This window comes from Desulfotomaculum sp. 1211_IL3151 (genome assembly GCF_036763075.1).
Lineage (GTDB): Bacteria > Bacillota > Desulfotomaculia > Desulfotomaculales > Desulfotomaculaceae > Desulfotomaculum.
Map to the genome: position 1 here is coordinate 1 of NZ_JBAIYV010000021.1, position 85,460 is coordinate 85,460.

The 85,460-nt window shown below is 42.2% G+C and carries 78 protein-coding genes, 3 pseudogenes and 2 CRISPR repeat arrays; of the genes and pseudogenes, 20 read left to right on the forward strand and 61 right to left on the reverse strand.

The annotated features are described in order from the left end of the window. Nucleotides 1-307: 307 nt before the first annotated feature. Nucleotides 308-1,060: a DUF2325 domain-containing protein gene (locus tag V6C11_RS03290; RefSeq protein WP_333529655.1), complete on the reverse strand. Its 753-nt coding sequence runs from the start codon at nt 1,058-1,060 to the stop codon at nt 308-310. A gap of 553 nt (nt 1,061-1,613) precedes the next feature. Between V6C11_RS03290 and V6C11_RS03295 the strand changes: the two are divergent. Further along, nucleotides 1,614-1,725: pseudogene (locus tag V6C11_RS03295) on the forward strand (NADH peroxidase); the annotation flags it as partial. Nucleotides 1,726-1,742: 17 nt separating this feature from the next. After that, nucleotides 1,743-3,829: direct repeats of the CRISPR family, unit length 32 nt; unit sequence ATTTCAATCCACACTCCCGTGTAGGGAGTGAC. 168 nt (nt 3,830-3,997) lie between these two features. On the opposite strand, the gene cas2 reads toward V6C11_RS03295, so the two are convergent. The 7 genes and pseudogenes from cas2 to V6C11_RS03335 all read right to left on the reverse strand — a co-directional run. After that, on the reverse strand, nt 3,998-4,312 hold the full coding sequence (cas2, locus tag V6C11_RS03300; protein ID WP_442886021.1) for a CRISPR-associated endonuclease Cas2: 315 nt from the start codon (nt 4,310-4,312) through the stop codon (nt 3,998-4,000). A gap of 68 nt (nt 4,313-4,380) precedes the next feature. Next, nucleotides 4,381-5,050 (reverse strand): annotated as a pseudogene (gene cas4, locus V6C11_RS03310) (CRISPR-associated protein Cas4). Nucleotides 5,051-5,052: 2 nt separating this feature from the next. Continuing rightward, a complete protein-coding gene (cas7c, locus tag V6C11_RS03315; protein ID WP_333529656.1) occupies nt 5,053-5,913 on the reverse strand; it encodes a type I-C CRISPR-associated protein Cas7/Csd2 in 861 nt (286 codons plus the stop codon). A 21-nt stretch (nt 5,914-5,934) separates the two neighbouring features. Beyond that, on the reverse strand, nt 5,935-7,827 hold the full coding sequence (gene cas8c, locus V6C11_RS03320) for a type I-C CRISPR-associated protein Cas8c/Csd1 (protein ID WP_333529657.1): 1,893 nt from the start codon (nt 7,825-7,827) through the stop codon (nt 5,935-5,937). Nucleotides 7,828-7,839: 12 nt separating this feature from the next. After that, nucleotides 7,840-8,535, reverse strand: a complete 696-nt coding sequence (gene cas5c, locus V6C11_RS03325) for a type I-C CRISPR-associated protein Cas5c (protein WP_333529658.1) — start codon at nt 8,533-8,535, stop codon at nt 7,840-7,842. A 15-nt stretch (nt 8,536-8,550) separates the two neighbouring features. After that, nucleotides 8,551-10,968 (reverse strand): CRISPR-associated helicase Cas3', encoded by a 2,418-nt coding sequence (gene cas3, locus V6C11_RS03330; RefSeq protein WP_333529659.1) that lies wholly within the window; start codon nt 10,966-10,968, stop codon nt 8,551-8,553. A 627-nt stretch (nt 10,969-11,595) separates the two neighbouring features. After that, nucleotides 11,596-13,094: direct repeats of the CRISPR family, unit length 32 nt; unit sequence ATTTCAATCCACACTCCCGTGTAGGGAGTGAC. A 168-nt stretch (nt 13,095-13,262) separates the two neighbouring features. Then, a pseudogene (locus V6C11_RS03335) lies at nt 13,263-13,397 on the reverse strand (CRISPR-associated endonuclease Cas2); the annotation flags it as partial. 237 nt (nt 13,398-13,634) lie between these two features. Between V6C11_RS03335 and V6C11_RS03340 the strand changes: the two are divergent. The 3 genes from V6C11_RS03340 (at nt 13,635) to rbr (ending at nt 15,279) form a co-directional block, all read left to right on the forward strand. Continuing rightward, nucleotides 13,635-14,060, forward strand: coding sequence for a Fur family transcriptional regulator (locus V6C11_RS03340; RefSeq protein WP_333529660.1), 426 nt, complete (start codon nt 13,635-13,637; stop codon nt 14,058-14,060). 24 nt (nt 14,061-14,084) lie between these two features. Continuing rightward, nucleotides 14,085-14,636: an NADH peroxidase gene (locus V6C11_RS03345; RefSeq protein WP_333529661.1), complete on the forward strand. Its 552-nt coding sequence runs from the start codon at nt 14,085-14,087 to the stop codon at nt 14,634-14,636. Between the two features lie 109 nt (nt 14,637-14,745). Further along, the gene (gene rbr / locus V6C11_RS03350; protein ID WP_333529662.1) at nt 14,746-15,279 is read left to right on the forward strand and encodes a rubrerythrin; all 534 of its coding nucleotides are present in this window, start codon (nt 14,746-14,748) and stop codon (nt 15,277-15,279) included. A 113-nt stretch (nt 15,280-15,392) separates the two neighbouring features. Here the strand turns inward: rbr and V6C11_RS03355 are convergent, their stop codons facing one another. From V6C11_RS03355 to V6C11_RS03395, 9 genes are all read right to left on the reverse strand, one after another. Beyond that, the gene (locus V6C11_RS03355; RefSeq protein ID WP_333529663.1) at nt 15,393-16,850 is read right to left on the reverse strand and encodes a catalase; all 1,458 of its coding nucleotides are present in this window, start codon (nt 16,848-16,850) and stop codon (nt 15,393-15,395) included. Nucleotides 16,851-17,187: 337 nt separating this feature from the next. Further along, complete coding sequence (locus V6C11_RS03360; RefSeq protein WP_333529664.1) at nt 17,188-17,400, reverse strand: hypothetical protein; 213 nt, start codon at nt 17,398-17,400, stop codon at nt 17,188-17,190. 21 nt (nt 17,401-17,421) lie between these two features. Beyond that, on the reverse strand, nt 17,422-19,311 hold the full coding sequence (gene feoB / locus V6C11_RS03365) for a ferrous iron transport protein B (RefSeq protein ID WP_333529665.1): 1,890 nt from the start codon (nt 19,309-19,311) through the stop codon (nt 17,422-17,424). Nucleotides 19,312-19,325: 14 nt separating this feature from the next. Continuing rightward, on the reverse strand, nt 19,326-19,553 hold the full coding sequence (locus V6C11_RS03370) for a FeoA family protein (RefSeq protein WP_333529666.1): 228 nt from the start codon (nt 19,551-19,553) through the stop codon (nt 19,326-19,328). 21 nt (nt 19,554-19,574) lie between these two features. Then, nucleotides 19,575-19,796, reverse strand: coding sequence for a FeoA family protein (locus V6C11_RS03375; protein ID WP_333529667.1), 222 nt, complete (start codon nt 19,794-19,796; stop codon nt 19,575-19,577). A gap of 25 nt (nt 19,797-19,821) precedes the next feature. Further along, nucleotides 19,822-20,760 carry a methyl-accepting chemotaxis protein gene (locus V6C11_RS03380; protein ID WP_333529668.1) on the reverse strand — a complete coding sequence of 313 codons (939 nt, stop codon included), beginning with the start codon at nt 20,758-20,760 and terminating at the stop codon, nt 19,822-19,824. Nucleotides 20,761-20,940: 180 nt separating this feature from the next. Beyond that, complete coding sequence (locus tag V6C11_RS03385) at nt 20,941-21,369, reverse strand: Fur family transcriptional regulator (protein ID WP_333529669.1); 429 nt, start codon at nt 21,367-21,369, stop codon at nt 20,941-20,943. A gap of 97 nt (nt 21,370-21,466) precedes the next feature. Next, complete coding sequence (locus tag V6C11_RS03390; protein ID WP_333529670.1) at nt 21,467-22,675, reverse strand: HD domain-containing phosphohydrolase; 1,209 nt, start codon at nt 22,673-22,675, stop codon at nt 21,467-21,469. Between the two features lie 164 nt (nt 22,676-22,839). After that, a complete protein-coding gene (locus tag V6C11_RS03395) occupies nt 22,840-25,158 on the reverse strand; it encodes a GGDEF domain-containing protein (protein WP_333529671.1) in 2,319 nt (772 codons plus the stop codon). A gap of 164 nt (nt 25,159-25,322) precedes the next feature. Between V6C11_RS03395 and V6C11_RS03400 the strand changes: the two genes are divergently transcribed. Continuing rightward, nucleotides 25,323-26,015: a response regulator transcription factor gene (locus V6C11_RS03400; protein WP_333529672.1), complete on the forward strand. Its 693-nt coding sequence runs from the start codon at nt 25,323-25,325 to the stop codon at nt 26,013-26,015. A gap of 132 nt (nt 26,016-26,147) precedes the next feature. Here the strand turns inward: V6C11_RS03400 and V6C11_RS03405 are convergent, their stop codons facing one another. Together V6C11_RS03405 and V6C11_RS03410 are read right to left on the reverse strand one after the other, a co-directional pair. Continuing rightward, the gene (locus tag V6C11_RS03405; RefSeq protein ID WP_333529673.1) at nt 26,148-26,309 is read right to left on the reverse strand and encodes a hypothetical protein; all 162 of its coding nucleotides are present in this window, start codon (nt 26,307-26,309) and stop codon (nt 26,148-26,150) included. Between the two features lie 346 nt (nt 26,310-26,655). Continuing rightward, nucleotides 26,656-27,549: a phosphate ABC transporter substrate-binding protein gene (locus V6C11_RS03410; protein WP_333529674.1), complete on the reverse strand. Its 894-nt coding sequence runs from the start codon at nt 27,547-27,549 to the stop codon at nt 26,656-26,658. A 296-nt stretch (nt 27,550-27,845) separates the two neighbouring features. Between V6C11_RS03410 and V6C11_RS03415 the strand changes: the two genes are divergently transcribed. The 4 genes from V6C11_RS03415 (at nt 27,846) to V6C11_RS03430 (ending at nt 32,341) form a co-directional block, all read left to right on the forward strand. Beyond that, the gene (locus V6C11_RS03415; RefSeq protein WP_333529675.1) at nt 27,846-28,175 is read left to right on the forward strand and encodes a PadR family transcriptional regulator; all 330 of its coding nucleotides are present in this window, start codon (nt 27,846-27,848) and stop codon (nt 28,173-28,175) included. Between the two features lie 16 nt (nt 28,176-28,191). After that, nucleotides 28,192-28,908 carry a pentapeptide repeat-containing protein gene (locus V6C11_RS03420; RefSeq protein WP_333529676.1) on the forward strand — a complete coding sequence of 239 codons (717 nt, stop codon included), beginning with the start codon at nt 28,192-28,194 and terminating at the stop codon, nt 28,906-28,908. Nucleotides 28,909-29,175: 267 nt separating this feature from the next. Further along, complete coding sequence (locus V6C11_RS03425; RefSeq protein WP_333529677.1) at nt 29,176-29,553, forward strand: BlaI/MecI/CopY family transcriptional regulator; 378 nt, start codon at nt 29,176-29,178, stop codon at nt 29,551-29,553. Continuing rightward, a complete protein-coding gene (locus tag V6C11_RS03430) occupies nt 29,546-32,341 on the forward strand; it encodes a M56 family metallopeptidase (protein ID WP_333529678.1) in 2,796 nt (931 codons plus the stop codon). Before V6C11_RS03425 ends, V6C11_RS03430 begins: the two co-directional genes overlap by 8 nt. Nucleotides 32,342-32,598: 257 nt before the next feature. On the opposite strand, the gene map is transcribed toward V6C11_RS03430, so the two are convergent. Continuing rightward, the gene (map, locus tag V6C11_RS03435) at nt 32,599-33,345 is read right to left on the reverse strand and encodes a type I methionyl aminopeptidase (protein WP_333529679.1); all 747 of its coding nucleotides are present in this window, start codon (nt 33,343-33,345) and stop codon (nt 32,599-32,601) included. An 18-nt stretch (nt 33,346-33,363) separates the two neighbouring features. After that, nucleotides 33,364-33,981 (reverse strand): TetR/AcrR family transcriptional regulator, encoded by a 618-nt coding sequence (locus V6C11_RS03440; protein WP_333529680.1) that lies wholly within the window; start codon nt 33,979-33,981, stop codon nt 33,364-33,366. A 258-nt stretch (nt 33,982-34,239) separates the two neighbouring features. Here V6C11_RS03440 and V6C11_RS03445 point away from each other — a divergent pair, with 258 nt between their 5' ends. From V6C11_RS03445 to V6C11_RS03465, 5 genes are all read left to right on the forward strand, one after another. After that, entirely contained in the window at nt 34,240-34,617 is a 378-nt protein-coding gene (locus V6C11_RS03445; protein WP_333529681.1) for a CidA/LrgA family protein, read from the forward strand. Continuing rightward, nucleotides 34,614-35,309, forward strand: a complete 696-nt coding sequence (locus tag V6C11_RS03450) for an LrgB family protein (protein WP_333529682.1) — start codon at nt 34,614-34,616, stop codon at nt 35,307-35,309. Before V6C11_RS03445 ends, V6C11_RS03450 begins: the two co-directional genes overlap by 4 nt. 352 nt (nt 35,310-35,661) lie before the next feature. Beyond that, on the forward strand, nt 35,662-35,943 hold the full coding sequence (locus V6C11_RS03455) for a DUF5316 family protein (protein ID WP_333529683.1): 282 nt from the start codon (nt 35,662-35,664) through the stop codon (nt 35,941-35,943). A 117-nt stretch (nt 35,944-36,060) separates the two neighbouring features. Further along, nucleotides 36,061-36,312 carry a hypothetical protein gene (locus V6C11_RS03460; RefSeq protein ID WP_333529684.1) on the forward strand — a complete coding sequence of 84 codons (252 nt, stop codon included), beginning with the start codon at nt 36,061-36,063 and terminating at the stop codon, nt 36,310-36,312. Between the two features lie 517 nt (nt 36,313-36,829). Continuing rightward, nucleotides 36,830-38,452: a methyl-accepting chemotaxis protein gene (locus tag V6C11_RS03465; RefSeq protein ID WP_333529685.1), complete on the forward strand. Its 1,623-nt coding sequence runs from the start codon at nt 36,830-36,832 to the stop codon at nt 38,450-38,452. Nucleotides 38,453-38,550: 98 nt separating this feature from the next. Here the strand turns inward: V6C11_RS03465 and V6C11_RS03470 are convergent, their stop codons facing one another. The 19 genes from V6C11_RS03470 to V6C11_RS03560 form a co-directional block, all read right to left on the reverse strand. Further along, nucleotides 38,551-39,231 carry a phosphate propanoyltransferase gene (locus tag V6C11_RS03470; RefSeq protein WP_442886023.1) on the reverse strand — a complete coding sequence of 227 codons (681 nt, stop codon included), beginning with the start codon at nt 39,229-39,231 and terminating at the stop codon, nt 38,551-38,553. Nucleotides 39,232-39,246: 15 nt separating this feature from the next. Further along, nucleotides 39,247-40,692 carry an acetaldehyde dehydrogenase (acetylating) gene (locus V6C11_RS03475; RefSeq protein ID WP_333529687.1) on the reverse strand — a complete coding sequence of 482 codons (1,446 nt, stop codon included), beginning with the start codon at nt 40,690-40,692 and terminating at the stop codon, nt 39,247-39,249. A 32-nt stretch (nt 40,693-40,724) separates the two neighbouring features. Then, a complete protein-coding gene (locus V6C11_RS03480) occupies nt 40,725-41,429 on the reverse strand; it encodes a cupin domain-containing protein (RefSeq protein WP_333529688.1) in 705 nt (234 codons plus the stop codon). Between the two features lie 19 nt (nt 41,430-41,448). Further along, on the reverse strand, nt 41,449-41,994 hold the full coding sequence (locus tag V6C11_RS03485; RefSeq protein ID WP_333529689.1) for a BMC domain-containing protein: 546 nt from the start codon (nt 41,992-41,994) through the stop codon (nt 41,449-41,451). A gap of 13 nt (nt 41,995-42,007) precedes the next feature. Further along, nucleotides 42,008-43,327, reverse strand: coding sequence for a 4Fe-4S dicluster domain-containing protein (locus V6C11_RS03490; RefSeq protein WP_333529690.1), 1,320 nt, complete (start codon nt 43,325-43,327; stop codon nt 42,008-42,010). A gap of 18 nt (nt 43,328-43,345) precedes the next feature. Next, nucleotides 43,346-43,633 carry a EutN/CcmL family microcompartment protein gene (locus V6C11_RS03495; protein ID WP_333529691.1) on the reverse strand — a complete coding sequence of 96 codons (288 nt, stop codon included), beginning with the start codon at nt 43,631-43,633 and terminating at the stop codon, nt 43,346-43,348. Nucleotides 43,634-43,648: 15 nt separating this feature from the next. Next, entirely contained in the window at nt 43,649-44,500 is an 852-nt protein-coding gene (eutJ, locus tag V6C11_RS03500) for an ethanolamine utilization protein EutJ (protein WP_333529692.1), read from the reverse strand. Between the two features lie 4 nt (nt 44,501-44,504). Next, nucleotides 44,505-45,272 (reverse strand): hypothetical protein, encoded by a 768-nt coding sequence (locus tag V6C11_RS03505; RefSeq protein WP_333529693.1) that lies wholly within the window; start codon nt 45,270-45,272, stop codon nt 44,505-44,507. A gap of 37 nt (nt 45,273-45,309) precedes the next feature. Beyond that, nucleotides 45,310-45,594: an ethanolamine utilization microcompartment protein EutM gene (eutM, locus tag V6C11_RS03510; protein ID WP_333529694.1), complete on the reverse strand. Its 285-nt coding sequence runs from the start codon at nt 45,592-45,594 to the stop codon at nt 45,310-45,312. 168 nt (nt 45,595-45,762) lie between these two features. Continuing rightward, nucleotides 45,763-46,401 (reverse strand): ethanolamine utilization microcompartment protein EutL, encoded by a 639-nt coding sequence (gene eutL / locus V6C11_RS03515; RefSeq protein WP_333529732.1) that lies wholly within the window; start codon nt 46,399-46,401, stop codon nt 45,763-45,765. Between the two features lie 44 nt (nt 46,402-46,445). Next, on the reverse strand, nt 46,446-47,918 hold the full coding sequence (locus V6C11_RS03520; RefSeq protein ID WP_333529695.1) for an ethanolamine ammonia-lyase reactivating factor EutA: 1,473 nt from the start codon (nt 47,916-47,918) through the stop codon (nt 46,446-46,448). A 14-nt stretch (nt 47,919-47,932) separates the two neighbouring features. Then, the gene (gene eutC, locus V6C11_RS03525; RefSeq protein ID WP_333529696.1) at nt 47,933-48,838 is read right to left on the reverse strand and encodes an ethanolamine ammonia-lyase subunit EutC; all 906 of its coding nucleotides are present in this window, start codon (nt 48,836-48,838) and stop codon (nt 47,933-47,935) included. 3 nt (nt 48,839-48,841) lie between these two features. After that, nucleotides 48,842-50,215, reverse strand: a complete 1,374-nt coding sequence (locus V6C11_RS03530) for an ethanolamine ammonia-lyase subunit EutB (protein WP_333529697.1) — start codon at nt 50,213-50,215, stop codon at nt 48,842-48,844. Between the two features lie 111 nt (nt 50,216-50,326). After that, on the reverse strand, nt 50,327-50,800 hold the full coding sequence (locus V6C11_RS03535) for an ANTAR domain-containing response regulator (protein WP_333529698.1): 474 nt from the start codon (nt 50,798-50,800) through the stop codon (nt 50,327-50,329). Next, nucleotides 50,769-52,244, reverse strand: a complete 1,476-nt coding sequence (locus tag V6C11_RS03540; protein ID WP_333529699.1) for a sensor histidine kinase — start codon at nt 52,242-52,244, stop codon at nt 50,769-50,771. The genes V6C11_RS03535 and V6C11_RS03540 overlap by 32 nt, the downstream gene beginning before the upstream one ends. A gap of 24 nt (nt 52,245-52,268) precedes the next feature. Continuing rightward, a complete protein-coding gene (locus V6C11_RS03545) occupies nt 52,269-52,703 on the reverse strand; it encodes a EutP/PduV family microcompartment system protein (protein WP_333529700.1) in 435 nt (144 codons plus the stop codon). 16 nt (nt 52,704-52,719) lie between these two features. Next, entirely contained in the window at nt 52,720-53,058 is a 339-nt protein-coding gene (locus V6C11_RS03550) for a BMC domain-containing protein (protein ID WP_333529701.1), read from the reverse strand. 197 nt (nt 53,059-53,255) lie between these two features. Then, nucleotides 53,256-53,828, reverse strand: a complete 573-nt coding sequence (locus tag V6C11_RS03555) for an ANTAR domain-containing response regulator (RefSeq protein WP_333529702.1) — start codon at nt 53,826-53,828, stop codon at nt 53,256-53,258. Nucleotides 53,829-53,962: 134 nt separating this feature from the next. After that, nucleotides 53,963-55,168, reverse strand: coding sequence for a sugar diacid recognition domain-containing protein (locus V6C11_RS03560; protein ID WP_333529703.1), 1,206 nt, complete (start codon nt 55,166-55,168; stop codon nt 53,963-53,965). Nucleotides 55,169-55,393: 225 nt separating this feature from the next. Here V6C11_RS03560 and V6C11_RS03565 point away from each other — a divergent pair, with 225 nt between their 5' ends. The 5 genes from V6C11_RS03565 (at nt 55,394) to V6C11_RS03585 (ending at nt 61,393) form a co-directional block, all read left to right on the forward strand. Beyond that, nucleotides 55,394-56,374: an ornithine cyclodeaminase family protein gene (locus tag V6C11_RS03565; protein WP_333529704.1), complete on the forward strand. Its 981-nt coding sequence runs from the start codon at nt 55,394-55,396 to the stop codon at nt 56,372-56,374. Nucleotides 56,375-56,638: 264 nt separating this feature from the next. After that, nucleotides 56,639-57,673, forward strand: coding sequence for a TRAP transporter substrate-binding protein DctP (dctP, locus tag V6C11_RS03570; RefSeq protein WP_333529705.1), 1,035 nt, complete (start codon nt 56,639-56,641; stop codon nt 57,671-57,673). 78 nt (nt 57,674-57,751) lie between these two features. Then, complete coding sequence (locus V6C11_RS03575) at nt 57,752-58,270, forward strand: TRAP transporter small permease (protein WP_333529706.1); 519 nt, start codon at nt 57,752-57,754, stop codon at nt 58,268-58,270. A gap of 16 nt (nt 58,271-58,286) precedes the next feature. Continuing rightward, a complete protein-coding gene (locus V6C11_RS03580) occupies nt 58,287-59,585 on the forward strand; it encodes a TRAP transporter large permease (protein ID WP_333529707.1) in 1,299 nt (432 codons plus the stop codon). A 197-nt stretch (nt 59,586-59,782) separates the two neighbouring features. Then, nucleotides 59,783-61,393, forward strand: coding sequence for an L-serine ammonia-lyase, iron-sulfur-dependent, subunit alpha (locus V6C11_RS03585; RefSeq protein WP_333529708.1), 1,611 nt, complete (start codon nt 59,783-59,785; stop codon nt 61,391-61,393). Between the two features lie 313 nt (nt 61,394-61,706). Here the strand turns inward: V6C11_RS03585 and V6C11_RS03590 are convergent, their stop codons facing one another. From V6C11_RS03590 to V6C11_RS03640, 11 genes are all read right to left on the reverse strand, one after another. Continuing rightward, nucleotides 61,707-61,865 (reverse strand): hypothetical protein, encoded by a 159-nt coding sequence (locus tag V6C11_RS03590; RefSeq protein WP_333529709.1) that lies wholly within the window; start codon nt 61,863-61,865, stop codon nt 61,707-61,709. A gap of 417 nt (nt 61,866-62,282) precedes the next feature. After that, nucleotides 62,283-63,545, reverse strand: a complete 1,263-nt coding sequence (locus tag V6C11_RS03595) for a hydroxymethylglutaryl-CoA reductase, degradative (RefSeq protein WP_333529710.1) — start codon at nt 63,543-63,545, stop codon at nt 62,283-62,285. A 41-nt stretch (nt 63,546-63,586) separates the two neighbouring features. Continuing rightward, nucleotides 63,587-63,907, reverse strand: coding sequence for an AtuA-related protein (locus V6C11_RS03600; RefSeq protein WP_333529711.1), 321 nt, complete (start codon nt 63,905-63,907; stop codon nt 63,587-63,589). Continuing rightward, nucleotides 63,908-65,275 carry an acyclic terpene utilization AtuA family protein gene (locus tag V6C11_RS03605; protein ID WP_333529712.1) on the reverse strand — a complete coding sequence of 456 codons (1,368 nt, stop codon included), beginning with the start codon at nt 65,273-65,275 and terminating at the stop codon, nt 63,908-63,910. A gap of 23 nt (nt 65,276-65,298) precedes the next feature. Continuing rightward, on the reverse strand, nt 65,299-66,516 hold the full coding sequence (locus V6C11_RS03610; RefSeq protein ID WP_333529713.1) for a thiolase family protein: 1,218 nt from the start codon (nt 66,514-66,516) through the stop codon (nt 65,299-65,301). A 26-nt stretch (nt 66,517-66,542) separates the two neighbouring features. Continuing rightward, nucleotides 66,543-67,901, reverse strand: coding sequence for a tripartite tricarboxylate transporter permease (locus tag V6C11_RS03615; protein ID WP_333529714.1), 1,359 nt, complete (start codon nt 67,899-67,901; stop codon nt 66,543-66,545). Between the two features lie 5 nt (nt 67,902-67,906). Then, a complete protein-coding gene (locus V6C11_RS03620; RefSeq protein WP_333529715.1) occupies nt 67,907-68,332 on the reverse strand; it encodes a hypothetical protein in 426 nt (141 codons plus the stop codon). Between the two features lie 292 nt (nt 68,333-68,624). Further along, nucleotides 68,625-70,193, reverse strand: a complete 1,569-nt coding sequence (locus tag V6C11_RS03625) for a sigma-54 interaction domain-containing protein (protein ID WP_333529716.1) — start codon at nt 70,191-70,193, stop codon at nt 68,625-68,627. Between the two features lie 643 nt (nt 70,194-70,836). After that, nucleotides 70,837-72,036 carry an aminotransferase-like domain-containing protein gene (locus tag V6C11_RS03630; RefSeq protein WP_333529717.1) on the reverse strand — a complete coding sequence of 400 codons (1,200 nt, stop codon included), beginning with the start codon at nt 72,034-72,036 and terminating at the stop codon, nt 70,837-70,839. Nucleotides 72,037-72,052: 16 nt separating this feature from the next. Continuing rightward, complete coding sequence (gene pdxR, locus V6C11_RS03635) at nt 72,053-73,567, reverse strand: MocR-like pyridoxine biosynthesis transcription factor PdxR (protein WP_333529718.1); 1,515 nt, start codon at nt 73,565-73,567, stop codon at nt 72,053-72,055. Between the two features lie 310 nt (nt 73,568-73,877). Continuing rightward, nucleotides 73,878-74,762: a LysR family transcriptional regulator gene (locus V6C11_RS03640; RefSeq protein WP_333529719.1), complete on the reverse strand. Its 885-nt coding sequence runs from the start codon at nt 74,760-74,762 to the stop codon at nt 73,878-73,880. 238 nt (nt 74,763-75,000) lie between these two features. On the opposite strand from V6C11_RS03640, the gene V6C11_RS03645 reads away from it, so the two are divergent. Continuing rightward, complete coding sequence (locus tag V6C11_RS03645; RefSeq protein WP_442886024.1) at nt 75,001-75,885, forward strand: DMT family transporter; 885 nt, start codon at nt 75,001-75,003, stop codon at nt 75,883-75,885. A 723-nt stretch (nt 75,886-76,608) separates the two neighbouring features. Here V6C11_RS03645 and V6C11_RS03650 read toward each other — a convergent pair. The 10 genes from V6C11_RS03650 to V6C11_RS03695 form a co-directional block, all read right to left on the reverse strand. Continuing rightward, complete coding sequence (locus tag V6C11_RS03650) at nt 76,609-76,839, reverse strand: S24/S26 family peptidase (protein WP_333529721.1); 231 nt, start codon at nt 76,837-76,839, stop codon at nt 76,609-76,611. Further along, nucleotides 76,832-77,095, reverse strand: coding sequence for a PqqD family protein (locus V6C11_RS03655; RefSeq protein ID WP_333529722.1), 264 nt, complete (start codon nt 77,093-77,095; stop codon nt 76,832-76,834). Before V6C11_RS03655 ends, V6C11_RS03650 begins: the two co-directional genes overlap by 8 nt. 175 nt (nt 77,096-77,270) lie before the next feature. Then, nucleotides 77,271-77,645 carry a hypothetical protein gene (locus tag V6C11_RS03660; RefSeq protein WP_333529723.1) on the reverse strand — a complete coding sequence of 125 codons (375 nt, stop codon included), beginning with the start codon at nt 77,643-77,645 and terminating at the stop codon, nt 77,271-77,273. Nucleotides 77,646-77,726: 81 nt separating this feature from the next. Next, nucleotides 77,727-77,858: a hypothetical protein gene (locus V6C11_RS03665; protein ID WP_333529724.1), complete on the reverse strand. Its 132-nt coding sequence runs from the start codon at nt 77,856-77,858 to the stop codon at nt 77,727-77,729. Between the two features lie 17 nt (nt 77,859-77,875). Further along, complete coding sequence (locus V6C11_RS03670) at nt 77,876-79,594, reverse strand: carboxypeptidase-like regulatory domain-containing protein (protein WP_333529725.1); 1,719 nt, start codon at nt 79,592-79,594, stop codon at nt 77,876-77,878. A gap of 1,941 nt (nt 79,595-81,535) precedes the next feature. Then, the gene (locus V6C11_RS03675) at nt 81,536-83,014 is read right to left on the reverse strand and encodes an Lsa family ABC-F type ribosomal protection protein (protein WP_333529726.1); all 1,479 of its coding nucleotides are present in this window, start codon (nt 83,012-83,014) and stop codon (nt 81,536-81,538) included. Nucleotides 83,015-83,522: 508 nt separating this feature from the next. After that, nucleotides 83,523-84,140 (reverse strand): IS21-like element helper ATPase IstB, encoded by a 618-nt coding sequence (gene istB, locus V6C11_RS03680; protein ID WP_333529727.1) that lies wholly within the window; start codon nt 84,138-84,140, stop codon nt 83,523-83,525. After that, nucleotides 84,088-84,369, reverse strand: a complete 282-nt coding sequence (locus V6C11_RS03685) for a hypothetical protein (RefSeq protein WP_333529728.1) — start codon at nt 84,367-84,369, stop codon at nt 84,088-84,090. Before V6C11_RS03685 ends, istB begins: the two co-directional genes overlap by 53 nt. Before the next feature lie 105 nt (nt 84,370-84,474). After that, complete coding sequence (locus V6C11_RS03690) at nt 84,475-84,612, reverse strand: hypothetical protein (RefSeq protein ID WP_333529729.1); 138 nt, start codon at nt 84,610-84,612, stop codon at nt 84,475-84,477. 21 nt (nt 84,613-84,633) lie between these two features. Further along, on the reverse strand, nt 84,634-85,326 hold the full coding sequence (locus V6C11_RS03695) for a DUF554 domain-containing protein (protein ID WP_333529730.1): 693 nt from the start codon (nt 85,324-85,326) through the stop codon (nt 84,634-84,636). Nucleotides 85,327-85,460: the final 134 nt, after the last annotated feature.

Below are 85,460 nucleotides of genomic sequence, written 5' to 3' on the forward strand. Positions count from 1 at the left end.
TACCAGTTGATATACATTCCCGGTTAATGTATAATCTGGTTGTAAAGTTTTGTTCACAACTATATTTTACAACAAAAGACGGCTTCTGGCATTTGCCAGTCGCCGTCTTTTGTTGCTTTCCAAGCTGTCTTACTGCGACAGCCCCTTTAACATTGCCCCTACTCCTGGAGAACCAATACCATAAACGCTGGGTCCAAGCCAAAGAAAAAACACCTTTGAAAAGGTGACTGCCATTCCACTACAATTTAAAAAGAAGAGATTTCGTTCCATGCCGGTTCTAATCTATTCGGCACGGTGGTTGTTGGTGCTAACGAATGGCTTCCGATATGCCAGATACACTGGAGGACATTAACATTTTAAAGGGTTTGCCATGCTTCTTACACAGTTTCTTTACACTTAAACAGGCGTTATGGCTGTTACAGTCCACTGGGCATAGCACGATGTCACACCTCTTTATTTTACAATCCAGTGCCCTTTCCCCACCCTTCATGTAACCATCGGAATAATCAAACTCCCCACCCTTTTGTTCAATTAGATTTTTATAAAAGGTTTTAAATTTGGTTATCCCACCAACAATTAAAACCCTTTTAGCACAAAAATCAAAGTTGCAGCAGTTCTGATCACAGGTTTCCGTTTCTTTTTTCTCGCAGTTACAGTGGTTGTAATATTGATAATTTTGTTCTCTTAATCGGTTCTGTAACTCATCAATTTTAATTAGTAAATTAAGGTTCTCTTCCTCCAGAGCATTAATCTTGGCTTCATAGGCTTGCAAATCTTCATCAAAGGTGTCCAAAATCGCTTTTAATTCTTCATTTTCCTGTTGTAATTTCTGCTTTGCCTGTTCACTGGGGGCGTTACAGGAAGTTGTGTCTAAATGAGTCCCTTCTATTTGCTCTACTTGTGATTGATAGGACTTCCAGGCGTACGTTTGTTTCCATCGTCTCAGGGTACTAACGTGAACATCTACCTGCTTCGCTATGTCCACCATACTCAGGTTGTTCGTTTTATGGGTAAAACAGAGTTGCCAGGCTGTGATTTGTTTTGGTGTTAATTCTTTCAACCTAGCACACCTCCCTGCGGTAACCTTTTATAACTTGTCCGATCAGAGGACAACGAAAACTAGCCTCATTGCCCCATTTTTGTTTTAGGTTGCCGGTTTCTCTTTGATTTGGAAGGGGTTTGCATATGGTTGGCTGCGCTATCATCATTTCATCTCCTCTTAAAATAATATAGGTAATTACCTTTTAACAACAAAACCGTTTCGACGGCATTTTCCATACAAACATACCAACGACCTTTTTTACCAGATGGATCAACCGATAATGATTATCATTTTCACTGATTGATTATATTTTAATGGATTTTGCCCCAATGGTCAACCTTTACTTTATTACAAAATTATCCTATAACTTACAAAAAAAACAGATGAATATGGGCTGCTCTAAATCGATGCATTGAATGAAGCTGATCGGCCGTGGGTCAAAACATTGGTTAAGGCCAGTACTTAACAAACCAATAAATAGACAGGTTGCGAAAATGAAGCTAATGCAAATTATTTATAAAAGGGATGAGTAATATGGAAGAAATCTATCGAAGAATACCTAAAAGAAAATGAGGAATTAGTTTGGGCAGATGAACACAAAGTTGGCGTTGCTAAAGGCTTAGACCCAGAAGTAAGTCAAGCTCTTAAAGATAACTTTATGGGGGAATTGTACCGAAGTAGGTTTTCAAGAGCAACAACAACTTCAATTCACACTCCCTTGTAGGGAGTGACCTACTTCATAGCCAAATGGCAAAAAGAGAACGAATTTCAATCCACACTCCCGTGTAGGGAGTGACAGGGGCTTGGCAAGTCGTTAAACTATATAAAGGGATTTCAATCCACACTCCCGTGTAGGGAGTGACCAATACCAGCAGTTATTCCGAATGCAGCCTGGAAATTTCAATCCACACTCCCGTGTAGGGAGTGACTACAAAATGCATGTTTACCTACGCTGCTTGGATAACATTTCAATCCACATTCCCGTGTAGGGAGTGACCATGCAGGAGGTGCTGCCAAGTGACCTACGATCATATTTCAATCCACACTCCCGTGTAGGGAGTGACTCTCATCAATTAGTCTGTCAACTGGCTTGATGTACTATTTCAATCCACACTCCCGTGTAGGGAGTGACTACAAATTGGTGCTAGGAAATGTTATGCAACAGGATTTCAATCCACACTCCCGTGTAGGGAGTGACAGGTGGTAATTTGGCGGAATTAGGGCGAGTTGAAATTTCAATCCACACTCCCGTGTAGGGAGTGACTAAAATATAAGGGGGTTATTATATGGCTCATTTATTTCAATCCACACTCCCGTGTAGGGAGTGACGTATTTCTTAAGGTCATCATTTTTAATAACAGTATTTCAATCCACACTCCCGTGTAGGGAGTGACAACTAAGGAGAGTGATAAATAATGGCTGTACGCCAATTTCAATCCACACTCCCGTGTAGGGAGTGACGGGTGCATGGCCACGGGTGACCAAATTCAGATTGATTTCAATCCACACTCCCGTGTAGGGAGTGACAGACCAGATTTTAAATATAAAGTTGGGCGAGCACATTTCAATCCACACTCCCGTGTAGGGAGTGACGAAATAAGTTTTGCCCACCCAGGGCCAAGCAGTGAATTTCAATCCACACTCCCGTGTAGGGAGTGACTCAACGGTGCTGTAAAAGCCAGCTGCCAGAGAATATTTCAATCCACACTCCCGTGTAGGGAGTGACGAGCCGTAACAATTCAGGATCAAACCCAACTAATTATTTCAATCCACACTCCCGTGTAGGGAGTGACCAAAAAATCCGTAAGTAAATAATAACACTAGAAAAAATTTCAATCCACACTCCCGTGTAGGGAGTGACGCTTCGGCTCCGGCTTTTCTGCCTTAACCTGCACATTTCAATCCACACTCCCGTGTAAGGAGTGACTTTACTTAGCGGCTGCCCTTCTATGTCGTAGCCAATTTCAATCCACACTCCCGTGTAGGGAGTGACCGGTTCTGAGGTGTCCCGAAGTCTTTTGAGTTAAATTTCAATCCACACTCCCGTGTAGGGAGTGACAAAGAATGAATTGTGATAACAAACATTGTTACTGATTTCAATCCACACTCCCGTGTAGGGAGTGACTGATTCGGGAGACAAACTATGGATTATTGAAACTATTTCAATCCACACTCCCGTGTAGGGAGTGACGATTAGTTGCTGCAGGTATCTCTTTTTCTGATAAGATTTCAATCCACACTCCCGTGTAGGGAGTGACAGATTTAGTGTTTGAGATAATGCAACTAGAAGATTTCAATCCACACTCCCGTGTAGGGAGTGACGTAAACCACATGGCCGCTACGCTCACCAGGGATATTTCAATCCACACTCCCGTGTAGGGAGTGACATCATCTGCGCTATACGGATCACCTGACCAGGGAGTATTTCAATCCACACTCCCGTGTAGGGAGTGACATCTTTTTAGATTTTCTTTGGAATCGTCTGTTATATTTCAATCCACACTCCCGTGTAGGGAGTGACGGATAAAGTATCTTGCTAATTTCACCGATCTTACCATTTCAATCCACACTCCCGTGTAGGGAGTGACATCCGTTTTGTTGATATAACACACAATAGGGCTAATTTCAATCCACACTCCCGTGTAGGGAGTGACCTATTTATTCCACTAATTGAACCCTGTCATTTTATTTCAATCCACACTCCCGTGTAGGGAGTGACCTCCACCTATGGAATTATAATAATTTTGTACTTTTTATTTCAATCCACACTCCCGTGTAGGGAGTGACAGCAAAAAGTAATAAAAATTATCAACCAAATAACATTTTTCTTGCTTTTTTAAACTTTTTTATCAAAAAACATGTAACAAACCCGTTATTTTCTTCATATTCCAACAAATTATCCCTAATTTCGCGGTGCGAACCCCTCGGGAATTTTATGTGCACTATAGGTTCGCACTAAATCAGCAGGGTATCCTCAACATTAAATGAAGACTTCGCACCAATATGCTCAACCTTGTTTCTGTAGTTATTACCTAACATATAGAACCTCAGGCTGTCTGTTTCCGTATCAATAATCTTCTCAAGCTTATGCCGGACTTCACGAAATTTTGCCGCATCCAGTATGCATTCAAAAACCGAATTTTGAACACGCTGTCCATAGTTCACACATTGCTTCGCAACTTGACGCAACCGCTTTCTTCCTGCTGCTGTTTGAGTATTAACATCATACAGGGGGACTCTCAGTGCTTCCACATCATCCTTCAAAATCACAATATTTTCTCCATCAAGGGATAAATAAGTATTGGGGGAAGTCACATAGAGAGTATTTAATAATTTTCTTATTGATCAACCTCGATCTCCGAAATATTCTTCTTCATATAGTTCATGGCAGATGGATTTTTACAAAGCTTTGGCAGACAAAGTTCGCTAAGGGAACAGGATTTGCAAGCCTTCGTTGTTTTAACCTTAGGGGTATGTCTCTTATCATATAGTTCATGCATTTCTTTACAAATCCGCTTGACTTCCTCTCGGATTTCCTTATCCAAAGCAACTTTAAACCTGCGTTAGGTTCCCCATAATACAAAAATCCTTCCGATATGCTGCACAAGAGCATCGCTTCCAAGCACATGGCTTGAGCACATAATTGCAACACATCCGCATTGTCCTGCTTAGGCTTGCCACGCTTATATTCCACAGGAACCGACTGATAACTTCCCTCTCGGCCGTAGAGGGTGACTCCTTCCCGGGACTTATGAAATTCCACCACATCACATGCTCCGGTGATCCCTAGGGTACGAGAAAAAATCCCCATACCCCGGGAGATGATCAGATCTCCCCGCTTTTCCTTGATGGTATTGTCATGGGTTTTCTCGTGCAGAATTCCGCTTCAATGGTGTGCAAATTCTCTTGCCATTGCTGCTCAATATGGATTAAAGCCCATTGACGTTTGCAAAACACGTAGTGCTGGATTCCGGATAAGAGCAAAAACTCCTCTTCTTGGTATTCCATCTCTATATCCCATCGTAAATTTCCGGAGACAATCCGGCCAACTCTTCGTGAGAGATCTTGAAATCTTCAATGCTTTTGGGATTGTCCCTGGTAGGCACAACCTTCAAACTTCGGTGAACCTTGGCGGAAGAATACTGTCCGGATTGGGAGTTATGTTTCCACCAATATACTTTGCAAATTTCCATGCTGCCGTCGGGCCGAGCGGAAGAGCAATCATTCTCGAAAAGAGTGATCAAGGCTTTTTTAAGCAACTCTCTGTCTTCTTCACTGAAACCTGTTTTAGCGGCAAGCTGGGTATTGATACTGCCATAGAACACATACACCCCAAAATCAACCCGGTGCTTCATCCCCATAGTATCAGGACTTTTCTTATCGGGATCTTTCCCTGTCTCTCCGTTAACGCTTTTAGTTATTTGGATACTGGAGATCTCAATAGGTGTCACACTGACCGCAGAGTGAATGGAAACCGGACCTCTGATACCAATGGAAACAGCATTATCATCGTTTGCCTTCTTAAAGGCAAACACCTGCCCAAAACTCCGAACATCAATCCATTTATGGCAGGATATGGCTGCATATTGCTCTTTGTCCTTGCCCGCCTTTTTAAGCTCGGCACAACCATCTGCCCGGTCTTTCAAGCTTCTAAATCCATCGGTCCGCCGTTCATCGGACTGGACAAAAATCTCCTGACCCAGGTCCTGTAAACGATTGCGGATCTTGCGTTTAATGCAGACATCGGAAATTTCCCCAAACCCCTCATAATTTTCTCGGGGGCGGTTGCCATTGAGAGGATCTCCGTTGGGATTAGCATTTTTTACTAAAAGAATTACTGCAAAATCTACTTTGTTAAGAAAATTACTCACCTTAATTCTCCCCTTCCTTTTTTACGATAGAGCTAACTTTTTCTTTTGTTTTTCTTCCATGCGTTGTTTTTTCTCATCCAGAAAAACTTCCCTTTGACAGTAATATCCCAAAATATAACTGTCTTTCAATTGTTCCGAACTGGTAAAATCCTCAAAGGACAGCATGGCATTGACTCTTGTCATCCGTTCAGTTAGATTGGCCCCTTTGGCACCTAATCTTTCCATATAGGGTCCGAGTTTATCGTTAATAATCCCCCAAGTTTTGTAGGGGCGGAGCTTAAATTGATGCATTAAGCGTTCGGCATTGGTCGCTCTTCTTTCCCCTGTGGTATACAAGGCATACTCTTCAATTTGCTGGGCAATGGCTAAAAGCCTGCCGAAAAGGTAACTCCTGTCCTTCTGGTTTTCATCAAGGGACATCTCCCATACCTCCTTCTTACCGGATTTATCATAGCGATATTTTCTAATCAGAGCGCATGTGATAGTCAAGGCTTTCTCCCATTCCCACTTTTCCATACCAATGGGATTGGACACCCGGTTAACCGCTGAGTTGACCAGATCATAAGGCAGATGAGCAGCATCAATAATACACGGCAGCAGCCTCTCAACCGTTGCTTTTTTCAACTTATCGCTAACTTTATCGCCATACACCGCCCAAGTTATATCTTTAGGGGCCGGAGCACCGATAAAAGTAATAAATTTAAAATTTGGTTTCCCTTTTTCATTGACCCCATCCGAGACCTTTTTATAAGTATGTTTCCAGATGCAAGTGCTATGCCAGGCTTTAATCCTGTTTAGAAAATCCCAACCGTCCAGTTCCCGGTAATATGTGATAGCTAACCGTCCCACAGTGGCGGCGTCCAATCCCATAATCACAATTTCCGCCATAGTATCCAAATCACAGCCATAACCTGCGATAGCCTTATTTAGTCTCCGGGCAAAATCCTGCTCAGTTGAAAATGCCGGTGCTTCTTCCGCCAATATATCTTCAGTATCGTTTAGAAAAGGGGGCAAGGACTCATTTTTCGTCCCCCAGGCCACTACTACCTGATCACCGTTTCTATACCCCTGCTTTTCAATCAGCCAGCGCAAAGCGTTATGGGCTTTTTGGGTGGTTTCATAACCCACCTGCACTACCTGGTTTTTATCTCCAAAGCGTCCCCGGTAAGTAAACCCGACGCTATCATTGGCTGAAATCAGCTTGGCCTTATCCCCTGTATTTCTGACTTTGGCAGGATGTTTATCAGAGCAGGGAATAGCTTCTCCCCTGACATAGCAAAGAGTAACCTCTTTTTGGATGCTGAGGTAATAGCGGACGTGGCTCTCATATACCTGAGGATCAAGCCAAATCGCTGATTCCTCCTCCCCGCTCGTTTCCACCCGAAACCGAATAAAGGCATCACTTTGGTCGCCGGCCCCCATCTTTACATCTTTAGCCAGGAGCCCTTCTTCATCACAGACCAGGACTTTCTGCCGGATCAAATCCCCGACTAAAGTATCTTTTTTTAAATAAGTGAGGACAGCCCAAACCTTACTATGGCTATACTCAGAGCTGCACCAACCCTCAAGTTGTTCTATGTATTGTATGTGAAAATTCCCACCATTTTTCTTCTTTACATAGTCGGTATAATCTCCCGCCAGATATTGAAGTTTATCGCAGAGGGGGTGAGGTGCTATCCCACTGCTTCTCGTAGCAGAGTCCTCCGTGACCGGAATAATCGTCATCGCCTCTTCCTTCTTCAACTCCCTGGCACTGATAAAATCGCCGTCTCTGCTGAGGATTACTTCGATTTGAGCATTCTGGGTGGAATGGGCCATGGGAAGAAGGGGGATCGCCTGCTCATCAGGACTTGCAGCACCGACTTCACTTTTACAATTTTCATAGGTATCATACAATTTATGAATCCAGCCCAATACGTTTCCTCCTTACAGCTCCTCAACTTCGCAAAAATTCGTGTTGTCAAATACTTTAGGCCTCATGGCGGAAAGCTCCCGCTTCACAGCACATTCTTCCGGCCTTATAAATTTGATGTAGCCATTGCTCATCTCTGTTTTCCAAAGCCTAGCTACTAGTTTGTTCTTACCTGTTTCATCCGGATAATCGAAACCATGAAACATCAGTCCAAAGGAAATAGTGCCGTAATCATCATAAGCACCCTCTCCCTCCCCGAACCGACAAGGCTCCACATAGCCCTGACACTCCCTTGTTCCTAAAAAAACATCCCGTCTCCCCCCGCATTTGATCATGCGGTTGGCTATAATATAATGCTTGTTCTCATTTCTATCCTGTTCCAGGTTAGGGCGATTCAGATTCCATTCGAAATGGGCTTTCACTTGATACTCCACATCGGTTAAATAAGTATAGATGGATAAGGTATTTCCGCCACTGAAATTAATTGGCCTAATCCCTTGCGATTGTGTTCTAATCGGCTTCATAACCCGTACTTCGTCAATAATCCAAATTAAGGTAGGTTTCCAATAGACACTTTCCAATATCCCCTTAAGTGCTTGGTAAGTCGGCACTTGATAGGATATTTTTTCCCCTCCCACTCGGTTGATGGGATCGCTGAAAAGGGCATAACGCCCGCTGACCTTGAACTCAACCCGGTTCTCTCTCTCCATTAAACTTCGTCCCCCTTAAATACCACAAAAATCCATAGTTTTTTTATCAAAACTTATCCCCACCTCCTCATCATAAAACTCCTCCCGCAGAGCAAGGATGGTTTTATCCTTCAGCCAAACTAGCGCCCCCATTTTCTCTAATCTTCTCCTATCTGTTTCATATAGATTTACAGAATAGTGCTGGGCCTTTTTCAGGTAGCCTTTTAACTCTCCCAAAGTACAGGTACCGTTGATCGAGGTTATCAGATCCTTACCCTCTTTATAAGGAACGAGAATACCTGTCGTATTTTCATCAATAGCTTGGAATTCCTCGCCTGCTGTCTTAAAGGCCTGCTTCAGCATTAAGTCAGATGGACTGCCCTTGCGGCTGTTAAATGCCACCGCCGCCTCCCTATTGTCGGCCAGTACATCATACAAAGTTCTAGCTGGCTTCCGCTTTGCCAACGTATAATTCATTTGCGTTCTTCGTTCGTAGAAGTAGTATTTATAATATCTTGCCATGACTTGGGGAGATAGAAGTTCCTGATCGAAGCTTTCCGGATTCTCCGCAAAATCCCGCAGGACTCTTTCCGTGCACTCCTGGCCTTTTTGGATATCCGCAAGCTTGCTCACGTCTTCCCCCTCTAGATTCACGATATAAACATTACCCCGTTCGCTCTTGCCATGCCGGTTACACCGTCCTGCCGCCTGAGCAATATTGTCCAAACCAGCCAAGGAACGGATCACACACTCAAAGGAGATATTTATCCCTGCTTCAATAAGTTGAGTACTGACGCAGATCACCCTCCCATGTCCTAATTGCTTTTTCATGGTCTCTAAAACCTTTATCCTGTGGGCCGGGCACATATTGGTACTCAGATGAAAAACCTTACATTTTTTCTCTTCGAGGAGACCGGAATTTGCCGTCTTTAACTCTTTAAAGACTTCTCTGGCTGAATTCTTAGTATTTAAAATCACCAACACACTTTGTACCTGATCCATTCTGTCCAGTATAAAATCTTTGAGAGCGGGAGTACTATAGCCTCCCATCACCAACTTAGGAATCAGATTCACTCGTTTAAACTGTTTGAATTTCTCATGAACATCGGGAATGATGTTGGGATTTTCGTTTAATTGCAAAGGAATCTTTGTGGTTTCTAAAAGAGGCTGCGTAGCCGTGCACAAGATCACCGTAGCCCCACAAATATAAGCTAAGAAATTAAGAGCTGTGTTGAACATATGGATGCATCTAATAGGAATGGCTTGAATCTCATCAAAAATGATCACGGAATCAGCCAGATGATGGAACCTCCTAACATCCTGAGTCCCGCCCTTAAATAAGGTATTAAGAAATTGAACCATGGTAGTGAAAACGATCGGACTGTCCCACCGTTCCGTCAACAGCTTGTAGTTTTCCGTTTCTTCTTCATCCGCCCAGGCATCATCCTCGACAATCAAGTTGGAATGATGCTCTAAGATCATCTCCTCATGTCCTAAAATATCCTTTATTTCTCCGGCGTTTTGGTCAATGATAGTCGTAAATGGGATGATAAAAAAAATCCTATCCTTATTAAAGGCTTTGGCATGATTCAAGGCATAACGCAGGCTGGAAAGAGTTTTCCCACCTCCGGTAGGGACCGCAAGCTGATAGATACCTGATCCGTTCCGAGCAAAATCCCTGCAGGCTAAGGAAATGTCCGCCCTAAGGCAATCGATCTTACTTTCCTGCGGGTAATCCTTTAGTTTCTCTTCGAGAATATCAGCAAGTTCCCCCCATAATGCGGACTTATCAAGTGTCTCTTTTCTTTCCTTATTCTCCATAAATAAATAGGTATCATACCGGTCTGCATCAATTAGACAACTGAAAAGATATTTTGTAAGAACTCCATAAGCAAACCAGCGGGACTTCGGTAATTTTTCCAACTCACAAATGCGATTGAGTGTATTCTTCACCTCTGCTGCTGCTTTTTCAAACAGTTCCTTGATCTGAGCCTCTGCCAAACATTCTTCAGTAAAATGATTTAATGCCTCATCATAGTGTATCTCTTTTTCCGGCTGCATTTTCCTCGTGAATTTATCCATGCCGTCAAGATCTAAACAATCAATCAGGCCTCCATGATGGGAACAAACAGCCAAGGCAATCAATTGGGCTGTAAATCTTTGGATTTTGTCCGTTGTGTTATAAAAGGTATCGTAGATATACTTGGCACCGGCAGTTGAGTGATTGATTGTCCCCTTAAGAGATTTATCCTCCGAACACTTGGCACTATAACGAATGTAGGCATCAAATTTACCGGTTCCTTTGCCCATATCGTGGAGAATACCGATTAATTCTCCTGTCGCACCCAGGGAAATCTTCGAGCAAAACTCCTTGGTCAATTCAGCCACATTCTCCAGATGCATTTTAACACTTTGCTCTTCGGATGTTGTTGGGTTAATATGTGCACAAAGCATTGACTCCCTCCTTTGCGAATGTAATAGACAAGAGCTACCGACATAATTCTCTTTTTTGAATTACAAATATTATAATATTTTGACTTTATTCTACCATTTTATTGTAAGCGGTACCATATCTGAGAACATTTAACAATTTTAATAAAAAAGAATGGCTCAAACTGAATGCAGGTTGAACCATTCTCCTCCGTCATTGGCGTTGTTGTTTATGAATTGCCCATATCAATGGCAAGGATGGCATTTCACTTGTTCACTATCCAAGATAAGTAACGGTTAAATTGGCTTATCTTTCATATTTTTTTCACAATATCAGCTGTAGATTCCCAAACTATTAAGGTAGAAAATGGCCATTTTTTCGCAGATTAATTGAGTCAAGGTCCCTAACAATCGTTAATGGTATTTTCTCTGTCTCATTACACACCAAACAAATATAGTTGACTGAATTCATAGCTTGGTCTATATCTCTTTTGTTTTGTGATTTTTTCTTCTCTTTGTTGGTTTTCGATGTTTAATACCGATGAGATCGTAAATCACCCTTTCTAGACATGCCCTAGCTATTTGGCAACTTGCATGCTTGATTGTAGGGAGTGACTTGTAAACGGTGAGGTTTTCCGGGAGGTTGAACGTATTTCAATCCACACTCCCTTGTAGGGAGTGACTCTAAAATTGTTGGGATATGCCCGGAAAATATAGGATTTCAATCCACACTCCCTTGTAGGGAGTGACGCTCTAACTCTTTTGGTTGCTGATCCCAACACTGTTATTTCAATCCACACTCCCTTGTAGGGAGTGACTCGACTAGGGGCTATCAATTTAAAAGAGCTTTTGATTTCAATCCACACTCCCTTGTAGGGAGTGACTGGCCATGCCACACAACCCATATCCGACCATTTGATTTCAATCCACACTCCCTTGTAGGGAGTGACTTAACCTTACCGAATGACTTTATGACCATAGTTATTTCAATCCACACTCCCTTGTAGGGAGTGACCAGGTATCGGGCAAGCGTATGTCTATCCTGAGTGATTTCAATCCACACTCCCGTGTAGGGAGTGACCTTTAAATCGGCCTTAGCAGCGTTTATAAGGTCTAATTTCAATCCACACTCCCGTGTAGGGAGTGACAAAAGTCACAGGATGAGCCCCAAAATGGTTCAGAGATTTCAATCCACACTCCCGTGTAGGGAGTGACGGTGATTGACCTTACAGCTTTTGAGGATCTACCGATTTCAATCCACACTCCCGTGTAGGGAGTGACCCGATTATGCGAAATACAAAGCCAGTTCTTCAACTATTTCAATCCACACTCCCGTGTAGGGAGTGACATAGTGGACAAGCGCATGCTCAATAACGCAATAAAATTTCAATCCACACTCCCGTGTAGGGAGTGACAGGTGATATCTTATAACGCATAACTCTCCATCGATATTTCAATCCACACTCCCGTGTAGGGAGTGACAGACATTGCTGGAATCGTAGCTACAAACACTGTAATTTCAATCCACACTCCCGTGTAGGGAGTGACTTCAGTATATGCAACGATTTTTTGTGGCAATACTAATTTCAATCCACACTCCCGTGTAGGGAGTGACCATTTAGACATGGTTTTAAAAGGCCATGGAAGTATATTTCAATCCACACTCCCGTGTAGGGAGTGACTAAAATGGAATTATATCGCAGTGCCAGAAATTGAAATTTCAATCCACACTCCCGTGTAGGGAGTGACTAATACTTATCAGGCGATGTATCAAAATCCTTAATTTCAATCCACACTCCCGTGTAGGGAGTGACATTGCTGCCATGTCTCGCCCTCCCCTACCCTGCTTTTATTTCAATCCACACTCCCGTGTAGGGAGTGACGATTATCTTATAGGCAAAGATACTGATGATTTAATTTCAATCCACACTCCCGTGTAGGGAGTGACAATGGCTAAACGTGGGGCCTTCGCCGGGGTGGCCAATTTCAATCCACACTCCCGTGTAGGGAGTGACTTTATTGTTCCACATTTTTTACATATGTACGAATTAATTTCAATCCACACTCCCGTGTAGGGAGTGACGGGGTTGGGATATTGAGCCGCGCGGATTGTACAAGATTTCAATCCACACTCCCGTGTAGGGAGTGACAGCAAAAAGTAATAAAAATTATCAACCAGATAACATTTTTCTTGCTTTTTTAAACTTTTTTATCAAAAAACATGTAATAAACCCGTTATTTTCTTCATATTCCAACAAATTATCCCTAATTTCGCGGTGCGAACCCCTCGGGAATTTTATGTGCACTATAGGTTCGCACTAAATCAGCAGGGTATCCTCAACACTTAAATGAAGGCTTTGCACCAATATGCTCAACCTTGTTTTTGTAGTTATTACCCAGCTATAGAACCTCAAGCTGTCTGTCTCCGTATCAATAATATTCTCAAGCTTATGTCATGCAATCATTTATGTCAATATCCCCATCCCCTTGTCACCTTGTCACGTGAATGAGCTGATCCGTCATGGATCAAAACATTGATTAAGGCCAATACTTAACAAACCAATAAATAAGCTCCGTCCAAAAAAATTTAAACTAGGCTGTTGACAGAGCAGGTAAATGAAACTATAATAATATTGTAATCATTACAAAAGTGAAGATGATACAAATTCTTCATAAAAGGGATGAGTAATATGGAAGTTGCAAAGAGATCTATCGAAGAATACCTAAAAGAAAATGGCATCAAGCCTTCTTATCAAAGGATTAGGATTTTTGATTACCTTATCCAGCATAAAAATCATCCCACCGTTGACATTATTTTTAAGGCATTGGTTCAAGAAATACCGACTCTTTCTAAAACCACGGTCTACAATACCTTAAAGCTTTTCTTAGAACAAGGCGTTGTACAATTGCTGGTGATAGAAGAGAACGAAACAAGATATGATGCTGATACTTCAACCCATGGCCACTTTAAGTGTGAAAAGTGCGGTCACGTCTACGATATAAGGATTGATTTATCCTGCTTGGATTTGCGTGAGCTGGAAATCCATCGGGTGAATGAACAGCACATTTATTTCAAAGGCACCTGCAACAAATGCCTTCATAAAAAATACGATTAATCATTAACAAGGGGGAAAATTATAATGAAAAAATTTGTTTGTATGGTATGTGGTTATATCCATACCGGAGAAAATGCACCTGAAAATTGTCCACAATGTAGAGCTGCTGCTAATAAGTTTGTTGAGAAAAAAGAAAATGAGGAATTGGTTTGGGCAGATGAACACAAAGTTGGCGTTGCTAAAGGCTTAGACCCAGAAGTAGTTCAAGCTCTTAAAGATAACTTTATGGGGGAATGTACAGAAGTAGGTATGTATTTAGCCATGAGCAGGCAAGCTGACCGGGAGGGTTATCCCGAGGTTGCTGAGGCTTATAAAAGAATTGCCTGGGAAGAAGCAGAACACGCAGCAAAGTTTGCTGAGTTATTGGGTGAAGTGGTAGATGCTGACACCAAGGCCAACTTACAAGCCCGAGTTGATGCAGAGCATGGAGCCTGTCAAGGCAAAAAAGATTTAGCAACAAAGGCTAAACAACTTGGGTATGATGCTATTCACGATACGGTTCATGAAATGTGTAAAGATGAAGCACGCCATGGTGCTGCTTTTAAAGGCCTCTTAAAAAGACATTTTGCTAACTGATTGTCAAGCCTTTCAACCTAACTAACTATCCGCTATAATCCTATACCTTACTGCCGCTGCCTGACAGGGATTCGTGAAAAAATTTATTTTATCTAAGGAGGAGTATCGAATGAACTTAAAAGGAACCAAAACCGAAGCAAATCTAAAGGAAGCCTTTTCTGGGGAAAGCCAAGCCCGTAACAAATATACTTATTGGGCCAGTGTGGCAAAAAAAGAAGGGTACGAGCAAATAGCTGCCATCTTTTTAGAAACAGCAGATAACGAGAAGGAACATGCTAAAAGACTCTTTAAATTCCTAAAGGGTATTACCGATACCAAAACACACCTAAAAGAAGCCGCTGCCGGGGAGAACTATGAATACACAAATATGTATCTTGAATTTGAAAAGGTTGCCCGGGAAGAAGGCTTTGCAGAGATAGCCGACGTATTCCGTGAAATCGGAGAAGTTGAAGAAGAGCATGAGAAACGTTTCCTGGCCCTGCTCAAGAACGTTGAAAATGGCACCGTATTTAAGCGTGATGACGAAGTTAAATGGAAGTGCCGTAACTGCGGTTATGTTCATAAAGGTCAGGAAGCACCTCAACTATGTCCTGCCTGTGCCCACCCACAGGCCCATTACGAGCTACTTTGCGAAAACTACTAAAATAAATTACCCCTGCTCCAAAATCTCGCGGAGCAGGGGTTTTCTCTGTTAAAAATTGTTCTTTTTATGACTCAATGCTTGATGATTCATGCCATCTCTTCTTTAACAACCAATTATTCTACTTCATCCAGTGCGATACCTAGTGCATCAGCCACTCCCCTGCCATAAGCGGGATCGGCTTTCAAACAGTTTCCGATATGCCTGATTTTAATTTCCTTTGGCGCGTCTCCCATCGCTCTTGCTGTATTCCCAAAGAGAGCCTGTTGCTGTTCAGGATTCATTAGTCTAAACAGTTTGCCTGGCTGGGTGTAGTAATCATCGTCATCCTCTCTGAAATTCCAGTGATCTGCCGCACCATTTAAAGCAAGGGGAGGTTCCTTAAATTCCGGCTGCTGCTGCCATTGGCCATAGCTATTCGGTTCATAACCGATGGTGCTGCCGGCATTGTTATTCACCCTCATTTGGCCATCCCGGTGGTAGCTGTTCACTGGACAACGAGGAGCGTTTACCGGAATCTGGTGATGGTTAACCCCCAATCTGTAACGCTGTGCATCTCCATAGGAGAATAGTCTTCCTTGGAGCATTTTATCGGGAGAAAGGCCTATTCCCGGTACTACGTTAACAGGGTTAAAAGCTGCCTGCTCAACCTCTGCAAAATAGTTCCCAGGGTTTCGGTTAAGCTCGAAATAGCCAACCTCTATGAGCGGGAAGTCTTTCTTATACCATACTTTTGTTAAATCGAAAGGATTGTATGGCATATTTGCGGCCTGTTCCTCCGTCATTACCTGGATAAACATCTTCCAACGCGGGAAGTCTCCCTTATCAATACTTTCGAGCAAATCCCTTTGATGACTTTCACGATCCTTGGCGACAATGGCTTCCGCTTCAGCGTCTGTTAAATTCTCAATGCCCTGCTGGCAAACGAGGTGAAACTTAACCCATACACGCTCATTATTAGCATCAATCATGCTGAAGGTATGGCTGCCAAAGCCATGCATATGCCGGTATGACTTTGCAATGCCCCTGTCACTCATGGTGATGGTCACCTGATGAAGTGCCTCGGGGAGAGATGTCCAAAAGTCCCAGTTGTTTTTTGCACTTCTCAAATTCGTGCGTGGGTCGCGCTTAACGGCATGATTTAAGTCTGGAAACTTAAGTGGATCACGAAGGAAAAACACCGGCGTATTGTTGCCGACCAGGTCCCAGTTGCCTTCTTCAGTATAAAACTTCATTGCAAAGCCCCGGATATCACGCTCTGCATCGGCAGCACCACGCTCACCGGCAACTGTGGAAAAACGGACAAACATTTCGGTTTGTTTGCCTATCTCAGAGAAAACCTTTGCTTTCGTATACTTTGTGATGTCATGGGTTACCGTAAAAGTACCATAAGCACCAGACCCTTTGGCATGCATCCTTCTCTCAGGGATCACTTCCCTATCAAAATGAGCAAGCTTTTCCATGAACCATACATCCTGCAACAGCATAGGACCTCTGGCACCTGCTGTCATTGCATTCTGATTATCAACCACTGGAGCCCCAGCAACTGTAGTTAGCTTTTTCTTATTTTCCAAATATTTTCTACCTCCTTAGCTTTTCAGATAGTATTAAAAAGGTTTCCTAAGAACCCCTTTTGAAAAAATGCTGAAGTTTCGCAGAGTCTGGTTTCTGTTTAAATGTATAAATAATTTATAGAAAATACATCGTAAACCCTGCACGATTTTTGAGAAGTAAGAACTTTGTAATGTTTTCTTAACCTTCAATTATTATTCTACAATCCGGTGCTTGGCAAAAATTCAAGACGAAGTAATGCCCTATTTATATTTAGTTGGTTTATTTCAAAGTCCTTACCTGAATCTCGCGTCAAAAATGGGCTAGCCCTATTTTATTAGGGCAACCCATTTTGCTTTATTATGAATTATTATATTTTGTGGGTTGATAATCTATTTGTTTGCTTACACTGCAACTGCAACCCGTACCGCAAGAGCCGCTGCAATCAGAACCTCCTGAGCTGCAACAACCATCTTTAATGTGCTCTACTTCTTTGCGAAATCCTTTAATCGTCCAATAACCAATAGCTGCGGCTAGAGCACCGGTAAATAGGATGCCTAAAATACTACTCATCGTATTTTCCCTCCCTTGAAGCTAACTGCCAAACCCAAGCAACAAACCGCCTTGGTAGATTATTAGGGAGATCAGCCAGGCCAGCCCGAAGGTATAGCCTGCTGCAAATAAAGTCCACTTCCAGGATGCAAGTTCTTTTTTGATCGTACCGAGAACTGCCATACAAGGTGTGTATAAGAGTACAAATACCAGAAAGGCATAGGCAGATAAACTGGTAAAACTTGTACCGATCGTTGCTTTTAACTGACCAGCTGCATATACTGCATCATCAGCTAATTCAAGCACACCATAAAGAACTCCCAAGGTTGATACAACCGCTTCTTTAGCTAGTATCCCGGTAATTACAGCTACACCGGCTTCCCAGGTGCCAAAGCCATGGAAAGTAAACAGAGGCGCAATCATTTTACCGAGGGAAGCCAGCAAGCTTTCGTTCATTTCTGCGGAACCGGAGAAATTATAGCTGCTGAGAAGCCAAATCACCACAGACATGCTGAAGATTATGGTACCTGCCTTAATCAGAAAGCCTTTGCCTTTTTCCCATGTCTGAATCAGAATTGTCTTTAAGGTTGGGAATCGATAGGGAGGTAGTTCCATCAAAAATGGTTCGGAATCTCCTTTAAAAATAGTCGATTTAAAGATTATGCCCATAATAATAGCTATGACAATACCAAGAAGATAGAGTGAAAGCACGACTTCACTTTCGCTTCCCGGGAAGAACAAAGCTGCAAACAAAGCATATACCGGCAGTCTGGCTCCGCATGACATGAAGGGAGCAATCAAAATCGTGATCCTGCGATCCCTTTCGGAATCCATAGCCCTGGCCCCCATAATCGCTGGAACCGTGCAGCCAAAACCAACCAGCATCGGTAAAATAGATTTACCGGATAACCCAATCCGTCTCATGGCACGGTCCATAATAAACGCAACTCTGGCCATATAACCAGTGCCGTCAAGAATACTAATGAACAAAAACAGGGTGAAAATCAAGGGGACAAAGACTACTACCCCGCCCACACCAGCAATGATACCGTCAATAACCAAGGACTGCAGCCAATCAGCCGCACCTACAGCTGCTAATCCCCCGGCAACCCAATCGGTTAAGGTGCCCGAAACAAATTCATCCAGCAAATCTGAAATCGGCTGCCCCACCCAGGTAAAGGTCAATTCAAAAATGGCATAAAGCACAGCTATAAAGATTGGAATACCCAACAAACGGTGGGTGATAATATTATCCAGCTTATCCTGCCAAGAAGTGACGCCTTCCTGGATTTCAAGTGCCCCTTCTAAAACCTTATTAATAAAATCATATCTAGCTTCAATGATTTCCTCTTCAATGATGTCCTGCTCTTTACCAGAGTTTTTAATTGCCTCAATGTTGCTCATATGCTCGGCCAACAACGGGCTTTTCACCTGTTTCTGGACAACAAAGTGATCCAAGGAATCAATCAACTGGCTTAAGCCGCTTCTACTGGTGGCTACTGATGAAATAACGGGTACACCCAAGTTTTTGCTCAGGAATTCCTTGTTAACACGATACCCCTTGGCCTCCGCTTCGTCCATCATGTTCAGGTTAACCACCGCAGGAACATCCAACTCCAGCAATTGAATGGTCAAATACAGATTGCGTTCAAGGTTTGAGGCATCTACAACGTTGACAACCACATCCGGCTTTTCTTCTGTAAGGTACTCTTTAACAATTTTTTCTTCAATGGAGTAAGCACTCAAGCTGTATGTACCGGGTAAATCAATGACGGTAATTTGCTTGTTGCCCTTGTTCATCAGACCAACTTTTTTATCTACAGTAACTCCAGGCCAGTTGCCAATGTGTTGTCTTGCGCCGGTCAGAGCATTAAAAATGGTTGACTTGCCTGTATTGGGATTACCAGTTAAGGCTACAGTCATAACTGACATATCTAAAAACCTCCTTATGACAAAGTTACAAGAATCTGTTCTGCCTCTGCCTTACGGAAAGACAAATTATAGGATTTTACCAACACTTCTATCGGATCACCCAGTGGCGCAATCTTTACCACCTTTATTTTACTGCCTTTAATAATTCCCATAGCCATAAACCGTCCCCTGGCTTGACCGGTAACGTTGACGCCTTGTACTACTGCTGTTTGGCCTGGTTTAACATCTTTTAACGTAAGCATCCCCTGCCCCCCCTTATTATTTTATCGAACCATGATTTGCTGGGCCATCTCATGTCCTATCATAATCTTGCTACCCCGAACAGCCACAACAAGGGGGCCATTGCAATTACATTTGCATACTTCCACCGGGCAACCACATGTAAAACCCATTTCCTCAAGATGAAGCTTTCTTTTTGGACAGCCACAGATGTCTTGTATGTGAACAATTCTCCCTTTCTTAACGCTGGATAAAGGTTTTAACATACAAATCCCTCCTTCAATTTTGTAGTTATCCCGCCTGCAAATTTTCTAACTGACTATTAAAACCCTGTATATACTCGAAGTGTTCCTGGCTATAGGTATTATTTTGGTCACTAATATTGGCACATTTTTCGATAACTTCTTTAACTTCCTGGGCCATATATTGCACCCCGTCAATTCCTAGATCCAAAGCTTCTGCGTTGGAGAGGGCCTTTTCGGCTATATCCTTACTGTTTGTCACTTGATCCACAGCAGTTCGGCATTGTTTGTTGGCTTCTGTAATTAGCCGCATCCCAGCCTCAACCCCTTTATAGCCTTCAGACATACTGCAAACTACTGTGCTGGTGCTGGATTTCACCTTATCTAGAGTAGCTTTAACATATTCAACCGTATCCCTACTTTGGGTAGCCAACTTACTTACCTCCTGGGCAACAACAGAAAACCCTCGCCCAGCATCTCCTGCCCGCGCCGCTTCAATTGAAGCGTTTATAGCCAAAAGTCTTGTTTGATTGGCAATGTTGGTAATGGCAGCCAGCATTTCAGCTAAATCTTTAATATCCCCCTGTAATTTAGAGATAATGTCCATGGCCTGCGAAACCCGCTCTTTACTTTTTTCCACCTCATACTCTGCTGTATTAAGATTAGCGGAACCCTGCTCGGAAACTTCCAATGCAAATTGTAAAGAGGCTCTGGTTTCATTCATCCGATCCATCATCTGAGTGATGTGCGTACGAAGTTCATCCACCATTCCATGACTGCACTGTGCTGTTTCAGTGGCTTCGGAAACTAAAGCATTGATCTCATGTCCAGAATTACTTATTTTTTGATTTATTTCTAGCAACTGCTTTGATTTTTCAATTAACTGATTGATATCCTGGTCTAACCTAATTTTGTCATTTTGACTGGGGGAACCGGAACGTCTCCCGATAACCTGTTTAAAGAGTGTTAGGTAAGATATCTTTGACACCCCCTAAATCGCTTGGTGATAACGATAATTATTATCATCTTAATGGTGCAACGGTTGGTAATGACTGACTCACTACTGCTAGTAGTACTGACATTGATTATCAATGTCAATACATGCCGTTAATTTTATCGTATTTATTTTGTCAAAAAATTATTGAGCTGTTTTAATTTGTCTGGTAATTTATTTCCCGCAATCCCTACAATAACCAAATACTTTCAGCAGATTATTTTGCATATCAAAATTATAATCACATTTAACCCTGGCCTCAAAATCACCCGCTAAAGTCGCCTCTGCCTCCAAGATCGTCCCACACTTTAAACAAATTAGGTGAAGATGATAATGCCCTTTGGCGTCACTTCCCAGTTCGTATCTTTTATGACCGTCTCCAAAATCCATAACATGTAGGATATCATGGTCACAAAAAAGCTCCAATGTCCGGTACACCGTGGCAAGTCCAACCTTCTTCTTCACCATGTTATAAATCTCCGTGGCACTCATGTGCCTATCCTTATTCTCCAATAAAACCTTTAGAATGTGCTTCCTGCCGGAAGTTAGTTTGTGATCCCTTGCTTTAAGTCTTTCTTCTATGTCAAAAATTACTCTGTCCATGCATCTCATCCCCGATTATTTTTTATTTTCCACATTTAGCATGGCTAACGAATGGCCCCTAATACGCTTGAGATGTTAGATGAGATTAACCTACGGATCAATCATTGCGGCTACAATACCCGCATAAGAAATTGCAATTTAACTCATTCGGGTACCGATTTTGTTTGTGCATGGATACAAAGGCCTTTACCATATAGGCATCAAATTGACTTCCGGTATTATTCTGTAATTCCCATAGGGCCTGTTCCTTTGACATTCCTTTTCGGTAGGAACGGTCTGAGGTCATGGCATCCCAGGCATCAGCAATAGAAACAATGCGTGCTTCAAAGGGAATATCTTCACCAATTAACCCATTAGGGTAGCCTCTACCGTCAATTCTTTCATGATGATGGCGGATAATGGCACTGGTACTTTGCAAAAAATCCACTGGCTGCAAAATGGTTACACCAATAACCGGATGGCTTTTAATTATTTCATATTCTTCCTGGGCCAGCTTGCCGTTCTTATTTAATATCGCTTCCGGAATGCCTATCTTGCCTATGTCATGTAAGAGTGCACCATATTCTATGGTTTGAATTTCCTGGGTACTAAGTTTAAGCTCCTGGGCCAAAGCTACTGCTACACGGGACACATTCTTGGAATGGTTACGGGTATATTTGTCCTTAGCATCGATTGCTGTAACCAGGGCAGCGATGGTTTCCAAATATACACATTTTTTGCCGTTTTCTAATTTTAAAAGTGTATTATGCAGCACTAATGCTGCTTGGCTGGCAAAGATAGATATTGTGGCGATATCCTGAGGTAAATAACTAGCCGAGTGATCTCCTGCCCCGGTATGTCGTCGATGCATCAGCACGAGAATGCCCACCGTTCTTCTTTCTACAATTAAAGGTACAGAAATAAAGGCAAGTAAGTCAGGGTCAGCCGTAAGCATTTTCCTGAAATCTGAAGAATTCTTAGTAATATAAGTAACTTCCCTGGCAACCTTCGGTTTATTGATAAAATTAGCATGATCTAAGATTCTTTGCAGTTGGGTACTCGTCATATCTCCTCGCACAAGCATTATCTGCACTTTATTGTATAACTGATCGGTTAATAAAATTCCACCGGCCTCACTTTTTGTAATCTTAAGAGCTAAATCCAAAATAGAAGCCAATGTACTTTCCATATCCGTATTTTTAATCAAAGTAACTAGGACTTGGTTAATAAACTCCATATTCCCGAGTCTTTTCTTCAAGGCCTCTTTACTTAAGTTGGAGTAGATATTTGCATTTGCTCCCCAAAAGCCCCCTTCTGGATATAACATTATGGGACACCTCTTTTTCAAGAAAATATAATTACTGCCATATATTCTTTAAATCAAATGATAATGATAACCTTTATCAATGTCAAGTAAAAGTTTTTGTTAGGCTGGCTGGAAGGAATATAGGCAGACGCGACCTTTCTATCTTTAAGCCCTTTTATTCCCGCCTATCCCAAAGGGAGACAGTCTCTATTGTTTCGGACATAGATGCTGCCTTTTTTTGTTTTGGTATAATTTTTTAATTGTACCGCATTCTTGACAAACTCTTCTGAGGAACATCCTCCCTCATAATCTACGATGGCCATGGATACAGATACCAATGGAAACCACATCTTTCTTCCTTGACGATCCTGGCCATAAAAGCCTCCCAATTGCTTATCCTTGGGTGAAACAAGACCTTTGACTAAATGATCAAAATAGCGGATATAGCGTTGGCAAACAATTTCTGCACAGTGTTTTTCAGTAAATACAATAAAATCATCCCCGCCGATATGTCCCACAAAGTCTGTGTGTGTGCCAAACTTTTGTACGGTACCGGTCAAAAGTCTCGCCGCCATGAGAATCAAGCGATCACCTTGCTCAAAACCATACCGGTCATTGTAGGACTTAAAGTTATCTAAATCCAAATAGATACAGGCAAAGTCCCTTTGTTCAGTTATTCTATTATGCATCTCCTTTTCAATGGAATTATTACCCGGCAGGAATGTCAGGGGGTTGGTACCCTTGGCTACCTCAACACGAATCCTGGTCAAAGTATCTAATAAGGATTGCACGGATACAATTCCAAAAAGTGCATTCTCCTTTATCACCAGTACATTGTCATAAAGTTTATTTTCATTACGGCCCATGGCTTGCTGAGACACCTGTTCCAGAGGGGTCGATGCGTCTACCATAAGAGGTCCCCGATCCATCACCACGGAAACAGGACGTTCAAAATAAAGAGCTACACCATACTGTGTTCCTAAATATCGGTCCAAATGTTGCCGCATGATTAAACCTACTGGTCGGCCAAAATCGGTAACAACCACTCCGCTTAGGGGATCATTGGCATCAAATATCTCCTTTAGTTCCCTTACTGAGGTATTTATATTCACCTCAATTGCAGGTTTGCAAATTTCTCCAATGGGGAAATCCTTTTGCCATACACCGGACGGGCTTCGCCTTGACAGTAAAATAATTTTTTTGAGTGCCTGGGAGGATAAATTTGGCTTGGGGAAAGCTGGCCGAGCAAGAAAATAGCCCTGTCCATAATGTACCCCAATGGAGCAAAGAGTCGCCAATTCTTTCTCTGTTTCAATTCCCTCGGCTATAATGCGGCAACCTATTTTCTGGGCAAAGGTAACAAAGGTTTCCAGCAAAGCCCGTTTTACTCTGTTAGTCGAGATGTCTCTCACTAGGGAGGCATCTATTTTAATATATTCCGGTCTTATTTCTGCAATGGTTTGCAGGCTTGAAAAGCCGGCACCCGCATCATCCACCGCCACTTGGTAGCCCTGACCACGATAATGTGATAACGTCTTGTTAAACTGACTAAAATCGTTAATACTATGTCTTTCTGTAATCTCAAATACGACGTTATTTGGGGAAACCTTTCCGTCATCTAGTAGCTTTCTTGTCTCTCCTTTTACAAATTGAGGGTCGTTAACCGTATAAGGGTGAATATTTAGAAAGAGTTTTTGAAATTCATTAACTTGCCCAAAATTGTTTATGGCTAGTTCCCGACAAATCTTTTCTAGCGGAAATAAACACCCTACCTCTTCGGCAAAATTAAAAATAACAGCTGGCGAGAAAAACGCACTGTCCTTTGGTCCTCTGGTCAATGCTTCCCAGCCCAAGACCTCACCCGTTTGCAGTGAAACAATTGGCTGATAAAGAATTCGAAAGTCTTTTTTCTCTAACAAATCATTAAATTCCCCCAGTAAGTGTACGGTTTGCTGGCTCCAGGTGCCTTTCGCCACTCTCTGGGCTTCTTTTAGGGCATTATACAGTGCCTGCTCTGGGGTTTTGTTGTTACAACAATTTATAATAGAGCAGCCGATATGCAGTTTTAAACTGTTCCCAGTTAGTTTAATAAGATCTAACTTTAAATTTTCCTCTAACGTTATCCTTAAAGCCGTGGCCATCTTAATAAGTTGTTCCTTAGAAATAGAAGTCTCCTGCTGAAGAATAATCAAAAAATCATCCCCCCAAAGATTTTCCACCACTATTTCTCCAGAGCAATTCGTAATTTGGGCTGTTCTGTGTTTTAGGGCTTCATGAAGTAAATTCAGAACTTTTCGCGCAATGTTATCACCCGACAGCTGCACAACTTGATGAAAATCAACAATGTCAACATAAATTAAAATAATTTCCGATTTTGCGGACATCATTTGATGTAATTTTTCTAACAGGTATGATCCATGCAAAAGCTGCAGTAGTAAGCTTTTCGGGGTAAGTATCCCCTTTAATGCTCTACTTATCTTTTTAATACTGTCTAATAATAACAAGCTTTTCAGCCCCCCAACATATCTGGTTAATTGTGGTTAACCATATTTTATACCGCTCCCTTTAGGGTACAGTTAACAAGAAGTTAAGAAAACTTAATACTTCAGTTAGGAAAACCTTAACAATGGATCGATATAATTTAATTAATCTAGAAAGGGAGGGTGTTATGGCCAGAATTTTAGTGGTAGACGATGAAATCAATCTTCTGGAATTAATCAAATATACATTAGAAAAGGATGGTCACAGGGTGATTACTGCTATGGATGGCAAAGAGGGCTGCCGTTTGTTAGAACGGGAAGTTCCTGACTTAATCATTCTTGACGTCATGATGCCAAAACTAGATGGGCTTGAGTTTTGTCGACGCTTACGCAGTAAACCGGACACAAATCGCCTTCCCATTATCATGGTTTCCGCCAAAGGAGAAACCATCGACCATATTGTTGGCTTAGAGATGGGTGCTGATGATTATCTATCTAAACCTTTTAGCCCAAGGGAATTGGCATCTCGGGTAAAAGCAAATCTCCGTCATCTTCAATACCAAAGGAATAAATCTCCTCAAATATTAAAAGTCGGCAACATTGTTCTGGATTTAGATAAAATAAAAACAACCGTTAATGAAGAATTAGTAGACCTAACACCGAAGGAATTTAAACTCTTGAAAATATTAATGTCCAACCCTGGCAAAGTTTTTACCAGAGAGGTTCTGCTTGATCAAATCTGGGGGATTAATACCATGATTGATACTCGTACTGTGGATGTACACATACGATACATTCGTCAAAAAATCGAAAAGAACCCAGCCAATCCTGATTATATTCTAACTGTTCGAGGAGTTGGGTATAAGTTTAGAGAAATATAAAAAACTTCCATACCGTTAACGGCACCATCAAAGAATGAAAACCTAATGTTATCCTGAGCGACAGCCAGGGATCTAAATACTAGCCTTTCAATGTTAGAATATCCTTAGCTAGCTCAGGATGAAAGCTGATAGCTAACAGACGACCCTAAAGGAATATCCCCTAGCCCGTAATAAATAAAAAAGCCGAAGGTATCTTGCTACTCCTTCGACATGTTCGTTCTTCTCCTGTTCTTCTTTCTTGATTTTCTCTAATCCTATTTCTTCAAGAATTTTATCTATCAATTCCTTCGTCAATATATCACCTCCCTTCATTCAAGTATTAGCAAATCCTTCTTAGTTTCTTTTTCAACACCTCAATATAGCCCATCATAAAAGGTATAGAGGTATTCCGTACCTGCTTGGTTTAACGCCAATTTTTTCTGCAAGTTGCTTAGCCATATCGCAGTTGCCAACGGAAAGGTAGCTATGAGCATCACGATTGATGGCTATTCGTACCATTATAAAATACATAAGTAAAGGTGATGTTGAGAGAAGGTAAATTTTTATTTAAGTTTAAATAGAACAAAACCTGCATCATTCTAGTGAGTACGGGTTTGTTCTATTTAAACTTCTGGGGTGGTTGTAATATTTTACATCGGTACTATTTAGCACCCTTTTCAACTTGCATATCTTTCACAGGAATATAACCAAGTTGTGGTACCAATGTAACTTGCACATCATCCGTCAGCATGTAGTCAAGGAAAGCTTTTGCTGCACCTTCCGGAGCACCCTTTGTATACATGTGCTGATAGGACCAGATATTGTATTTGCCAGTGGTAATGCTTTCCTTATTTGGTTCTACGCCATCAATTTTCAGAGCTTTAACTTTGTCATCAACATAGGAAAGAGCTAGATAGCTGATGGTACCGGGGGTTTCATTCACAATCTTTTTAACAGTACCGGAGGAATCTTCCTCTAAACCTTTAACTTCTTCCTGGTTATCCAAAGCATATTTCTTAAAGGAAGCGCGGGTACCGGAACCCTTCGCACGGTTTACTACAACAATTTCTTGATCCTTACCGCCAACTTCTTTCCAGTTGGTCGTTTTGCCAGTGAAGATATCAATAAGTTGTTGTTTGGTCAAATTATCCACGCCTACAGAAGGATTGACCACTGCCGCAAAGCCCACCACAGCAACCTTGTGATCAGTTAGTATACTGGCATCAATACCATCCTTTTCTTCAGCAAAAAGATCCGAGTTGCCAATTTGGGCTGCACCACTGGAAACTTGGGCGAGACCCGTTCCGCTACCGCCACCTTGAACCGTAATTTGAACGTCCGGGTTTTTGCTCATAAATTGGTTAGCGGATTGCTCCACCAGTGGTTGTAATGCTGTGGAACCTACTGCCGTAAGGCTACCTTTAACCTCTGCTACATCAGCCTTTTTGTCTTCGCTATCCTTTGCTTCATTAGCTGTGCCACCACAACCAACTGCAAATACTAAAAGTGAAAGACAAGCTGCCAAAACCAACAATCCCCTTACTTTCTTAAACAATGTTATTCCTCCCTGATTTTATTTTAGAATTTATGCCGTAATCTTTCGGACAAATTAATCATAACGTTTCTGTGTTAAGATTTAATGAACACATTGTAAAGATCCCGTATAGAGTTTGTTAAGTTTACTTTAACATTCCGCTTCAAAACATAACTGTCCTAGTTGCATTTTCCTTTCTTCTCGTTAACCAATTCTACAATCATCTTTTGTATTTAATATTTTTATTATTACGCGCAGTATAGTATCTTGACAGACATAGTAATTTTCTTTATGCTATACTTGCAGAGGTGAAATAAATGACGGGCCTAAAAATATCATCTGACCTGATTCGGGGACATATCGATACGATTCTATTAAAGCTCTTACTAAAGGGAGACAAATATGGCTATGAGATTAGTAAACTTGTCCATTCTGGTTCAAACGGTGGGTATGAGTTAAAGGAAGCTACCATGTATTCATGCTTAAAAAGGCTGGAACAGGAGGGAAATATAACCTCTTACTGGGGAGATGAGACTCAGGGGGGACGAAGAAAGTATTATCGGATAACGGACAAAGGGAAAACAACTTATATTGACAACAAAAACAACTGGGAGTATGCAAAGCGGATCCTTGATAATCTGATTTAAGAAGGTGGAAATCACGATGAATGAGAAATTAAAAAAATACCTAGACGGGATTTTTGCTCCTTATGACGATTTAAAAGCCGTGCAGGAATTGAAGGAAGAGCTGTTCAATGATTTACAGGAAAAGCTGAATGACTTGAAAAACGAAGGCTACGATGAAGACACTGCTTACAATACGACAATTAATTCAATCGGCGAGGTCTCGGAAATCATTGAAAGTATTCATACAAAAACATGTGAGTTGCAGCAAATGGTGGGCATGGATTTTTCTAAAAGTAATCTGCCGAACTCGGATTTTAAAGCAGTAAAAGTCCTCGACGGGAAGTTTAACTACAGCAACTTGCAAGGTTCGGATTTTAGCCATTCTGATTTAAGTAACAGCTCATTTAAATGCAGCAATTTAAATCACGTGAAATTTGACGGCACCAATCTTACCGACGCTAAAATAGAAAAATCGAGTCTTAAAGGGGCAAGTTTTAAAAACAGCGAATTAAAGGGTACTATTTTTAAGTATTCCGATTTATCCGGCGTATGCTTTGATCATCAAACCCTCCATGGTACCAATTTTGATTATTCCGGATTGAAAGGAACCACTTTCCGGCATGCCGTACTAAGAAACGTTTCTTTCAAGACCGATGTCAAAAAAGCAATTTTTGACGGTGCAACAATGGATAAACTGACTTACGCCCTTTTAAAGGGTTATCGGGCTAAATTGGATAATGTCACGGTTATATAAAGGATCTGGCTTTTTCCAATAGCCAATTTTGGCTATTGGAAAGCTTCCCAAGTTTACTACCTCCAACCGGACCGACCATAATGAAGAATCTGTGGTAATTTGTTTTTGATATCATTGCCCTAACGATTCACGATCAAAACACAGATTGTCAAGGGGCGAAATGATGCGTAATCTATTTTTCTCAAACAGAAGAATTTCAACATTGATATTTTAGTCTAAATGAGATAGACTGAAGATGGTTTATTTTATTTAGACTGGAGAATAACGATGGCTAAAAATATATATCTTACAACAGCAGAAGAAAAACTTGCGCATCTGATTTGGCGGCATGCACCATTGACCTCGCCGGATTTGGTCACGCTGGCAGAGCGCGAAATGGATTGGAAAAAATCAACTACTTACACTGTGCTGAAGAAGCTCTGCGATAAGGGCATATTCAAAAACGATCATGCAAACGTGACTATTCTGCTTACCCAAGATGAGCTAATCGCACATCAAAGCCGCCGTTATGTTGAGGATACCTTCGGCGGGTCGTTGCCGAAATTTATCACCTCATTTTTTGGCGGCAAGAAGCTCACACCGACGCAAGCCGCAGAGCTTCGACGGCTGATTGACGAACACGAAAAGGGCGATGTCAATGGATAAATTGTTCCTCACAATTTTGAACATGAGTCTGACGGGGGCATTTGTTATCGCGGCGATATGCTTTGCCCGTCTTCTGCTCAAAAAAGCCCCGAAAATCATTTCATATTGCCTTTGGGGTGTGGCAGGATTTCGGCTTGTGTGCCCGTTTTCAATCGAAAGCGTTTTCAGCCTAATACCGTTTAAGGCGCAAGCCATACCGCCAGATATAGCCATGCAAACCGCACCGCGCATTGACAGCGGCGTAACGGTTATAGATAACATCATCAGCGGTTCACTCCCTGCACCCGCACTTGGGGCGAGCGTAAACCCATTGCAAATTTGGACAACCATCGGCGCGTTTGTATGGCTTGCCGGTGTTGCCGTAATGCTCATTTATGGCGTAGGGTCCTTTATTATCCTTAAACGAAAGATGCGGGAAGCGGCTCATGCCGAAGCAAATATTTATGAAGCGGCAAACATAAAATGGCCTTTCGTGCTTGGTATTTTCAAGCCGAAAATCTATTTGCCGCTCGGCTTGTCCGTGCAAGAACGAGATTATATTATTCTGCATGAGCAAACGCACATTAAGCGGTATGACCATATTGTCAAATTCGCAGCATATTTCATTTTGTGTGTGCATTGGTTTAACCCGTTGGCGTGGGCGGCATTCCTGCTGATGGGCGCGGATATGGAAATGTCATGCGATGAGCGCGTGTTGAAAGAACTGGGCGGCGAAATAAAAAGGGATTATTCGCTGTCGCTCTTATCCTTAGCGACGGATAGACGTATCATCGGTGGCAGTCCGCTTGCTTTTGGCGAAGGCGGCGTTAAAGAAAGAATAAAAAACGTATTGAATTTCAGAAAGCCGTCGCGGGTGATTATCGTGGTGGCGGCATTAGCGATGGTACTGAGTGTTGGGTTAGCGGTGAACAGAGCCACCGATGGAAGCACTATTGCTTCAATAATACCAATGTCTATGAACAATGTTGCTAAGAAGCCGCACTTTGCCGGAACAGTAACGCAAGTGTATGACCATGCTATCCTTGTAAGTGTCAAAGAGGGCGAGGACGTGCGCAGGAGCAGCGACTTGATACGTGTTTCTCTCAATGTAAAATTAAAAGACAGCATGACCCATTTTACCGTTGGCGACAAGGTTATTGTCTATTATAACGGTGAAATCGCGGAGTCCTATCCGGCGCAGGTAAATACCGTTTATGCGATTGTTCTGACAAGCCCGGATATGAAGGTAAATATGGATGACCTGAAAGCGCTTTCCGCAATGCGTACACCTTATGTTGGCAACAATAGTGCAGTCGGAAAAATTATAGATGCTCTCCCAAGACTTGACAGAGATCATACGCAACGGTTTTTTTCCATCGGCGACGATTACCATACGGGCTGTGCCCCGTTTACGCTTACCGTCTACTATGAACCTAATGACACAGAAACGAGCGCCATAAGAAATATAGCGGTTACGCCAAAAAACTCCGTGTTATTATTCTCGCTGATCGATAACCTTGAAGAAATAAACTATGCTTTCCGTTCAACACCGAGTGATGGAAAACTCGACAAGACGGCTTACATTTCCCGCGTAACACACAACAAGAACGATATAACCAAGTATCTTGGAACAATCGGACTTGGCTGGGAAGATTTTAAGAATGACTGGCACGGTTCCGTTGAAAAGCTGTTTGCGGCGCGGCCCGTATCCGCATACGAGCCGCGCAAATGGCTGGATTACTACTTAAATGAACAAATGCCCTGGGGTCGCAGCTTGGAATTAGAACTCCCCGCATACCCGGATACTGTGTTTCGGTGGACGCCGTACGAAGTCAAAGCCATTGATTCTCACGGTGAAAAAATACTCTTTTTCGGGATGCCGATTTGGAATGTATATCTGGCAGACTTAACCGACGACGGGCTGCCTGAATTTTGTGCGACGGTCAGTATCGGTTCTGGAATTGTTGATACTCGCGTGACCGTCTATGATTACGCTGCCGGAAAGCAGTATGATTTATCAGACCGTATGCTCTATGATTATGCTTTGTCAATGGAAGGTGGGCAATTAGTCGTCACGCAATCAGAATATAATGGTGCAATACGGACAACCGGTAATCTGGCGATTGTTAACGGTGAATTGACTGTCGTCGGCATTGACCACAGAAGGCCTGAACTTGAACCGGACAAGCAGCGTCCCCTAACACTTGAAGATGTGCGAACCCTCGCTAAAAAGGGAGATCGCCTGCTGTTTGAGGACTTTCGGCAATACATAGGCGTAAACGTCAGCTCAAGCCTTGACTACTATATAATGGTTTACGGTGTTGAGGGTGGTTATCGTTTAATCGTACACTCCAATCAGAGCGGCAAGCCGGACAGCGTAAATCTTGAAAGTATTTGGGCAAGCGGCGGAAGCGGTATCGACATCCGATCTGGAGATATCGATGGGTTTTTGAGCAAATGGCCTATTATTATGCGGGTGAAAGATGGTACAGCAACACCATCGGGGGTAACCCTTGCACTCAAAAATGTCACGAATACCGAATACACTTACGGCGAAAGTTACACTGTACAGCGCAAAACGGATAATGGATGGATAGCTGTCAAACCTGTCATCAACAATTATGGTTTCAACTCCATTGGATATATGTTACCGGCAATGGGAAGCAAAGAAATCATCATTGACTGGGAATGGCTTTACGGCAAACTTCCCGCCGGTGATTATCAAATTGCTAAAGAAGCATTATTTGTCAGATCCCCGGGCGACTATGACACATTCACATTGTTTGCGGCATTTACAATCGCTGCATGAGCATTGATAGGAGTAGCTGCCTGCAACCCCCATTTTTTCGATAAACATTGAAAGGAACCACTTTCCGGCATGCAATACTAAGAAACGTTTCTTTTAAGACCGATGTCAAAAAAGCAATTTTTGACGGTGCAACAATGGATAAACTTACTTACGCCCTTTTAAAGGGTTATCGGGCTAAATTGGATAATGTCACGGTTATATAAAGGATCTGGCTATTGGAAAGCTTCATAAGTTTACTCCCTACAACCAAGGATTGTTTATTGTTCAGTCAAAATTAGGGGCCCATCCTTAGTAATCGCGATTGTATGTTCATATTGGGCTGAGAGCTTACCGTCAGCCGTTCTTGCCGTCCAACCATTCGGGTCCATTTTACAGTGGTGTGTCCCTACATTAACCATCGGTTCGATTGTAATGACCATTCCCTCTTTTAATCTTAGTCCCCTACCGGGCCGACCATAATGAAGAATCTGTGGTTCCTCGTGTAAACATCGACCGATCCCATGACCAGTAAAATCTCTCACAACGGAATAACCCTCTGCTTCTACATAGGTTTGAATCGCGTAACCAATATCTCCTAATCGATTACCAGGAAAAGCCTGCTTAATACCAATGTATAAGGACTCCTTCGTAACTGCTAATAAATGCTTTTTCGTTTCGGAAATATTACCCACCGTATGGGTCCAGGCGGAGTCGGCTAAGCCGCCATTTAAATTAACAACCATATCAATCGTTACGATATCCCCATCTTTTAACGGTTTATCCGTAGGAAACCCATGACAAATTTCATCATTAACAGATGCACAGGTTGCATAGGGGTACCCCCTGTAACCTTTTTGCTCTGGCGTAGCACCATGCCTTGCTAAATACTTTTCCACAAAAAGGTCAATCTCCCGTGTTGTCATGCCGACCTTTATTATTTTGGCAATTTCCTTATGACAAGAAGCCAATCGTTTCCCAGCCTCATGCATTAAGTCAATTTCTCTTTTACTTTTTATCGTAATCATACGAAAATCCCTTCTTTTTTATCTTTCCATCCCTCTAACAAGCAGTTTTATGACCCCATCGCGCCATTCTGAGTCAATGAATTCATTAGTTGCCTTCTTGCCAAAATAGCCACTTACTGCCCCGATTAAAGTCCCAAAATAAAATTGAGAAATCGTCTCCGGTTCAATCGATACAATTTTTTTAGTATGAACTCCCCTCCTAATTGTATCTAGTACAGGATAATAAATGTGAATATAGAAATCACTACGCAGCTTTTCATAATTTTCAAAGAGGATGGGTTCTGGTTGAAATATATACTTAAACAAAATAAATAGGTAGGGTCGTTCGATCCATTGTTTTAGCTGGGCTGCCGCAAAGTATTCTAGCCGTAACAAGGGGCATTGATTAACACGAATGGTTTGCTCGGTAATCACTCGTGCCTCTTCATAGGCTTGATGCATCAATTCACCCAGCAGACTCATTTTATTGTCATAATAATGATAAACAGTCCCTCTACCCAAACCAGCCCTCCTAGCGATGTCACCCATTTCCAAATTAACGCCTTTTTCCAAGAAAATTTCTGCTGCGGTGTTTTGAATTTGAAAAATACGCTGCCTTCTAATGGCTTCATTCTGCTCTTTTGTTCGAGGAGTCAATTTTTGTCACCCCATCTTTGACATTCACGCATGTCGATTAAAACTTAGGGGCATTTTACCGTAACACAACAATAAAAGCAACTGTGACCACAACAAAACCATCCCAACCCACACTTGTTCAGCAGCAAACCTCACCCAATAGCTTATTGGCTACCGAGGCGATACAGCGAAAAGCGAATTGAAGTTTCTATATGGCCAGCAAAATTTGCTATAATAGGTACGGTTCTAAAATTATTGACGTTAACAAGGAGGGCTTCTGTGCACTGGTTGAAAATCATCTTGCAAATTGCGTTACTTTGGTTAATCTTCAAGGCAGGTGACCTTGTGGTATCCCTACTGCATATTCCTGTGCCGGGTAATGTTTTTGGTATGCTGCTACTTTTTGGATTGCTGACTTTTAATGTTATTCCATTAAAGTGGGTGGAAGAAGGGGCGGGTCTCTTGTTAAAACACATGGCTTTCTTCTTTATACCCATTGCTGTTGGTCTAATGATTTGGGGGGATCTTTTTCTGGCCCAGGGTATACAGCTCCTGGCAGTTGTTATGCTTGGAGCCGTGGTAACCATTCTTACGACGGCCTATAGCGTCCTGTTCTTAGCCAAAAAGTACGATAAGGAGGAGGGCGAGGGAGCATGAACCTATGGATTACCCTTTTCGTTATCGTCCTTACTGTTTTCAGTTATTGGTTTAGCCGCCGCTTAAACCGGCGGAATCCAACTTCTCCCCTAACCAATGTGGTATTTTTAAGCACTACCATCATTATTCTAACGCTGGTGGCCAGCGGTTTAACCTTTGAGGACTATACACCGGGCAAAGACATTATGACATTCCTATTAGGACCAGCCACGGTGGCATTGGCGGTCCCCCTGCACAAAAACGCCCAGGTATTAAAAAGATATCTCGTACCCATCCTATCGGGTATTTTTCTGGGGGTTCTGTCCACCCTGCTATCTGTGGCAGCTCTGGCTAAACTATTGGGTCTTGATCCCGTGATTACCCTGTCCATGCTGCCCAAGTCTGTAACGGTTCCCATTGCCGTGGAGATTACCCGCATTGTAGGGGGTGACCCAGCCCTTACTGCTGCCTTTGTGGTGGCCACCGGCACGGGTGGTTCGATGATTGCTTTTTGGTTATTGGATCTTTTTAAGATTCAAAATCCCATCTGCAGGGGTTTGGCCATCGGAGCCACCGCCCACGGTCAAGGAACAGCCATCGCTATCCAAGAAGGCGAACTGCAGGGAGCCATGTCGGGTATTGCCATGGCATTGGCAGCCATATTTACTTCCTTCCTGGCCCCGTTTTTAATCCCACTGTTGTCAATATCCTAATATTCGGGCTGGGTTAACCTTGTATCGCAGTATATGCTTAATGAAGAAGGAAATTCCACTTTGCCCACGAATACCAAAGCTAATGGAAAAAGGAACGGCAGGTCTTCTCCATGACTATTGCTGTGAAAATTTTAGATAAAATTATGAAAGAAACAATTCCCGCTATTGAGAAAAGCAAGAACAAATTTACCACATTGCTGAATCCCCTCGTTTGGAATACCAGCGGGTGGAGGAATAAATCGATGAAGCGAAAAATAAAATTGCTACTATTATTAAATATGATATTATGCTTACACCTCATAGGGACGACATCATCGAGATGGTCGTCCCTTATTTTTCAGGAGGGTTATAAATGAAAATACCCTTTCTCATTGGCGTTGCCATCCCTCTTTTAATTGCTTTGATATTCCGTTCAACGGATGCAATTATTAGCTACTCATTCTTTATCGGTCTAGGTTTTTGGATCATTTCCGGGTTTATTCTTGGTGCTTTTGGTTCCGGCAGCGATACACGGTCTCATTATCACTCCACCCCTGAGGCTGACCGACCTGAACGATCCAAATGGGCAAGAAAATTCTTTTACCTGGGTCTGCCTGGCATGCTTATCGGCATCGTTTATTTGGCCTGGGGATAACTAAAGCAAATAACGAAATACGAATATGGGGGATTCCGGAAGCACTGAGAAGGTAAAAGTAATTCTATATCAAAAGGGCGACATCGTGGATGGACGTCGCATTTAAGGAGGTGATTCATGATGTTTCACAGCGGTATATTAAATCCTTTTAGCCTGAGTATTATCCCTCTTTTAACTGTTATCCCTGTACTAATAACCTTTGTATTAGGTATTGTATTGGCCTATTACGTTTATCGGGACGCTGAAAAGCTAGCCAACCCTCCCCTGAAAATTCCACCGATTATTTGGGCTTTGTTTGTTTTTTCATCCATGGGAATGGGTCTTATTGCTTATTGGTTGATCAATAAAAGTAATTTAAATAGGGAATAGAAAAATATCAAATACGTGGTGATATGAACCCTCCAACGGGGGATACAACACCAGTCTGCCGTCCCCTTGTCAAAAAATAGCTGCCCCGGAATGTTAGGCCCTATTCACACGGGTATAATAAACAATCCCCAAAGTTCCAGTCCCGGCATGAAGACATCCCCATTTTTTCAAATTATTCCCTCCTGAATATGTAACATAAAGTTAGATATTTTCACCATCGTTCACGTTGAAAAGCATGGCCTTACTAAGCAGGAATTTTTGATGAAATACCCCTATTTTAGAGAACGACAATTCTGAGGAACTACAACTAGATGGCAGTTCCTTATTTTTTTATCCAGCTGAGATTCGTATTATTTTCTATCGTCTTAGGCCTATTCATTTGCTAAATTAAAGTTTTTCCGGAATTAACACAAACTTAATCGAACTCTAACAAACTTAACCCTAGATCTACTTGTTTATAACATTCATAAGGTAAATTTGGTACATAACCAAATTTTACCTGGGGGGATAATATTTAATGAATCCTATCAAATTTACTGGTCGAACAAGGAGAGAGAAAAGTATTCAACATCGCCTGCTTCTGCTTTTTACATTGCTTATTACTTTAGCCATCGGTATTTTGGGATTAACTACTTATTTAGTTGCCAAACAAACGGTAGAAGTATTAATAGAGGACAAATTAATCGTCTCCGCCAAAAACATTGCAGAAACGGTCGAGTTCTACACGAGCACAGTTGATTCCCGGGATTTCACTACTAAGGTAGAATATTTACTGAATAAGGAAAGGGCTGCCTTTACCACCAAGGGCCTTAAACCAGTTTTATTGTTTATCGATAGCGAAGCAAAACCAGCTATAAATGCAGCAGGCTCAAATAATGCAATACCCGATAAGATACTAAAAACGATTGGTTCAAGCGATGCAGGTATAAAATCCGTCCTTATAAATGCTGACAGATATTCTATAGCCAGCCAATTCATACCAGGGAAAAACTGGTACTATCTCGTTGCTTTGCGGGAAAAGGATTACCTAGCCAATGTTTATCAACTACGAAATATAGCTATTTTGGTTGGCTTGCTGGCTTTAACAGTGGCCTTCTTAATCTGCCGGGCAGTGGCTAAGAAACTTACCGAACCTTTAAAGGAGATCATGATTGCCTGTGAACAAGCAAGCCGAGGCGATCTAACCGTACGAGTAAGAGCGGATAAAATGAGTTCTGAATTTGCTGTTTTAGGGGAAAGTTTTAATATCATGTTAGAAAGTCTTTCCGGCTTCCTAACTCAAATTCTGGAGATGTTTAATCAGGTACATCAATTTAATAAGAAAATAACAGCAGTAACTAAAAATCAGGTAGAAACGGTTGAGCAAACCAATGTTTTGGCCAGGCAAGCTGCGACTTCTGTGGATACCATTACCAGCGAGATTGATAGCTCAAAAACCGCCAGTGAGAAAATGTTATTAGCGGCTGCCAACGGTGAAGGGGCACTAGAAAAAATTGCCCTGGTGATTGATAAAAATGCCCAGGTAATTGATGAGCATGTTGCTGCGGTTCAAAAATTAAGGAATAACATTACCAAAATTGCTGACTTCATGCAGCTTATCCAACAAATATCCTCGCAAACCCATCTTTTATCCCTTAACGCCTCCATTGAAGCCGCCAGGGCCGGCGAACATGGCAGGGGTTTTGCCGTGGTAGCTCAGGAAGTTAAAAAACTAGCGGATAGCAGCTCACAAGCAGCCAGTGAGGTTGCTCAGTTGTTAAAGGATATTTATCAACAAAGCTCAGTAGTTACTAGTCAAATGGCAATCAGCCAGAGCGTGGCAGAACAAGGTATCCTGGGTATTCATCAGACCAAAAGCTCTTTGCAAGAAATATCCTTAGCCATCCAAGAAACCAATCGATATATTGACCTGATTACGGAAAGCGTACAAAATATCTCTTCCGGCTCCGAACAAGTTGCAGCCATGATTCAGGTATTGGCCAGTGAAGATAGCCAAGAAGAAGATGGAATTGATTCAAGGGAGGTCTCAGCCAAAGAAATTGCTTCCTTAGCAAATAGGCTGGATGAGATGACAGAAGACCTTAAAACCAGGTTGACCGTGTTTAAATTTACCTCTGAGCAAGCATCCGGGGTGAGGTAAGAAAAAATCACCCTTTGCAATTTGATGCATGGGGTGACCTTTAGAAAAACTTTATTTATAGTAGTGTTGGAACTAATTCGGAACGGTATGTTACAAAACTAGCTTTCGATTTGCAATTCAACTAAGTCATTATTTTTAAGCCCTACAGCATTTGCCTCATCGGTATCCAAATGAAATTCCAGGCAGAATTTTTCACTCACCCGAACCAGCACGAAACCAAAGGTTACAGGTCTTGGGCCATTGGCCTTGATGGATACTCTAGCGCCGTCTTTTAAATTAAATTTTGCTGCATCACTGGTATGCATATGAATATGGCGGCCAGCAATAATGCAACCTTCAGGAATCGTACAAGAACCCTTTGGACCCACTAAAGTAACACTTGCCGAACCTTCTAAGTCACCCGAATCCCTTATTGGTGCTTTTATGCCAAGCTTAAAGCAATCTGAAATAGCTATTTCTACTTGGGTAGCTTTCCTTACAGGACCCAACACCCGTACCTTTTCTAGTACTCCTTTGGGGCCTACTAAAGTAATACTTTCCTGGCAGGCATATTGTCCGGGCTGGGATAGATCTTTATAATGTGTTAGCTTCGCGCCGGTTCCAAAAAGCTGTTCGATATCTGTTTCAGAGAGATGCACGTGCCGGTTTGATACTCCCACAGGTATTCGTTTATCCTCTTGCCTTAATTTGCTGTGCCAATCCACTGCGGGTGACTTTTTATTCTTTAGTTCTTCCAGAACAATTTTTGTAACAAGCTCTACAACCGTGGCTTTGTCCACCATGCAACACCTCCACTACCTTATTTGTGCCATAACCTGTTTTACGATAGTGGTTATTAGATCCGGTGTTATCTCGGTGGAATCATTGTTATTGGTAGAAACCTTATTACTATGGAATTCTTTGATACCATAAGCAATGCGTTTTTTATTAATTAAATGCAGTGGTGTTACGTTGTCTGATGTACTACTGCCACCCCAGGTTCCACAACCTAACGTAAGGGCGGGGGCCAAACCTGTGGCGTAACCAATGCCGCCTAAGGCGGAAGGTGTATTGACCAATATTCTAAACACTGGTTTCTTTAAGCCAAACTCTTTAATAATATCCTCATTCTGAGAATGTATAGCTAAGCTATGTCCTGTTCCTTCATATTCTAAAAGCTGTATGCATCTCTTGCAGGCATCTACCCAATCACTTTCGGTATAGAAACCCAAAACACCGGTTAATTTCTCCCTGGACAAGGGATAGTCCTTGCCTACACCCTGTTGTTCTCCTATTAATACCTTGGTATTTTCCGGTACAGCCAGTCCAGCTTTTTGGGCAATATATTTACCGCTCTTACCCACCATGGAAGCATTCATGCCTCTGCTTGTAAAAAGCATGGCTGCTACTTTTTTTGTCTCTTCCGGCGTCATGAAATAAGCCCCCCGGGCTTTTAACTCAGTTATCACCTGATCCTTCATGCATTCTTCCACAACAATGGATTGTTCGGAAGCACATATCGTTCCATTATCAAAGGTCTTACTATCAATAATACATTGCACTGCGTAAGGAATATCTGCTGTACGCTCAATAAAGGCCGGCACGTTACCAGGGCCTACCCCATAGGCTGGCTTTCCTGAACTATAAGCAGCCCTTACTAACCCCGATCCTCCGGTAGCTAAAATAAGTGCAACGCCTGGATGGGTCATTAATTCGTTGGTCGCTGCCATGGTGCATTTAGATAAACACCCGATAATTCCTTCGGGAGCCCCTGCAGAAATTGCAGCCTTTTGCATAATTTGGGCAGCGGCAAAGATACAACGACTTGCTGAGGGATGTGGCGATATGACGATGGCATTACGAGCTTTTAAGGAGATTAAGCATTTATAGATAACCGTTGATGTGGGGTTGGTTGATGGTATAATCCCCAGCACTACGCCTACCGGTGCCGCTATTTCTGTTACCTTTTTCTCTTTGTCCTCGTTGATCACACCAACGGTTTTCATGTCTTTAATATATTCATATACTCCCTGGGCAGCAAATTGATTTTTGACTATTTTATCTTCAAACACACCAAACTTAGTTTCATCAACAGCCATTCTAGCTAACCACTCTGCATTAGACATGGCAGCATCCACCATCGCCTTTATGATCCGGTCTACTTCCTCTTGACTAAAATTAGCATATTTTTTCTGGGCTTCCGTGGCACTGACGGCCAAATCCCTAGCTTCTTGAATGGAACTCAAATCAAAGTCAAGCATGTGCTCCCCTCCCGAATTTATATTTTCCGCCTTTACTGCTCTCGCCAATTAGCCGGATAACTTACATAGAAAAATTTAGTACTGGCCGGACTGCTAAAGGTGATGGTCGTTCCCTTGGGCACAAAAAATACGTCACCAGCCTTACCGCCATAAGTTTGTCCATCTACAATAATCTCCAGTTCACCTTCTATCACATATTGATATTCATCGTACCTTAATTCCCACTGGAAAGCACTTTGTTCCATTTTCATAATGCCGGCACACATATTGGGGCTATCGGATAAGGGAAGTACATCCCTTAGTGCTACTTTATCCCGTGGGTTACCCGTGGAAAAGGGCTCACACACAATGGTATCACCATGTATCAAACGCACCCCACTGTGGTGCTTTTCTACTACTGGTTGGCTAGTTATCCCCGTAGTTCCTAAAACGGCTAGTACTTCTTTAACAATTCGTTCTATCAGTTCCGGGCTTGCTTGAACATCCCCCATATTTTGAGAAATAAGCTTTGCCATATCCTGTTTGGACTCCCTGCTGCCTACGGTTGTTGGCTCCGTCGGCAGGTGGCTAGCAGGTACTGACACAATTGCATTGTCTGCATAAGTTAGCGTTAGCCCCATTTCCCGTGCACGATCTCTGGCCGATGGGGTAATGATGTGGTCTGGCCCCACGAAAACCTGTTTTTCTCCTCTTTTTGCTCTATTCTCTACATCCGCTGCAGTAATTAAGGCTTTCATTTACTCATCCCCTAATTTATTAAATAATCGCGGTGTGCAGTCTTCTGCTGGGTGATGGTATAACCACCTGATTTACCAATAGTCCCTTTTCTTTAATTAATTCCGCACCAGCTTCCACTGCAGCTTTCACTGCAGCCACATCCCCGGTCATCGTTACAAATGATTTCCCACCAATACCCATACCTGTTCGCACTTCTATTAAATCAACTGCCGCAGCTTTAGCTGCTGCATCCGCTGCCACAATGATTGCTGCAATGGAAAACGCTTCAATGATGCCTAAGGCTTGTAAGGCAGTTACTCCACTGGTGCAGTTAATAGCCGGAAATACCGCCGGGTGTACATTGGGCAAAATGAAATCATCTACTACCGATTCATTGCCCCTCTCTATACCCACTTCTACGGAACTCTGCACGGCCGCCACATCCCCACTAACTAGCACGATGTATTTACCTGGACATACGGTATTACAAGTTACTAGTTCTACTTGGGCTGCTTTGACCATGAAATCTGCAGCTTCTATCCCCTTAGCGATGCTGTTGAATTCCACCATCCCTATGGCCAGCATGTTCGCTCCCCCCTCACTCTGTTGCTTCTATTAAAATAGAATCGTTTTTTTGTTCTCTTACGATGCCGTCAATACTTGCATGTACCCGAGCTCCTAGCTTGCCTGCGGGAATTTCTCCGATAACCTGTCCCCGCTGCACCAAATCTCCTTCTTGAACCAGTGGTTGACAAGGAATACCGACATGCTGCCGTAAATTTATTTTAACTTTATTCGTTAAGGGGATTTCTTGAACGGGTGCTGGCTGATCATAGTCTTTAAGACCTAACCGAATAATCAATCGTTTAACTGGTATTTTCCGATCATCCTTGTTATTTGCTGCTTTGGGATCACTTCCGTCACCTTGGTATTTGATACCAGCCTTTCCTAACTCCGCTTTAATTCTTTTATTTATCTGCCTTGGAGACAAATCCATGGGGCACGCATATTCGCAAGCCCCACATTCTGAACAGAGTAAAGCTGATTTAACCGCTGCCATGTCATTGCGTGCATAGGCCATCGACCGCATGGTTCGGTGGGGCTTTATACGATGACCCAATAAATTCCGTGGGCATAGCTCACTACAGCGGGCACATTGCATGCACAAGGAACGGGCCTTTCTTAAGAAAATATCAATATTAGCCTGACGCATACGGATGAGTGCATGCTCAACAGGCAAAACAATAAGGCCTTTGGTTGTTTTTGTAACAGGGGTATCCCAATCAGGGATGAGTTTGCCCATCATCGGCCCACCCTCTATCACTGCCAGGCCTGGATTTTCTTGCACCCCAGCCATCGCTAGCACATATCTGATCGATGTCCCGATGGGTACCTTCGCGGTAAAGGGTTTACTTACTTTTCCTGTTACAGTTAGCCATGTGTCCACCACAGGCAGTCCTGCCAGGGCATCGGCAACATTTAATACCGTTTCTACATTATTAACGATACAATTAACCTGTAAGGGTATGCCAGCTTCCGGAACAGAACGGCCCGTTACTTCCTGAACCATGACCTGCTCGTCCCCTGCCGGATAGAAGTCCCCCATCTGAAATATCTCTACCCGACTATCGCCTTTGGTAGCCATCAGTTCCTTGATTGCTTCGCTGTATTTGGCTTTCAGGGCAATGACACCTCTACTGGCACCAACAGCATCCATTATGTGTGTTAAGCCTTGATGTAAATCTTTGGCTCGATCCTTCATTAATTGTTGATCCACTCGTAATAATGGTTCGCATTCGGCACCGTTAATAATGACACATTCTGCTTTACTCGACAATTTAACATGCGTTGGGAAGCCGGCACCCCCTGCACCAACAACTCCTGCTTCTTGAATGGCTTGTACTGTATTGCCTGACAACTGCTCTCACCTCACTTGCTAGCTCTGTTTTTCATCGATAATCCCGATTATGGCAGCATCGATGGGAACTTCTTCAAATTCTTTAATGCGTCGTGAGGAGCTGCCACTGGTTATTAACACTTTTTCCCCTACACCTGCTCCCACTAAATCGGCAGCCACTAACACATTACGTCTTTTTTTTCTTTTATCTTCTTCTTCCGCATCCAGTAATGTATCTAAAATCTCTACTATCATAAACTTTATTCCTGATAGCGAATCTACTTTTCGTGTTGACCAAACATTGCTTACCACTCTGCCAATGAGCAAATCGTTCACCCTCAATCATTCGTTACTAGCAGAACCAGCTCGACAATACATTGCTATTCCAAGGGGAGTAACTAAAAATGGATTTGCTGGTTTTAGCACCGGCACCCCGACTATCTGAGATACAACATTTTCTATCCCCTCCAGGCAACTGGTGCCCCCTGCTAAGTAAACTGCTTCAACTGAGTATTCTTTCAAGTGATTGTTAATAATAAATGCTACCTTTTCCATCACAGGCCTTAACAAATGGATTACTTCCGTACGCCCCTGGGGGGATTTCTTTCTGTCTTCTGCTTCTTCAAAGCTAATTTTAAAGGCCCCAGCGATAACAAGACTAAAATGAGTTCCGCCAGTGGGATCATCCGAAACATTCACTACTTTGCCAGCTTGGATAATGGCGGTGCCGGTTGTGCCGCCACCAATATCAACCACCGCACCATCTGTTATGCCCAGAACGGCATTGGCAGCAGTTGGTTCATCAATTTCTGCTATTACTTCAAAGCCGGCAGCTTCAGCCACATTGCGAATCGTACGAGCATCGCCCTTGCCTGTCCCAGGCGGAAAGGCAACTGCAGCTAAATCCAATACACGGCCCAGTTTTTCTTCCAGTTCAACTTTTAAACCTCTTACAATATCCACAGCACCTAGATAATCTACTACCAGTCCATCCTTTACTACCTGAGCAAACTGCATCGCTCCGGCCACTGGATTACCCTCTTCATCGATAACCGCTAATACAAGATAGGCAGTTCCTAAGTCTACACCTGTATAAAGCTTTACACCCGGCTCAACCTTTTTAGGGTTTTCAATAACAGATGCAAATTTTTGTAAAATGCTATCACTGGAACTTAAATCTTGCGTGGTGTCCACCTTATCACTCCCTAACACTGCCTAGATAGTACTTACCTGCCTTCAATTGGCACATCATAATGTAGATCATGCTGCTCATGCGATTTAATGTTTGCATTATGTCACCCCGGGATGTGGTTCCATCTTCTTGGCAAAAAACATCCGCAGCCATCAATTCTGTTTCCCTCACCAGGGTACGTATTATATTAAGCCGCGACATGAATCGCCCGTGGGATGGATCAGGCAGGAAGTGCTTTACACCAATGTGTTTCTCTGGGTAATGTGAAAACTCACGGATGGCTTGGGCATCCAACCCTGCAAAGGTTGGTGCAGGCAGTTGTTCCCCAGTAACCTCCGCACGCATTAGTGCCCTGGAAAGCTTTAATATTTCAATCATTTCCTCTGCTATTTGGCTAAAACCCATTGTTTGCAAATCGATGATCGTTTCTATGATCTGGGCCTGTAGGGAATCCAACTTACCTCTTAGACGAATTACCGGATGACGCTTATCCACCAGATTTTTCCCTCTTAATTGGGTCATATGTTCAGGCTTTTGTTCAATAGCCTTGCCATCTGGCAGCAGATATCCCTTTGTATTTCTAGGGCTACCCGCTAAATTCACCTCGGCATTCGAGACAGGGGGATTGTTGTCCCCTGTCTCAACCTTAATACGTTTATCTTGCAAAAATTGAACCGCTGCCGGGGTGAGTTTGCAATTTGCCGGAAGGTTAAAGATTGCAAAGGGCTTTTTACGGTATCTTTCTTGCAGCTCCATTTCGGTAAATATTCTCAACGATAAAACCCTCCCCTAACACAGCAATTAATTGGTCCTAGCCCTCTAGCTTAGGAAGGATTAATTCTACATCCGCGTGTGGTCTGGGAATAACGTGCACGGAAATAAGCTCGCCAACCCGTTGGGCTGCTGCTGCACCTGCATCGGTGGCTGCTTTAACAGCACCAACATCCCCGCGTACCATTACCGTAACAAGCCCACCACCAACATGAACTTTACCGATTAAATACACGTTAGCCGCCTTTACCATGGCATCAGAAGCTTCGATGGCTCCGACCAAACCCTTCGTTTCAATTAATCCCAATGCGTTTGCATTACTCATAATTTTTACCTCCTAAATGATTGATTTAATAAGTTTAACTAACTAACTATCCATGGCCTTGGTCACAAACAACTAATAAAAATCAGTCGGCCATGGGCCCTGTGCCGTGAGCCATGAGCCAAAGACCCCAAAGCAAAACAGCCACCAAAGCCCAAGGCCCACGGCCTTTTAAATATCCCTCGGTGACCTAGCTACGGATAAAACAGCTTCTTTAAAAGCATCTGCAGCAGCGGTACAGGAACTCTGGGTACCCGTTAATAAGGCCCCACCAAAGTTTGTTTCACTTGGTGGCCCAAACCAAACCTTCATTTCAACGTCGGCTGCTTTGAGTGCTGCATCTACTGCAAAGGTAGATTCGAGAGGCGGTGCAATGAGGTAGGCAAGCGGTTGACCTTCTTGGATTCCCGCTGTCTTTGATAAATAACTGCCTGTACGAGAAATAACATGTGGGTAAAATGCGATCAGGCCCTGTTCATCCGCCGTATAGAAAAAGGCTTCGGTTTCTAAACAGGTTATGGCTGCCTCCATACCGCTTTTCACTTCCGCCGGAGTTGGTCCCGCCAAAATGCCAATAAATTCACCAGATAATGGCCCTGAGGCATGGGCAGCACCAGCATAAAAAGATTTTGCGTAGACCACATCAACCATTGCCTTTTTGGTCGCTTCATCCAGGGCAGTATAACCAGCATCATCAATACTACAAGTAATCATGCCAATACTACGCTGTTCTTCTTTTAGCTCTAATTTGACGGCTAAGTCTGCTGACACGTTTGGGATAAACTTAACAGCTAAAATATCTGCTTTAATCGGAGTTAAAACTTTACTTCCCCTCCCCTCTGGCTTATTTGGTGTTACGGTTTTTTCTGGTCACTTTCAAATACCAGCGTTTTTATGATTACGGGAACGACCGTGTTAGCCATAATGGGTTCACCGATATCAATGTAATCGCCATCATCCACACAGAGTTGATCTAAACAAATGATCCCTGCCCGGTGACCCAGGTAATATTGCAACGTTTGCCCCAGAACTTTAGCACAATCCTCTTCGAGAATTAATATTAGGGGCTGTTTCGAAGCAATGTAATCCTTGGCGCCTTCCATGATTGCCCTTGCCGCTTCTTGTATTTTGCTAAATTGTACTCCCCCAATTCCTTTAAGGGAGATTGCCAGTGGTTCATTAAACCCATCCAATTGATAAGGTTGTAATTGCCTGACTAGTCCTGCTTTAAAATCAGCCATGTTCGTTGGACATCCCTGGGCAAAAGGTTTTACAACAGGTACATTTCGTATTGGCAAAAGTTCTGGTGCTATCTGTACGGTACTGCCGCTTAAGCTTAAGGTATGAGCCCCCGCACCGATAACGGTAGCCCGAATGGTCTCCTTAGGCTTAACAAGCTGCCATTGCTCACCGATGAAGGCTTTCCTCAGTGCTTCTCCCAAAAATGGTCCAATATCCCCATAGAGAGTTCCCTCAGGAATACTCCAGATTTCTTCGGGCGAGTACACAAAATCAGCCACACCACCGGAAAAACTGATCATCTGAACCGGATAATCTAACCTTAATGCGGGCCCCATCAGCAATCGTTCACTTAATTGGGGAAGCTGAGTAGAAACGACCAGACTTTTTACGGCAGCCGCCATATGACTTGCTATCAAGCGAATTTGGTCTAAAGATATCCTCTCGCCTACTTGCAATGCCAAACCACACTCCTGCATGACCACCCTTGCTGCAGGTGCCAAAAATTTTATCGTGTTGCCGCCCTGCTCCAGTTCAATTAACCGGCCCCCAATATTAATGCAGGTAGCATCGATGGGCGTACCATCTTTAAAAACAGCCAAATTTGATGTACCGCCACCAACATCAAGATTAAGGCATACCCGATGCATGTCTAAAGAAGTTGCGGCAGCCCCGGCCCCCCGGCCAGCTATGATTGACTCCATTAAGGGTCCTGCGCTGGCCACCACAAAGTTACCGGCATAGCCAGCCATTGCCTCCGAAATTCTACGGGCATTCTCCTTTTTAGCAGTTTCCCCCGTTATGATTACTGCACCGGTATCTACTTTAGCAGGAGTTATGCCCGCCCGGTGATATTCCCGTGTTATTATTTCAGTTACAGCAGGGGCATCTATCCATTCATGATTTGTTAAGGGAGTAAAATGGATATCACTTCTGTACAAGATCTTTTTTCCGGTAATCGTCATCCTAGGCACAGCCGACCCGGCTGCGGTATTGCTCACAATGATGCGGCTGATCACCAATTGGGTGGTCGTGGTGCCAATATCAATACCGACACTTAATAATTCTTTCGTCAGCTTATCACTCACTGAATTCCCCCCGCCTATTGCAGGCTCAATTTAACCCCACTGGCCTTCGCATCATAAATTGTCTTGATAACTGTGGCTAAGTGAGCCCCTGCTTCGGCCGGAGGTGTACCACCCTTATGAATATTCGATATAACGGTATGATCCGCCACCAATGTTGCGGGGCCCGGCTTATAAACCAGGTAAGCACTCATGCTCTCAGAACTTCCTAAACCAGGTCTTTCACCTACCAGGAGCACGACCACCTCCGCTTCCAAAACCATGCCAATAACATCCATAACATCTACTCGGCCAAATTTAACAAAGATATCCCTGCCGGATGTGAGGTTTTGCGCCTGCAGTCCTTGTTTTAGTGCGGGCAAAATCTCTGCTAAGTTTGCCTCAATTGCTTTAGAACTCAAACCATCTGCAATTACAATTTGCACTTGTGGTTTTAGACGACACGCTTGTTTTATCTTGGCTATTTCCTCATCCGGCAGTTTTCTACCCAAGTCGGGCCGGGTTAAGTATTGATCCTTATCCTGAATTAAGGTTTTTACCTTAACCAAATCAAATTTTTCTAAAAACTGTTCGTTTACTTCTTGAAAAACAGCATCCTGGGCCGTTGCATGGTCTGCTCTAAAGCGCAACAAGGTACGTGTTAAGGGTCTCGGGCCACAGCGCCAAACGCCAATACGTGCCGTTGTTGTCTGCTTATAATAGGCTAATGCTGCACTGTCCCTGGGGTGAGGAACGAGAATTTCCTTTTGCAGATCGATGGCCGAAAAATCTTCCAAATCTTCATCTACCACATTACCCTCGCAGGCAGGGATGCACTTGTCATTTTCTAAGCCGTTAGCTTCTATTTGATTATTTTCCGCCACCGTATCATTCATTTGTTTAACAACTGCTTGCACGATCTGGCGAATTTGTTCTTCTAGCACAGATTACACCCCCTTTCGCGTGAAAAATGAGGCATCACCGGCCTTGGCAGTAAGTCGCCCATTTTCCAGCAGGCCCATTTTGATCAGCCATTTTTCAAAGGCCGGTAAGGGTCGCTTGTTTAATACCTGTCTTAAAGTTGCATTATCATGGTAACTGGTGCATTGATAATTCAGCATGACATCGTCACCCATGGGAATGCCGATAAAATACGTTACCCCGGCATTGGCCAAAAGAACCGCTAAGTTTTCAATGTCGTTCTGATCTGCCTTCATATGGTTTGTGTAGCAGGCATCTACACCCATCGGAATACCGGTTAACTTACCCATAAAGTGATCTTCCAAACCAGCACGGATTACCTGTTTAGCATCATATAAATACTCTGGTCCAATAAAACCCACCACGGTATTGACCATAAATGGCTGTAAGTGCTTGGCCAAACCATAGCAACGGGCTTCCAAAGTTAGTTGATCCACGCCATGGTGGGAATCCGATGAAAGCTCTGAACCCTGACCCGTTTCTAAGTACATTACATTGGGACCCGTCCCCCGGCCATAACTAAGGGCTAATTCCCTCGCTTGTTCCAACAAACCCACACGAATACCGAAAGCTTCATTCCCTTTTTGGGTACCTGCGATGCTTTGGAAAATACAATCCGCCGGTGCCCCTTTTTCGATGGCTTTCATCTGTGTGGTTACATGGGATAAAACACAAACCTGGGTAGGAACCTCCCACTCCTGCACAAAGTTATACATGGTCTCTAAAGAGCGAGTCGTACTTACCACCGAGTCTTCCACTGGATTTAAGCCCACCAGAGCATCCCCAATGCCATAGGCCAAGCCCTCCCTCAGTGAGCTAAGTATCCCCTCCGGGCTATCGGTGGAATGGTTTGGCTGCAAACGGGTTGCCAGTGTTCCCGGCAAACCGATGGTCGTGTTGCAGTGGGCAGTAACGATTAATTTGCTGGCACCATAAATTAAATCCATGTTACTCATTAGTTTCGTAACAGCCGCCACCATCTCACTTGTTAGTCCCCGGCTTAGCCGTCTTATGCAACCATTGTTCGTTTCATTGCTTAGGATAAACTCCCTCAGCTCTGCAACCGACCAGCCTTTAATTTGCTGATAGATTGGTTGGTTGATATGGTCATATATTACCCGGGTAACTTCATCCTCCTCATATGAAACGGATGGGTTGTTATAGATATCTTCCAAAGTAAGTTCGCTTAACACAACCTTGGCAGCCACTCGCTCCGCAGCCGATGTAGCGGCAATACCGGCTAAGATGTCCCCGGATTTTTCTTCACTGGCCTTTGCTAATACCTCCCGAACAGTTTGGAAGGAGAACACTTGGCCAAAAATCTTGGTCCTTCGTTTCATCCCTATGCCTCACCCCTTGTCAGTTCATTCTATCTAAAAACAAAAAGGTCCTTAGGCATGAAATCAACAAACGTCATTCCACACCCTAAGGACCTCTTTGCCCCGTGTATTCTATTTTGATAACTTACCACTGGTATTTTTGAGTTTTTCTTGTCGGATGTCTTTGTTAAGACGTTCTTTCAATTGCACTTTTTTATGTTTCAATAACATGATCTCCCGGTAACGCTCCCAGGCAATCTGCAAAGCTGGTGCCAGCTCCTTCTCCGTTACAGGTTTGGTAAGGTAACCCATTACCCCAGCATCCAAGGCACTGGTTATTAACTCATCTTCACTGAAGGCTGTCAGTAATATCACCATGCCGAGTTTTTCCCCTGTAATCAGCTTCGCCGCTTTTATGCCATCCAGCTTTGGCATCTTGACATCCAGTATTGCTAAATCCGGTTTTAATTTTCGCACTAAATCCAGCGCCAGCAATCCATTTGGGGCCTCACCGACTACTTGGTGTCCCAGCTCGGTAAGCATCTCCTTTAAATCCATACGGGTTAGAAACTCATCATCTGCCAATACGATTCGCAGAGACTTCACTGTTTTCAACCCCCCAAGGGAAGTCAATTTCCACCACTGCGCCAGCATCATTGTACATGGTTATATTGCCACCTAAACTTTCTCCAACAAGGGCTTGGGTTATCTGCAAACCAAGGTTTGCATTAACTGCAATGTCAAATCCCTCTGGAAATCCTGCCCCACTGTCATGAATGACGATCTTAACCCTCCCTTTATTTTGCTCTATATCAATGGTTAATTTACCATTGATGGCATTATTGAAGGCATATTTAAATGAGTTTTGGATGATTTCATTGACTACAATGGCTACCGGTGTGGCTTGTTCGGATGCAAGATAAATCACATCACCATTCACGTCAATGGTAATATTTTGATCCGGCGGCAGCATATCGGTTAAAATATTTACGATATCTTGGATACACTCCCGCAACTCAATCACATCGGGGCTTTCTCTGGAAAATCGCTCATGTACTAAGGCGATGCAACCAATACGGTTAATACTTTCCTGAAAAGCTACCCGGGCTTCCTCATTATTTACCCGCCTCATCTGCAATCGCATCAGACTGGAAATGGTTTGCAGATTGTTTTTTACCCGATGATGTATTTCCTTGATCACTGCGGATTTGGCAATCAGCTGCTTTTCCTTTTTACGCAGTTCCGTTATATCCCTTAACAAATAAACGGTACCTCGTACATCTGTTTTATCAAGGATATGTAAAGATCTTGCTAAGAGATTACGTCCATTAATATTTACTTCATTTACATCGGAATCACTGCTAAATATTAATTTTAACGCATCGATCTCTTGGGTTAGTTCATCAATGGCCATTCCTATGGGGTTAATACCTGCCACTAGACTCTTTAACCAACCATTGGCTATTTTGTTCGCATAAGAAATTCTACCATCATAATCGATAATGAGCAAAGCATCATGGATTAATGTTGGGAAGAGTTCTTCGACATTCGAAAGATTCAATAAAGTATCCGTAAGTTTTTGGGTCGTATTCGAAAGGACCTCCACTGTTTTCTCTTGCCTTACCTGAAAACTGTTATCCCTTTCCATTATTAATACGGCAATAACCTCACCTTGGTTATTTTTGATTGATTTAACCCTTTGGCTGATGGGAACACCTTCCTGGCTAACCCCTTGCATGTTTACCATCGTTTCGCCTTTTTCATAGGTTTTAAAAATAGCCGGTTCATTAAAGCGCAAGGCATACTTACCAACGACATTTTCTTTATATAAAGATGGCGCATTCGTAGGCTTTGCCTCAGCCACCACCATGAAAGCCTCCGGATCTTTGGTAGGAACATCAATGAAAATATCCGACCCGGTAAGATCAGCAAAATCCTGCAAGTTATTAAGTAAACCTTGCAGAATGTGGATATCCGATTCTGTTAAATTACTGTTTTCCCGGCAAAGGTCAGCTAATCTCTGTCCTTGTTTAATGGTGTAATAAGGCACGCTTAGCACCGCCTATTGTTTATTTCATTCCCTTGCTAGTCTTTCTTTTAATTCTTTAATACCCTGGCCATTTATGGCCGAAACAACATACACATCGTTGCTTTTTAAGGCTACCGTTTTTAATAATTGTTTTGCTTTTTCAATGTTCGCTTCTGGATGATCTATTTTTGTTATGACACCAATCGTGCTGCAAGGAAAGCTTTGGGCAATTCCCGGTGGGTAAATACACCTTTCACTGGTGGCATCCTGTAAAAAAAGCACATCCTTTACTTGTAAAGCGGTTGCCATTAAAGCCCTATAAAAGCGTGGGTTTTCAATATATTCACCGGGGGTATCTACCGTGTAGGAATCAAATTCCATGGCTTGAGTCTTTCGTACATTTAAACTGTCTCCTTTTAGTGCAGCTATCAGTGTACTCTTGCCAGCACCCACAGCACCTACCATCATCGCACGTCCCATTTAATTTCCCCCCATCCTAAGAACGAGTAATATCGCAGGAAGTATAACTCAATTTATCCCTTAGAACCCGATTGACCTCCATCAATGCTTGTTCCACCGCAGCCACATCGCCAGTAATGACTAAAGATCCGGTAAAACGGTCTAAGAAACCGATACGAACGTCGGCAGCCTTAGTAGCAATGTCCGCTGCAATGATAGCAGTTTCTCCGGGGGTAAGAGTAAGTATCCCGATGGCACCACCTGCATCTACCCCTAGTTTTCTGTATAAGTCTTCCACCGGGTGAGCTATCAAGTGGGCTAAGGTCACCTGTTTGCCTGGTACATACTCTTGAATTGATCTGGTTTTCTCTATCATCTTTAAAAACCCCTTTAAAAATAGAAGCCTTACCATACTGTTAATACCTATAACAGTACGATAAGGCTTCATTGCCTTGCAGGGTGGTAAAACAAACCCTGTTTTTGTATTTTATTTTAAAGCCTAGCATTGAATATTTTATATATTCTATCGATTGGTTTTTTCTCCTGCTATAATCCTATCAACATTTTTTAACATTATTTATAAGCATTATATTTATGCAATAATTGTTTAGCTGTAACGATCATCCTTTGCTGTCTTTCCATACTGAGCTTACGCAAGACTTTATAGGCTGCTTCTTCACTGCATCCTAATTTCTGCTGGAGCACTAACTTTGACCGGGAGATAACATCTCTTTCTGACAATGTTTCGGATAGCTCTCTTACTTCTTGGTTTAACCTTTGCATATCTGTAAATCGTTTATAGGCAATCTTTAAAGCCGGTTTTAATTTTTCCCTTACAATGGGTTTAACTAAATAGTAAAGAGCACCACTGTCAATGGCCTTGGTTATCGTATTTTGATCACTAAATGAAGTTAGTAAGACTACTGCGGATAGCTTTTTATCACGAATAACCTTTGTTGCTGTTAAACCATCCACATCTGGCATTTTAATATCCATCAAAACGATATCCGGTCTCAGCTCTTGCGTAATTTTAATGGCATCCCGACCATTGCGGCATTCCCCAATCACTTGATGCCCCAATTCCTCTAATAAGCTACAGAGGTCCATTCTGATAATTGGTTCATCCTCTGCCACTAAAATTCGCAAGATTCCACCCTCCTTAAATTCCATCTGCCGGTATCTCTTACTATTTAATATAACAAATCAACAGCGAAAAGCTATGTGCTTCCAGCACATTTTTAAAGGTTTTAATGTGCCCCTGGGTAGTTTTAGAGCCCAATTTAGTCCAACTCTAAAAATAGTAAAGAGAAATATAAAGTCGTAGCATCCCTAAACTTACGCAAATTCAACCCACTGATTTGCTCTATTTTATTTAATCGATAGAAAAATGTATTGCGGTGGATATTTAGTTTCTTGGAGGTATTAATGGGACTAAAACCAGTTTCACACCAGGCACGTATCGTCCGAGCAAGCTCTGGCCAATCTGATTGTTCTTGTAAACTTTTTAATACATTCGCGACAATTTTCTGACCCCTTTGTTTATTTATACTGATGATCAGTTCTTCTAGCTGTAAATCCTTAATATTGTAAATGTCAGACTTATCGTTTAGCTTGTTACCAATCGTTAAGGCCCTAATGGCATCACGGTACGAATTCCTTAGTTCAACCAAATTCATGGCGATGGTTCCAATACCAATGGTTGCATCGATACCCCGTTCTTTGAGGTTAGCTAATAAAGCTAAGCATTTGTTATCAATGTATTCAATAATCGAACTTTCCTTTTTCACCGTTAAGATGGCACGTAATACCACAAATTTATCATTGCCAATAAAACTAGTTATATCCTGGGGGGAATCAAAGGTCTGCTTGATGATATTCAGCACATTCATTATTAACGATTGAATAAGCAGTTCAGGATTATCACCTTCTGAAGCATCACTGCTACGAATTGATTGGGTTAGGGATTTAAATTGGTGCAGGTCGATAACGATAGCTATATGGGGAAGATTGAGATTGTACCCCAGTTCCTGGCCCCGGGATATTAAGACAGCCGTGTCCCCTACATCTAGATCAAAAACAGTAATCTCTCGAATTAAGTTTTGAATCGCATTCTCTCGCAGTTGGGCTGATTTTAATAATACGTTCTCACGCAGCATTATTTCAACTTGTTTTTTTACAATTAATAAAAAATCTCTTACTTTTTCCGGGTCCCCACCTACCCCTACCGTACCAACAACTTTATGAGCAAATTCAATGGGTGCCGTAAAACCCGGCTTAACATTTTTGTATTTTTTTGCCTCATTACTGTCCGTAAATATGGGCGTTCGTAATTTTATAACATCCAACGAGGGTTCGTGAAGACTTCCTATTCGATTTGCATCATCGGAACTGGCAATAATGATACCTTTTTCATCCGTCAGGATTGCATTACGACCAATTATTTTACTCATGGCCAATACGAGTTCTTCTGCCACAACTTTTAGCATAAAAAGCGCTCCTCGTTCGTCCGTAATCATAACAATACAAATAATTCTTCCTAATATTATAGCACACGAAGAATGTCGAATTATGCTTTGGGTATAAAAATTAGCCTTAATTCATCGAAATCTTTGTGTTTATGGAACAATGCAATTAGTTCGTACGAAGAATAAACTAATAATGTAAGAATTATTCAATAATACTGAAAAAACAACGGAGAGGGAGAGATCGAATTGAAGAAGGGCAGACAAGTATTGTATCTTTCTAAAAGTGACGTAGAAAATGTCAATATGCCTATGAGTGAAATGATTGATTTATTAGAAGTAGCTTTTACTGCTAAAGGTAACAATCAAATAGAAATGCCACCTAAACCAGGCATTCACACCCGGGAAAATTGCTATATTCATGCTATGCCTTGCTGGATTCCCGAACTAAAATCCGCCGGTATGAAATGGGTATCTGGATATCCTTCAAACCAAGAAATTGGTCTTCCCTATATTAATGGTTTGTTAGTATTGAACTGTCCGGATACGGGTGTTCCTTTGGTGATTATGGATAGCGTTTGGATTACTGCTATGAGAACCGGTGCCGTTACCGGCTTATCCGCGAAATATTTAGCCCGGCCCGGCAGTGAAGAATTAGGGATTCTGGGCTGCGGTGTCCAAGGAAGAACCAACCTCGAAGGATTATTGGTTACTTGCCCCGACATTAAAAAGGTCAAGGCCTATGACGCATTCCCTGAAATTAGTAAGGCTTATGCTAAGAATATGTCAGAACAATTTGGTGTTGAGGTCATTCAAGTAGCAACTCCAAAAGAAGCAATTGTAAATAGTGATATCATTGTAACAGCCGGTCCCATTGTCAAAAACCCAACCCCTGTAATTGAAGCTGAATGGATTAAAGAAGGCGCCTTGCTTGCTCCGGTAGATTTTGATTGCATGTGGAAGCGAGAAGCCATCGAGTTAGCTGCTAAGAATTATACAGATGATTTTGGCCAATTTGATCACTTTAAAAATGCAGGTTACTTTAACTTTACACCTAAAAATCTCTATGAATTAGGTCAGCTGCTAACTAAACAAGCCCCCGGCAGGGAAAATGATCGTGAAATTATTCTTGCCAATAATATTGGTATCGCAATGGATGATATGGCAACCGCTATTCGAATTTATGAAAGGGCCCTTGAAAAAGACCTTGGTGTAATCCTCCCCTTATAATTTAAATCAAATCGGACTCCCCTTCAGGAGTCCTTGTCCCATATTTACCGTCTCAAATTTTCTGTAATTTCTGTATTAGATCCTGCCTTATTATTGAATAAAGCCCTAAAAATATTTTAAACCTAAATCTAACACTACACGTAAACGGCAACAGCTAGTTCCTCCTTGTCTAATGATACTTTTGCTGTTTACAATATAAAGTAATAGTCTGTGCGTTTGTAAAGAAGTTAAAAAATTTTAACAATTTAGAAGGGTGGGGCAATCATGCGGCATAAAAAATTAGTTTCCATGGTACTTGCAATTTTTGTTCTTGGTACGATCTTCTTAACCGGCTGCTCTAATAAGGAAGGAGCAAGTTCCGGCGACAAACCAATCAAAATAAAAATAGCGGGACAATATCCAGTGGAACACCCCGGCACAAAGACATTGAATGAGTTTAAAGCTAGAGTCGAAAAGGAAACCGATGGGCGAATTCAAGTTAGTGTATATCCTGCCAACCAATTGGGCGACTACACGGTCGTTTATGAAGAGATCATGAAGGGCACCATCGACATGGCCCTAATTACCATCCCCAGTAATTACGATCCTAGATTAGAACTACTTTATGTTCACTCCGTTGCTGAGAACTATGACCAAGCCAAAAAACTTTATGCACCCGGCTCCTTTGTCTACAATACCCTAGCACAAGTTCATGAAGAACTAGGTGTAAAATTTTTAGGCCTTAACGTAGAAGGTTTTGGTGGACTGGGCCTGACCAAAATGCCCACAAACCTTACGGACCCCACAGCCAAGAAAAATATTTTATTACGGGTACCCCCCATTGATGTATTTAGACAATGGGCAGAAGATATGAACTTTACAACTGTTTCGGTGCCCTATGCAGAATTATATACCGCTTTGCAAACAGGTGTTGCTGATGGCTGGAGCGGTGGACCTCCGGTGGCCAATTACAACGGATTTAGAGATGTTATTAAATACTATGTGCAGGTAAACAACTACTTTGAAAACACATCCTGGGTTATGAATCATGAATTGTTTAAATCCCTGACCCCTGAAGACCAAAAAACCGTTTCTACCATTGTTGCTGATTTGGCTGCTAGGAGTATTGATGAAGCAGAACAAATCGATAACGAATGCATGGCTGAAATGGAAAAGGTAGGAATTGAAGTTGTACGGTTATCCGATGAAGAAATTCACACCTTGGCCGAACATACCCGCAAAACAACCTGGCCTAAACTGGAAAAATTGTTAGGCAAGGAAATCGTTGATGGCTTGATGGCTCAATACGAGACTAAATAATAGAATTGGTATATGCGGATGTTCTGAAAGAAAAACAAAACATCCGCATATTTACAAAAATCTCGAGGGGGGAGTATTTTGAGCCACCGTACTTTTAATGATTGGTTAAAGTTATCTTGGGATGGACTTTTAAAAATACAAAAAGGAATTATGGTATTTACTAGTTTGTCAATTATCGTAGCCATCAGTTTAGGGGCTATCTTACGATACGTTTTTAAGACAGATATCAAGGGACTTGAGGAAATACTTGTGGTGCTGGCTTTTTGGATGTATTTTATGGGCGGGTCTTATGGTAGTTATGAGAAAAGTCATATTACTGCAGAAATAATTTCTACTATGGTAAAAAAACCGCAAATACTAGGTCCTTTAAAACTTTTTTCCTCATTTATGACAACGGCACTTTGTCTAGTTGTAACTTATTTTGCTGCGAATTTCTTTTTATGGAGCCTGGCTAAGGGAGGTACCACCACCGCTTTAAAAATACCCTTGATTATTTCACAAAGCTCCATTTTTATTGGCTTTGTTTTAATGTCGTTATACACTGTCATCCATTTTATTAAGGATCTTGCTGCATATAGAAAAGGTGAAATTGCTTAAATAAGGATGTGAATAAATGCTTGTACAAATTGCCATCGTATTATTAATCATAACATTAGTTTTAGGCATCCCTGTTCCCTTCGCATTCTTTGCCTCAACTATCTTTTTAGTTATCACAGCTGGCTATGACCCAAGTTTCCTGCTTCCATACGGCTATAGTAAAATGAGTACCAGTGTCTTATTAGCCATTCCCTTATTTATTCTTGCCGGCGGCTTTATGGCAAAGGGTAAAATCGGTGGTAAGTTAATTGATTTAGTTGAAGTCTTTGTAGGGAGGATCAAGGGTGGTTTAGGAGTAGTGGCCGTGGTTTCCTGTGCTGTGTTTGGTTCTATTACAGGAAGTGCAGCAGCTACTTTATCCGTTATCGGTTCCTTAATGTTTCCCCGCCTGGAAAAGGCAGGTTACCCCAAAGGGCATTCCGCCGCTCTTATTGCCAACGCAGCGGTGCTGGGCATGTTGATACCACCCAGTTCGATTATGATTCTTTATGCTTGGATCGGTAACCAATCGGTTTTGGCTAGCTTTTTAGCCTCGGTTATTCCGGGTATTATTCTCGTAGTATTAATATCCCTGGTAAATATTTGGTTATTGAGAAACAATAAAGATATTGTGATTAATGAAAAAATGGATTTTAGCACACGCACTAGGCTCTTAGGAAAACGAACTGTATCAGCGGGTCCAGCCTTGGTTATGCCGGTTATGGTTCTAGGTGGAATTTATAGCGGCATGTTTACACCCACCGAAGCAGCGGCATTAGCAGCACTTTATGCCATACCCGTAGGTTTTTTTATCTACAAAGGATTAAACCGCAAGAACTTTATTGAATCAATCATTGAATCAGCTGTAACGACCGGTGTAATCATGGTGATGTTATATTCGGTTATGATCTTAAGCCGATTATATATAACGGAAGACTTAACCGGGGTATTGGCAGGTTTTCTAACCGCTATTTCTGAAGATAAGTATATAATCCTACTTATGATGAACATATTTATGATTATTATGGGTATGATTATGGACGATGTCAGTGCTGTACTGCTTTGCACTCCTATTTTACTCCCCATCGCCATTCAAATTGGTATTAGTCCTGTACATTTTGCCGCAGTTGTTGGAGTTAACCTTGGCATGGGTAATATTACACCACCAACGGCACCGTTATTATATTTAAGTAGCCGCCTTGGAAATGCTCCGTTAAAAAATATGTTCACCCCTACATTTTATTTATTAGTATTCGCCTGGCTGCCAACCTTATTAATAACCACCTACCTGCCTGCATTATCAATGTGGTTACCCCAATTAGTTTTAGGAAAATAATAGTATCTTCCACTATAACTATAACTACGCATGTGACCATCAAAACCACATGATGATTTAAAATTTTGATTAATCAGCAAATTAACTGGCATTATGCCAAATACAAGAAGCCGCACCCCATTAATATCAAGGTTTGCGACTTCTTTTTCTTTAAAAAAGCTTTAAATCGATACTTAAAGGCTAAAGGAGTGGTAATCGTGAAACGTCAAAATCCCAGTATATTTAATGATATTGTTGGGCCAACAATGGTTGGACCTTCTAGTGCACACACTTGTGGCCCAGCAAGAATCGGATTCCTTAGTAGACAATTTATCCACGGCAACCTCACAAAGGCTGTCATCGAATTTGCCAAAAATGGTGCCTATACGGATATGTATAAAGGACAACATTCTGATTTGGGATTTGTTTCAGGGCTTTTGGGCTTCAGACCGGAGGATCCTAGACTAAAACAAGCCTTTCAGATTGCAAAGGATTCGGGAGTCGATATCCAATTTGTAATTAGCGATTTTGAACCGATTGTTCCTAATATCGCTAAAATTACCATGACCAGTGATCAGGACGAAGTCGTTGTAATATATTCCGATTCCATGGGTGGTGGCACGGTTAAACTATTACAAGTAGATGGATTTGATATTTCTGTTGTTGGCGATTGTTATGAACTTATCATACATATCCACTCAGCAAATACAAAGGAACTTGAAAATATCAAAAATACGGTTGCTTCAAAGTTTATTAACAATGAAGGAATAACGCTGTCAACGGTTAACAACAAAAGCTTATTCAATATCAAACTTAGAAAAGATGTTGAACCGAGTATGATGGACTTTATTAAAAACATTGACAACGTTACAGATGTAAAGTTAATAACTCCTATATTGGTAGTCCCTTCAAACAGAAATACAAAAGTACCCTTTTCAAGTGCAGCCGAGTTGTTGGAAATTTCTAAACGGGATAATAAAGAACTTTGGGAGCTTGCTGTTGCATATGAATGTGTAAGAAGTGGTTGGCGTCATAAAGAAGTTATGGACTATATGAAATATACCATCGAGACCATGGAAAGTAGTGTAAAAGAAGCACTCAAAGGCAATATAGATATGAATGGTATCATAAAACCAACCGCCGGTAAAATCAAAAAAACCTGCGACGAAGGAAACACCTGGCTTGATATGGGCGTTCTTGATGCAGCTGTTCCTTGGGCAATGGCTACAATGGAATACAGCAGTGCAATGGGTGTTGTTATATGTGCACCCACAGGAGGTTCAGCCGGCGTATTCCCTGGGGCCATTCTTGGGGTAGCCAATAAACTCGGACTTAGCATGGAAGAAAAAACCAAAGCTATGTTTACAGCAGCTATTGTAGGAATTGCAATGTCGAAGGACAGCGATTTTTCTGCAGAGCTTTATGGCTGTCAAGTAGAACCGGGGGCGGCATCTGCTATGGCGGCAGCCGCCTTGGTTTATTTGATGGGCGGCTCAGTAAAACAATCCCTGGATGCCGCCTCCTGTGGTATACAAAATATCCTTGGCACCATTTGCGATCCCGTTGCCGGTCTCGTACAAGTTCCGTGTATTAGTAGAAATGCCATGTCCGTTGCCAATTCGGTTGTCTGTGCAAATATCGTTATGGGCGGCTATGACCCTCTCATTCCACTGGATGAAGCTGCCGAGACATTGTTTCGAGTTGGCAAACAGCTGCCAAGTGAATTGAGATGTACCTGTAAGGGTGGTCTGTGTATAACGCCTACAGGATCTAGGCTTGCAAAGGAACAAGAGGAACGAGACAATGTCAGATACGAAATAATTAACTAATTGGGAATGTCATCCACCCTATAGATAACGCCCATGCCGGGCACACACCGCATAAAAAAGTGCCTTTTTAGGCACTTTTTTATGGATTTTAAAGGGGTTTTAATATTATTCAATATAATATTGCTAAATTTTGCGAAGCTGAAGCAATTTCTTCTGTAGAGGCTGTTTGTTCTTCTGAAGCAGCAGCTACATTCTGAATAGCCGAGGATAATCTGACTAACAACAAAAAATAGTACAGTTATAATAAAGAATGCTAAGCTGAACAATTTAACATCAATTTGCCTAAATTTATTTTTATTCAAACTACTTCCTCTTAAGCAAACGAATAAAAAGTGGCCTTTAGGACGATATAAAATAAATAAATAGCGATCGTTAAGTAAAACAACAGAACAAACCACCGCAGCATTGCTGAATCATTTTTTTCCATAACCTTGACCATTAGATCAAAGAAGTTATTCTTGATATTTATCATAAGGCACACCACCTTACAAAATTAAAAGCCCCTATTTTTAAGATAGGGGCAAAAGGCACTAGACATAATGAGACATGATTATCATTGGTAGCCAAATATAGTATAAATATAAAAAGTCAAATGGCGGCCAGGCAATCATACCAAATAATGATTTAGATACACAGTTTTGGGCCCCAATTTTGGATAGGTTTGGCTTTTTATTCGTTAAAAAGGTAACAAGCCCTATTGTAAATAGGACTTGTTACTCATCATAATATATTAATTTGTCATAATAAGCAATATATTTATAGATCTTGTTGTTATTCTGCCCTACATTCCTTCTGGGAAAAACGGTACTCTTGCTGTTTTCAATTCCGCCATCTTAAGTGGTTCCTGGCCAAACAGAAGATGTTGTCAATAACCCCGTCCCCTGGTCATTTATTTACTGTACTCTTTCATTAATTCCTGAGCATATTCAACCCTTACATTTTTCTCATCAATCATTCTCTTGACAACCTTTTCCAATACTTCCCCTTTAGCACCTGCTACTGTGGCCACATTTCTGGCATGAAGTGACATATGGCCCCTCTGGACACCTTCTGTGGCGAGAACCTTCACTGCCGCAAGATTCTGCATAAGACCTAAGGCTGCAAAAACTTCCCCTAATTCAGCTGCTGTTTTCACGCCAAGCATTTTAACCGCTACCTGAGCAGTTGGATGAATTTTTGTTGCTCCGCCTACTAAACCAACAGCCATGGGGATCTCAATTGATCCGGCAAGGTCGCCATCCTTTGTTTTCTCCCATACAGTTAATGGTTTATACCTTCCTGTAATTGCGGCATAAGCATGTGCACCTGATTCAATGGCCCTTGTATCATTGCCTGTTGCCATGACAGCCGCGCTAATGCCGTTCATGATGCCTTTATTATGCGTTGCAGCTCTGAATGGATCTGCTTCTGCGAAAGCATAAGCTGTAATTATAGAATTAACTACCTCTTCTCCGCCTAAGGTTTCTTTCTTTACGACTACTCTAGCTCGGACAAGTCTTTTCGCTGCAAGGTTTGATAATATTCTTAGGAAGACCTTGCCGCCTGTTATCTGTTCAATATATGGAGCAATGGATTCAGCCATCGTGTTAACTGCATTCGCCCCCATGGCATCCAGTGTATTTACGATTAAATGAACGATCAGCATTTTACCAGCTAAGGTGTCTATAACCCTTGCTTCAACATCCTCAACCCCGCCGCCATGCTGAACCAATATAGGGTCCTTTGCATTGCACATTTCTTTTATTTTTTCTTTGTTTTCAAGAACAATATTTCTAGCATAATTTATATCCGCTACATTAATAACCTGAACCTGCGCAATCATAATCGATCCCGTATTGCTTGTAAATATACCGCCGTTTTCCCTTGCAAATTTCGCAGCATTGCTGGCAGCCGCTATAACGGATGGTTCCTCTGTTACCATTGGGATAACGTAATCCTTCCCGTTGATCAAGAAGTTAATCGCCACTCCCATAGGCAATGAATAGATTCCGATTACGTTCTCTACCATGTGGTCCGCTTTGTCCAGATCAAGGGCATTCGGGTCAGCAATTACTTTTGCATCTTCCTCTGAAATGCCTGCAAACTCAACAACTTCTTTCAATCTATCCTCTACGGAAAGTTTATAGAACCCTGAATATACGCTTGTTTTCATTCCGCATTTCCCCCTTTTACAAAACTCATCCTAATTTAAAGTCAGTCCTCAATAACAACCTTCATCCTCATCAATGCCGAAGCCATACACTTGCCAATATTATCAAACCGGAGGGAGTTTGTGGCCCCCCCGCCTAGTGCTTCATCCATAACAAAGTTAAACCCTGTTAGTGTGGGGACATCGTATCTGACAACTTTCCCCTTAACCACATCACCAAAATGTTCTTTAACTCTTTCCGCCGTAACCTGCTCTTTGATAAGGTCATAATATTTTGGTTCCCGGGCAAAAATACAGATGTTGCTTCGATTGCCCTTGTCGCCGCTTCTGCCGTGTGCAATATCTTTTAAGTAGATTACTGCCATCTATTTCACCTCCAGGATATGCGCTGTCAATTTTACGGCATCCCTTGGCACAAAAGTTGGCCATAAACTAATCACTTCACTTACTTTGGCACGCCCGCCAAACATTGCTCCACCCGGAGGCCCATTTAATGTAAGAGGTGCTATTTCAGGGACGAGCTTTTGCGCCTCTTCCTTTGTCTTTGTTCGGATAGCAAATCTTAAAATAACTTCGTTAACATTGCTAACCTTTTCTGGGCTCATATCAGCAACTCCCAGATGAAGTCCATTCAGTCCCATGCAGTCAATCTGCATGTCCTCATACTGCAAATTTTTTCTTTTCATCTTTTTAAGCAGAATATCCTTTGCACACATTGCCTTTTCATAGGCATCCGGCCAGGCATACGCATAATAGGTAACGAGCTTATAGCCGGCGTGGTAACCAACACACAGCTTCAGTTGGTCTGTTGGTTTTTTACCTTTGATGCCGCCCACCTTGACCCTATCCTTGCCTGCCTGCGTCAATGTGGCGTTACTGATGTCAGCTATTACGTCTGGCGTATAGTAGTTGGCAGGGTCATGTATCTCATAAAGAATCTGCTCTTTGCAGGACTGTTCCGTGACCAGGCCGCCGCAGTCCGGTGCTTTGGTAATGTGGAAATCATTTTCTGTCAGTTCTGCAATTGGGAAACCAAGCTGATCAAGGTCCGGTACGTTTCTCCAATCATAATCATAGTTGCCGCCAGAACCTTGCCCGCCGCATTCCAATAAGTGGCCTGCCATAATTCCTTTAGCAAGATTGTTATAATCATCTGTTGCCCAACCGAATTCCTTCATCAAAGGGGATAAAAACAAACTTGAATCGGTTGCCCTGCCTGTTATGACCAGTTTGGCATCTCTATTTAAACATTCCAGAATTGGCTCATGGCCGTGATAAACATTTACATTGACAATTTTATCCAAAACATCCCTGAAATTTTCGTCATTATCCATATTTTTAAATTCGATACCTTGGGCCATTAGCTCTGGTATTTTATCCTTTAAATCATCTCCGAGAACGTATCCTATTTTTAGGCCCTTTAAGTTCTGGGCCTGAGCTACTTTTTCAATTTCGTTTACGGCGCCGGTAATATTCATGCCGCCTGCATTTGTTAAAATGGTTATTCCCTTTTCGGCGCAATCCTTGGCAATTGCCTGGTATAGGGCAACAAAATCCTTGGCATAACCAGCATTTGGATTTTTCAGCTTCTGTTTTTGCATGATCGACAATGTTAGCTCAGCAAGGTAATCACAAGCCAAATAATTTAAATTTGCATTTTTGACCATATGAACAGCCGCATCATTGCTGTCTCCCCAGAAGCCTTGACCCCCTCCTATAGAAACCTTCTTCATTCTATTTCGCTCCTTCGTAATTTTTAATCACAGTTTTCAATAACCATTGCTATCCCTTGGCCGCCGCCTATGCATAAGCTGGCAACACCATATTTGCCGCCTCTGCGTTTAAGCTCATAAATCAATGTTGTCAATATTCTGGTGCCGCTATTGCCGAGGGCATGACCAAGAGCGATCGCACCACCGTTTACATTCACTTTCTTGTAAAGCTCCGTCCCGGGTTCCATCCCTAATTCATGCAGACAACCCAAGGTCTGAGCAGCAAAAGCTTCGTTTATTTCAAAAAGGTCGATGTCCCCCAACTTCAGACCCGCTTTTTTTAGCGCTTTCGGGATAGCCCTTGCCGGACCAAGCCCCATGACCGTAGGATCAAGGGCAACTGTCGCATTCGACAATATCCTGCACATCGGTTTGCAGCCGAGTTCCTTTGCTTTGCCCTCCCTCATGACTAAAACCGCTGAAGCACCATCATTCATACCCGAGGCATTACCGGCCGTTACTGTACCACCTGCTTTGAAGGCCGGTTTAAGCTTTGCCAGCCCCTCAAGAGTAGAATTTGATCTGGGATGCTCATCTGTATCAAAGATAAAGCTGTCTTTTTTTGTTTTTACCTCGATAGGCAGGATCTCATCCTTGAACTTGCCGCTTGATATGGCTGCGGCTGTTTTTAATTGGCTGTCCAAGGCAAATTTATCTTGGGCCTCCCTGGAGATATTATATTTTTCTGCCACCTTTTCAGCGGTAAGTCCCATGCTTGATTTTTCAAATTCCTGTCCTGGGATAGGGGCATAGTCAAAGGAGGTTATATATTTAAAGCTGTCCAACAAAATCTTATCTCCTAATCGCAAGCCCTCATATCTTGAGGAAATTGGCAGGTAATAGGGAGACCTGGACATGTTTTCCGTGCCGCCTGCAATGATTACGTCTGCATCCCCAGCCGCTATCTGCCGGGATGCGGACACTACAGCCTGGAGACCCGAACCGCATTGAAGGTCTATGGTATAGCCAGGTGTATCCTCTTTAAACCCAGCCACAAGAGCTGCTGTTCTTGCCACATTCGGGGTACTGCCCACTGCCTCGCCAACTATTATTTCATCGACTAAATCCGGATCAACGCCGGATCTTTTGACGACTTCTTTCAATATTTCACTTGCTAGTATCTCAGTTGAAACAGTTTTTAGACTGCCAAGATACGCGCCTACTGCAGTTCTTACCGCACTTGTAATTACGCATTTTTCCAATTAAAGACGCCCACCTTTTTCATTTTTTAGAATCCAAATAGCGCTTTAATACCCCAAGCTGATGCATAGAAGGTCATGAACTGAACACCGGTGTGGATGCCGAAATATTTGTTTAATATTCCTCCAAAAACAGCGATGGTTCCAGCAATTGCGATTCCGATAGCACCCGCTTCATAATAGGCGATAACGGTAATCAACCCTACAAACATGCTGATGATGGCTTCCTGGCTCACATATTTCAAAACCATCATACTTGCTCTTCTTGCATAATTCATCGCAAAGGGATAGGCGATTATCGAAGCTACAATTACACCCAACAGCCCGCATAAGAAGAATTGACCGGTCGACATAACATGATGCAGGTTATGCAGCGGCTCTACCGTAAAAACCGGCGGTGCATTATATAAAGGAGCTGCGGGACCAACTGCCATCGGACTTAAAGGCAGCCCGAAAGCAACTAATGGTATCAGTGTCTCACCAATGTAGGTTGCTTCCGTTGTTGCATTCATCACAGCTAAAGAGCCTGTATGTTTTTGATAAAAACCCGCTGTTCTTGTCTTAACTGCTTCCCCTGCCATTACGGTCATCCCCACCGGGCTAAATGTAAATGTGAGTCCGGATATGAATGATGCAATCGAAGTATACTTCACTTGTCTAGGAGTAAGTATTTTAAGTGGATTCGGGAACCATCCTTTCCAGCCTTTCATTTCAGGTGCTAACCAGAATTCTCTCGGCCCCTTCACCAGAAGATTATTACGGGTTTTAGGTGAAAGATAGGTAACCAAGTCTGCAAACATTGGTCCAATGGCAATACCAAGAAAAATACAGATTGAAATTTTTTGGTTGCCGGCTGCCGCCATTTTAATCATTCCTTGCATGAACACAGCAAATGGCAATAATGCTAAGATACTTGCCCATTTACCTTTGGATGTATAGGCAATAATAATCGCTGCGACCACAAAGATCGGTCCTGCCCATGCCTTTGCCACATCGCCAAAGGGAACAAGGAGTGTAGCGAAACCTACGGAAATGGGTAATGCAATAACCGCTCCTAAAATTGCCCCAGAAATCATTTTACGCAAAGCAATATGGGGCACCCCTAACCTTCGTAACGCATTTGAATCGTCCAAAAGCGGCACAGCCATCGTGTCTCCAGGCACACCCATTAAAGCTGTTGGTATGGCGTGCGTCATATGTTTGGAAACCACTGCGGCCATAAAAAACGAAAATATGGCAACAGGAGGGAAGCCAAGTAAAATTATTAGTAAGGTAAATGGTGCAATTGTTGCGGTTTCATCCGTACCGGATATAAGTCCCATAAATGTGAAAATTATGCCGCCTAAAGCTGCCGCACCGAAGGCCCAGACGATCATATTTAAATCCATACCGTTTACACCTGCCTTTTCTGTTCAGTCTTTTCTGTAAAAAGGTCATAAATCCCAAGTTCTTTCATCTCTGCTATTACCTGCGGATCTGCCGTCTTTAACAATTCCGCTTCCTTCTTAAGATCTACTCCAAGATCCTTTAGTACAGCATAGCGATCTTCCTCTACATAACCTTCACCTTCATTTACAATCCGTTGTGGTTTGAATAGCTTTGCTGATATAACTGCGGATAGTAATGAGCCTACAATTCCAATCAATAACCCATAGGCTTTGTTTAGACTTTCCGATAGATCTGGCATTACGGAATGAATGATCTTTAATCCAACAATATAAAATGTTACACTGACAACTAAACCGATTATAATTGCATAAGACAGATGTTTGATGTCTACTACGTCGCCCCATATTTCTGCATAGGTTCTTTTTTGCATATTAGCCCCCATTCTGCCGCTTTTGCGGCTAATAATTGATGAGTCTGTTTACTTCGTTCTTTTTTCCATATTAGCCTCCATTCTGCCCGTCATTGTGGCTAAAAATTGATGGGGTTTCCTTTACTTAATTATTTAAGCATTTTTCATGCCAATACCTCAAAAATAAACAAAGTCTTCTATAGCAACGCTTGACAGCGTTTACCACCGAAGACTTTGTTTGAATAGTGTGACATTTTTGCTACACAATACACACATTTTTCAAAAATCACTGTATACTTTTCGTCACATGTGTTTACTTTATGCCACTATCAATTTCGTATTCTTTTAATTTTCTGTAAAAAGTTCTTCTGCTTAGTCCTAACATCTCCATCGCTCTACTCCTGTTGTTCTGACTGGCTGAAATCGCCTCCTGAATAACTCTTTTTTCGAATATTTCCACTGCCTCTTTTAATGTTCCATAATTATATCCTACTTGATCTTGTTTTGTATTTAAGTCTTGATTATTAAAATGAGGCGGCAGGTGAGTTAAGTCGAAATAATCATCTGAACACATAATCACAGCATATTCGATACCATGTTGAAGTTCACGAACATTTCCGGGCCAGTCATAACGATGAAAAAAAGATAGAACTTCCGGAGAAAAGGAAACCGATTTTTTGTATTTTTTATTGGCTATCTGCAAAAAATGGTTCGCTAAAATTCCTATATCTTCTCCTCGTTCCCTCAATGGAGGCACTGTTATTTCCACAATATTAATTCTATAATACAAATCTTTCCTGAATTTATTTTCATGGACCATCTTCTCAATGGGCTGGTTTGATGCAGCAATAATCCTTACGTTTACAGGAACATTTTTCTTCCTGCCAATTTTCTCAATTTCACCTTCTTGAAGTACCCTTAATAGTTTTGGCTGCATCGTTAAGGGCATGTCTCCAATTTCATCAAGAAACAGCGTCCCTCCGTCGGCTAATTCGAATTTCCCCATCCTGCCGCCAGACTTTGCGCCTGTAAATGTTCCCTCCTCATAGCCAAATAACTCGCTTTCAATAAGATTTTCAGGTATAGCTGCACAATTCACAATAATAAAAGGATGACTTTTCCTTTCACTGTTTGCATGGATTAACTTTGCAATCAGTTCCTTGCCAACTCCATTTTCCCCTTTTACCAATACCGAAGCATTTGTTTTGGCAACAGTCATTGTCTGGGAGATTGCTTTAATAAAGCTGGGACTTCTCCCGACAATATTTAACTTTTTTAATTCATTTTGTTCCTCCGCCTGCAGTCTAAAAGTTAGTGCAATTTCATTAGCCCTCTCGATTTGCTGACCCAATCTTACTACTTCGGTAGCATCCGTAAAAATAGATGCTACCGCCCTAAGTTCCCCATCTTTTTCGATTGGAAATATACGCGTGGAAACAAATTTGTCTACCGTTTTTATATATTGACTTTTTTTAATAATGGTCTTTTTTGTTTTAAGTACATTTAAGATTTCTGCCTCCGGTTCAATTTGTTGCATTTTCTTGCCAATAATTTTGCATATCGGAACCTTAAGTATACTTGAATATGCCGCATTTGCATAAAAAATACGGCCCTCCGTATCAATTACGACTAAACCTTCTTGAAACTTGTCAATGATGTCAGTAGTTATGAACATGTTCGTGTCCGCAGCACAGATTAGATAAGATAACATATCTCTATCTATTTCACCGATCTTATTTCCCTGGTCATTTGTTACTTCAACGATCGGTCTGACCCAACTCTTCTGACAGTCCTTTAAACTATATATGCTGCAGTTTCCGTTTACTCCATCCTTTAGATGTTTTTCACCCGTCCAAGGTATCATAATATCCTGTACCTTCATTATGTATCACCTTTCATCTAATCATGCTTCATTGTAAACTGGTATCCGATGTGTATTTATTATATTATCATAAGCAGTTTAATAACTGAAAATCAATGTGCTATAGATATATTTCAACCGCTAACCAAACAAGTAGATTTTATTTTCATGTACTGTTTTCTTTATTTCCAAGGGTTCACGAGTAGCGCTAACATAATCGTTGACCACCTTGGTACCTACTTTTACAGCTACCTCTTATAAAATAAGTAAAGCAAAGACAGCGGGCTTTCCTACTGTCTGTGCCCATTTAAGAGGGTTCGTTTCAGCCCCGGCTTTATTTTCTTTCCTTACTTTCAGATTCTACTAATTCTCATCGTGGTGGGGCAAAGCTGATTATTGCAAAATATACCATACCCACTTAAATTTACGGATATATTCATGAGAATCGGTAACAACGGAGTTTTCTCATGAACATAGCATCTTTTATAATTTACTGGGTTATTGATACTCAGTAAAAACAACCCTGCCTTTTTATTAAGAGGACAGGGTTGTTTTTACCGAGGAATCATATTGTGAAATAGAGCTAGGGTGTGAAGTACACCCCCATTGTTAGACACCCTCTGACAGCGGGGGACGTTTTTCTTTGGCAGTGGTTTTTGTATTCTTAGTGTAATTTATTCCGTATAAACTCCTTCAAAACACCGCCTAGGCATTTAAGCCCTTCTACAATCCTCTCCTCCGGCATATTGGAAAAGTTGATGCGAAAGGTGTTTTCGTGGCCGCCATTGGGGAAAAAGGAGCCTCCCGGCACAAAGGCCACATTTTTTTCAATGCTCTTTACCAGGACATCCCTGGCATTGATGTGCTCCGGCAGTACCACCCAGGTAAATAAACCACCCTGGGGCCTGGTAAAGGTTACTCCTGGGGGAAACTCTTCTGCCATTGTTTTGACCGTTAAATCCCTGCGCTGCCGATAGACCTCCCGTATTTTAGCAATATGTTGGTCAAGGTCATATAGTTCTAAGTATTTGGCTATTTCACGCTGGGCGATGGTGTTGCATTGGAGGTCAGCCCCCTGCTTTACCAGTACATATTTCTCGATTACTTTCTTATCCCCCGCTATCCAGCCAATGCGATAGCCAGGGCAAAAGGTTTTGGAGAAGCTGCCCAGGGTCAGCACACAGCCGATCGGATCGAAGGCCTTGACGGCCGGCAGGGTCTCCCCTTCAAAGCGCAGCTCGCCATAGGGATTATCCTCAATCACCATCACCTGATACTTCATCGCTGCCTTTACCAACTGCTCCCGCCTTGCCAGACTCCAGGTTCTGCCGGTGGGGTTCTGAAATTCGGGAATCACATAGATGATTTTCACCCTGGGGGTGCTTGCCAGGATTCTTTCCAGTTCAACTGGAATCATCCCATCGTCGTCGGTGGGCACCTCCTTAAACTTACAGCCATAGGCTTTAAAGGCACTGATGGCCGCCAGGTAGGTGGGGCTTTCACAAAGCACCACATCTCCCTCGTCCAGAAATACCTTGCCGGAAAGATCCAAGGCCTGCTGGGAACCGTGGGTTAAAAGGATGTTGTCCGCCGCAAATTGCGTGCCCAACCGCCCATTCATCCTGGCGGCGATCCACTGCCGCAGGGGGGCAAACCCTTCGGTGGTGGTATACTGGAGGGCCTCGGTTCCTGCCTCCTCCAGCACCAGTTGATTGACCTTCTTAATCTCCTCCACAGGAAAAAGCTCCGGTGCCGGCAGCCCCCCGGCAAAGGAGATGACTTCCGGTTTTTCAGTTACTTTTAAAATCTCTCGGATCTCCGAAGCCTTCAGGCAGGAGATTCTTCGGGCAAACTTAAAATCCATAAAAAATACCTCCAAATTACACAATGGGATTAATTTCTATATCCAGGCTGCTCTCCTGGTCATCCCTGGCAGCCATTAAATCCTTCATAGCCAGACATAATCTTTTAATCCCCTCAGGGATATCCGCGAAGGGAGCAAAGGTAAAATTCAATCGGATATAATCATCACCCTGGCCGGCGGTAAAGAAGGGCGTGCCCGGCACAAAGACCACCTTATACTCGGCGGCCTTTAAAAGCAGCTTGGCTGCCGATACCCCATCCGGGAGCTTACACCAGATGTAGTAGCCGCCCCTTGGTTTATTCCAGCGCACATTGGCCGGGGCATACTGGGACAGGGCCTGACACATGGCATCCCTTCTGGCCCGATACTCCTCACAAACCTTCGGAATATGTGTTTCCAGGGAACCATTCACGATAAACCTTTCAACAATCCACTGGGATAGGCTGTTGGAGTGTAAATCAATGAGCTGTTTGGCTGCGGAAAATTTTTGAACCACCTTTTTATTGGCCACCAGCCAACCCAAGCGCAAGCCCGAGTAGAGGTTCTTGGAAAAGGTGCTCAGATAAATCACATAGCCATTGCGATCCATCGACTTCAACAGCGGATACTGGTGCCCCTCGTAGCAAAGGTCCCCGTAGGCATCATCCTCAAGCAGGAGAACCCCATATTTATTGGCCACTTCCATCAGCTGCTTTCTGCGTTCCAGCTCCATTTCTGTGCCCGAAGGATTATGAAAGGTTGGCATGGTGTAGATCAACTTGGGTCGATACCTCAGCAGCAGTTGTTCCAGTTCATCCACCCTCATCCCCTGCTCATCAATAGGAATGCCAATGACCCTTGCGCCAATGGAGCGAAAGGCCTGGATGGCGGGAAAAAAGGAAGGTTCTTCTACAACCACAATATCGCCGGGGTCCAGAAAGATCCTGGCAGCCAATTCAATACCCTGCTGGGAGCCGGAAAGCAGCATGACCTCTTCTCGCTGGCAATATACCCCCCGTTGGTGCATCAAACCGCACACAGCCTCCCTCAGTGAGGTGAAGCCTTCGGTGGGTGTATGCAGTAAAGCCCGGTAATTCTTCTTAGCGACGATTTCCTCTTCGATCCCAGCTAAGGCTTGCATAGGACCAGTTTCTGGAGAAGCAATGCCAGTGGCAAAGGAGATAACATCCTTTCTACTGGCCAGGGTCAGCAGATCCTTGACCATATAGGATTCAAAGCGCTGGGAATACTGGCTGAAAATCTGATTCCAAGCTGGCTCCTCCGGGTAGTGGCTTAAATCCAGTTCCTCCTCTGGGTAAGCCAGTACCACTGTCCCCTTTCCCACCTGAGAGCCCACCAAACCCTCGGCCTTTAACTCCCGATAAGCATTTAAGACCGTCGTTCGATTGACACCCAGCCTCTCGGCCAACTTCCTTTCCGGAGGCAGCCGATAACCAGGCACCATCTCCCCCGCTAAAATCTGACCCCGGATCTGTTCAAAGATTTGCCAATAAACCGGCACCGCACTTTCCCTGTCAAGGGTTACCTTCATACCAAATCACCCCATTGGATTGATCCAATTTTATCATACAAGGATTATTCCCCCAACTCAACCACCAATTTTACTTTTTTGAGACCAACCAATTTAATTATTGGTTGGTGTATGATGGATTTTGCAGTTATGAATCATAACTATTCGATCAAGAATAGCATCTGCCAGGGTGTGTTTGCTAATCATAAAAAAACACACCCAGTGGACCGATAAAAAGAGGTCACTTTCGTGTGTTTTTTACTTCATGGATATACGATAACTACGAATTGGACAAATAAATCGTTTTGAAACCCACCAAAATACTTTTTCACTACCTTTTTCTATATTGTAAATACTCTAAAAATCGCTTAGCCGCAAGGGAAAGCAATTTTTGCTCCCTCATAGCGACACCAATATTTCTAAAAGAAGGAACCTCAAGCTCCTTCGCTATAATTTGATAGGGAATACGTTCTAAAATCAATTCGGGTAATATACTGATTCCAAGACCGTTTTCTACCATTGACATAATGGCATAGTCATCCCATGTTGTAAAACGAACTTGCGGTGAAAGATGGTGTTTCTCAAAAATTTCGGAGACCTCCGCTTTTGCACCCTTTTCCAGCAGCATAAACGGACTGTTCAATAATTCTTTGATTGGAAACTTGTCGCAATTAGCAAGGGGATGATCTTGCGGAATCACTACCAGCAAACGGTCTCGCTCCAAAAAGATCGTTTCAAGTTTTGCTTTTGTCGGAAGCCGTAAAAATCCAAAATCAACACGCCCTTCTAAAATCCAGCTTTCAATTTCGGTATAATCCCCAAGCAGCAATTCAAAATCAATCTTTGGGTAGTCTTTCTGAAAAACCTTAATCATGTTAGGGAGCCAATGGGTTGCCACGCTGGAAAATGTCCCTATACGAATCATTCCAGACTGCATATCGTGTAACTCTTCGATCCGCGTCATTAAGATTTCATGCTCATTGCAGATTCGCTTTAATTGGGGCAGTAACTTTAAGCCATCCGAGGTTAAACTGATACCGGCACGCCCTCGTTCAAGAAGGAAAACACCCCATTCCCTCTCTAAATCGCTAATCATACGACTGATACCAGACTGTGTATAGTTCAATGCTTCAGCAGCTTTTGTAAAGCTCCCATATTCTACTGCTTTGACAAATGCCATGTATTTTTGGATATTCATATCATTTTCCTTTTGCATCCGATTTTATCATATATGCCATGAAGAACATTCGTTTTTGTAATGCATAGGAACATGATATACTCATACCATTAAAAATTCAAGTTTGGAAAGGCGAAAGGTGGTTATGTAGCAATGGGACTACAACCGGGTATATGAAGGCCAAAACAAAGCAGATCATCAATAACTTTCTAACCTATACAAAGCACATGCCAACTGTGATTCAACTGTAAAATTCGGAAACGAGATGGTGATTAAAATTAAAAAAGCATATTTCAAATACATAGCTGCATTGCTCCTGTTTGGCTCCAACGGAATTGTTGCAAGTTACATTTATTTAAACAGTTATGAAATCGTTTTTTTACGGACTTTCATTGGTAGCTTGTTTCTGATTTTGGTATTTGCATTATCTAAGCAAAAAGTACACTTTTGGGAAAACAAATCACACTTTCTGTATTTAGTAATTTCCGGTGCAGCAATGGGTGCAAGCTGGCTATTTTTATTTGAAGCCTATACGGAAATCGGTGTAAGCATTGCCACCCTTGCCTACTATTGCGGTCCAGTGATTGTCATGATGCTTTCCCCGATTCTATTCAGGGAAAAGATGACAAGTGCTAAACTACTTGGATTTCTTGCTGTCATGATTGGGATGCTTTGTGTAAACTGGCAAGCTTTGTCACAGGGAAGAACTTCCTGGGGATTGATTTGCGGAATATTATCGGCAATTATGTATGCCCTTATGGTGGTTTTCAACAAAAAGGCCGTAAGCATAACCGGACTTGAAAATTCCATGTGCCAGTTATTTACGAGCTTTATAACGGTTGGGATTTTCATAGGCTTGAAACAAGGATTTTCAGTCAACATGATGCAGGGAAATCTGATACCTATACTGATATTAGGGGTTGTGAATACCGGCATTGGCTGCTATTTATATTTTTCTTCCATTGGCGAACTACCCGTGCAGACCGTATCCATCTGCGGCTATTTGGAACCACTTTCTGCATTAATTTTTTCAGCTGCAATTTTAGGAGAAATGTTAAGTCCTCTGCAAATAGCCGGGGCCGTGCTGATTTTAGGTGGTGCAGCGTTTGGAGAATTGTTTCGGCCTAAAAATGGTAATCGTTTTCTAAGTTCAAATTGTTGATATGCTTAGGTGAATATTCACCAACTAAAAACACTACCTTCCGATCCATGCTAATACTTTGAATGTCATTTAATGCAGAATGCTAAAAGGAGTTACTCAAATACCTATAAAGACTATCGGGTTTTTCTAAAATCAAACGTATCATGAGGAACATCTGTAAACGCTAAAATAAAGTATACCAATTTCGCCAATGAAAAGTGTGCCACTAAAATAAGTCATTTATGGTAAAAAGTATAGCTTTACCATGGTAATATCTTTTTGGTGAATATCCAAAAAAGTAATATTATGGGAGGCTTAAAATGACTAAGAGGTGACTTATGTATAGCGAAATTCAAACTATGAAAAGCGAGGGGTTCTCACAACGAAAAACGGCTTAAAGTTCTAGAGATTCATCGTAGGACCGTAAAGAAATACTGGGACATGACATCGAATGAATTTCAAGAGACCATTCTCGAACCGGCTAAGAAATCCAGTCTTGAACAGCACAAAGAACTGATTTTATCATGGCTGAGGAATTACAAGGAGATAACGGCAGCCCAGATTTATGACTGGCTGAAGGATAAATACAGACTGGTGCTTGCAGAAAACAGCATTAGAAGATACGTTCGAATATTACGCCTAGAGTATGATATTAAACCTGAGAGTAATGACCGAGAATATGAAGCTATTCAAGATCCACCTTTGCGCACTGATTATCCCCGATGACGACATAGCCATCTGCTTTTACTGCCACAATCGGTGCAGAATATATTTTCCATCCTGACGTACAAACAAGGGAATGTCGTATTTACGCAAACTCCCATCCTGCAGTTTTACGAGGCACACCTTATCCCTTCGGTGCTGCAGCAGGGGCAGCATACTGTTTCCGGTTACCTGAAACGTTACTTCTCCTGCGTTATCCAGTATCTCCGCCATCAAAGGAAAAAGCTCTGCCATAGCTACTCTTTTATTCAAGGAGATCAGCTGCCTTCCAATCTTTGATGAATTCTGAAATATCGGAGCTGGCGGTTACTTCATCCGTATCGTATTCCTCCATCAGGGCACAAAGCAATTCCTGCTCACTTTTATCTTCGGCAAGCTGTTTCCATAGAAATACTCCCGTGCTGTTTAAGGTGATCATACCTAAAAGATCAACTGATGCCTTGCCCGTGGGTACAACCACACAGCTCCCGGCAACCTCACGCATTAAATAATCGGCTTTAATCTTCATCCTTTTATTCCCCCCTTCCATTCTCTATTGATAGATTTCATTGTAAACCGTTTTCGCGGCATCAAGGATGGTATTGCAGTCCATTTGATTACCGGTATCACTTGCAGCAGAGCATCCAGGAGAGTTAAAAGGCTGTCCGTCTTATCACAATTACTAACCGAGCGCTAGCTTGTCGTCATTGATGATAACCGCTCGGTCTGAACCAAAATACTGCTGCCACAGACCTGTGTGGGTAGACTTGCCCGTACCGCAGGTGCCGGGAAACAGAACCGCCCTGCCATTTAGTCAAACTGCCGGGAATGCAGGCAGAATCCGCCGAAGACCAGCAGTTTACAGGCAAAGGCATAGCCTGTCTGAATGTATTCCCATTCGTCAGGTGACAGGTGCGGATATTCCATCTTGTCCCTGTCCATTCTTCCCTGTCGATGCTTATGGTGGTGATATCCGCTTTCCCGTCCTCAGGTAGTGCATACGGTTCCATCCGTCTTTGCAGTGCTTTACCGGAACCTTCCATTGACACAGTTAAATCTGCTATTTTGTAATGCTTCAATTCGATATTCTTCCTTTCAAGTCTTTGATAATGGAGCATAGACAGGCGGATGTTACCGCCTGTCTATGCTTTACAAATACTCTATTTACCGATTTCGCCCCAGCCGCCTTCATCACCGGTGCCGTCACCACCATTGATCAGACCGCTTGACATGATATCCTCCGGCTCGAATACAGTGATTTCCATCACCGGTTTCTCATATTGCTTTTTCACTTCATTAGCTCCCTTCATTATGGCAAACTGTTTACAGTTACTGTCACTGCTGTTGTATATTTTGTTTCCGCACCCACAGTGGAAAAGGCTCTCACATAGAGCGGAACATTAATATCACTCTCCGGAATTCCAGTAATGGTATAAGCAACAATATATTTTCCGCCCAGGCTTTCAGCGGTTACCGTTACACCTGCCGCTGTTATGGAAGTATACACCGTAGTGGTTGCTTTTACAGTTGCATTGTCTCTGGTTGGTATTGGCTCGGATTTTGAGAAAACAAATCCAACTTCTTTTGCATTCAGGGTATCAATAGTGGCAATAAAACGAATGTCATAGGTATCGGTGTCTGCATTATATCTCTTTTGCGCACCTCGGTAGGTCACCAGACAGCCATCTAGGTCAGAGGTTAAGGTTATATTCACCCCTGATGTAGTTGTATTTGCCGTTACGCTCACGTTTGCGGTGCTTCCGCTGGTGTAGCCCGATTTGCTAGCCATCACGGTATAGTCTGTTCCGGCAGGCACATCGGCGATACTGTAGCTGCCGTCAGCAGCAGATGTTGCGGAATACTCAACCGCGTCCACAGTCAGGCTCACTTTAGCCCCCGAAACCGGATTATCACTGCTGTCCTTGACCCTGCCGGCGATGATACCTGTCGTAATTGTATCGCCGCTTATTGTAAACAAACTGCTGTATGTATCCGGCAGGGAAGCTGATGTAAACTGCAGTCTGGCAGTTGTCACTTCACCCGGTGTTAGTTTGTACGCAGCCAGATCTGAAAATGAAACGACACCGGAGACAGCCATAACTGTTGTTCCGCCCGCCAACAAACAGTCGTGCCCACCATGCAGGCTTGCCGTTACCATCGTTGAATAATCTGATGTAACGGTATTTCCATATTCGTCAAGTATTTTTACAATGGGCTGGGTTGTTAACACGCCTCCATTTACGGAAGAGCCCGTAGGCTGGGTTGTTACCATCATCCGCTTTGCTTGCGCAGGGGCGGGTGTAATTGATAAGTCGGCAGATTTATGGCTTTCACCTAAGGGGTAAAAGCTAATCTTCTGGGTTGCGGCGTTATTCAATTTAAGGGGGACAGTTGCTGCGCCGTTCAAAAAGTTTACATTTACTAGGGTTGATGTACCCGAAAGTGCAGTACCGCCAAGATTCCCGCCGGAGCTATCAGGCACTATGTTGTAGCCAGTTATAATTATAGGATAGTCAAGGCTCTCATGGGCACCAGCCACATTGCCGGATGAATCTTTAATGGTAAGTGATATATTATTGCTTTCTCCGGCTGTTGGAGCAACGGTCTCACTGCCGGTTATCTCAGGATGTACATCTGTCTCCAGCGTAACTCCTTCTCCTACATCTATTGTGCAGCCCTGTTTAAAAGCAATGCTCTGCAGGTGCCCTTTAATCTTTCCTCCCGAGGCGGACACACGGCTCCCCGCCGAGGTTGCACGTATGGCGGTATGAGTACCCGTAATCGTCCCACCGGTAACATTCACTTGCGAATTATCCCCCACTGTAATGCCATTTCCGCCAATCATCTTGATGTTCTCAACGAGGCCTTTTGAAACCACCAGCTTCGCACCATTCTTCAAGTCAATCCCGGTATTCCCAGACATTGTTGTCACCGTGCCGCCTTCAACGTATACCTCAGCTGGAGTATCATACCCGTCTGCAAAGATGGCTGCTATTTCCCCGCCGGATATAGTGCCTCCGTCTTTCACCCTTAGTTTTGATCCTGGCTGAGATGTCCACCTTTGAAAAGGCGAGAATGCAAATAAGAACCGTAATCAAAACAGCCACGATGGACAGCAACAGCCATAATCGTTTTTTATTTATTTCTTCTTTCACCATATCAACCTTCTATTATCTTCCTCTGAATATCACATCAGATTATTTGTAAATAGCTGCCTTTGTCCTGTTTTATCAATGAAAATTGTCTTTATGCAGTTTGTAGCTTGATTATAGCAGCAAAAATATCAGCATTAATACAAATAACATCTACTTTTGATTTAATGATACATCTTTCTACTTAACCACGACTGAACGGATTTTTATGGTCAAAATGCATTTATGCGCTACTACGGAAGGGTTAAATAGAGTATTGCAGTGGATTTTGCTAAAAGAGCCTGTTCAAAAAGCCCAAAATTTTCGATAAAAAAAGAAAATGCACTAGCGTAGAAAATGGTAAAATGGAAGTGACCAAACTCCCCAAATACCAACAACGCGAGGTGCATTTTAATGGATTAGCAGCTTGAACTGCTACCCTACCACTACTATAACACACTCGGCTTTGATGCGGAACTCATTGATTATAGCGATCATGTAGATGACTCGATTGTGCTTGAGAAAATCGCTCCACTCTACAAGAACGGCGGACGTCCACCAATCGATCCGAGAGTTTGCTTTCGGATGCATTATCTGTACTTTACACGACCGGAAATCTCCTCGTTTTGCACTGGGATAAACTGGCCGCCTTTCAGGACATCCGGTTTATCCCAAAGGGGGTCAGGCCCTGCTTGCGTTACCAACTTAACGAGCTAAAGAGTTTAATCAAGCAATTTAGTATAAAACAGATGGTTACGTATACATAGACTTTGAATAAATTATTGTTATTGCCGATACAACAGCCTAGTTGCAAAGCACAAAAACTGACGTGGACCCCGTCTCTCCGACCAGGAGCAGCATAGCGATGTATCTATAGTTTTATTTTTATTAGCACGTAGCAGAGCTTTTTCTGCTTCTTCTTTCTTTGTTTTAATCATCCCTAAATAGCTTTTCTAAAATATATGAAGGATCCACATAATCCTTTAAAGGCAAAATAAAAGGATATGAAAACCAGGGTTGCTGAAGCAGCGTTACAGGGTATACCCCTCTGTAGTTCCCTGAACTCATCATTTATAAGTGATGTAAGCAAAAATTTAAAACTTGTGCCAGCCACCTTTATATTAACTACCTTACTAGGAGCTCTAAGGTTTGTTATGCTAGAGTGAACCAAGTAATCAACCAATATTTTAACCCCTAATAATTAGAATTTTCGTAATTGAAGGCAAATTAGAAATTTCGACAGAAACAAATTTACACCTGTTTTTTGTGCCCCAATTAACCCGGGAGAGATTAAAAAAACTCACCATTCTATCATCATAAGTGTAAGCGACAAACCCGATGTCACCTAGATTCACACATACAAAACTGATACACTGGGCTACGAAAAACTTGAAAAACCGCAAGTAGTAAATCAAGTAGAACTGGAGTATCAGAATATGAATACTAGAGAAATAGCTGCGGAATACCACCTAGCGCACTGGGCACAGATAGTGCGCAGAAAAACTGATAGCGGCCTTAGCATTAAAGTCTTCTGTACAAGTGAGGGATTCCGGCGACACAAGGTGGGGTAGATCCTTGTAAATTTCAAAACCACCGTTTGGCATTATTGCTTATATAAAGCACAGATATTCGGCCGTCACGGTTTTTTTGTTGTGGTGGTTACACTGCTTAAGCAAGGCTATAGATTTTTACATCCGGGTCGGCACTCCATAGCGGCTTTAGCCCGACAACACATCATTCTTGAACATCTCGCTATCAAGATAAGCCTTTGCATTTTCAACGCTGTCAAAACCATGAAGAAACAATCTTTAAACCAGCAACAACATAACAAATCACAATTAGAGTTCAATGACCTTTGTGGCAATATTTTCGCAAAACTCCCTGTCATGCTCCACAAAAAGAATAGTCGGTGAGTATTCAAGCAGTAGCTCTTCAATCTGCATGCGAGAAATAACATCAATAAAATTAAGTGGTTCATCCCAAATATGCAAATGAACTTTCTGGCAAAGACTTTTTGCAATTAGCACTTTCTTCTTTTGTCCGCCGCTAAAAGATGAAATATCCTTTTCAAATTGAACTCTGGAAAAATCAAGTTTCCTTAAAATAGCTTTAAATAAGCTTTCATCAATCTCGTTAGTGACAGCATAATCAGATAGATTGCCCTGAAGATGCGAGGTATCCTGAGAAATATAGGATATTTTAAGCTGACTTCCCTTTCTGAAAGTGCCCGTATAATTTATATCCTCACCATATATGAGTTTGATAATACTGGATTTTCCAGAACCGTTTTTACCTAAAAGCACAATTCGATCACCTTGATCAATGGTAAAGCCTATATCCTTGCAAACAATTTTCTCACCGTAAAAAATTGAAACATTTTCAAGTTCGGCAAGACAGGTACTGTGATAATTAAGTTGACAAATCTTCAAGCTATCAGATCTCTCAATGTTTTTGAGAAGCTTGGACTTTTCATCAATAGAGGATTGCTGCCTTTTTTCGATTGATTTTGAGCGTTTCATCATTTTAGCAGACTTGTGGCCAATATAGCCCTTATCCAGCTTGGAACCGGAATTTCTAGTTCCATATTTACTTTTTTCAACTTCATTCGACCATCCGCATGTCCTTTTAGCAGAATCTGATAAGCGTATAATGTCCTTTTTAAGTTTTTCGTTCTCTGTAAGTTCGAAGGCATCCTGCCTTTTTCTATTTTCCCACCAACTAGAAAAATTTCCTTTTTGGATTTCTATATTAGTTTTATTAATCGAAAGAAGATGGTCAACGCAATTGTCAAGAAATGATCTGTCGTGAGATACCAGAATAAAACCACTCTTAGTATTGAGATAATCACTTACAAGTTTTCTTGCCTTCATATCAAGGTGATTGGTTGGTTCATCAATTAAGAGAAAACTATTTTCTTTAAGAAACAAAGCAGCAAGAAAAACCTTCGTTTGCTCTCCATAGGACAATGAATCAAAGGACCGATATAAAACATCCTCAGTAACTTGCAGAAATGAAAGTTCACGCACTAATTCCCAGTGAAGATAATTAGGTAAAATGTCACTGATTACATCAATGGTATTATATTCCTTGTTTTCTACATTAAACGGAAAATATTCAAATCTGACATTTGCAGCAATATTACCACTGTATTCATATTTACCAAGCAGTAAATTGAGGAAAGTTGTTTTTCCCCTACCATTTCTCCCTGTAAATCCCAACTTCCAATCAGTATCTATTTGGAAACTTACGTTCTCAAAAACATTATCGTAACTGCCGTCATAGCCAAAGGTTAGGTTTGTAATACTTATCAAAGACATAATTTTATCCTCCCGTAAAAAATATGAGCTGCAAGAAAGTTAATTCTTGCAGCTCATAAATACAGAGAAACAAAGTCAAACCCATATTGGATATGACAAAGATTAGCATTATTTTGAGCGAAAAGAATTAATATCTTTCTTGCATAAGCACAATAAAACAAACGGTATTTTCCGCCTCCATGTTTTCATTATGCTTCGGAAATTAGCAAGAAAGATTAATCATCTTTTCAACTCCAATCACTTTAACTGTAAAATAATATATCATACTGCTTTTCAAAACTCAACCTACTAAACTTCCCATTCTGGGGAGCTTAGTAGTTCGTAGCACAGCTGATCAAATCTTTATTTAAAATAGCCATTTAGCTAACAAACCACTAATTATGCCAGTCATTAGCACCGCAATAAACACCATACTCAGCACCTTCTTTGGAAGATAGTGCTTTAATAGTAATGTCAATCAAAAAGTTGCCCACCGTGACAACCAAAAATTGACCACCCTCGAGGCGGTTTATTGATTTAGATCCGGGTTTATTTTTTCCTTGCTCTCTTTAAAGCGGTAAGATTCACCCTCAAACGGAAGTACATGGGCATGGTGCGTTAACCGATCTAAAAGAGCGATGGTTAGTGCGTTATCCCCAAACACCTTCTCCCAACGTGAAAAATCTAAGTTTGTCGTTATGATTAGGCTTCCCCGTTCATAACGCTCAGAGCAGAATTGGAATAGAAGGGGGCTGCCAGTACCAAGGTTTATGTACCCCAGCTCATCTAGTATTACAAGATCATATTTATTCCAGATCTTTAGGTACCTAGGGAGGCGGTACTCGCTCTCAGCCTTTAAAAGTTCTTGGATAAGGTCGTAAACCTTTATGAATCTTACCCGGTATCCCAATTGAATGGCTGTAATCCCAATGGCTGTGGCAATATGCGACTTCCCAGTGCCAGATTGGCCGATACAAATGATATTTTCACGTTCTTTGATAAATTTACATTCTGCCAAGGAGATAACCTTTGTCTTGGGAAGTTTAGGAATACTGATGAAATCAAAACCTTCTAGGGTTTTAATTTCACTAAATTTAGCTTGTTTCAGTCTTGTGGATAATCGTTTTTGAACTCCCTCTTTTTTCAATTCGTGAGGCCATTGCTTCAATTGAACTCATGAACTTATTTGGATTAATACCAAGTTTATTGAAAGCTTCCCTATATGGTATTATTTCTGGTGCCTCTTTTATTTTAGTATCCTTAAATTTCTCTTCTATAGACTTTATGCTAGTTTCTAGTAGTTTTACAATTTCCATACTTTTGACTTTGTTGTTGATACCTCTTGCCACTACAATACCAAAACAAACATTTTCCAACTTGGAAAAAACTTCTTCTCAAACCATGAACTTTATAATATTTTCCTTCCGCAATAAATTAGGTTTGGATTGTATTAATGTATTGCGTTATATTATACATAATAGTTAATAACAAGCATCGTTTTTATATCGTTCAATTTTGGCCTTGCCTGGCGTAAACTGTAAGTTGCCTAAGCCTTTAGTATGGTGTACGATGCTTCCTAAACTTAGACCCATTGCTGTAAATCCCGGCTCTTCTGCCATTTGTCATTCCTTGTCACTATTCTATATCAATGTCAATACCCAACAAAGAATAGGAGCAAAAACAATTGCAGGTAGATAATTTGCTACCTTTATCTTGGTAATACCGATGATATTTAACCCGAGTGCAATAATCATTAGTGAGCCTACACAAGTGATTTCTGCAACTGCGGAAGCTGTTAGAACAGGTTGTAAAAACTTTGCCAGTAAGACAATTAAGCCTTGAAATACTAGAACGAAAGAGGCAGAAAATAATACACCTATACCAAGACTTACAGATAACATTGTAGATGATATTAAATCAAGTACAGATTTAGTAAAAAGCATCTGGTTGTCTCCCGTTAGTCCTGCATTTAGCGAACCTACAATTGTCATTGCACCGATACAAAACAAAAGACTGCCTGTAACAAAGCCCTCTGCCAGTGAAACAGAGCCACCAGAAGATGCTCTGAATCGGGTTCCGATATATTTACCAATGTCATTCAACCGTTTATCAATATCTATCCATGTTCCAATAATAGAGCCAATAACGATAGAAATGATAATTATTAAAGTGTTTTCTCCCTTTAATGATCCTGATATTCCAATATAAACTGTACATAATCCTATACCAATCATAACTGCATTGATAAATCTTTGAGAAATTCCTTTCTTAAACAGTAAACCGATAAGGCTACCTATGATAACAGCTAATGCATTGACTATTACACCTATCATTCTGTATTCCTCCCTCAATGAAATAAGTTTTTCTTTCATTTACTCACTCATTCTTACAATTTCAAGTACATCCAAACAAGGTATTCAGGAATAAGTTTGAATAAATAACATTATATGGTTGATGGGGATGTGTC

Bases quoted from the DNA above. Each gene is read 5' to 3' on its own strand.
- cas5c (WP_333529658.1), bottom strand. From the start codon at position 8,535: ATGGAGAGAGAGAACCGGGTTGAGTTCAAGGTCAGCGGGCGTTATGCC.
- cas3 (WP_333529659.1), bottom strand. From the start codon at position 10,968: ATGCTTTGTGCACATATTAACCCAACAACATCCGAAGAGCAAAGTGTT.
- V6C11_RS03340 (WP_333529660.1), top strand. From the start codon at position 13,635: ATGGAAGTTGCAAAGAGATCTATCGAAGAATACCTAAAAGAAAATGGC.
- V6C11_RS03345 (WP_333529661.1), top strand. From the start codon at position 14,085: ATGAAAAAATTTGTTTGTATGGTATGTGGTTATATCCATACCGGAGAA.
- rbr (WP_333529662.1), top strand. From the start codon at position 14,746: ATGAACTTAAAAGGAACCAAAACCGAAGCAAATCTAAAGGAAGCCTTT.
- V6C11_RS03360 (WP_333529664.1), bottom strand. From the start codon at position 17,400: ATGAGTAGTATTTTAGGCATCCTATTTACCGGTGCTCTAGCCGCAGCT.
- feoB (WP_333529665.1), bottom strand. From the start codon at position 19,311: ATGTCAGTTATGACTGTAGCCTTAACTGGTAATCCCAATACAGGCAAG.
- V6C11_RS03370 (WP_333529666.1), bottom strand. From the start codon at position 19,553: ATGCTTACGTTAAAAGATGTTAAACCAGGCCAAACAGCAGTAGTACAA.
- V6C11_RS03375 (WP_333529667.1), bottom strand. From the start codon at position 19,796: ATGTTAAAACCTTTATCCAGCGTTAAGAAAGGGAGAATTGTTCACATA.
- V6C11_RS03385 (WP_333529669.1), bottom strand. From the start codon at position 21,369: ATGGACAGAGTAATTTTTGACATAGAAGAAAGACTTAAAGCAAGGGAT.
- V6C11_RS03390 (WP_333529670.1), bottom strand. From the start codon at position 22,675: ATGTTATATCCAGAAGGGGGCTTTTGGGGAGCAAATGCAAATATCTAC.
- V6C11_RS03400 (WP_333529672.1), top strand. From the start codon at position 25,323: ATGGCCAGAATTTTAGTGGTAGACGATGAAATCAATCTTCTGGAATTA.
- V6C11_RS03415 (WP_333529675.1), top strand. From the start codon at position 27,846: ATGACGGGCCTAAAAATATCATCTGACCTGATTCGGGGACATATCGAT.
- V6C11_RS03420 (WP_333529676.1), top strand. From the start codon at position 28,192: ATGAATGAGAAATTAAAAAAATACCTAGACGGGATTTTTGCTCCTTAT.
- V6C11_RS03425 (WP_333529677.1), top strand. From the start codon at position 29,176: ATGGCTAAAAATATATATCTTACAACAGCAGAAGAAAAACTTGCGCAT.
- V6C11_RS03430 (WP_333529678.1), top strand. From the start codon at position 29,546: ATGGATAAATTGTTCCTCACAATTTTGAACATGAGTCTGACGGGGGCA.
- map (WP_333529679.1), bottom strand. From the start codon at position 33,345: ATGATTACGATAAAAAGTAAAAGAGAAATTGACTTAATGCATGAGGCT.
- V6C11_RS03450 (WP_333529682.1), top strand. From the start codon at position 34,614: ATGAACCTATGGATTACCCTTTTCGTTATCGTCCTTACTGTTTTCAGT.
- V6C11_RS03455 (WP_333529683.1), top strand. From the start codon at position 35,662: ATGAAAATACCCTTTCTCATTGGCGTTGCCATCCCTCTTTTAATTGCT.
- V6C11_RS03460 (WP_333529684.1), top strand. From the start codon at position 36,061: ATGATGTTTCACAGCGGTATATTAAATCCTTTTAGCCTGAGTATTATC.
- V6C11_RS03465 (WP_333529685.1), top strand. From the start codon at position 36,830: ATGAATCCTATCAAATTTACTGGTCGAACAAGGAGAGAGAAAAGTATT.
- V6C11_RS03475 (WP_333529687.1), bottom strand. From the start codon at position 40,692: ATGCTTGACTTTGATTTGAGTTCCATTCAAGAAGCTAGGGATTTGGCC.
- V6C11_RS03480 (WP_333529688.1), bottom strand. From the start codon at position 41,429: ATGAAAGCCTTAATTACTGCAGCGGATGTAGAGAATAGAGCAAAAAGA.
- V6C11_RS03485 (WP_333529689.1), bottom strand. From the start codon at position 41,994: ATGCTGGCCATAGGGATGGTGGAATTCAACAGCATCGCTAAGGGGATA.
- eutM (WP_333529694.1), bottom strand. From the start codon at position 45,594: ATGAGTAATGCAAACGCATTGGGATTAATTGAAACGAAGGGTTTGGTC.
- V6C11_RS03530 (WP_333529697.1), bottom strand. From the start codon at position 50,215: ATGAAACGAAGGACCAAGATTTTTGGCCAAGTGTTCTCCTTCCAAACT.
- V6C11_RS03545 (WP_333529700.1), bottom strand. From the start codon at position 52,703: ATGGGACGTGCGATGATGGTAGGTGCTGTGGGTGCTGGCAAGAGTACA.
- V6C11_RS03550 (WP_333529701.1), bottom strand. From the start codon at position 53,058: ATGATAGAGAAAACCAGATCAATTCAAGAGTATGTACCAGGCAAACAG.
- V6C11_RS03560 (WP_333529703.1), bottom strand. From the start codon at position 55,168: ATGCTAAAAGTTGTGGCAGAAGAACTCGTATTGGCCATGAGTAAAATA.
- dctP (WP_333529705.1), top strand. From the start codon at position 56,639: ATGCGGCATAAAAAATTAGTTTCCATGGTACTTGCAATTTTTGTTCTT.
- V6C11_RS03580 (WP_333529707.1), top strand. From the start codon at position 58,287: ATGCTTGTACAAATTGCCATCGTATTATTAATCATAACATTAGTTTTA.
- V6C11_RS03590 (WP_333529709.1), bottom strand. From the start codon at position 61,865: ATGATAAATATCAAGAATAACTTCTTTGATCTAATGGTCAAGGTTATG.
- V6C11_RS03595 (WP_333529710.1), bottom strand. From the start codon at position 63,545: ATGAAAACAAGCGTATATTCAGGGTTCTATAAACTTTCCGTAGAGGAT.
- V6C11_RS03600 (WP_333529711.1), bottom strand. From the start codon at position 63,907: ATGGCAGTAATCTACTTAAAAGATATTGCACACGGCAGAAGCGGCGAC.
- V6C11_RS03605 (WP_333529712.1), bottom strand. From the start codon at position 65,275: ATGAAGAAGGTTTCTATAGGAGGGGGTCAAGGCTTCTGGGGAGACAGC.
- V6C11_RS03615 (WP_333529714.1), bottom strand. From the start codon at position 67,901: ATGGATTTAAATATGATCGTCTGGGCCTTCGGTGCGGCAGCTTTAGGC.
- V6C11_RS03620 (WP_333529715.1), bottom strand. From the start codon at position 68,332: ATGCAAAAAAGAACCTATGCAGAAATATGGGGCGACGTAGTAGACATC.
- V6C11_RS03625 (WP_333529716.1), bottom strand. From the start codon at position 70,193: ATGAAGGTACAGGATATTATGATACCTTGGACGGGTGAAAAACATCTA.
- V6C11_RS03630 (WP_333529717.1), bottom strand. From the start codon at position 72,036: ATGGATTTTAAGTTTGCCCGAAGAATCTCCTGCCTGAAGGCTTCGGAG.
- pdxR (WP_333529718.1), bottom strand. From the start codon at position 73,567: ATGAAGGTAACCCTTGACAGGGAAAGTGCGGTGCCGGTTTATTGGCAA.
- V6C11_RS03640 (WP_333529719.1), bottom strand. From the start codon at position 74,762: ATGCAAAAGGAAAATGATATGAATATCCAAAAATACATGGCATTTGTC.
- V6C11_RS03655 (WP_333529722.1), bottom strand. From the start codon at position 77,095: ATGAAGATTAAAGCCGATTATTTAATGCGTGAGGTTGCCGGGAGCTGT.
- V6C11_RS03675 (WP_333529726.1), bottom strand. From the start codon at position 83,014: ATGTCTTTGATAAGTATTACAAACCTAACCTTTGGCTATGACGGCAGT.
- V6C11_RS03690 (WP_333529729.1), bottom strand. From the start codon at position 84,612: ATGGCAGAAGAGCCGGGATTTACAGCAATGGGTCTAAGTTTAGGAAGC.
- V6C11_RS03695 (WP_333529730.1), bottom strand. From the start codon at position 85,326: ATGATAGGTGTAATAGTCAATGCATTAGCTGTTATCATAGGTAGCCTT.